Origin of the sequence: Aeromonas sp. FDAARGOS 1407 (assembly GCF_019048725.1) — a bacterium.
GTDB classification, from domain to species: Bacteria; Pseudomonadota; Gammaproteobacteria; order Enterobacterales; family Aeromonadaceae; genus Aeromonas; species Aeromonas enteropelogenes.
The window spans coordinates 468,892-560,000 of record NZ_CP077399.1 but is presented as its reverse complement, the minus strand read 5'-3'; the positions used below and the strand labels follow the sequence as shown (position 1 = coordinate 560,000).

The window sequence follows — 91,109 nt, the reverse complement described above, 5'->3', positions numbered from 1 at the left end:
AAGAGTAACGGAGGAGCACGAAGGTTGGCTAATCCTGGTCGGACATCAGGAGGTTAGTGCAATGGCATAAGCCAGCTTAACTGCGAGACGGACAGGTCGAGCAGGTACGAAAGTAGGTCATAGTGATCCGGTGGTTCTGAATGGAAGGGCCATCGCTCAACGGATAAAAGGTACTCCGGGGATAACAGGCTGATACCGCCCAAGAGTTCATATCGACGGCGGTGTTTGGCACCTCGATGTCGGCTCATCACATCCTGGGGCTGAAGTCGGTCCCAAGGGTATGGCTGTTCGCCATTTAAAGTGGTACGCGAGCTGGGTTCAGAACGTCGTGAGACAGTTCGGTCCCTATCTGCCGTGGGCGTTGGATGATTGAAGGGAGTTGCTCCTAGTACGAGAGGACCGGAGTGAACGAACCTCTGGTGTTCGGGTTGTCACGCCAGTGGCACTGCCCGGTAGCTAAGTTCGGAATCGATAACCGCTGAAAGCATCTAAGCGGGAAGCGAGCCCTGAGATGAGTCATCCCTGACCCCTTGAGGGTCCTAAAGGGCCGTTGGAGACCACAACGTTGATAGGCGGGGTGTGTAAGTGCAGCGATGCATTGAGCTAACCCGTACTAATTACCCGTGAGGCTTAACCATACAACACCCAAGAAGTGTTCTGGGCCTTGTAGCGAATGAGCGAACTACTAATTCAGTGATAGCGACCAGTCGTTATTCACGTCAGCTTTCCAAGATTGAAGAATTTGCCTGGCGGCCATAGCGCCGTGGAACCACCTGAACCCATGCCGAACTCAGAAGTGAAACGCGGTAGCGCCGATGGTAGTGTGGCATTCGCCATGCGAGAGTAGGACACTGCCAGGCACCCAATTAAACAGTGATGTGCAAAATCACGTTACTGGCTGCGAGGATGACACCTCAGAATAAGCAGCAAATGATTTAGCGAAAGCTAACCGAATGCGGAGCGGTAGTTCAGTCGGTTAGAATACCGGCCTGTCACGCCGGGGGTCGCGGGTTCGAGTCCCGTCCGCTCCGCCACTAACAAGAAGCCCAGTCGACAGACTGGGCTTTTTTTCGTTTTTAAAGCCTTCCCTGACGGGAAGGCTTTTTTGCTTTCTGGCATTTGCGAACGGGAATAAGGAAAGAAGAGACAGCGGCAGGACTGCGACTTGCCACTGGCAACACCCTCCCGGCTTGCAGTCTCTTATGCTTGAGCCGGACGGTATCTGTCCAGTCAGCGAGTTGTTTGCCGCTGGCTTCTCAAACCCTGGCCTCAGGGAAACATCGACTTTTCCCTATTCCTCTGCAGCCGTAAAAAAGCCTTCCCGATGGAAGGCTTTTTATCTTCATTTTGTACTGGTTAATACAGATATTCGGTTCTTTCAGGCTTTCTCTTTCTTGCCAAAGCTCAGGCCCAGCTTGATGGAAAGGGCGGCCAATAGCAGCAACATCATGATCAGAGAAAAGAAATTACTGCCCATTTCCGGGTATTGCACCTTGAGCAGTGCGGCATGACCAAATACACCGATAAAGAAGCAAAGCAGGGTGCATATCGGGGTATTGCCCACCATGGGTTCCTGCCGATAGTGCAGGAACAGTTGGTAAGCCGCCAGGAAGAAGGCGATGAGAGGATAGAGGGAGAAGGGAACTTGCGAGTTGGTCAGCACAGCCAGCGATGCATCTCCGCAGATGCCAGTTAGCAGTGCCAGTATGAGAGGCTTTTTCGGGATCATTAGCTGTTCATGCATATCGTTCTCCATCCAATGGTTATGAGTGAGGGGCATGGCGTTTCTGGTTTTGAACCTCGGCACCCATGGCGATCATTCGCAGCTGGCGAATCGTACGCTCGGAGAGCGCACGGCACTCCTCGCTGGTCATGTCGAGGGCATCTGCCCCGGCGCTGAATACGATGGTGACCATGGCTTCGGCCTGAATATAGGCGTCTTCTCGCGGGGCCTGAGTGGTGGCCTCAAGGTAGTCGGTCAGCTCGGCAATGAAGTGCTGGATCTCGCGTGCCACGGCTTGGCGGAAAGCGGCCGAGGTGCCTGAGCGTTCCCGCAACAGTAGCCGGAAAATGTTAGGGTTGTTCTCGACGAACTCCATAAAGGTCTGCACCGAGGTGCTGATGACGCTGCCGCCACCGGCAATGCGTTGACGGGCCTGGCGCATCAGCTGACGCAGGGTCAGGCCTCCTTCGTCCACCAGGGTCAATCCCAGCTCCTCCATATCGCGGAAGTGGCGATAAAAGGAGGTCGGGGCTATGCCGGCCTCTCGGGCGACCTCCCGCAGGCTGAGATTGGAGAAACTACGGTTGGCGCACAGTTGGCTGAATGCAGCATCGATCAATGTACGCCGGGTCTTTTCTTTTTGTTGAGCGCGAATACCCACGAAATCTGTCACCTTCAGCTTGTCGAGGCCAGATGATAACCCGAAGGCGCCTCAGGATCAGGTTTGTATCCTATTTTTTTGCCAGCGAGCGTGTCCTCTTGTTGGCGTCGCGGAGTATGAGTCATGGTCGCCGCGATGAGGGATTCGGTGCGGCATTTTCTGGCGAAACTTGCCCTTGAGCCTGATATGTCCGTTCTGGAAGGACTTGGTTGCAAGAGGCAATCAGTAAAAAAGAAAGCCACCAGTTCGGCGGCTTTCTCTTTACGTGATATGTGCCGTTTACCTTGCTTGAAGGTGGATTATTCCGGCAGATCCTGCTCTTGCAGTGCGCTCAGGGTCTGTTGTTCCAGCTGGCTGAGGCCCAGTTGCTCACAAGCCTGCTCAAAACTGATCCCCAAATGGCACATCATGATATCGATCGCAGGCAGATAGTTTTTCATAGCTTCTTCCATGGTGATCCTCCGAACCCGTCTCTTATGCCCTGAGTGACTCGGGGCTGCAATTAGACTTTAGGCTTAGTCCGCTCGTTTGATAACCCCCTGCCACAGCGGACGACTATTTGTTAATCTACTCAATGAGATAGAATGGTTTCCGTATGGCAGCGAGCATCAGGTAAGGGGCAGGGCATGTTATTGAGTTTCTTGATCATCGCATCCGGTTGGTGGCATATCCGCGCCGCCTATGGGGCTGATTATCGCCAGTTTTATCTCAGCAAGCCGCTGACCATGCTGTTTATCATCGCGCTGGCATTCGGTTACCAGGGTTATGATCACGATGGATCCCACGCCTGGATCCTGCTTGGGCTCTGTCTCTCGCTGGCGGGTGACGTGTTGCTGATGCTGCCGGCAGACCGTTTTATCGCCGGGTTGGCGGCATTTCTTGTCGCGCATCTCTGTTACATCGTCGGTTTTGCCCAGGGTCCCTTGTTGCTCAATCTGGTGGATGGGCTTTTGCTGTTGCTGGTCGCCGGCATGGTATTTGGCGTCTTGTGGAGCAAGCTGGGGGAGATGCGGATCCCTGTCTTCTGCTACATGTTGGTGATCATCTGCATGGCCTGGGTGGCAGCCGGTGCCTGGCATGCTTCTCTGACCGCAGGCAGTGCCGCAGCTCTGGTAGGGGCACTGATGTTCCTCTTCTCAGATACTATGCTGGCACTCGATCGCTTTCGTCGCCCCTTTCCCCAGGCTCGGGCCTGGATCATGAGCAGCTATTTTGCGGCGCAATTCCTGATAGCCGGGTCGCTGGCGGGTTGAGTATTACCGCTAACACAAAACGGGCCCTTGGGCCCGTTTCTGATTAGTGCATCATGCTTCTATCGGTTCGGCATCAGCTGCCCTGGGGGCTGGCTGCTTGAGCAGCAACATCAGGGCGCTGGCGATCAACAGGAAGATGCCCATCACATAGAACACCTGGTTGTAGGCCATGATGGCCGCCTCGCGGCTGATGGTATTCGACAGCATGGTCTGGGCTTGTTGCCTGGCCAGCTCCGGGCCAGAACCTTGTGCCATCATGCTCTGGGTCAGCTGCAGCAGATAGTTCTGTCCCTCTATGCTACTGGCGGCCAGGGTGCTGCTGATCTGGCTGACATGGGTTCGGGTATCGTTGTCGATCATGGTCGCTATGATAGCGATGCCGAAGGCGCCCCCCAGGTTGCGCAATACGTTGAGCAGGGTAGAAGAGGAGGGGATTTCATCATGGGTCAGGCTGGCGGTCGCCACCAGCGAGAGCGGCACCATGATGAAGGGCTGGCCCAGCGCCCGTACGATGAGCGACTGGATTAGCTGGGGGCCGGCATAGTCGGCGCTCATGTTGACGTTCATAAAACAACTGACGGCGAACACCAGAAAGCCAAAGCTCACCAGATAGCGCGGGTCTATCTTGTGGGTCAGCCTGGGCACCAGCGGCAGCACCAGCAGTTGTGGCAGGCCCATCCACATCAACACTTCCCCTATCTCCAGCGCGTTGTAGTTGTGGATCTGGGTCATGTAGAGCGGCAGCACATAGATGGAGCCCATCAGTGCCATGCCAAGCACCAGATAGGCAAAGCAGGCTAGGGCGAAACGCGGGTTGTGCAGCAGCCGCAGGTTGACCAGTGGATGGCGTCTGAGTAGTTGACTGATGACGAAGAACACCAGCGCGACCACAGAGATGACGGTGAGTCGCACGATGAAGCTGGAACCGAACCAGTCCTCCCTGTTGCCCTCTTCCAGCACCACTTCCAGCAGACCCAGCCCCACCGCCATGGTGACGATGCCGACGAGATCCACTCGCTTGATCACCCCCCAGTCCACCGGCTGCTTGTCCAGTCCGTGAGCCAGCATGGCCAGCACCAGCAGTCCGGGCGGCACGTTGAGGTAGAAGATGTAGTGCCAGGACATCTGTTCGGTCAGCCAGCCACCCAGGGTCGGGCCGATGGCGGGGGCGAAGGTGGCGCACAGGCCGAACAGCGCCATGCCGGTGGCTCTCTTCTGCAGGGGCAGCAGAGTCACGATGAGCGAGAAGGCCATGGGGATCAGCGCCCCTCCGGTGAAGCCCTGCAGCGCACGGAAGATGATCATGCTGGTGAGGTTCCAGCTGAACGAGCAGAGCACGGAGGCGATGATGAAGGCCCCAGTGGTCCACAGCAGGTAGCGCCGCACGCTCAGCCCCCGGCTCAACCAGCCGCTCAGCGGGATGGCGATCATCTCCGCCACCAGATAGGAGGTGGAGATCCAGGAGCTCTCGCTCAGGGTCGCCGACAGGGCCCCCTGAATGTCTTTCAAAGAGGCATTGGTGATCTGGATGTCGAGGATGGCCATGAAGGCACCGATAAGGCCCCCCATGACCGCGATCCAGTTGCGGCGTGGAATGGGTTCCATCAGTTGGCCGCAACCAGAGGCTCGGGAGTACGGGTATCCACTATGACCTCGGTGGAGAGGCCCGGGCGCAGCTTGCCTGCTAAGGGGCCCGGTTCGGGAATGCGGATCTTGACCGGCACCCGCTGCACGATTTTGGTGAAGTTGCCGGTGGCGTTTTCCGGCGGCAGCAGAGCGAACTTGGCGCCGGTAGCGGGGGCCAAGCTGTCGATGATCCCCTCGATTGGCTGATCCGGATAGGCATCCAGGATCACTTCCACTTTTTGTCCGGGTTGCATGTGAGCGAGCTGGGTCTCCTTGAAGTTGGCCTCGACCCACACCTGCTGCAGCGGCACCAGGCTGGCCACCTGCATGCCGGACTGGACGTAGAGCCCTTCCCGCAGGCTGCGTTTGCCGATGATGCCGTCGGCAGGGGCACGCAGTTCGGTGTAGCCAAGCTCCAGCCTGGCTTGTGCCAGCTTGGCTTCGCTCAGGGCCAGCTTGGCCTGATTCTGTTTCGCTTCAGCATCCAGTACCAGCAGCCGTTCACGGGCGGCCTGCAGGGCGGCCTTGGCTTCCTGCATCTGTGCCTGCGTGACCTGCAGGCTGGCGCGCACTTCGTCCAGACTATCTTGCGAGCTGTAGTGGCGCTGGTTGAGCTGACCTATTCGCTGTACTTGCTGCCGGGCACGTAGTTGCTCGGCTTCGGCAGAGGCGACCCTGGCTTCGGCCTGCAGGATCAGGCTCAACTGCTGGACACGGGTCGCGGCCAGGTTCTCGATAGTGGCTTGGATAAGGTGAAGATCGGCCTGTGCCTCTGCTACCTGGCTCTGGAACTCGCGATCATCGAGGCGGGCGATCAGCTGACCCGCCTTGACCGACTGGTTATCGGTCACCAGCACCTCGCTGATATAACCGGACAGCTTGGAGCTGATCCCGGTCACTTCACTTTGCAAATAGGCGTTGTCGGTGCTTTCGAAATAGCGGCCATGAAGATACCAGTAACCGGCAAACAGCAGGCCAAGCAGGGCCAGCACCATGGCGGCCAGCAGGGGAATTTTCTTGTGTTGACTCATCGGGGGGATTCCTGAACTTAAGAGACGCAGGCTAACACCGGCCAACTGTTTCGATTAGTATCAGGTTATGAGAATAACTGTCTCATTGGTGAAACAATGGATCTCAATGCCGCATTAATCCTGGTTCGTATCGTCGACAAGGGATCTTTTACCGCCGCTGCCCAGGAGCTGGGGATGACCAAGGCGATGGTAAGCCGACGCATTGCCGAGCTGGAACGTCGACTCGGTGTGCGCCTGCTCTATCGCTCCACCCGTCAGCTCACGCTGACGGAAGAGGGAGAGCAGTATTACCAACGTTGCAGCAAGGCGGTGGATGCCCTGACGGAGGCCGAGCTGATGCTGAGCGCCCGCCAGCAGGAGGTGACCGGCACCCTCAAGCTGGCCGTGCCCATCGAGACCGGGCAACTGGTAGTCGGTCGCATGGTCGCCAAATTTCTGCAGCGCTATCCCGCCATGCAGGTGGAGCTGGAGCTGACCAACCGGATCCTGGACCCCATCAGTGAGGGACTCGACGCCGTGGTGCGGGTGGGGGACATGAGCAATTCCAACCTGGCGGCGCGTCGGCTCTGGAGTACCGAGCGGCTGCTCTGTGCCAGTCCGGACTATCTGGCTCGCAGTCCGGCGATCGCCCGGCCGGAGGACTTGCTCCGCCATGAGCGGGTGGCAGTCAGCAGTGGTTTTCTGGCGTCCCACTGGTGTTTTGAACGGGATGGCAGAGAGGTTCTAGTTGACCCCCCATCCCGTTTTCGGGTTAATAATATTACCTGCGCCAGGGAGGCCGCAAAGGCGGGGCTGGGGGTCGCTTCGTTACCCGCTATGCTCTGTCTGGAGGAGCTGGAACGCGGTGAATTGGTCTCCCTGCTGCCTGAGTGGCAACAGCCGAGAGTACCCATCTATCTGTTGTTTCCGGAGCGGCGCCTGATGCCGCGCAAGTTGCGGGCGTTTATCGATTTCATGGTGGAGAACGGTGTCGAGTTCGGCATCGACAAGCTGCTGTAAGGGAGACCTATGGAAAACTGGATCAACCTCTATCGCGCCTCTCACTCTCTTGAAGCCCACGCGCTCAAGGGTGCACTGGAAGTGGAAGGGGTCATGGTGCGCCTCAGTGGTGAGGGGCTGTCAGGCGCATTGGGCGAGCTGCCAGTCGATCTGCTTCAGGTCACCCTGATGGTGAGAGCCGAGGATCGCAGCAAGGCAGGCAGAGTCATCGAACGTTACCAGCAGCGCCAGGGCAACGGCTGGCTCTGTGGCCAATGCGGGGAGGAAAACGGCGCCAACTTCGATGTCTGCTGGCGCTGTCATCACGATCCCCATGAGGGTTGAACGGGCTAGCGCAGGGGGAAGTCGATATCTTCCCCTGCGTGTTCGTCATGATAGGTCGCCATATCCAGTTCGTTCTCGCTGCGCGCAATCAGCACTGAAACCAGTATATCCCCCGAGACGTTGACGGCGGTGCGCGCCATGTCGAGGATCCGGTCGATCCCTGCGATGAGCGCCACTCCCTCCAGCGGCAGGCCGACGGCGGTCAGGGTCAGGGTCAGCAACATCAGGCCGGTGCCCGGGGTGCCAGCGGTGCCGATGCTGGCCAGGGTCGCGATGCTGATGATGGTCAGGTAATCCACTACGTGCAGATCGACACCAAAGGCCTGGGCCACGAACAGGGCGGTGACGCCCTGATAGAGAGCCGTACCATCCATGTTGATGGTGGCACCGATGGGCAGCACTTTGGCGGTGATGGCGGAAGAGACCCCCAACCGTTTCTCGGCACAGGCCAGGCTGATGGGCAGGGTGCTTGAGCTGGAGCTGCTGGTGAAGGCCACGGCCTGGGCATCGACGATGCTCTTGAAGTAGTGCAGCGGATTGAGGCGTGCCAGCAGGAGCAGCAGGGCGCTGTAAACTCCCAGCACATGCAACAGGCAGCCGAGGTAGACGGCACCGATCACCTTGAACAGCGGCAACAGCAGGTCGATGCCATATTTGCCGATCATCCAGGCCATCAGGGCACAGACGCCGTAGGGCGCCAATGCCATCACCATCTGGGTCAGCTTGAACATCCCCTCCGACAACGAAGTAAAGAAGCGGATGGCGGGACGACCGCGGCGGCCGCTGGCGTTGAGTGCCACTGCGAGGGCCAGGGCGAAGACCAGCACCTGCAGGATCTTGCCATCAACCATGGCCTGGATGGGATTGCTGGGGACCAGCTGGCTGAGCACAGTGCCCAGGGTCGGTTGCTGCACCATCCCGACCCGTTCATAAGGGCCCATGTCGGCACCCATGCCGGGTTCCAGCAGCCAGCCCATCATCAGGCCGATGCAGATGGCGATGGCAGTGGAGCCCAGATAGAGGCCGATGGCCTTGCTGCTGATGGCATCCAGTTTCTTGCCCTTGAGCAGGGCGGTGAGGCCGGCGATGACAGAGCAGAAGATGAGGGGCACCATCAGCATCTGGATGGTGTTGACGAACAGCACGCCGATGGGCTTGAGCAGCAGGGCCTGCTCCTTGAAGCCAACGCCGAGGGTGACCCCCAACAGCATGCCGATCAGGGTCTTGAGCCAGAGTGGGCGGCGGGTCCAGATCTGCCAGGGCTTGAAAGCCTCTCCATGGAACAGCATGACGCCAATATCCTTATTAATTTGTCTGCAATGGCAAAAGGGGCGCCAGTGTAGCGATCCCCGATGCGGGTTGCCACATTATCGACAAAGGAGTCGCCACGACCAGTCTCTTGACCGGGTAATGCGTGATTTATTGGTCTATATCAAGATCCCCGGCGCCCTGACAGGATTTAATGAGCATTAAATATGTTCATTAATGAGGTGAAAAATGTCGCAATCGGTACACGGTCACGAAGTAATGGAGATGATGCTGGAGCTGGGCGGACAGTTTACCCGTGCCAGCCTCAAGCAGGCGATGGCCGAGCGTTTTGGCGAACAGGCGCGTTTTCATACCTGCAGCGCCAGTGAGATGGATGCCGAGGCTCTGATCGACTTCCTGGCTGCCCGTGGCAAGTTCATCGAGTCCGCCGACGGTTTCCAGACCCACGCCGACAAGATCTGCAACCACGGTTGACCCTCTGCGAGCGCATCATGGCGCTCGCTGAATACCTCCCATTTTGCTATATTTCGCCCCTTCTCTTTTTGCTATTCAAGGCGTAGCCAGGGCGTTGTATGGATACCTTCTCTGCCGCAGTCATGCTGTTTCTGATCATGGACCCGCTGGGTAACCTGCCGGTCTTCCTCTCCATTCTGCGTCACATCGATCCCAAGCGGCGACGCAAGGTGATGATCCGCGAGCTGCTTTTCTCCCTGGCGATCATGATGCTGTTCCTGTTCGTCGGCCAGCAGATCCTGAGCTTCCTCAACCTGCGTCAGGAGGCGGTGAGCATTGCCGGCGGTATCATCCTCTTCCTCATCGCCATCAAGATGATCTTCCCGGGAGAGGGCGGTGTGACCGGGCTTGCTGCGGGTGAAGAACCCTTCCTGGTGCCGATGGCGATCCCGATGATCGCCGGCCCCTCCATCCTCGCCTCCCTGCTGCTGCTCGCCAACCAGGAGCCGACCCGGATGGTCGACTGGTCGCTGGCCCTCTTCATGGCCTGGGGAGCCAGCGCAGTGATCCTGATGTTCTACGAGGTGTTCAACAAGCTGCTGGGTGAGCGTGGACTCACTGCGGTGGAGCGGCTGATGGGCATGCTGCTGGTGATGATCTCGGTGCAGATGCTGCTCGATGGCGTGCACCACTACTTGCAGGTGACGGCCCAGTCCTGATCGTCAGTATGGGCGTGAGGCTCAAGTTGGCTCATGATCTGGGTCAGCAGGGTCTCGCGCAACCAGCGATGGCCCGGATCCTCGTCATGGCGCTGATGCCAGATCAGCAGGTGGGAGATGCTGTCCAGCTCGATGGGCAGAGGTAGCTGCATCAGGGGATAGACCTGGGTCGCATGGCGGGCATAGAGACTTGAGAGCGTCACTATCATGTCGGAGTGCATCCCCATCCGCAGCGCCGCCTCGAACGAGGGGACGGTTGCCTCGATCCGCCGGTAGAGATCCTGTTCCGCCAGCTTGTAGTCCAGCATCCAGCGATCCCGTCCCTCGCAGTAGGTCTGTACATGGGGGTAGCGCAGATAGTGGTCCAGATCCCAGCCTGGTTCCCGCAACGCGGGGTGATGCTTTTGCACCAGGCAGGTCAATCCGTCGATGGCCAGCAGCCGCTGGCAGATGCTGCTTGGCAGGGTATCGAGCCGGTAATCCGAGTTGATGCAGTTCTCCCGCACAGTGAAGGCGATGTCCACCTGTCCCTGGCTCATCTCGGTCAGGCTGTTCTCGGTCCACTCTTCATAGCGCAGGCGGATCCGCGGCGCCTGGCGCTTCAGCTCGCTCAAGTAGAGTGGGGCGAACAGGGTGAAGGCGCTGTCCATGCTGGCGATGACGAACTCCCGCTCCGAACTGGCGGGATCGAACGCGGGGGGCTGGATCAGGTTGTCCAGCGACAGCAGTATGGGTTGCAACTGCTGTTGCAGTGTCTGGGCACGGGCGGTGGGTTCCAGCCCGTAGGCGGAACGGATGAAGAGCGGGTCGTCGAAAGTCTCGCGTAGCCGTCCCAGGGCCTTGCTGACGGCAGACTGGCTCAGGTGAAGGCGACGGGCCGCCTTGCTGCCGTTGCGCTCTTCCAGCAGCACCTGCAGGATGATGAGCAGATTGAGGTCAATGCGGGCCAGTTGTTCCAGTAGCATGATATGAATCCTGTTCAATACAAGGATGAATTTATACCATTAGTATTCATATCTTGGCGATCTTATCCTCTAGAGGTCTCGGGCCCGCCAGGGCCGCTGGTACAGGATGTAGCGGTTGAGGGGACAAAGTAGCACAAGCAATATGGCGGCCCCGGGCCGCCATATTTTTTGGGCGATTTATTTGCCAACTTGCACCCGTCTTGATTTTACCCAACAATCCTTGCGCGTTAATTTGATACAACCAGCAGATATCTCTGGATGAGAGGTTTCCCTATGGGACTCGGTGGAATTCATATCTGGCATTTGTTGATCCTCTTGCTGGTGGTCGTGCTGGTGTTTGGCAGCAAACGCCTGACCAGCGCCGGCGAGGATCTGGGTACCGCCATCAGGGATTTTCGTAAAGCCTTGCGTGACGATGCAAATCATCCGAAATGAGTAGGAGTGGAAGTATGTCTGTAGACGATAAAGTTGAATTGAACGAAACCTGCGACAGCTGTGGTTGCTTTGCCGAGATTGGCACCATTATCGGCGAAGGTGATGACGTGATGGATCTGGTGATCGAGGCCGCTGAAGAGGAGGCTGCCCGCGCCAAACTGGCTGCCTATGAAGCGCTGGCCAAGCAGGTCACCGAAGAGGCCAAGGTGAGCAGCGAGCTGACCCAGGGCGCCGATGGGGTGATCCTGAAAGCCCGTCTGCAGTTCACCTGCACCGCCGAAAAACTGATTTTCGAGATGCGGGCTCGCGCCATCTGAGCACTGTAATGATGCGGCAGGTACGCCTGCCGCGTTGACCCTTCTGCCGTGGGTCGAGTTCTATAGTTAGTCTATTCCACCGTCGGTATTGACCGGCGCGAGTGGCCAACAAAAGGCGAACACATGCGGCAATGGATCTGGGGCCTGCTGGCTCTCTGGTGTCTTCCTCTGCTGGCGGCCGATCTCAAGCCGCAGCGTCTTCCCCAGCCCGGGGACCTCGACAGTATCCTGCAAAAGCGTGAACTCAGGGCCCTGGTGGTCTATGAGCGCGGCTTCTACTTCCTCGACAAGGGGGCCCAATACGGCATCCTGGTCAACCAGCTGCAAGGGTTCGAGCGCTGGCTGAACAAGACCTATCTCGCCAAGGAGAAGGTCAAGCTCAAGGTGGTTTACATCCCGGTCAGGCAGGACAAGCTGCTGGATTATCTGACGGAGGGGCGTGGCGATCTGGTGGCGGCCACCATGACGGTCACCCCGACCCGAAGGGAGCAGGTCAGCTTCTCCAGGCCGCTCATCTCTTCCATCGAGGAGTGGGTGGTGAGCCAACATAGCCTGCCCTCCTTCAACCGCATCACCCAGCTCTCCGGCCGACGGGTCTGGGTGCGGGCCAGCTCCAGTTACTACGAGAGCCTGCGCCAGCTCAACTGGCTGTTTCGCGAACTGGGACTGCCCCCCGTCTACATAGAGGCGGTGCCCGAATATCTGCAGGATGGCGATTTGCTGGAGATGGTGGCGGCCGGGATTATCCCCCTCACGGTGACTGACAGCTACAAGGGGCGGATCTGGCTCGGGATGATCGATGGTCTCAAGGCGCACAAGCTGGTGCCCCTGCGCAGCAATGGCACCAGTGCCTGGGCGCTGCGCAAAAACAGCCCCGAGCTGCTCAAGGCGGTCAACGGTTATCTGGCCAGCGTCAGCCAGCACAGCCTGTTCAGCGATCTGACCCTGCGGCGCTTGCTGGCCCACAGCGAGCGGATGAGCAACATATTGGCACCGGATCCCTTGGGGCGACTGGCAAAGATCCGTAAGGTGCTTGAAAAATATGCGGAAAAATATGACATCGACTGGTTGATGCTGGCAGCGCTGGGATACAAGGAGTCTGGTCTCAATCCCAACGTGCGCTCCCCAAAAGGGGCGGTTGGCATCATGCAGCTGCTGCCTGCCACCGGGCGGGAAGTGGGGATCTCGGGAGCCAGGCTGGCGAGTCTGGAGGGCAACGTGGAGGCCGCCTGCCGTTATATGCGGTTGATCCTCGACACCTATTTCAACGATCCCGGTCTGGATCGGCTCAATCGTCACCTGTTTGCCCTGGCTGCTTACAATGCAGGGCCCAACCGGGTGCAGGCATTGCGCAACAAGGCCCGCTCACTGGGGCTGGATCCCGATGTCTGGTTTGGCAACGTGGATCAGCTGGTGGCCAACGAGGTGGGGCAGGGGCCGATCAACTATGTGGGGACCATCTACAAGTACTATGTCGCCTACCGTTTTAGCCTGCTCCAGATTGAAGGCAAGGCTGCCGCAATCGAGGCGGTGCAGCCCTGAACTCCTGGCTGGATTGGGCCGGCAGGGTTACCGGAAGCTGCCAGCCGCCATCCCTGTGCTGCAAAAACCAGTGCACGGGTTCGGTGGTCGGAACGACATCTGGCTGGCCTGACTGGTCGAGATAGCGCACCATCGGGGTATCGTGCAGTTCCATCAGCAGCTCCTTGCTTGCTATTCAGAGAGGCTTGCCAGCGTTATGACACTCCCCGATGACAGCAGGATGACAGCATGATCCCGGGATCCTTCGCCCTGATCGCGGATCCCCTGCTGGCACTCAAGGTGCGCTGCCAGTGGATCCGCACTGCCCGCGAGCGGATCCAGGCCCAGTACTACAGCTGGGAAGAGGACAGCAGCGGCAAGCTGCTGCTCAGCGAACTGCTCCATGCCGCCAGGCGCGGGGTCAGGGTCGAGCTGCTGGTGGATGATCTCTATGCCGGCGACAACCGCTTTCTGGAGATGGTGGCCCACGAGCCGGGGATCGAGGTGCGCCTGTTCAACCCCTTCTGGTTGCGGGGCTGGCGACTCCTGGCGCTGCTGTTGGAGGGGCTATTCAGCTTTCGCCGCATCAATCACCGCATGCACAACAAGCTGCTGCTGGTGGATGGCAGGCTGGCGCTGATCGGCGGTCGCAACATCGGTGATCGCTACTTCCATCTCGACGATCAGCCCCCCTTCGTTGATCTGGATCTCGCCTGCCGGGGAGCATTGTGTCAGGAGATGGCGCAGGGATTTGCCCAGTTCTGGCACAGCCGCTGGAGCCATCCCATTCGCCACCTGTTGCGACGCTCCCCGCTGCCCGCCGAGGCCCGGGTGGTCAATGACTTTCTGCTCACCATGACGGATCCGGCCATTGCCGCCGTCTATTCATTGCCGGCCAACCTGTTTGTCGATGAACCCTTGGCGCTGCAGTGGCACGACGGTGTGGCGGAGGTGTGGTTCGACCGGCCCGGAAAGGGATTGATCTCGCGACCCGCCACGGCCCGCCAGCTGTGGCAGCGACTGGCAGACAATCCGCACTCATTGTCGTTGGTGACCCCTTACCTCATCCTGACCCGTGGCTTTCGCCGCCGCCTGTTGCAGTTGCGTCAACGGGGCGTGACCATCGATATCCTCACCAACTCCCTGGCCAGCACGGATGTGCCTCTGGTCTATGGCGCCTACCGACGCTATCGCGGCTGGCTGCTGCGTCAGGGGATCCAGGTGCACGAGTTTGGCGATGACAGCCACAGCCTGCATGCCAAGCTGATCCTGCTGGGGCGGGAACGGGCCCTGTTTGGCAGCCTTAACCTAGATCCCCGCTCGCTGTTTCTCAACACCGAGCTGATGCTGCACCTGCGTTGCCCGACCCTGTGCGAGCAGCTGAGGTCGTGGCTGATGCACTGGCAAGAGCAGGCCAGTAGCGCACCCCGCAAAATCGATGGTTGGCCCCGGCGACTGGTGGCCCGACTCAGTGACTGGTTGCCCCTGAAGCGCTGGCTGTGAGCCGGATGTTTTTTGTGCGAGATCTCGCAAAGCCTTGTACGCCTTTGCTTATCCTCCTTGCGGGTGAATAGCTATTCATTTCCTTATATTACTGTTTTTAAATGAATTATTGTTAATGTGAAGGCGATTTTTTGCATCAACACGGGAACTGCAGGGCATAAAAACGTTTTTTTATTTTATTTGTCTGCGTAATATTTCACTTGCAAGGACAAACACGGCGGCCCGTCTGCCGTGTGGATGAAGGCAACACAGGGTGACCGGTCGACTGCATTCGCTGCAATCGACACTGACTTCGGATGGGTAGCGGACTCTGGGGAAGTGGGGCAAGGCATCCGGCGTGGCCGGACTCCAATATGGAACATGCTATTTGCGAGGGGGTGACATGGAAATGTCACCCCACTTTTTTTGGGGGGCCGTTTTTCCTCTTGGGTCACCTTTGCCGCCATGGTCTATGCCGGACAAAAAACAAGGCCGCATCACGCGGCCCTGTCTGGGATCAAGCAGGCTGTGGTGCCAGGCGTCGGCGTTGCAGCCAGACGATGACCCCGAACAGCAAGAAACCCGGGAGCCACATCAGCTCCTTGCGCCAGCGATCGGTCGGAGCCTTGACGGCGAGGATCTCCTGGTCAAACTCCAGCCCCATGCCGGCGGCAGGGCTGCCGAAGGCCACGTTGTCGATCAGGGTCTTGCCATCCTGTTCATAGAGGCTCAGGCCCAGATTGGCCAGACGCTCTTCACCGTTCGCACCATCGGGCACGGCAACCAGCAGGGTGAACTTGCGGGGTTTGCCCACCGCATCTTCCCCCTGAACCCGCAGCCGCAGGGTGCTCTCCACCTCCAGTTCACCCATGGTCTGGGCCAGCTGGGCGGGCGGCGTCTCGCGATAGGGATCGTGCACCATGTCCATCCAGAAGCCGGGGCGGAACAGGGTAAAGGCGACCAGCAGCAACAACACGCTCTCGTACCAGCGGCTCTTCACCAGGAAGTAGCCCTGGGTTGCGGCGGCGAAGATCAGCATGGCGATGGTGGCCACGATGAAGATCATCACCCCGTGGGCAAAGTCCACGTCGATCAGCAGCAGATCCGTGTTGAAGATGAACAGGAACGGCAGTGCAGCGGTACGCAGGCTGTAGTAGAACGCCGTGATACCGGTCTTGATGGGATCACCCTTGGAGACGGCGGCCGCGGCGAACGAAGCCAACCCCACCGGCGGGGTCACGTCCGCCATGATGCCGAAATAGAACACGAACAGGTGCACGGCGATGAGCGGCACAATGAGGCCGTTCTGCTGCCCCAGGGTGACCACCACGGGCGCCAGCAGGCTGGAGACCACAATGTAGTTGGCGGTGGTGGGCAGCCCCATGCCGAGGATGAGGCTGAGCAGGGCAGTCAGCAGCAGCATCAGCAGCAGATTGCCCATGGAGAGCATCTCCACCAGATCGGCCAGCACCAGGCCAACCCCGGTCTGGGAGACTGCACCGACTATGATGCCGGCAGTGGCAGTGGCGATACCGATGCCGATCATGTTGCGGGCACCGGCCACCAGACCTTCGCGCAGGTCGATGACGCCGTCGCGTACGGTGCCGTAGTCATGTTTGCCGTCGGTGCGCAGCCAGTTGAGCAGCGGACGCTGGGTCAGCAGGATGATGACCAGCATGACGGTGCCCCAGAAGGCGGACAGGCCGGGGGAGAGGCGCTCGATCATCAGACACCATACCAGAACCACCACCGGCAACAGGAAGTGCAGGCCGGAGAGCAGCACGGTGCGGGTGTCGGGCAGCTCGGTGAGCGGCTTGTCGGGATCTTCGGCTGCCAGCGGTTCATTGCTGGCGGCGATCTTCAGCAGGCCCACATAGGTGGCGGCCAGCAGCAGGGAGATCCCCGGCAGGGCATAGTCGCCCAAGGCCGGCTTGAGCCAGCCCAGACCGTAGTAGACCGCCATCGACAGCCCGCTGATGAGGGCGGCGCCGAAGGCAAAGCCGGTCAGGCGACGCAGCCAGGGCTTGGGCTGATGGCCACCGATGGGTTGCATGCCGAGCTTGAGCGCTTCCAGATGGACGATGTAGAGCAGGGCGATGTAGGAGATGGCCGCCGGCAGGAAGGCGTGCTTGATGATCTCCACATAGGGAATGCCGACGTACTCCACCATCAGGAAGGCCGCAGCCCCCATCACGGGCGGCATGATCTGGCCGTTGACCGAGGAGGCCACTTCCACCGCCCCGGCTTTCTCGGAGCTGAAACCCACCTTTTTCATCATGGGGATGGTGAAGGTGCCCGTGGTGACCACGTTGGCGATAGAGGAGCCGGAGATGAGACCCGTGAGGCCGGAGGCGACCACCGCCGCCTTGGCCGGGCCGCCACGCAGGTGGCCGAGCAGGCTGAAGGCGAGCTGGATGAAGTAGTGACCGGCGCCGGCCCGCTCGAGCAGGGCGCCAAACAGCACGAACAGGAACACGAAGCTGGTGGAGACCCCGAGGGCGATGCCGAACACCCCTTCGGTGGTGATCCACTGGTGATTGGCCAGCGCGGTAAAGCTGACCCCGCGGTGTGCCAGCAGCCCCGGCATCCAGGGGCCGGCCAGGCTGTAGACCAGGAAGACGATGGCGATCACCGCCAGGGCCGGGCCGAGGGCGCGGCGTGCCGCTTCCAGCAGCAGGGGAATGCCGATGCAGGCGGTGACCAGATCCGAGGTGGTCAGGTTGCCGGGGCGCTGGGCCAGCGCCTCGTACATCACGAACAGATAGGATGCGGCACCGGCGGCGATCAGCCCCAGCGCGATATCGCTGAGAGGGACTCGATCCCGCGGGGAGGAGCGAAACGCGGGAAACACCAGATAGGCCAGCAACAGGGCGAAGGTGAGATGAATGGCGCGCGTTTCGGTGTCATTGAGTACGCCAACCCCAAAAATGAAGGGGAGCGGCGAGGCGATCCAGAGCTGGAACAGGGACCAGGCCAGTGCCAGGGCGGTAATGAGCCAGCCCATGGCTCCCAGCGGCAGGCGGGCGCCTACATCCTGGGCGATCAGTTCCTCGGTAGAGAGTTGTTTGTCTTGCATAGGGTCAACTTGTGCCATCGAGTACAACAAAAACGACACCCGCCGCCGCAAACCGCGCAGCCAACGGGTGTCGAAGGAGTGACAAAGGCCCTGGGGCCTTCAATCAGATCCAGCCGCGCTCTTTGTAGTAGCGAGCAGCGCCTTCATGCAGCGGAGCGGAGAGCCCCACCTTGATCATGTCGGCTTCCTTCAGGTCGGCGAAGGCCGGATGCAGGCGCTTGAAGCGGTCCAGGTTGTCAAACACGGATTTGACCAGCTGGTAGACCACTTCCGGATCGGTTTTGGCGCTGGTGGAGAGCACCGCCTTGCCACCGATGGACGGGGTTGGCTTGTCGCTGCCCTTGTAGAGGCCACCCGGGATCTCGGCCTTGGTGTAGTAGCTCTTCTCGGCCAGCAGCTTGTCGATGTCAGCGCCGGTGACCGGTACCAGAACCGCATCCGTGGTGGTGGAGGCTTCCTGGATGGCACCGTTCGGGTGACCGACGAAGTAGCTCATGGCGTCGATGTTGTTGTCACCCAGCGCGGAAGCCTGCTCGGCCGGTTTCAGCTCGGAGACCAGACCGAAGTCGCTCTTCTTCCAGCCCTTGACCGCCATGATCTCTTCCATGGTGTCACGCTGGCCGGAGCCCGGGTTGCCGATGTTGACGCGCTTGCCTTTCAGATCGTCGAAGCCGGCGATCTTGGCGTCCTTGCGGGCTAGGATGGTGAACACTTCGCTCTGCAGGGAGAAGACGGCACGGATGTCGTCCATGGCACCTTCGGCCTGGAACGGGGGCAGCCCCTTCATCGCCTTGTACTGGTGGTCGGACTGCATGATGCCGAAGTTGAATTCGCCACTGCGAATGCCGTTGACGTTGGCAACACCGCCGCCGCTGGCCGGGGCGTTGCACTTGATCTCATGCTCGGTGGAACCACGATTGAGGAAGCGGCAGATAGACTGACCTGCCACATAATAGACGCCGGTTTGACCGCCGGTGCCGATGGTCACGAAGCGCTCCTGCGCCTGTACCGGACCACCAAATGATACGCCGACCAGAGCAGCCGACAGTGCGCACGCCAAGGATAATCCTTTCATTTTTTCTCCCTTTTTCTTGGATTTGGTTTACCCGATCCGCGGGTAAATTGATGGTAAGCCCGTTCTGCGCCGGGTTTGCCATTGTTTCATGTGTGCTGCATGACAAGGGCGGGATCCTGGGTGCCCTTGCCTGCGGTCATCGCGTCCTGCGGTGACTGTCGTGGCGTCCTGCCACCGGGGGTATTTGGCCAATAGCAGGCCGGATAAAAAGTTGTAAGCACTCCGATTAAGCACATTTTGCCAACATAAATCAAACTAAATGGCAAACTAACGGAGTTAAATCTCGAGAAACATGACCGCGATCATTCATTTCCCTGTTGCAGATTAAGGGGAGTCGACGCGAAATGGAAGAGAGAAAAAGAGAGTCTGGATTCTTTTGTAGCCCTTGCGTGGCAAGGGCTACCGTGCAATGGACTCAGGGGGCCGGGTTGGCCAGATCCAGAATAAAGGCGTACTCCAGGGCGATATCCTCATAGGCCTTGAAGCGGCCGGACTTGCCGCCGTGGCCGGCATCCATGTCGGTATTCAGCAACAACTTGTTATCATCCGTCTTCAGCTCCCGCAGCTTGGCAACCCACTTGGCAGGCTCCCAATATTGCACCTGGGAGTCATGCAGCCCGGTGGTGACCAGCAGATTGGGGTAGGCCTGGGCCTTGACCTGATCGTAGGGGCTGTAGGACTTCATGTAGTCGTAGTAGCGCTTCTGGTTCGGGTTGCCCCACTCGTCGTACTCGCCAGTGGTGAGGGGGATGGACTCGTCCAGCATGGTGGTGACCACGTCGACGAACGGCACCTGGGCCACCACGCCCCGATAGAGCTGGGGCGCCTGATTGATGACAGCCCCCATCAGCAGGCCGCCGGCGCTGCCGCCCATGGCATAGACCTGATCTTTGGCGCCATAACCCTGTGCCACCAGCGCCTCGGTGACGTCGATGAAGTCGTTGAAGGTATTCTGTTTTTTCAACAGCTTGCCATCTTCGTACCAGTGGCGGCCCAGCTCCTCACCGCCACGGATGTGGGCGATGGCGTAGACGAAGCCCCGATCCAGCAGGCTCAGGCGGGAGCTGCTGAAGTCGGGATCCATGCTGGCGCCATAGGAGCCGTAGCCATAGACCAGCAGCGGGTTGTGGCCGTTTTTCTTGAACATGTCCTTGCGATAGACCAGCGAGACCGGCACGGCCACGCCGTCCCGGGCGGTCACCCAGAGTCGCTCGCTGGCGTACTGCTCCGCCTTGAAGCCCGCCACCGGCTGCTGCTTGAGCAGGGTGCGCTTGCCGCTGGCCATGTCGAGCTCATAGGTGGATGAGGGCGTGGTCATGGAGGAGTAGCCATAGCGCAGTGCACTGGTTTCCGGCTCCGGGTTGTAGGCGAGCCAGGTGACATAGGCCGGATCGTCGAAAGCGATCTCTTTCTGCTCGCCGCTCTGCCAGTTGATCTGGCGCAGCCGGGTCAGCCCCTGGTTGCGCTCTTCCACCACCAGCCAGTCCCGGAACAGGGCGTAGCTCTCCAGCAGCACGTCGGGATTGGGGGCGATCACCGGCTTCCAGCGCTCGACCGGGCTCTCTTTGGTCTCGTACAGGCCGAAGTTCTTGCCGTCCTTGTTGGAGCGCACATAGAAGCGGCCACGGTAGTGATCCAGGGTGTATTCGTGATCTACCTTGCGCGGCAGGAACAGACGGGGTGCCTGCTCCGGCACGTTGGCGTCGATGAGGCGCGCCTCGCCGGTGGTGGTGCTGGAGAGATTGATGACGATGAAGTCTTCCGAGGTAGTGGCGTAGAGGCTGACGTAGAAGGTGTCGTCCTTCTCCTCATAGACCAGCTGATCCTTGGCCGGATCCGTGCCCAGGGTGTGGCGATAGACCTGATAGGGCAGCAATGTCTTGGGGTGCTTGCGCACGTAGAACACCGTTTTGCTGTCGTTGGCCCACACCAGGTTGCCCGAGGTGTTCTCCAGGGTATCTGCGGCCCACTTGCCGCTCTCCAGATCGAGGAACTGGATTCGGTACTGGCGGCGGGAGAGGTAATCCTCCGCCACCGCCAGCCAGCGGTTGTTGCGGCTCACTTCCAGCGCCCCAAGGGCGTAAAATTCGTGTCCTTCGGCCCGCTGGTTGCTGTCGAGCAGCAGCTTGGACTCCTGCTCTCCCTGCTTGGTACGGGAGTAGATGCCGTACTCCTTGCCCGGCTCGTAACGGGTCTGGTAGCGGTAGCCGTTCTTCACGTAGGGGACGGATTCGTCTTGCTGGGGAATACGGGCCACCATCTCCTTGTAGAGGGTTTCACGCAGCGCCTTGGTCGGCTTGAGCATGGCCTCGGTGTAGGCATTTTCGGCCTTGAGGTAGGCCAGCACCTCGGGATCCTGACGATTGTCATCGCGCAGCCAGTAGTAGTTGTCGACCCGGGTATCCCCGTGTTTCTTCAGCGTATGCGGGTGTTTGGCGGCAACGGGGGGTTGGACAGGGATTTCGCTTCTCGGCATGGCAGACTCTTGGTTGGCATAGGAACAGGGAACGGCTGTCAGACAGGCTAGCAGCAGTATCCCTCGAGAAAAGGGGAACATGTCGCATCCTTTGCGCGTTAACAGGGTTGGCGAACCGGCGTATCGGCTCCTTGAACTGGCCAACAATCTGCCCCTTGTCGCCGGTGGTTGCAAGCAGTCCCTTGTTATCGCAGGAAAAACCATCAAAAAAGGCCGCTATCTCGCGATAGCGGCCTCTTCTCTGGCCATGAGCGACAAGGGTCCGCTCAGGTGTGCCTCACATGATGGGGGAGTGCCGATTCATGGCCAGTATCCGTCAGCCGGGATAGCTCGACCAGACTCTGGTCGTGCCCTCGTTACTGATGCTCAGCACCTGGTAGGGTTGGCCCGGAATGTCCATGCCGGGTGCGCTCTGTGGCATACCCGGAATGGTCAGGCCGCGGATCGCCGGCTTCTCTTTGAGCAGCTTCTTCACATCGGCGGCGGGCACGTGTCCCTCGATCACATAGCCGTTGACCACCCCGGTGTGGCAGGAGGCCAGTTGCGGGGCGATGCCGTATTTCTGCTTGACCGGTTCAAGCTGCTCGGTTTCGATGACCTCGAGTTCGAAGCCATTCTCTTCCATGTGCTTGTTCCAGGCCTGGCAGCAGCCGCAATATTTGGATTTGTAGACGGTCATCTTCTCGGCCGCGAGAGCGGAAAAGCTGACAGTGCCGGCCAGCAGGGCCAGCAGCAGGGATTTGTACATAACTCACCTCAGATTGAATAAAACATGCCCAAAAACGGGGATTTTGACTCAAGTCCGGGTGCGGGGAGGGCGCTCCAGCCGTTCCGCCGGAGCGTCCGGCATGAACAGGGAAGGGGGGAGGAAATCCGGGGTATCGGGTTCCAGCATGGCCACCGTCAGGCTGTCATTGCCGAGCACCGTCATGGAGAGCGCCGAAGTAAAGCTGCCGCACGGCATGGCTTTCTCCAGGGTGCGCTCGCTCTGGCTGCAGTGGCTGCTCAGGGTACAGAGGTCGGTCGCGGCCCGGCTGCCAAACGACATCAATACCAGCACCAGACTCCACAGGGGGAGCCAGCGACGGGCATGAGCGAGTTGGCGACGAGTGAGAACCATGGAACGACTCTGACGAAATTGGGGCGTTATGGTAACCCTGTGCCAGGGGGGAGGGTCAAGCCCTCCCCGTCGTTCCGGTCAGGCTGGATTAAGGTTGCTGACGAGTTGCCGCCAGCACGATTTCACGTACGCAGACGCTGGCAGGCTGGTTCCAGGCATAGAGCACAGCCTCGGCGATCACCTCGGGCGCGATCACGCCACCCATCTGCTCTTTCCAGTCGTGGTAACCGGCCTTGATGCTCTCGTCCGTGGTGTGGCTGAGCAGCTCGGTCTCCACTGCCCCCGGGGCGATAGTCACCATCCGCACCCCCAGATCGGCCACCTCTTCCCGGATGTTTTCGGTCAGGGCGTGAACCGCGAACTTGGTGGCGCAATAGGCGGCATGGTTCGGGAAGGTCTTGCGACCGGCGATGGAGCTGATGTTGATGATGGTGCCGCTGCGGCGTGCCTTCATCCCGGCCAGCACCCCATGGATGCCGTTCAGCACGCCCATTACGTTGATGTTGAGCATCTGCTGCCATTCGGCGGGATCCTGCACGTCGGCCTGACCCAGCAACATGACGCCGGCATTGTTGACCAGGCAGCCCACCGGGCCGAATTTCGCCTCGGCCTGCTGTATGGCCGCCTTCATGGCGTTTGTATCGGTGACGTCGACGCCGATGCAGAGCGTATCGGGCAAGCCCAGGGCCTGCATGGGCTCGACCCGGCGGGCCAGCAGCAGTAGCGGGTGGCCGGCGGCGGAGAAGGCGCGGGCAATGGCGGCACCGATCCCGGCGGAGGCACCGGTGATCACGACGAGGGACTTGGACATGATGTTTCCTTCTGATTCGATGGTCGGTTTGGGCAAACAGACGGCTGGCCAGCACGCAGTGGAGTCACTATAGTCTCCGCATCCATCAGTGATAAATATTGTTTTCCGCTGGTTATCATCTGAAAAAACTATGGTTGGGCTTATGCTGGATCTGAGATTGCTGCGTTTCTTCATCGCCATCTATGAAGAGAAGAACATCACTGCGGCGGCGGAGCGTTGCCACGTCAGCCAGCCCTCCCTCTCGGCGGGGCTGCGCCAGCTGGAAGAGGTGCTCGGTGACAGCCTCTTTATCCGGGGCAAGAAGGGGGTGGAGGCGAAGGAGCCTGCCCACTATCTCTATCCCCACGCGGTCAAGCTGGTGGAGGAGGCGCGCCGTCTGCCCGAGCTGTTTCGCCAGAAAGCGACGCGGGCGAGACTCAATATTGCCATCATGCCGGATCTGAGCCGGCGCCGGGTGGCGGCTCTGCTGCAGCGGGTGCAGGGGGTATTGCCGGAGCTGGATCTCACCCTCTCCGACCAGGATAGCCCCGCCGATTGTCGTCTGACCCTGGATGCCCTGCGCCGGGAAGACGAGATCTTCCTGCCGCTGTGGGAAGAGGATTATGTACTGTGCGTACCCACCGGCCACCCGCTGGCCAGCCGTCCGCGCATCGAGCTGGCAGAGCTGCAACACCATGATTTTATTGAGTGCCCCCCCTGCGAGGCTCATCAGCAGACCATAGGCTTGCTGGCCTGTGACCGGCTCACCCTCAACCTGGTGGCCAAGGCCGAGAGCAAGGGGCTGGTGATGTCGTTGGTGCTGGCGGGGGTGGGGATCAGTTTTCTGCCCGATGGCCTGGTGGAGGATGAACCCGGGTTGCAGACCTTGCCGGTGAATGGGCCGCGGATGTTTCGCCGGATTGGGCTCTGTTATCCTGCCCACCAGACCCTGAACCCAGCGCTGCGTGAACTGATCCCCGAGTTGGCAGGGTATGGCGCTTCCTGATAAGGTCGCTTTCCCATGCATCTTCAGGATGCACCTTGTCGTCGTGCCCCTTTTTATCGATCGCGCCATGCGCAGTGAGGCTTCTTTCCCGGTGGGCTTGTCATGAAACGCATTCTGGTCATTTTTTCACATCCGGCCCTGCAGAGTTCCAGGGCCAACAAGCAGTTGCTGCAGGCCATCGACGGTCTGGAAGGCGTGACCCTGCACGACCTCTATCACCACTATCCCGACATGTTCATCAATGTGAAACGGGAGCAGGCACTGCTGTCGGAGCACGACATCATCGTCTTCCAGCACCCCTTCTACTGGTACTCCTGCCCGGCCATCATGAAGGAGTGGATGGATCTGGTGCTGGAGTATGGCTACGCCTACGGCCCCGAGGCTCACGCCCTCAAGGGCAAGCAGTGGCTCAGCGCCATCACCACGGGCGGTGCCCCCGAATCCTACTGCAGCGAGGGCTACAACAGCCGTCCTCTGCTCGATTTCCTGCTGCCCTTCCAGCAGACCGCCACCCTGTGCGGCATGCACTGGCTGCCCCCCTTCGTACTCCACTCTTTTCACAAGATCCGGGATCCGGAGGCGTTGCGTCGCTGCGGCCAGGATTATCGTCAGCTCTTGTGCGCCCTGCGCGATGAGCAGCTGACCCCAGAGCAGCTGGCCGGGCGGCCCTATCTGCGGGATCTGCTGGAGGAGCTCTCATGACAGGTATGCGATCCGGTCGTTGCCCCGGCATGCCCTCCCCGGGATCTGCCATCGCGTGGAGGAGCCGCTGATGGGACATGGTTTGCTGTTTGATGCCTTCATCTATCTCTCGGCGGCGGTGATCGCCGTGCCGCTGGCCAAGCGCTGGGGGTTGGGATCCGTGCTCGGCTACTTGCTGGCGGGGATCATCATAGGCCCCTTCCTGCTGGGGTTGGTGGGTGAGCAAAAAGACGTGATGCACTTCGCCGAGTTTGGCGTAGTGCTGATGTTGTTTCTGGTCGGGCTGGAGCTGCGCCCGGCCCTCTTGTGGCAGCTGAAGGGGCCGATCCTCGGCACCGGTGGCCTGCAGGTGCTGCTCACCACCGGCGCCCTGACCGGCGTGGCTTATCTTATCGGTCTGCCGCTGCAGCAGGGGCTGGCTATTGGTCTCATACTGGCGCTCTCTTCCACCGCCATCGTGCTGCAGAGCCTGCAGGAGCGAAAACTGATGCAGAGCGAGAGCGGCCGCTCTGCTTTTGCCGTATTGCTGTTCCAGGATATCGCCGTCATTCCCATCCTGGCGATTTTGCCGCTGCTGGCCATCGCGCCCGTAGCCAGCAACGGTAGCACCGAGCTGGCCGGTTGGCAGCATGGCCTGCTGGTAGTGGCCGCTATCTCCGGCATAGTGCTGGGTGGCCACTACCTGATGCGGCCGGTATTTCGCGCCATCGCCCAGTCCCATATGCGGGAGATCTTCGTCGCCGCGGCCCTGTTGCTGGTGATCGCCATCGCCGTGCTGATGGAGTCGGTGGGGCTTTCGCCTGCGCTGGGCTCCTTCCTCGCCGGCGTAGTATTGGCGGACAGCGAATATCGCCACGAGCTGGAGGCGGATATTGAGCCCTTCAAAGGCTTGCTGCTTGGCCTCTTCTTCATGTCGGTGGGAGCGGGGATCGACTTCGGTCTGTTTGCCGAACACCCCTTCCTGATCCCGACCCTGGTGATCGGGCTGATGGTGCTCAAATGGCTGGTGCTGATGGCCCTTGGTTTCGCCATCCGCATCTCGCCGGGTCAGCGCTGGACCTTCGCGCTGGCACTGGCCCAGGGCGGGGAATTTGCCTTCGTGTTGTTTTCGTTCGCGGCTCAGAACAGGGTACTGCCCGGTGACACCATCTCATTGCTGACCCTGGTGGTGGCGCTCTCCATGGCACTGACTCCGCTGCTGTTGATCCTCAACGATCGGGTGATCCAGCCCTGGTTCGACTATCGCAATCAGGGGGATGTGCCGCAACACGAGCAGCCCGAGCTGGTGGAGCACCCGGTGATCATCGCGGGCTTCGGCCGCTTCGGCCAGATAGTGGGGCGCCTGCTGCACGGCCACGGCATAGGCACCACCATCCTCGAGCAGGATGCCAGCCAGATCGAGATGCTGCGAAAATATGGCTATCAGGTCTTCTATGGCGACGCCAGCCGGATCGATTTGCTCCATGCCGCCGGCGCCCACAAGGCGAAGCTGCTGGTGCTCTCCATCAACGATACCGCCACCTCGCTGGCGGTGATCGAGATGGCCAGGAAACACTTCCCGCACCTCAAGATCCTCGCCCGGGCCCAGGATCGTCCCCATGCCCACGAGATCCTGCGCCACGGGGTCGACAGCGTCTATCGGGAGACCCTGGGCTCTGCGGTGGATCTGGGGGTGGAAGCTCTGACCCAGCTCGGCTTTCGGGCCAACCAGGCCTGGCGGGCGGGGCAGACCTTCAAGCAGCATGACAACTGGTTGCTGCGGGAGCAGGTGAACTACCTGGATGATGAACACACCTATATCAACAAGAGCCTGCAATACCGGGAGATCCTCTCCGATCTGTTGCAAGACGACGAGGAGGGGCAGGAGCGCATCCATGCCCACAACTGGAACAGCGGGCTACCCAACGACGACAAGGAAGCAAGATGATTGCCTATTACCCCATGCTCAAACACCTGCACATGACGCTGGCGCTGGTCAGCCTGCTGCTGTTCCTCTACCGCTGGGGCCTGGCCCTGGCGGGCAGTGCGCGGCTGCAACAGAAGTGGCTCAAGGTGCTGCCCCATATCAACGACACTTTTCTGCTGCTGTTCGGGGTGTTGCTGGCGGTTGCCCTGCAGATGAGCCCGGGCCAGCAACCCTGGCTGATGGCCAAGCTGGTGGCGCTGGTGGTCTACATCGGGCTCGGTGTCATGGCGCTCAAACGGCCGGCGCAGGGCCAGAAGCTGGTGGCCGGTGTCGCCGCCCTGGCGGTATTTGGTTATATGGTCGGTGCCGCCATCACCAAGTCCCCCTGGTCCTGGCTGTTTTGATCGGAGAAATGGAGGGGAGGCAGGCTTCCTCTCCATGTAATCTGCTTTAAAAATCGATAATTTCTCTCTTTTATCCTTCCTGCGACCTTGTTCGTGACATGTCAAATTTATCTTTTTTATTATCAAAAAAGCCTCAATTGCCACCTTTCTGGTTTATTTTTTTCTTATAAATCATGTCGATAAGTCTGACTGTATGAAAATGGAGACAGTTGTCTCGGCAAAACTTGCGTCATAGACTGTCGCAGGTCACGACTAGCATTCAGTCAACACTAACCCAGTGAAGGCATGCACCATGAGTAAGAAGCTGTTACGACAACTGACCTTGGCGCGTTGCATCCCGCACCGCCCTTACAAGCTGACCGCCAGCCAACTCCAGGTAAAACTGGAAGAGGAAGGCATTCATGTCAGTCTGCGTACCGTGCAACGGGACCTGGAAGAGATGTCCGGCATGGGGCTGTTCGACCTCACTTCGGACGAGCGCAGCAAGCCCCATGGCTGGTGCTTTGAGCGCCACGGGCTTAACGATTTTGCCAATATCATGCCGCTCTCCTTGGCGGTGGCTCTGAAAACCTGGAGTGATCAGGCGAGCCAACTGTTGCCGGCGAGCGTGCTGACCGAACTGAACCCGCTGGTCGACAAGGCCAGCCAGGTGATCCGCGACAGCCAGAGTGAACTGGCCGAGCGCTGGCTCGAGAGCGTGCACCAGTCGCCGCGTCCGTTTGCCGGCAACCCGGAGATCCGTCGCAGCACCCTGATCCGCGACGCCCTGTGGCGTGGCCGCAAGTTCAGCGCCGAGATCCAGCGGGTGATCAAAGAGCGAACCGTGTGGCTCTGCTATGACCGCATCAATCCGCTCGGGATCCTCAACCAGCCGGAAGGACCGGTTCTGCTCTGCACTCTGTCCGAGCTGGATCCCAAGGTGTATGGCATCCCGTTCGATCACATCAAGAGCGTGGAGCTGACCAATTTCAGCGCGACCCAGCCAAAGGATTTCAATATCCAGAAGCTGATCCGCGATCAGGGCTATCAGGATGTGAGCGGTCCGATCCGCTTCGTCGGCCGCATCGACGCCAACAGCCAGTCGCTGGTGGATAACCAGATCCCCGGCAACAACCCCCGCATGACGCGTTATGACAAGCGCAGCGTGGTGGTCGAGACCGAGGTGCAGGATACCCCCGAGTTTCGCAGCTGGCTGAACAACATTGGTGGCGAGCTGGAAGTGCTGGCGCCGGAATCCTTGCGCAAGGCCTACCTCAACCCGTCCAACCGGGTGAGTTGATGGTACAAGGCTGATAACAGCAAACGGATAGCATGATAAAGAGTCGAGCTTGGTCTCGACTCTTTTTTTTTGTCTCTTTTTTGAGCATATTTATTCAACAAATTTTTAAGCTTTATTCGCTGGATTGAACCGTTTTCGCGGGCCGTTTCGGGGCGGGGAAACCATGTAAGAGATTTGCCATAGGGTGTGTGCGACGCTAGCGCTTTAAGCCGTACGCGAAGCCATGCCAGAAAAGGTGACCTTTCTAGTGAAACTAACTAATTGCTTGTTTTCAAAAGAATAGTTTTTAAAGTTGTTTTTTGTCATCTATATGGCAGCGGATATTTCTCCACGAATGGCCCTTGCTCGGAGAGTCCATTGCCTTAGTATGGGTCTCACAAGGACGAAGCTGGTTCCGCAGGATGCAGAGCAGCGAATACAGATGGAATAGTCCACAGGATGTGGGCAAGGACACCTCAGGATGGGCACGATAGTCAGGATGATTATCGTCACGGATGAACAGGGAACACCGCGGGATGCGGCAGGACACTCTCGGGACGAGAGCAGAACGAACTGGATATCGTTCTTCAGGATGAACAGGACCTCGCGGGATGCGAGAAGGACGCTTCAGGACGAAGCGAGATAACCCGGATGGTTATCGGTCAGGAAGACGCAAGGACCCCCACAGGACGTGGTAATGGACACCTCCAGGATGGAGACAGTGAAGCGGTTCAGGATGAATTGCCAAGCCAGGAAGGCTGCTGGACACGCCAATGGATTGGAAAGGGGATATTCCAAGGGATTAGGATAACGTCAGGGATTGCAGGGAGCATTGCAGTTCTAGGGACAGGACGACATGACTCTAGGGGACGGCCACCGCCGTCCCCTTTTCTTTTATTGCTTGTCCGGATTGTTTGCGCGTTGGGCTGCTTCAACGATCCCTTGCAGGCGCTGGCGAATGTCTACCATGCCAAAGACGCCGAAGATGAGCACACCGATGAACTCACCCCGGGTCACCTCAAAGTAGCGTTTGCAGGCTGCCTTGATCATGCTGGCTTGCACCCAGTGCAGCAGGGCGACTATCACGCCACAGACCGGCAAAAAGCCGTTCAGTTTGCCTGGCAGGGGCAGGATCAGGCTCATCAGTACGCCGAACCAGAAGAACAGAATGAGCCCCATCGCCAACAGATTAAATATCCGCTTCATCGTTTACCTCCCGCACATAGAGTTGATAGCAGACCTGACCGGCCTGCTTGTCCTTGAGTAATTGCCAGCTGGCAGGCAGTGGAAGATCTGCCATCTCCTTCTCCCGCTCCAGATAGATGAGGGCATCCGGAGCCAGCCAGCCTCGCTGCTCCAGCAGATCGCACACCTGGGGCAGCAGCTCGCGGCGAAAGGGGGGATCGAGGAACACCAGATCGAACGGGGTAGCCGGGCCTTGCAGCCAGTTCACCGCATCGGCCTGGATCACCTGGCCCTGGTTGCTGCCGAGGGTGGTCAGGTTCTGTCTGATCTGCTCGGCGGCGCCCCTGTCCATCTCGATCAGGGTGACCTGTTCGGCGTAGCGCGACAGCGCTTCCAGACCCAGACCGCCGCTGCCAGCGAACAGATCGAGGCAGCGGGTACCGCGGATGTGGGGGGCCAGCCAATTGAAGATGGTCTCCTTGACGCGATCCGTGGTGGGCCTGAGCCCTTCTACATCCCTGACCGGCAATTTACGGCCGCGCCACTGGCCGCTGATGATTCTTACAAAGCCCGATTTTCCTTGCTGGGCTGGGCGTTTATTGGGGTTGCTACGGCTGGATTTCACTCTGGGCATCGCGTTTCATCGTCAGAAAATAAAGTGGTAGTATAAGGCAGTTCATTTTTATGCCGGCCCTCCCGGGACGGCTATCTTAGCAGTCAGCCAACGATGTGAGTATTTTTTAGATGGCAAAAGGTTTGTTTTCCTGGCTGGGTTTCGGCCGCAAGAAAGAAGAGGCTGAGGCTGTCCAACCACAGACACCGCAAGCCACCCCTGTTACCGCTGAACCTGAGGTTCCTGCTACCCCAGCCGCTGACACAGTGCCGGCTGTCTCTCCCGAGGTGTCCGCCAGCGAGCCGTCCTCTGCCGGGCATGATGAATGCTGCCAACCCGCCGAACCCGATGCCAAAGGGCCGTTGGTGGTGGAGGAGTGCGCCTCCGATCTGGAACCGGTGATCGTCAATGAATCACTGATGACAGATGAAGCCCGGGCGGCCGAAGAGGCCCGCATCGCCGCCGAGGCGAAGGCCGCAGAAGAAGCCCGTATCGCCGCCGAAGCGAAGGTTTTGGAAGGGGCGCGTATCGCCGCTGAAGCGAAAGCCGCGGAAGAGGCCCGCATCGCCGCCGAAGCGAAGGCAGCGGAAGAGGCTCGCATCGCCGCGGAGGCACAGGCAGCGGAAGAGGCCCGCATCGCCGCCGAAGCGAAAGCCGCGGAAGAGGCCCGTATCGCCGCCGAGGCAAAGGCTGCGGAAGAGGCGCGCATCGCTGCCGAAGCGAAGGCGGCAGAAGAGGCGCGTATCGCCGCCGAAGCACAGGCAGCGGAAGAAGCCCGCATTGCCGCCGAGGCGAAGGCTGCAGAAGAGGCGCGTATCGCCGCTGAGGCACAGGCAGCGGAAGAGGCCCGTATCGCCGCCGAGGCAAAGGCAGTGGAAGAGGCCCGCATTGCCGCCGAAGCACAGGTAGCGGAAGAAGCGCGTATTGCCGCTGAGACTGAAGCCGCCGCGCTGGCAGCCTTGCCACTGGCCGCAGCCGTAGAGGATGACACCCAGGAAAAACCGCAGCGCGAAGGCTTCTTTGCCCGTCTCAAGCGCAGCCTGGTGCGCACCAAGGAGAACATTGGTTCCGGCTTCTTCGGCCTGTTCCGTGGCAAGAAGATCGATGATGATCTGTTTGAAGAGCTGGAGACTCAGCTGCTGACCGCCGATCTTGGCGTGGATACCACGACTCGTATCATCGAAGGACTGGTGCAGCATGCGGATCGCAAGCAGTTGAAGGATGCCGAGGCGCTCTACGGTCTGCTCAAGCAGGACATGGGCGCCATGCTGGCCAAGGTCGAGCAGCCGCTGGTGATCGATACCGGCAAGAAGCCCTACGTCATCCTGATGGTTGGCGTGAACGGGGTGGGCAAAACCACTACCATCGGCAAACTGGCCAAGCAGTTCCAGGCCGAGGGCAAGAGCGTCATGCTGGCCGCCGGTGATACCTTCCGGGCCGCTGCCGTCGAGCAGCTGCAGGTGTGGGGTCAGCGCAACAATATCCCGGTGATCGCCCAGCATACCGGTGCCGATTCTGCCTCCGTCATCTTTGATGCCATCGAGGCCGCCCGCTCCCGTGGTGCCGACGTGTTGATCGCCGATACTGCCGGTCGCCTGCAAAACAAGAGCAACCTGATGGAAGAGCTCAAGAAGGTGGTGCGGGTGATGAAGAAGCTCGACGAGGAGGCGCCTCACGAGATCATGCTGACCCTGGACGCAGGCACCGGCCAGAATGCCCTGAGCCAGGCCAAGCTGTTCAGCGAGGCGGTAGGCCTGACCGGCATCACCCTCACCAAGCTCGATGGCACCGCCAAGGGGGGCGTTATCTTCGCGGTGGCGGACAAGTTCCAGATCCCGATCCGCTATATCGGGGTCGGCGAGGGGATTGACGACCTGCGTCCCTTCGTGGCCAACGATTTTATCGAGGCGCTCTTTAGTCGCGATGAGTAACCGCAGCATGCCCCGGCCCAGGTCGGGGCTTGTCAATGTCAGGGAACCGTTATGATTCGTTTTGACAAGGTCAGCAAGGTATACAGCGGCGGTCATCAGGCGCTGCAGAAGGTCAGCTTTCACCTGCGCAAGGGGGAGATGGCTTTCCTGACCGGGCACTCGGGAGCGGGCAAGAGCACTCTCCTGAAACTGATCAGTGTGATGGAGCGACCGACCGATGGTCGCGTTTTCTTTCATGGCGATGACGTCAGCCATATCCAGCGCAGCCAGATCCCCTATGTTCGCCGCCAGATCGGCATGATCTTCCAGGATCATCGCCTGCTGATGGACAGAACCGTGTTCGACAACGTGGCCCTGCCGCTGGTGATCGATGGCTACAGCCACGCCGATATCAACAAGCGGGTCGCTGCAGCCCTCGACAAGGTGGGGTTGCTCGGCAAGGAGCGTTACCAGCCGCGCATGCTCTCTGGTGGTGAGCAGCAGCGGGTGGGGATCGCCCGCGCCATCGTCAACAAGCCGCCGCTGCTGCTGGCGGACGAGCCGACCGGCAACCTGGATCCCCAGCTCTCCATGGACATCATGCGGTTGTTCGAGGAGTTCAACCGCTTCGGGGTGTCGGTGTTGATTGCCACTCACGATCTCGGCCTCATCGCCCGCATGCGTTACCGTACCCTGACCCTCAAGGCGGGTCGCATGTATTCGCAAGGGGAGGAGCTCTGATATGGCCATCGTTTGTCATAAACAGCCGCCACTGCGCCGCCTGATGATGGTCATGTGGATGGATCACATCGCCGATATTCGACATGGGGGAGAGTGCTGATGGCTATCGTTCGTCATAAACAGCCACCGCTGCGCCGCCTGATGATGGTCATGTGGATGGATCACATTGCCGATACTCGACATGGGGGAGAGTGCTGATGGCTATCGTTCGTCATAAACAGCCACCGCTGCGCCGCCTGATGATGTATGGCGTGGATCATGTGCGCCAGGCTTTCGCCAGCCTGGGGGAGCTGTGGCGCAATCCGCTCGCCTCCCTGATGACGCTGGCAGTGCTGGGGGTCAGCCTGGCGCTGCCTTCCTGCTTCCACGTGCTGCTGAAAAACGCCGAGATCGTAGAGGGAAGCTGGCAGAACAGCTCCCAGATCTCCCTCTATTTGCGCAAGGACCTGCCGGAGCAGAGCATCCTTGATCTGCAGCAGCGGATCCTGCTCTATCCCGAGGTGGACTCGGTGACCTATCTGAGCCGGGATGATGCACTCAGGGAGTTTCGCGAGATCTCCGGTTTCGGCGATGCGCTTGATTACCTCGACAGCAATCCGCTGCCGCCGGTGCTGAGTGTGATCCCGGATCCCCGCTGGCAGAATCCGGAAGGGGCCGCCGAGCTACTCGGCAAGCTCAACAACGAAAACGGGGTGGAGCAGGGCAAGCTGGATCTGCAGTGGCTGACCCGGCTGCAGGGGATCATGAACCTGCTGCGCCACACCATCACCGGCATCGCCGTGCTGCTGCTCTCCGCCGTGCTGCTGATCGTCGGCAACACCCTGCGCCTCAATATCCTCAACCAGCGATCCGAGATCGAGGTGCTCAAGCTGGTGGGGGCGACCGACTCCTTTATTCATCGTCCCTTCCTTTATACCGGCATCTGGTTCGGCGTCATTGGCGGCATGCTGGCCTGGTGGCTGACCGAGGTGATGGTGATCTGGAGCGAAGGGGTGGTGAAGGAGCTGGCGGGGCTTTACAACAGCAACTTCCGGCTGGTGGGAATGGGGGCGTTTGACGGTTTCAACCTCATACTGCTCGGGGCCTTGCTGGGGCTGATCGCCTCCTGGTTCTCGGTTCATCGCCACATTCGCGACATAGAACCGTCCTGATTAATTTATCATCAAAGTAAATCACTGGATTTTGCGAACTGGATCAAGTAAAAAAGTGGCCTTTTCTGGCTCGGACCGCATTGTCAGAGTATTCTGGGTAATAATGATCCCCGGGATCTTCGCGGGATCCAGTGAACCTTCTGCACTATAAACGGTCTATCAAGCTGAAGTATTTATACGGGTATGGCCCCTATGCCTTGCTCGTCTGACTTGGCAAGCATGTGAAGGTTGCGAGCTCCGCAACAATGGACTTAGCATGCTACTTTTCGGGGGTCCTTGATTGTGACCCCCTTTTTTTGACTGTTCATTCATGATTCATCCTGCCGGCCTAAGATAACCCAGTCTGAAACTGGGTTTGATGTATGATGCAAGCCGCAGAATGACGTCCGGTCAGTAGACAGACCCTCTCAGGGTGTTAGACTGATTTGATTGAAAAGTAAGAGGTAACAGATGGGAACTTCATTGCAGCGCACTATGGCTTTGATTCCGCAAGGTAGTCTGGAAGGCTATATCCAGGCAGTTAACTCGATTCCGGTGCTGAGCGCAGAGGAAGAGCGTGAGCTGGCTGAGCGTTTGCAGCAGGATGGCGATCTCGAGGCTGCTCGTCAGCTGGTTATGTCGCACCTGCGTTTTGTCGTTCACGTGGCCAAGAGTTATGCCGGTTACGGCCTGCCCCAGGCTGACCTGGTTCAGGAAGGCAATATCGGTCTGATGAAAGCGGTCAAGCGCTTCGACCCGAGCGTGGGTGTGCGTCTGGTCTCCTTCGCCGTGCACTGGATCAAGGCCGAAATTCACGAATATGTTTTGCGCAACTGGCGCATGGTCAAGGTGGCTACCACCAAGGCCCAGCGCAAGCTCTTCTTCAACCTGCGCAAGTCCAAGAAGCGTCTGGGCTGGCTGAACCGCGAAGAGGTTCAGGCCGTGGCCGCCGATCTTGGCGTCTCCGCCAGCGACGTGACCGAGATGGAAGCGCGCATGAGCAACTATGATCAGGCGTTCGATCTGGTCGGCGATGATGACGAAGAGGGTGGCTTCGCCCCCGTCCACTATCTGGAGGACAAATCCTCCGATCTGGCCGCCACCATCGAGAACGACAACTGGGACGATCACGCGACCCGTCGCCTGAGTTCCGCCCTCGCCACTCTGGACGATCGCAGCCAGCACATCATCCGCGCCCGCTGGCTGGACGACGAGAGCAAGACCACGCTGCAGGAGCTGGCCGATACCTACGGCGTCTCCGCCGAGCGCGTGCGTCAGCTCGAGAAGAACGCCCTCAAGAAATTGAAAGATGCCATGGAGGCCTGATGCCTCCGTCATTGAAAACAGGGCCTGATGGCCCTGTTTTTGTATCAGGCCGGATCTGTTGAGGCTTGCCCAGGTTACCCATGGGTGTGTTATGTTGCCGCCACTGCCAAATAATGGAGAGCAGAAGTGAAACTGTTGAACGATCTGTTTACCAATAACCGCGAGTGGGCCGAGCGGATCAAGGCCGAAGATCCCGATTTCTTCGCCACCCTCTCCGCCCAGCAGGCGCCGGAATACCTCTGGATCGGCTGCTCCGACAGCCGGGTGCCGGCGAACCAGCTGATGGGACTGTTGCCGGGGGATGTGTTCGTCCATCGCAACGTCGCCAACCTGGTAGTGCACACCGACTTCAACTGTCTGTCCGTGCTGCAATATGCGGTCGAGGTGCTCAAGGTGAAGCACATCATCGTCTGCGGCCACTACGGCTGTGGTGGCGTCAAGGCGGCGATGCAGAACCAGGAGCTGGGTCTCATCGACAACTGGTTGCGCAACATCAAGGACGTCTACTTCAAATACAGCGAACAGCTCGATGCCATCGACGACGAGCATGAGCGCTTCGACTATCTGTGCGAGCTGAACGTGGCCGAGCAGGTGGCCAACGTCTGCCATACCACCATCATCCAGAACGCCTGGCGCAAGGGTCAGGAGCTGGCGGTACATGGCTGGATCTACGGCATCAAGGACGGTTTGCTGCACGATCTCGATCTCTGCATCAGCGGTCCCGAGCAGATCCCGGACGTCTACCGCGCCTGGCCGGACATGCGTCCGCCGCATCGCCGCCGCTGAGGATCCGACCTTGGCTCCAGCCCTCTACCTGCAGATAAAGCAACACATCCTGGACGGGATCCGCGAACGCCATTATCAGGCGGGAGACAAGATCCCGACCGAGGCGGTCCTGTGCGATCAGTTCGGCGTCAGCCGGATGACGGTCAACAAGGCCCTGCGCGAGCTGACGGCCGAGGGGTGGCTGGTGCGCACCGCGGGATCCGGCAGCTTTGTGGCGGACAGGCGCACCGAGTCGCCACTGCTCGAGATCCGCAACATCGCGGACGAGATCACCGAGCGCGGTGCCCGCCACGGCAGCCGGGTGATCCGGCTGGAGCGGCAGAAGGCGGACGAGAAGGTGGCGGTGCAGCTTGGTCTGCGAGTCGGCGCCCCCATCTTCCACAGCTTGATCGTCCATCAGGCCGACGACGAGCCGCTGCAGCTCGAGGAGCGCTTCGTTGATGCCGAACGCCTGCCGGGCTACGGGGAGCAGGACTTCACCACCCTGACCCCCAACCATTACCTGATGCAGGTCTGCCCCCTCTCCGAGATGGAGCACGTGGTCGAGGCGGTGCAGCCGAGCGCCGGCGAGGCTGCCCTGTTGCAGGTGCGGGTCGATACTCCCTGCCTGCTGCTGCACCGGCGCACCTGGTCGGACGGCGTGCTGGTCTCCTACGCCCGCCTGCTGTCGCCGGGATCCCGCTACAAACTGAGATCCAAGACACGGATCGGATAGAAGTTGTAACACAAAGGTAACTTTTCATTTCCTTCCTGCCATCGGGCGCTATAAATGTATATACATTTTGGCGTCCGGAGGACGCCCGTTCACTCAGGGAGGAAATCATGGAACCGGAACACACTCTCGACTCGACCGCGCGTGGCGGCGCCGGTCTCAAGCTGTTGCTCACCAGCGTGCTCGGCATCGGCGCTTTCTTCGTGCCGTTCGAGCTGGCGGGGCGCAGCACCATACTGGTGGATCACCTGGCTGGCGCCCTGATGGGGCAGCGACCCCTGGCCGTCGGTCTGATCCTGGCGTTGATCGCCTATGGCGCCGCTCGCCCCTTTTTTGACGGCCGCTGGCGTGGCCGCTTCATCGACCGGCTGCTGACCCTGTTCAAGCTGCTCGGTCTTGCGTTGGCGCTGCTCTACGTGACAGGCACGGGGCCCGTCTGGCTGATGACGCCGGATCGTCTGCCCTTCCTGTTTGACAAGCTGGCCCTGTCGGTTGGCCTCATAGTCCCGCTCGGCGCCATGTTGCTTACCTTCCTGCTCGGTTTCGGCCTGCTCGAGTTCATCGGGGTGCTGATGCAGCCGGTGATGCGCCCCCTGTGGCGCACCCCGGGCCACTCGGCCATCGACGCGGTGGCCTCCTTCGTCGGCAGCTACTCGGTGGGCCTGCTCATCACGGATCGGGTGTTTGCCGCCGGCAAGTACTCGGTGCGCGAGGCGGCCATCATCGCCACCGGTTTCTCCACCGTCTCGGCTGCCTTCATGATCATAGTGGCCAAGACGCTCGGCCTGATGGAACACTGGAACTTCTACTTCTGGTCGACCCTGGTCATCACCTTCCTCATCACCGCCATCCTGGCCCGGGTGCCGCCCATCAACCGGCTGGACGACGCGGGGGAGGCCGAGACGCCCCTGCCCGACGGCGTCAATCGCTGGCAGATGGCGCTGGCCACCGGGCTGGCCCAGACCCGCGGTGCTGACCCCATCGGCCGCCAGCTGCTCGACAACCTGCGCGACGGCATCCGGATGGCGGCGGCTGTGGTGCCCACCATCCTCTCGGTGGGGCTGCTTGGCCTGCTGCTCGCCAAGTACACCCCCCTGTTCGACGTCATCGGCTGGCTGCTCTGGCCGCTGACCTGGCTGCTGCAGCTGGGGGAGCCCCTGGAGACGGCGCGGGCCCTCGCCGCCGGCCTGGCCGAGATGTTCCTGCCGGCCATCCTGCTCAAGGAGGCAGATCTGTTGACCCGCTATGTGGCCGCCGTGGTGTCGGTGAGCACTGTATTGTTCTTCTCCGCCTCCATCCCCTGCATCCTGGCCACTCGCATCCCCATCGGAGTGGGGCAGTTGCTGGTCATTTGGTTGCAGCGCACTCTGCTCGGCATCCTGCTGGCTGCGCTGGCCGGCCGACTTGGCCTTGCTCTGGGCTGGATAGGTTAATTGTATATACAAAATAGCACGCTCGTTTTGCCCGCCTTACGCGGGCTTTTTTCTTTTCGGCCCTTGTGTTAAGCCTGTTACAGAAATGTGATGAGGGATCTTCCCTTTTCACCCACGATCAACTATACATAATTGTATATACATTTGGAGTCTGGCATGAACAAGGAACTGTTGGCCTGCGATCGGGTCTGGATCAACCTCATCCCCGCTACCATGAGCGATGGCTATGGCCTCCTGGCCTCCCACGCCCTCGGCGTGAAAGCGGGCCGGATCCACGCCCTGATCCCCATGAGCGAGCTGGCCGGGCCCTTCCCCGAGAGCTGGCAGGATATGAAGGGCCGCCTGGCGACCCCGGGTCTTATCGACTGCCACACCCACCTCATCTATGCCGGCAGCCGCGCCGCCGAGTTCGAGCAGCGGCTGCAGGGGGTCCCCTACAGCGAGATCGCCCGCCAGGGTGGCGGCATCCTCAGCACGGTGCGTGCCACCCGTGCGGCCAGCGAGGAGGAGCTGTTCACGCTGGCGGCCAGCCGGCTCAAGAGCCTGCTGCGCGAAGGGGTCACCACGGTCGAGATCAAGTCCGGCTATGGCCTGACCCTGGAAGACGAGCTCAAGATGTTACGGGTCGCGCGCCGCCTTGGCCGCGCCCTGCCGGTGCGGGTACGCACCACCTTGCTGGCGGCCCACGCCGTGCCGCCCGAGTTCGACGCGGATGGCTGGGTCGATCTCATCTGCGACCAGCTGATCCCGATCGCCGCCGCCGAGGGGTTGGCCGACGCGGTCGACGTCTTCTGCGAGGGGATCGCCTTCAACTTGGCCCAGTGCGAGCGAGTCTTCTCCGCTGCCCGTGCCCACGGCCTGCCGGTCAAGGGGCACATGGAGCAGCTCTCCAACCTGGGCGGCAGCGCGCTCGCCGCCCGCTACCACGCCCTCTCGGTGGATCACCTGGAACACCTGGATGCCGCCGGCATCGCCGCCCTGGCCGAGAGCGGCACGGTGGCGGTACTGCTGCCCGGCGCCTTCTACTTCCTGCGCGACACCACCCTGCCGCCGGTACAGGCGCTGCGCGAGGCCGGCGTGCCCATCGCGGTCGCCTCCGACATCAACCCCGGCACCTCGCCGCTGGTCTCCCTGCGTCTGGCCATGAACATGGCCTGCACCCTGTTTCGTCTCACCCCGGAGGAGGCGCTGTGCGGCGTCACCCGTCACGGCGCCACGGCGCTTGGCGATGCAGGGCTGGGTCAGCTCAAGGTAGGCATGGAGGCCGACTTCCTGGTCTGGTCGTGCGCCCACCCGGCCGAGCTGGCCTATCAGGTCGGCGTCGACCAGCTGGTGGCGCGGGTCGTGAAAGGACAGGAAACCCTGGGAGGTCTGGCATGAGCGAGATGCAGGTATGGCAGGGTCGTCAGGACCCGGAAGACGGCGCCTTGGCCCTGCGCTGGCACGACAAAGTTCTGCCTTGGCAAGAGGCGCAGCCCTGGCAGGTACAGGACGAGGCGCCCGGCGTGGTGCTGCTCGGCTTTGCCTGTGACGAGGGGGTGCGCCGCAACAAGGGGCGGGTCGGCGCCGCCGGCGCGCCGCTGGCCATTCGCAAGCTGCTCGCCAACACCGCCTGGCACCTGAGTCAGCCCGTCTACGACGGCGGCGACGTGCGCTGTGAGGACGGGGATCTCGACGTTGCCCACGAGCGGCTGGCCGAGCGGGTCGCCGCTGCGCTGGGGCAGGGCCAGTTCCCGCTGGTACTGGGGGGCGGTCACGAGGTGGCGTTTGGCAGCTGGAGCGGCCTCAACCGTCATCTGGGCGGCCGTGGCAGGGTGGGCATCATCAACTTCGACGCCCACTTCGACCTGCGCATGAAACAGGAGCAGGCGAGCTCCGGCACTCCCTTCTTCCAGATCGCCGAGCAGTGCGCGGCGCAAGGCTCGCCCTTTACCTACGCCTGCCTCGGGGTGGCCGAGACCGCCAATACTCAGGCGCTTTTTGCCAGAGCGCAAACGTTGGGGGTGTGGCACGTGCTGGATGAGGCGATGACCCAGAGCGAGCTGCCTGTCCTGCTGGCGGGGTTGGATGCCTTCATCGCCCGCTGCGATCACCTCTATCTCACCATCGATCTCGACGTGCTGCCCGCTGCCGTCATGCCCGGCGTCAGTGCGCCGGCCGCCCGCGGCGTGGAGTTGGCGGTCATTGAACCGCTCATCGCCCATATCCGGGCCAGCGGCAAGCTCAGGCTCGCCGATCTGGCCGAGTACAACCCGAACCTGGATCTCGACAGCCGTAGCGCCCGCGTGGCGGCTCGTCTGGTCCACCAGTTAACCAAGTAGTGACCGAATCCATACACAAGGAGTGTCTATGTCCCTGCAACACCAGGATCCTCGTCATGATCCCAACCGGATCATCCGAGCCCCCCATGGCACACAGCTGACCGCCAAGAGCTGGCTCACCGAAGCGCCTCTACGCATGTTGATGAACAACCTGGATCCTGACGTGGCGGAGCATCCCCAGTCTCTGGTGGTGTACGGTGGCATCGGCCGCGCCGCTCGCAACTGGGCCTGCTACGACAAGATCGTCGAGGTGCTGACTCGCCTCGAGGACGACCAGACCCTGCTGGTGCAGTCGGGCAAGCCGGCGGGGGTGTTCCAGACCCACAAGGACGCCCCGCGGGTGCTGATTGCCAACTCCAACCTGGTGCCGCACTGGGCCAACTGGGAGCACTTCAACGAGCTCGATAAGAAGGGCCTGATGATGTACGGCCAGATGACCGCCGGCTCCTGGATCTACATCGGTACTCAGGGGATCGTGCAGGGCACCTACGAGACCTTCTTCGCCGTGGCGAACCAGCACTTCAACGGCGAACCCAAAGGGCGCTGGATCCTCACCGGCGGGCTCGGTGGCATGGGCGGCGCCCAGCCGCTGGCCGCCACCATGGCCGGCTTCTCGATGATCGCCGTGGAGTGCGACGAGACCCGCATCGATTTTCGCCTCAAGACCCGCTACGTCGACAAGAAGGCCCATAGCCTGGATGAGGCGCTGGCCATGGTCGAGGAAGCCAAACAGATCGGCACTGCCGTCTCCGTCGGCCTGCTCGGCAATGCCGCCGACGTCTTCGCCGAGTTGGTGGCCCGCGGCATCACGCCGGACGTGGTGACCGACCAGACCTCAGCCCACGACCCGATCCACGGCTACCTGCCCCAGGGCTGGAGCGTGGCCCAGTGGCGCGACCTGCAGAAGAGCGCGCCGCAAGAGGTCAACGTGGCCGCCCGCCGTTCCATGGCTCGCCAGGTGGAGGCCATGCTGACCCTGCAGGCCCGCGGTGCTGCCACGCTCGATTATGGGAATAACATCCGCCAGATGGCGCTGGAAGAGGGGGTCAAGAATGCCTTCGATTTCCCCGGTTTCGTCCCGGCCTATATCCGCCCGCTATTCTGCGAGGGCATTGGCCCGTTCCGCTGGGTGGCGCTCTCCGGCGATCCGGAAGACATCTACAAGACCGATCAGAAGGTGAAGGAGCTGATCCCGGACGATCCCCACCTGCACAACTGGCTCGACATGGCCCGCGAACGCATCGCCTTCCAGGGCCTGCCGGCGCGGATCTGCTGGGTCGGGGTCAAGGATCGGGTACGCCTGGGCCTGGCCTTCAACGAGATGGTGAAGAACGGCGAACTGAAAGCCCCCGTCGTCATCGGCCGCGACCACCTGGACTCCGGCTCGGTGGCGAGCCCGAACCGTGAGACCGAGTCGATGATGGATGGCTCAGACGCCGTCTCCGACTGGCCGCTGCTCAACGCCCTGCTCAACACAGCCGGCGGGGCGACCTGGGTCTCCCTGCACCACGGTGGCGGTGTCGGCATGGGCTTCTCCCAGCACTCCGGGGTGGTGATCGTCTGTGACGGCACCGACGACGCCGCCAAGCGGGTCGGCCGCGTGCTGCGCAACGACCCGGCCACCGGGGTGATGCGTCACGCCGACGCCGGCTACGAAATTGCCATCAACTGTGCCGTTGATGAGAAACTGGATCTGCCGATGATTGACGGCGCCAACGGTGTCAAAGGAAAGGTGTAACACCATGTTTGAATTGACTATTACCCCGGGCGAGCTGGATCTCGCCACCCTGCGCCGCGTCAGCCGCGAGCCGGTACACGTTTCGCTGGATCCCTCCGCCCTGGCGGGGATCCACGCCTCCGCCGCCGTGGTTACCAAGGTGATCGAGCAAAACCGGGTGGTGTATGGCATCAACACCGGCTTCGGCCTGCTGGCCAACACCCGCATTCCGGTGGAGCAGCTGGACGAGCTGCAGCGCTCCATCGTGCTCTCCCATGCCGCCGGTATCGGCGAGTACATGGATGACGCCACCGTGCGGCTGATGATGGTGCTCAAACTCAACTCCCTGGCCCGCGGCTTCTCCGGCATCCGGCTGGTGGTGCTGGAGGCCCTGATGCGCCTCATCAACGCCGAGGTCTACCCGGTGGTGCCGAAGAAGGGCTCCGTCGGCGCCTCCGGCGATCTGGCGCCGCTGGCCCACATGAGCTGCCTGCTGATCGGTGAAGGCAAGGCCCGCCACAAGGGCGAGCTGATCGACGCCACCACGGCCCTCAAGATTGCAGGCTTGGAGTCCATCGCACTGGCACCGAAAGAGGGGCTGGCACTGCTCAACGGCACCCAGGCGAGCACTGCCTTCGCGCTGGAAGGGCTGTTCCACGCCGAGGATCTCTACGCCGGCGCCATCACCATAGGCGCCATGAGCGTGGAGGCGGCCCTTGGCAGCCGCCGGCCATTCGATGCCCGCATTCACGAGGTGCGCGGTCAGCGCGGCCAGATCGACGCGGCCGCCTGCTACCGCCACCTGCTGGTGGATGGCAGCGAGATCGGCATGTCCCACCACAACTGCGAGAAGGTGCAGGATCCTTACTCCCTGCGCTGCCAGCCCCAGGTGATGGGCGCCTGCCTGACCCAGATCCGTCAGGCCGCCGAGGTGCTGGTGTGCGAGGCCAACGCGGTTTCCGACAACCCGCTGGTGTTTGCCGAGGATGAGGACATTCTCTCCGGCGGCAACTTCCACGCAGAACCCGTGGCCTTCGCCGCCGACAACCTGGCGCTGGCCATCGCCGAGATAGGCTCCCTGTCAGAGCGTCGCATGGCGCTGCTGATCGACTCGCGCATGTCCGGTCTGCCGGCCTTCCTGGTCAACAACGGCGGCGTCAACTCCGGCTTCATGATCGCCCAGGTTACCTCGGCGGCGCTCGCCTCCGAAAACAAGACGCTGGCACACCCGGCCTCGGTGGACAGCCTGCCCACCTCCGCCAACCAGGAGGATCACGTCTCCATGGCCACCTTCGCCGGCCGCCGGCTGGCGGACATGGCCGAGAACACCCGCGGCATCCTGGCGGTGGAGCTGCTGGCCGCTGCCCAGGGCCTGGATTTCCGTGCCCCGCTGCGCGCCAGTGAAGGGGTGGAAGCGGCCAAGGGACGCCTGCGCGCCCACGTGCCCTTCTACGACAAGGACAGGTACTTCGCCCCGGACATCGAGGCGGCGGCGAGCCTGCTTGGCACCGCCAGCTACAACGATCTGCTGCCGGCCGGTGTGCTGCCCAGCCTCTAAGCGGTCACTCCGCTCATAACAAAAGACCGCCCATCTGGCGGTCTTTTTCATATCCGGGGCACGGTGTCAGCCGTGCTCGAACATCAGAAACAGATAGACCACGAACAGCACCAGGTGGGTAGCCCCGTGCAGGGCGTGGGTGCGGCCGCTGCTGAAGGTGACTTTGCACACCATCAGGGTGGTGACCAGCAGCACCATGTCGGCAGGGGCGAGCCCCAGGCGCACCTCCTGTCCTATCAGGGAGCCGATAAAGAGCACGGCCGGCACTGTGAGGGCGATGGTGGCCAGCACGGAACCGAAATAGAGGTTCATGGCCCGTTGCAGTTGGTTGTTGAAGGCCGCCTTGATGGCGCCCACCGCCTCGGGGGCCAGCACGATACAGGCGACGATGAAACCGCCCAATGCCGCCGGGGCCTCCATCACCTGTACCCCGTGGTTGATGGGAATGGCCAGCGTCTTGGCCAGCAGGATCACCACCACCAGATAGGCGAGCAGCAACAGGGTGTGGTAGACGTTGCTCTTCAGCGGGCCATGGTGCTCCTCGTGATCCGCGTGGTCGCCATCGACGAAGAAGTGGCTGTGGCTGCGGGTCTGGATCAGCAGAAAGACCCCGTAGAGCAGCACGGAGACGATGATCAGCATCCAGGACATGGCGCGTGACAGGCTGCCGGCGTTACCTCCCTCGGTGAAGTTGGGCAGCACCAGGCAGAGCAGGGCCAGCGGTATGATGGCCACCAGATAGGATTTGACCCCGTCCAGATTGAAGTTCTGGGTGTGGTAGCGCCAGCCGCCAAACAGCAGGGTGAAACCCACCAGACCGTTGGTCACCAGCATCACCACCGCAAACATGGTGTCGCGGGCCATGGTGGGGTTGGGTTCACCGGTCAGCATCACCGAGGAGATCATCACCACCTCCAGCGAGATGACCGACAGAGTCAGGATCAGGGTACCGAAGGGCTCGCCAAGCTTGATGGCGAGGGCGTCGGAGTGGCGCACCACGGAGAAGATGGCCCAGGTAACGACGGCCAGCAGCCCCAGTGACACCGGCAGATAGAGCCCGAGCGGCGTTGTCTCTGTCAGCAGGTCGCTGCCTGCCGTCTTGAAAAAGAGCAGGGTCAGCAGGCCGACGGGCAGGGCAATCTCTTGCCGGATAAATGACTTCATAGGCAAGGGTCCTCTTGCGGGGGGTCATATGACCGGGGAAACAGGCGCGCAACGGCCGGTTGCGCGTGAGTTGGCCCGGTATGATAAAGGCTGTCCGTCACTGGAGCGGGATCATTTTGTTGCGAAATGTAAATGTGTGGAGTGAAGAGGGAAGAGTGGCTCGCGGTGCAGGGGCCACGAGCCGACGAAGAAGGATCAGGCTGCATGTTCCCCTCCCTGGGGATGATCAAGCAGCCACTCCTCCTGCCAGCGCAGCAGGGCCGACAGGGGAATGGGTTTGGCGAACAGATATCCCTGCAGCAGATAGACGCCTCTCTGGCTCAGGTAATCGGCCTGAAGCTGGGTTTCCACCCCTTCCGCAATCATCTCCATGCCGGACTCCCGGCCCGAGGCGATGATGGCATCCAGCACGCTGCGCTTGAGGTCGTGGGTGCCTATGGTGTCGACGAACATCTTGTCGATCTTGATCTGGCGGATCCCCAGTCGTTGTAGATAGGCAAAGCCGCCGTAGCCGGTACCGAAGTCGTCCAGCTTGAAGCGATAACCCATCTGATGCAGCGCGGTGATCTCGTGGGTCGCCGCCTGGATATTGGTGATGGGTTTGCGTTCGGTCAGCTCGAAGAGCAGGCGGTCGGGAAAGGGGGTATCGTGCTGTAGCAGCAGGTTGCGCAGCAGGGGGCGTTCGATGTGGGCCGCCACCAGGTTGACGCTGACCCACTGCCCCCCGGCCAGCTGTGGCAGATCGCGGAGCACCTGCTCCAGCAGTTGTTCGGTCATCGGCAGGATCAGCCCCTGGGCCTCCGCATAGTCGATGAAGGTACCCGGTGGCAGCAACTCTCCCCTGTGTTGCCAGCGCAGCAGCGCCTCGAAGCCGACCACCTGCTGGCTGCGACTGTCCACTATGGGTTGGTAGAAGGGGATGAACTCCCGTCGTGTCACACCGTTTTGCAGCATCCCCTTCAGAGAGTGGCGGTAGCTGCGCAGCAACCAGTAGGTGGCGTTGAACAGGAGGCCCAGTGCGCAGCCGAGCCAGAGGGCATATTGCCGGGTCTGGATAAGGGCGTAGTGGGCGAGGTTTTTTCCAGCCCAGACGGTCTGCTTGGTGAGGGCGTCCGTTTCCTGGAAGCTCAGGCTGCGGTTGTCCGCTTCCGCCTTGATGGACTTGTCGCCGCGGGGGAGGAGCATGGGTGGTGCGGCGGGGTCTCGCTGGCTGAACTCGAGGTAGAAGCAGCTGGGGCAGGGGTGTTGCAGCAGATCGTGGCTCCAGCTGTTGTCCAGCACCCAGTAAACGATGTTGTCTTTGACATGGTAATAGGCGATCAGCTCCTGTTCCGTGTCGTCATAGGCCGCAGTGACGGTCAGGCCCGCTTTGCCTGGCAGCTTGCCGCTGCGCTTTGCCTCGCTGATGAGGGAGAGGCCAGGCCCCAGGCTGGAGCAGCTGATACCGGACGCCAGCTCCAGTCCCTGCAGGCGCAGGTGGGTACTGTAAAAGCGGGGATCCCGCAGCAGGGCCATGTCTTGCTTGCCGCAATCGAAGTGGAATTGCTGCAACTGGGCACTGAGCGCAGTATCCAGAACCTGGTGGCGTGCCCTTATCGCCTCCCTGATCTCCCCGGCTTTTTGCTCGAGCAGGTGGCGTGCCACGAGATCGCTGAACCAGGGGCTGAGGGGTTGGCTGATCATGAGGGGGGTGGCAAACAGCAGCAAGCTGATCCAGAGGGGAGAAATGCGTAACACGGGTTACCTGCCAGATTGGACGAGACGCAAATGGGTTGCGTCATCTTAGCGCATTAGCAGAATCAACTTGAGACTGATGTATCAGATTTGAGGTTGCCGTTTGTAACTCACTGTAAGAAAACGATTTTTAGGACTTGATTGAGTTTGATTTAATCGATGACCTGTCATAAGTGACAATTGCCTGGCTTATCCGAAACGCATTAAAGTAGCCCTGCGGTTTGACTCACCGTGTGTTCAATACTCCTGTATCTGTTTTTTGTCAGTAGCACAGAGTGTTAGTTTTGATATTTTGATATGAGTGTTCCTTTTGGTCCCTTTTCAGGGACCATTTTTCTCTCTGTCACTTCTCCTTTCTCCGGGCCTGCAGCCCACCATCTTTGGTATTCTTCCGGCACCTTGGTTATGCTCCCTGCGGCGTAAATTGCAGAAGCGGGATCTTCATCCATAGCTGCGGCGTGATCCCCACTGCTACCATGAGGCCACAAGGATGGTCCGGGCATACGGAAAAGCACATGAAACTGACTACACAGCTTGTCTCATTCATCACCCTGTGCGTGATCGCCGCCATGGCGACCGTGCTCATCGGCGGGGTCTTCAGCTTTCGTGAACTGGGCATGGAGCTGCAACAGAAGAAGGTCGACGCCCTGGTCGAGGTGATCGACGAGCAGCTGGATGTCAGCCAGAACGTGGATGCGATGAGCAACTGGCTGCCCACCCTGCTGCGGGCCGCCCATGTGGTCGAGCTGGAAGTGCGCCAGAACGATCAGCGGGTCTACTGGTTTCGCGATGTGCAACGCCCGGTCGATGAACAGCTACTGCTCTCCTACAGTCATTCGCTTCCTCACCAGGCCGGCATGCAGGCCAATTTCCGGCTCGAACGTCCCTTCAAGGAGGTGGAGTACTCCATCGAGGCAATGTCGGGTATCTCGTTTGGCATCTTCATCGTGGTGTTCGGTCTCTGGTACTCCATCCGCTGGTTGCGCCAGCAGTTGCGGGGGGCCGAGTTGCTGGGGATTCGTGCCCAGCTGATCCTGGATGACAAGCTCTCCAAGCTCAGCCATGACCCGTCCGAGGAGTGGCCGGTGGCCGCCAGTCAGGCCCTCGATCATCTGCTGGCCGAGCTGGCCGATGCCCGCAAGGAGCGCAGCCGTTTCGACAACTTCATTCGCAGCAACGCCTTTGTCGACAAGATGACCGGCATCGGCAATCGCCTGTTTTTCGACAACCGGCTGGAGAGCGCCATCATGGAGGCGAGCGTGATGAGCGGCGGCGTGCTGCTTATCGATCTCGCCTGTCTGGAGGAGCTGGAGGCCGAACAGTACGAGCAGCTTGGCCCCGACCTGCTGGCTCAGGCGAGCGCAACCATAGGGGCCTTCGTGCGCAAGCACAGCGGCGCCCTGCAGGCGCGTTACGCCGGCCAGGTGTTTGCCGTATTGTTGCCCAACATGTCCGAGAGCGAGATGGTGGACAGCGCCAGCCAGCTGCTCAAGAGCCTGCAGCGTCTGCATTGGCCGGACGAGGTCAACCCCGAGACCGCCGTCTATCTCGGCGCCGTTTGTTACCACTCCCAGGACAATCTGCTCAAGGTGCAGGAGGAGGCCGAGCTGGCCCTCAAGAGCGCCCGCCTGCAGGGGCACAACGGTTGGTTCCTCTACGAAAAGCAACTGGAGGAGGAGCAGAGCAGCAAGGGCTCGGTGCGCTGGCGCACCCTGATTGGTCGCCGCCTCGAGGAACATGGCATCGACTTCTACACCCAGGCGATCCAGCAGGATCGCGGCCAGGTGGTATTGCAGCAGGAGCTGCTCACCTATCTCCACGATGAGCAGGGGCGCGCCCTGCCAGCCGGGGTCTTCATGCCGATGGCGGAGAAGGTGGGGATGCTGCTGCAACTGGATCGGCTGGTGGCGGAGCAGACCTTGCAGCTGCTGCGCCAGCGCGCCGAGCACAGCTGCCCCATCAGCCTGACCCTGAGCGCCCAGAGTCTGCTTCATCGCGAATTCCAGCGCTGGCTCTTCTTCGCCCTGTTCCAGCTGCCGCGCAGCACCAACGAACGGCTGGTGCTGCAGCTGTCGGAAGCCCAGGTCACCCGTCATTACGAGGCGCTCAAGCGGCCGCTGCGCTCCCTGCGCATGCTTGGCTGCCGCTTGGCCATCGACCACGCCGGCCAGGATGTGGTGAGCACCCAGTACATCAAGGAGTTCGAGATCAACTTCCTCAAGCTGCATCCCAGCCTGGTGCGGGAGATCCACTCCCGCCAGGTCAACCAGATGGCGGTGCGCAGCCTGGTGGGAGGCTGCGCCAACACCCCGACCCGGGTGCTGGCGGTGGGAGTGGAGAGCGAAGAGGAGTGGAAGATGCTGCGCCACCTCGGGGTGCACGCCGGTCAGGGGCCCTGGTTTGCCGCGCCGGAGCGGCTGCTGATAGAACCGGTCGGCGTCTGAGTCGGGCGGCGCGAGCCGCCGTCAGAGACGCCCCTGCTCCTTGAGCCCCGCCAGCCCCTGCAGGCCGCCGGTGTGGATGAAGACGATCCGGCTGCCGGCCGGGATACGGCCCGCTGCCAACTCGCGAAACAGTCCCCACATCGCCTTGCCGCTGTAGATGGGCTCGAGCGGCAGGCCGGTCTCGGCGCTGAAGGCCTGCACCCATTGCCAGAGCGCCGGGCTGAAACGGGCGTAGCCGCCGTCATGGTGATCCAGCGCGATCCGCCAGCCGGGCATCATGGCCGCGGCCGGGTAGAGCCGGCACACCTCGTCGGCGATGAAGCTGCCCCCCTTGAGCACGGCGATGGCAAGGATCTGTTCCGGATCCCGCTTGCCCGCGATGAGGCCGGCCAGGGTGCCGCCGCTGGCACAGGGCAGCACCCAGAGATCCGGCGAGAAGGGGACTTCGTCGACCAGCTCGGCAACCCCCGGGATGGCGAGGGGGCTGCTGCCTCCTTCCGGCACTATCAGGGTATCTGCGGCCGCAAACCGGGCCAGCCACTCGGGGTCATGTCGCCTGCGGTAGGTCTGCCGGTCGACAAAGCGCAGGGCCATGCCCCAGCGGCTGGCATCCGTCAGGGTGGGGTTGCCGATGGCCTCCGGTTCGCCCCGGATGATACCGGTGGTGCGCAGCCCGTAATGGTGGCCCGCCGCCGCCAGGGCATGGATGTGGTTGGAGTAGGCGCCGCCAAAGGAAAGCAGGTGCTGCTTGCCCTGTTCGCTGGCATGCTGCAGGTGATATTTCAGCTTGCGCCACTTGTTGCCCGAGATGGTCGGGTGGATCAGATCGTCCCGCTTGCACCAGAGTTCCACCCCGTAGTGGGCGAGCAGGGGATGCCGGATGGGGTGCAGTGGCGATGGCAGGGGGCTGTCCCCCTTAGTTGCCAGAGGTGTAAGGCTGTCTTGCAAGGGTGAGTCCGTCTTTTGCTGGAGGCTAATTCTCTGTTTATGTTAAGATTTCATGCTTTTTGCCAATTAATGACGGGGCGGTTTACATGAAACAACTGTTCAAACGGTCAACGCCAAGTCGCCAGGTGGGGCTCCTGCTGGCCAATGACAGGATCATGCTGGCTGCCGTCGCCAATCCCCCCGTCTTCACCACCCGGACCATCAACGGACCGCACGAGTGGGGCCAGGCCGTCAATGAACTGTTCAGTCGTCATGGCCTCGCCAAGTCTAAAGTGCGTGTCGCCCTGGCCGCCAGCCTTTATCAGCAGATCCAGATCGACAAGCCCGCCGTGCCCGAGGCCGAGATGGCCGGCGCCCTGCCCTGGGCCATCAAGGATTATGTCAGCGAACCCGTGCTGCAGCTCGCCATGGATTATGTCGACCTGCCCACGCCCCCTGCCGGTCAGCCGCGGATCAATGTGATCTGCCTGCCCAAGGGCCGGGTACAGCAGGTGGCGGAGGCCATCAACGGCGTCGCCACTCTGGATGCCATCGTCAGCGACGAGCTGGCACTCACCTCCCTCTACGAGGCCGACAAGGCGGTGCGCATGCTGCTGTGGCAACCCAGGGGGCAGGATCTGCAACTGCTGGTGTTCCATCAGGGCGGACTCTGCTTCTCCCGCCAGCTGCGCGGCTTTGGGGCGCTGACCGGAGAACAGGAGGAACCGGATGCCCTGCTGCTCGATACCCTGGCGCTGGAGATCCAGCGCTCCCTCGACTATCTGACCGGTCAGCTCAAGCTGCCGGAGCTGGGCCAGATGCAGCTGGCCATCGCCTCCTCCTTCATCGGTACCCTGGTGCGCCACATGGAACAGACCTTCGGCATGGCCGTCTCCGCCATGGCCAACAAGGCGGTGCTGGCGGGGGTCGAGTATTTGTCTGCGTATGCCGCCGCCATCGGGGAGGATGCGTGATGAAACGCCAGATCAACCTCTACGGCGCCGAGTTTCGCCCCAAACGCCAGTGGGCCAGCCTCAACCAGATGGCGCTGGCCTGGGGCGCCGGCCTGCTGCTGATCCTGCTGATGGCTGCTGGCTATGGCTGGCAGCAACAACAGGTCAGTCGGGCGTTGGCGCTGGTCAATACCGAGCTGGCGCACAAACGTAGCGAGGCTCAGAGGCTTGATGCCGAGCTGGCCCGCCATCAGGCCGATCCCCGCTTGCAACAGCGGCTCACCGGTCTGCAGGAGGAGTTGACTGCCAAGCAGGGGCTGATGCGCCAGCTGGGCAGCCTGAGCCTGCAAAAATCCCTGGGGTATGCCAGCGTGATGGCGGATCTGTCGCGGATCCGCAGCAGCAACCTCTCGCTGCAACGCATCGAAATCAACGAAGGGCGGTTCAATCTCTCCGGTTTTGCCGGGCGCAGCCAGGATGTGCCCGCCTGGGTCAATCGTTTCAAGCAGACTCCCAGTCTGGCGGGCCAGGAGTTTGGCGAACTGACCCTGAGCCGTGACAAGGAGGGTCGCCTGACCTTCCAGCTCAGCGGCATAGCGCGGGAGAAACCCTGATGACCCTGAAAGAACAGTGGCAGGACTGGAGCCAGCGTATCGCCGCCCTGAGCCAGCGTGAACGGGTGCTGATCCTGCTGACCGGGCTGGTGGTGTTGGGGGCGGTTGGCTTCTATGGCTGGCTCGATGGCGCCGCGACCCGACTGCAGCAAGACCGCATGGCGCTGAACGCCGCCGAACGGGATCGCGAGCTCATGGATCTGGAGAATCTCGGCAAGCAGGCTCGCCTCAAGCGGGATCCCGATCAGAGCGTTCGGGAACAGCTGGCGCGCACCGAGGATGAGCTGGCCCGGCTCGACGAGCGGCTCAAGGCCCAGACCGTGGATCTGATCCCGGCCCGCGAGATGCCGCAGGTGCTGGAGGCGCTGCTCTCCCGCTCTGCCAACCTGCACATGCTGGCCCTCAGTTCCCTGGAGCCGACCCCATTGATGGCTGGCGAACAGAAGATGAATCTCTACAAGCACGGCATCCGGCTGCAGTTGGAAGGGGGCTATTTCGACGTGTATCAGTATCTCAAGGCACTCGAGGCCCTGCCGCGCCACTTTTACTGGAAGCGGTTCGACTACCGGGTGAAAGATTACCCGGGGGCCTTGGTGGAGATGGAGATCTACACCCTGAGCACCAGCAAGGAGTTCATTCGTGGCTAGATGGTTCCCATTGTGTTGTTGCCTGTTCGGAGCCCAGATCATGGCGCAGCCGACCGAGGTGTTGCAGGATCCCACGGCGCCGCTGGCGGAGATGGCCGGTGGCTCTGCGGCCAGCGGTCAGGGGAGTGCCGGGTTGCCGAAATTGCAGAGCATAGTGCTGGGCAACGGTCCGGCGCTGGCGGTGCTCAACGGCAAGAGTTACCGGATAGGACAGCAGATCGAAGGATATACGCTGGTGGCCATCCAGGCCGATGGTGTCGTGCTCGAGAAGGCGGGAAAACGCCACGCGCTGACACTGTTTGCCAGCAAGGTTCGGGTTTAATCCTGGCGGCCCCACAGGGGCGCCGGGTTTATCGCATTTAATTGCAAGTCAGGGTGCATTGATTACATGAAAACACACCGTCTCTGTCTGATCGCCGTGGCCATGATGGCCGCCGGCTGTACCACGTATCGACACCCTGAGCCCACCCAGGCCAAGGACGCCCTCAAGCAGGCCATGAGCGAACAGCAGAAGCAGGCCGCCCCCCTGACCACCCTGCCCGAATCGGTGCAAAGCGAATTGCTGCAGCTGAACCGGCCGCAGACCCCCGTGCCCATGCCGGAAAAGCGGCTGCGCATCGCCGCCCACGACGTGGAGGCAGTCGAGTTTTTCGGCTCCCTGTTCAAGGGATCCCGCTACAGCGTGGCGGTGCACCCCGGAGTCTCCGGGCTGGTCTCCGTTGAGCTCAAGGACGTCACCCTGCAGGAGGTGCTGGCGGTGGTGGGTGACATGTACGGTTTCGATGTGCAGCGCAAGGGCAACGTGTTTCACATCTACCCGGCCGGCCTGCGGACCGAGACCATTCCGGTCAACTATCTGATGATGTCCCGGCGCGGCCTCTCCCGTACCTCGGTCAGTACCGGCGGGGTCACCTCCAACGACAATAACAACAGCAATAACAACAGTTTCGACAGCGCCAACAGCAACAACACCAGCACCAGCAACTCGTCCGGCAGCAACGGCAACTCGGACAACAGCAACGGCACCCGTATCGAGACCGACACCAACAGTGACTACTGGACCGATCTGCGCACCTCTCTGGAGATGCTGATCGGCACCGGCGACGGCCGCGCCGTCATCACCAGCCCGCAGGCGGGTCTGGTGACCATTCGCGCCTATCCGAAGGAGCTCAAGGCGGTGCGCGAGTTCCTCAACCAGTCCGAGAGCCACCTCAAGCGCCAGGTGGTGCTGGAGGCGCGGATCCTGGAGGTGGCCCTCAGCGAGGGTTATGAACAGGGGGTGGACTGGAGCGGTCTGACCGCCAGCTGGGGTGGCAACAAGGGCATTCCGACGGTGGCCCAGCCTATCCTGACTGCGCCGGGCAGTGCCCCTGCTTACAACCTGCTGAATGGTGCAGGTTCGCTGGGAAGCAGCCTGGTTGGCGCGGCGAACCCCATATTCAAGGCGATTGGCGGTGGCGCCGGTTTCACCATCACGGATGGCAACTTCAACGTGGCGGTCAACCTGCTCAAGACCCAGGGGGATGTGAATACCCTCTCGAGCCCGCGGGTGACGGCGACCAACAACCAGAAAGCGGTGATCAAGGTGGGGACGGACGAGTATTTCGTCACCAACGCCTCGACCACCATCACCACCAACTCCTCCGGCGTTTCCGACAAGACCCCGAACGTGGAACTGACCCCCTTCTTCTCCGGCATCGCGCTGGATGTGACGCCGCAGATCGACGAAGAGGGCAAGGTGCTGTTGCACATCCACCCCTCCGTCATCGATACCGAGGAGCAGAACAAGGTGATCGACATGGGGACCACGGGTGGCAAGCTGGAGCTGCCGCTGGCCAGAAGCTCCATTCGGGAGTCCGATACCGTGGTGCAGGCCAACAATGGCGACATCATCGTCATCGGCGGCCTGATGAAGACCGACAAGCAGGAGATCGTCAGCAAGGTGCCCCTGCTCGGCGACATTCCCTGGGTCGGCGAGGCCTTCACCAACCGCCGCGAAAGCACCAAGAAGGTGGAACTGGTGATCCTGCTCAAGCCGACCGTGGTGGAGAAGGAGACCTGGCAGAACGAGCTGCAGCGCTCCGCCGATCTGCTCGACAAATGGTATCCCCCCAAGGGTTGATGGCATGAGCGCGGATCCGGCTCTGTCCCATGATCTGGTGCTGGCGGGTGGTCTGTCGCAGGCCGCCCGGCCCGGGCGCGGGAGCTGACGGCATGTATCTGGAGCATTTCGGGCTGCAGGAGGCGCCGTTCGGCCTCACCCCCAATACCGGTTTTTACTACGGCCTGCCCCCGCACGAGGAGGCGCTGCAGGTGCTCAACTGGGCGCTGTCGCAGGGGGAGGGCTTCATCAAGGTGACCGGCGAGGTGGGCACCGGCAAGACCCTGCTGTGCCGCAAGCTGCTGGGGGAGCTGGGTTCGGAGGCGCACCCAGTGCGCATCGCCTGGTTGCCCAACCCGCACCTCTCTCCGGCCGAGCTGCGCATCGCCCTGGCGCTGGAGCTGGGTCTGTCGGTGCACGACGACAGCGAGCTGGACATCACGGATCGCATCCATCGCCACCTCATCGCCCTGCATCAGCAGGGGAGCCGGGTGGTGGTGCTGATCGACGAGGCCCAGGCCCTGCCGGACGAGACCCTGGAGGCGATCCGGCTGTTTGGCAACCTCGAGACCGAATCGAGCAAGCTGTTGCAGATAGTGCTGTTTGGCCAGCCCGAGCTGGATAACCGGCTCGGCAAGCCCCATCTGCGCCAGCTGCGCCAGCGGATCGGTTTCTCTTACTGCCTGCGGCCCCTGAGCCGGGATGAGACCCGCGCCTATCTGGAACACAGGTTGCAAGTCTCCGGCTATCGCGGCGCGCCGCTGTTCAGTCACCGCGCCCTGACGCTTCTGTGGCGCGCTTCGCGCGGCGTGCCCCGACTTATCAACGTACTGGCGCAGAAGTGCCTGATGCTGGCCTATGGTCAGGGGGCGCGGCAGATAGCGCCGCGTCTGGTGCACCTCGCCATCCGCGATACCGATGATGCGCGCAAGGGCGCCCCGGGTCGCTGGTGGCCCCTGTTACTGCTGCTGGGGTGCGCCCTGGCTTATGGAGTCTGGCAATGAGCGTGATCAACCAGATGCTCAAGGATCTGGAACAGCGCCAGCAAGGATCCGCGGGAGCTGCCGTCTATGTCGCACCGGCCCGCAAACAGGGCTGGTGGATGCTGCTATTGACCCTGCTCTGTGGCCTGGCCCTCGGGATCCTCGGTTGGCGCACCTGGATCTACTGGCAGCAGACCCGGGCTATGAGTGTGGTCAGTGAACCCGTGGCGGCCGATGTGGTGGCCCGGGTGGCACCGTCGCCAATGCTCGCGCCCGTCGAGTCGGAGCCCGTCGAGGTGGCGGTGACGCTGCCGCAGCCCCGCTCAGCCGCCGATGAGAATAGGGATGAAGAGCCGTATACCTTGTCCGGGCCCGCGTTTGATGAGGTAGATGAGGCCGGGGAGGGCGATGAGCCCATGCCCAGCGATGAGGAGTTGCAGCCGGATCTGCATGCCGAACTGGCCGCGGAGCAGCAGGCGGTGGCCGAGCCACCGCGCAAACCGGGCGTGCTGAAGATCGAAACCGTCGAGCTCTCCCCGCAGGAGCTGGCGGTGCTGGCCGAGCGCAAGGCGACTGTCGCCATGGCCAAGGGTAACCTGAGGGATGCCCAGGACAATTACTATCAGGTGCTGGAACACGATCCCCACAACCAGGGGGCGCGGGAGCAGCTGGCGGGTCTCCTCTATGGCGAGGGTCGGCTGGCCGAAGCCCGCCAGTTGCTGGAGGAGGGGCTCAGGCTTGAGCCCCAGCAGGCGGATTTTCGGCTCCTGCTGGCCCGCCTTGCCATCAGCGAGGGTCAACGGCAACAGGCGCTTGGCTGGCTCGCCGGTTATCAACCGGAGCTGGCCGCCAATCTCGATTATTACGCCACCTGGGCCGGGCTGACCCAGGAGCTGGGACGCAACGCCGAGGCGGCAGATCTCTATGTGAAGCTGCTGCGCCAGCAGCCGGATCAGGGCCGTTGGTGGCTCGGGCTGGGCGTGGCCGAGGATGGCCAGGGCCACAGCCAGCGGGCGCTGGACGCCTATCGCAACGCCCTGCTCCATGGCAATCTGGGTGAGGCTTCCACCAGCTGGCTGGAACAGCGCGTCGCCCAGCTCGCCCCCTGACGGGCGACAGGGTCAATCAACTTCGGAGTTTCAATGGCACAACCCAGACTGAAAATGCGCCTCGGCGACCTGCTGGTTCAGGAGCAGATCATCTCGGATGATCAGTTGCAGCTCGCCCTGCAGCAGCAGCGTCAGACCGGCCGCAAGCTGGGCACCACCCTGATCGATCTTGGCTTCATCAGCGAGGTGCAGTTGCTGCAGTTTCTCGCCCGCCAGCTGGATGTGCCCTTCTTCGATCTCAACAACCTCACCATAGACGCGGCGGCGGTGGCCCTGCTGCCCGAGGTACAGGCTCGCCGCTATCGGGCGCTGGCGGTCAACCTCAGGGATGACAGGGTGACGGTGGCCATGTCGGATCCGGCGGATCTGAGCGCCATGGATGCCATCGCCGCCCTGCTCAGCCCCCGCGAGATGGTGCTGGCGGTGGCGCGGGAAGGTCAGCTGCTGGAGTATTTCGACCGCCTCTATCGCCGTACCCGCGAGATCGAGAGTTTCGCCGAGCAGTTGCAGGAGGAGTACCAGGACACCGGCTTCGAGCTGGGGGCCAGCAACCTGGGGGCGGCAGATGAGGGGGAGGCGACGGTAGCCAAGCTGCTGCGTTCCCTGTTTGAGGACGCGGTGCAGGTGGGGGCATCGGATATCCATATCGAGCCGGACGAGAAGGTGCTGCGCATCCGCCAGCGGATCGACGGCATCCTCCACGAGAACATCCTTAACGAGGTGCGCATCGCCCAGGCGCTGGTGCTGCGCCTCAAGCTGGTGGCGGGGCTCGACATCTCCGAGAAGCGGCTGCCCCAGGATGGCCGCTTCAACATGAAGGTTCGCGGGCGTGACGTGGACGTGCGGATCTCCACCATGCCGGTGCAATACGGCGAGTCGGTGGTGATGCGTCTGCTGGATCAATCCTCCGGCATCCTGTCGCTGACCGAGACCGGCATGCCGCCGGAGATCCTGACCCGCTTTCGCCGCCAGCTCAAACGTCCCCATGGCATGATCCTGGTGACGGGCCCGACCGGGAGCGGCAAGACCACCACCCTCTACGGCGCCCTCTCCGAGCTCAATCAGGCGAGCCAGAAGATCATCACGGTGGAAGACCCAGTGGAGTATCGCCTGCCGAGGATCTGCCAGGTGCAGGTCAACCCCAAGATAGGGCTCACCTTCTCTCATGTGCTGCGCTCCACCCTGCGTCAGGATCCGGACATCCTGCTGGTGGGGGAGATGCGGGACAACGAGACGGTGGAGATAGGTCTGCGCGGCGCCATCACGGGTCACCTGGTGCTGACCACTTTGCACACCAACGATGCGGTCACCAGCGCCTTGCGCCTCATCGACATGGGGGCTCCCGGCTATCTGGTGGCGAGCGCGCTGCGGGCCGTGGTGGCCCAGCGCCTGGTGCGGCGGGTGTGCGAGCACTGCGTTGAGGAGAAGGCGCCGGACGAAGGGCAGGCAACCTGGCTCACCGTGCTCTCCGGCGAAGCGCCCGGCCAGCACCGCTATCACAAGGGGCGTGGTTGCCAGAGCTGCAACTTCACCGGCTATTCCGGCCGGATCGGGGTGTATGAGTTGCTGGAGCTGGACCAGCCCATGATGGATGCCCTGCGCCGCAACGATGCGGAAGGATTCGCCAAAGCGGCCCGCGAACACGAACACTATCGGCCGCTGGCGCTGACCGCGCTCGATTATGCCCGCAAGGGAATCACCTCGGTAGATGAGGTGTTGAGGCTGGCCGAGGATCTGGGGTAAGCGATGACCAACTTTGCCTACAAGGGACGCGACAGCCAGGGCAATGCCACCAGCGGCGTGGTGGAGGCCGCCAACGAGATGGCGGCAGCCGAGCAGCTGATGCGCCGCGGGGTGATGCCCACCGAGCTGAAAGCCAGCAAGGCCAAATCGGCGTCCATCGACTGGTCACTGTTGCTGGAGGGGGGCGTGCGGCTCGAGGAGCTGGTGATCTTCAGCCGCCAGATGTATGCCCTGACCCGGGCGGGGATCCCGATCCTGCGCGCCATCGCCGGGCTGGAGGAGAGCACCCACAACAAGCCCCTCAAGCGGGCGCTGCACGCGCTGGGGGAGGATCTGGGCAACGGCCGGCCGCTGTCGAGCTCGATGCAGGCCCATCCCAAGGTATTCAGCAGCCTGTTCGTCGCCATCATCCATGTGGGGGAGAACACGGGTCAGCTGGAAGAGGCCTTCCTGCAGCTCGCCACCTATTTCGAGCTGGAGCTGGAGACCCGCAAGCGGATCAAGACCGCCATGCGCTACCCCAGCTTCGTGCTGATTGCCATCGGTATTGCCATGGTGATCCTCAATGTCATGGTGATCCCGGTGTTTGCCGGCATGTTCGCCAAGTTCGGGGTGGAGCTGCCGCTGGCGACCCGGATCCTGCTCGCCACCTCCCACTTCTTCGTGCACTACTGGTGGCTGCTGATCGCCATCCTCAGTGCCATGGTATTCGGCTGGCGACGTTGGACCGCCAGTGAGAAGGGCAAGCTGACCTGGCACAGATGGCAGCTGAAACTGCCCATCGTCGGCACCATCATAGAGCGCTCCCTGCTGGCCCGTTTTGCCCGCAGCTTTTCCATGATGCTCAAGGCCGGGGTGCCGCTGAACACGGCGCTGACTCTGGTGGCCGACGCGGTGGACAACGCTTACATGGCGGGGCGGATCCGTGACATGCGGGCCGGCATCGAACGGGGCGAAAGCCTGCTGCGCACTGCCGGTGGCAGCGGCCTGTTCACCCCGCTGGTGATGCAGATGATCGCTGTGGGGGAGGAGACAGGTCAGGTGGACGATCTGTTGCACGAGGCAGCCGAGTATTACGAGCGGGAGGTGGATTACGACCTCAAGAGCCTCACCGCCCGCATCGAACCCATCCTGATCGGGATAGTGGCGGTCATGGTGCTGATCCTGGCGCTCGGTATCTTTACGCCCATGTGGGACATGATGCGGGCCGTTCGCGGTAAATAAGCGCATCTTCACGGCCATATGGTGAGACATGATGCGGGCCGTTCGAGGTCAATAGGCCGCATCTTTACGGTCATATGGTGAGACATGATACGGGCCGTTCGAGGTCAATAGGTCGCGTCTTTACGGTCATATGGTGGGACATGATGGGCGCCGTTCGCGGTAAATAGACGCATCTTCACAGCCATAGGATGGGATATGTATTGCAAGTGGTGATGGAGTCGTCGCGGCAATGGATGGCCGGGGAGTGCGGGACAAGATGAGCAGGCAGTCACAACAGGATGAACGCTGGTTGAGCGGCTATCGGCTGGGGATCACCCTGATCCTGCTGATGATCATCGTCGCTACCCTGGTGCAGAGCTATCAGGGCAACCGGGAGGAGGCGCAGCGGGTCACCCTCACCCTGCTCGGGGAGCAGTTTGCCGAGCGGGTACAGCGCTTGCACGGTCTCTGGCTCGACGCGCGGCGACCGTCACTGCTCCATGCCGGTGATCTCGCGTGGCAGTTCGATGAGCGGGGCTGGCCGCTGGCGGTGATGCCGCCGCAATCTCCCTCCGGCAACTGCCGTCAGCTGTGGTTGACACTGGTCGGGGAGGTGGAGAGCGGCATGCCGCCTCTACAGTTTCTGGCCCGTCCGGATGGTAGCGGATGCGAAATTGGTTGGGACGGTTATTGGCTGATGTATCAATTTTCTGACGGGCGTGTGACGAAGCGCTCTGAATGAGGCCTGATAAATGGGTCAACTACATGATTTTTTTGAACTCACATGAAATAATAACGCCCATTTCGGAGGGAGTATGGCAATGAAATCAAGGGCATCAACAATCCCGCACAGAGGGATGGTGAAGCTGGCTGCCGGCTTCTCCTTGATCGAACTGGTGATCGTCATCGTGATCCTGGGGATCCTGGCGGTGACGGCGTTGCCACGCTTTCTCGACGTGACCGACGAGGCCAAGAAGGCGAGCGTGGAAGGGGTTTCTGGCGGCTTTGCCACCGGCGTGTCGCTGGTGCGGGCCCAGTGGGAGGCCGAGGGGCGTGCCAAGCAGGACGGGCTCAATACCGTGCTCTATGACGGTTCCCGCTTCTACCTGACCACGCCGACCGAGACCCAGATCAGCAATGGCGAGCTCTCGCCAGGCTATCCCATGGATACGTCCGCCGAGGGTGGCATCGATGTGGATCCGGCCAACTTGAGCGCCCAGCGCTGCCTCAAAATTTGGGAGGGGCTGTTGCAAAACCCGCCCAAGGCGACGGCAAGTTTCAGTGAAGTGCGCAGTAGTGGCAATGACCTGAAATATTATGTCAGCGTGACCAATAACGGCCTGGATTCGGTCTGCCGTTACTATCTGGTCAACAGCCTGAGCAAGGGCAGCGATGGCAAGTATCAGGATCCGCAGGGCAGCACGGATGCCTTTATGAGTTTCAGTTACCGTCCGGCCTCCGGCCAGGTGACCACCAACATCAATTAACAGAGGAAAATGAAATGAAAAAACAGGCGGGTTTTACCCTGATCGAGCTGGTCATCGTGATCATCATTCTGGGCATTCTGGCGGTGACTGCTGCACCCAAGTTCTTGAATCTGCAGGATGATGCGCGTCTGGCCGCGGCCAATGGCGTGAAGGCATCCCTGCAGAGTTCCTCCCAACTGGTATACAGCAAGGCAGCCATTCAGGGCATCGAGAGCACTTCCGGTGCCGTTTCTGTCGCAGGTACCACCATTAACACCAAGTTTGGCTATCCGGTGACTGCTGATGCCGGCAAGACAGTCGCACTGGACGGTTGGAGCGAAGTGTCTGGCTCTGCTGGTACTTTCAAACCGAGCAACGAGCCCAACAGTAAATGTGCCGTGACTTACAGTAATGCCATCACGGCAGTGGGTGGTGTCCCCTCCATCGCCATCAGTACTGACTGCGGTCAGTAATGACCAGGAAGGCGAGGCTTCGGCCTCGCTTTCTCTTTCACCTGATGAGAAGACCCATGGCTGCAACCAAGGGCTTTACCCTGATTGAACTGGTCGTGGTGATCCTGCTGCTCGGGATTCTGGCCGCCTTTGCCGTGCCCAAATGGCTGGGCAAAGGCGGCGTTGAAACCCAAAGCCTGCGCGATGAACTGCTGACCCGCCTGCGGCTGGTACAGACAGTCAATATGCATGAACCCGCCAACCGTTGTACCCAGCTGGTGGTCGACGCTTCCCGATTCGCCCATATCACCCAGTCCATGGCCGGCACTACTTGCCCTGCGCCCGGCTCTATTGCTGGCTGGAGCGACAATTTGCGTACGCGAGGCCGCCCTGTCATCCCCTCAGCCGGCATGACGATCTCCTTGAATAACAACAACAGTTTCGTGTTGCGTTTCGATCGGATGGGGCGCCCGCTGGGGGTTTGCAGCAATGGGTGCATAGTGCAGGTCAGTGATGGGCGGGAAGCCGGTCACATCCAGATTGAATCCGAGGGGTATATCCATGAGATCCCCTGAGCGCGGCTTTACCCTGATTGAGCTGATCGTCGGCATAGTGCTGCTGGCGGTGGCGCTGACCGGCATACTCGGGTTGCTTATCAACCAGGCCCCCAGGGCGGTGGATCCGGTGCAGCAGGTGCGTGCCGCCCAACTGGCCCAGCGCCTTGCCGGCGAGATCCTGCAAAAGTCATTCGATGAGCAGTCGGATCACAACGGTGGCCGCTACCGCTGTGGCGAGACGGTCACCGGTGTCACCATCCCGGCCTGCTCGACCAGCTATGGCCCGGACGGCGAGCCGGCGCCCTACGCCTACAACGATGTGGATGACTTCGATACGGCAGGCAACTGGGTCGATGCCAATCGCTTCACCCAGACCTCGGCGGGTGTCAGTGGCGACGAGTACCCCAACTATCAGGTAAAGATCGCAGTGAGCGGCGTCGATTTCAGCGATGGCAGCTTTCAAAGCTGCACCGAACCCTGCTCGGTGGGCAAGCGTATCGAGCTGCAAGTACGGCTGCCCGATCGCAGCGTACTCGACTTCTCCCTCTATCGGGGGAACTACTGATGGGCAACCCGATATTCACGAGACACTCCGCAACCGGGTCGTGCAGACTTGGCGCCCCCCGGCAGTCCGTGAGCGGGTTTACCCTGGTCGAGCTGGTGATGGTGATCCTGCTGCTTGGCATCATGGCGACCTTCAGCAGCCAGTTTATCGGTATCGGCAGCCAGATCTACGGCGATGCCAGCAGTCGTGAGCAGCTGATGAGCGATGCCCGCTTTGCCATGGAGCGACTCAATCGCGAGGTGCGCGATGCCGTGCCCGGTTCGCTGCGCATTGAAACGGCGACAGGCGACTGGGTGGATAGCGGCTCCTGCCTGCGTTTTTGGCCCATCAGTGCCACCAGTCGTTATCTCACCCTGAACCGTGCCGTCTCCGGCAGTGCCGGCACCCTGGAACTCTTGATGCAGACCCCGGCTTCGGCGGCCAATCCGTTGCAGGATGATGGCGGTGCCGTGGCGGCAAACCGTGATCTGCTGGTCGTGTTTCCCATCCCTCGCGGCGATGTCGATTCCCTCGCACAGGGATGCGTCTATGGCAACTGCGTGGCCAGGGTGAACGCAGTACAGGCACCGGTGACCGGCGTACAGGCGGTCTATTATGCCGCTTCCGAGCAGCTGGATGGCCTCTCCCCCGCCAACCGGGTCTACTTCGCGCGCCAGCAGGTGCGTTATTGCGTGGAGGGAAGCCGGTTGTTTCGCAGCAGAGGGCCGATTGGCGAGGAGCTCTCTTCACCGAGTCTGATGGCGGAGTGGATCCGTGTCGGCAGCTTCTATCGGGAGCCTGCCGCCTTCAATGCCTCGGGGGAGTTTGGGGTCAGGTTCGTGTTCGAGCGCAAGGGGGAGTCGGTTACCTTCAACCACAAGATAGGGGTGAGCAATGTGCCCTGATGTGAGAAGGCCGACCCGCGCAAGAGGCAGCGCCCTGATGATCGCCCTGTTTGTCATCGTGGTGATGGCCCTGCTGGCAGCGGCGCTCGGTCGCATGCTGACGGACAGCAGCGAGAAAAATACCGTGGAGGTGCGCAGCGTGCGTGCCTTGCTGGCGGCCCAGAGCGGGCTGGAGATGGCCTTGTCTCAATTATTCCCCAAGCTCCCAGCCGCACCAGCCCCGGCCAACCTCTGCGATCTGGTCAATGTGCCCCCTACCTTTGGCACCGATCAGGGCCTGGCCAGCTGTCAGGTGCGGGTCGAGTGTGTGCAACGACCCATCACCTATCAGGGAGAGACAGTAAACGGCTACCGTCTGCTCAGCACGGGGACCTGCGGCCAGGATGATCTGGCCAGTGCCAACCCGGATTTTGCCGTCAGTCGGACGGTCACCATTGAAGCCTATGGCGGAGCCACACCATGATGTCCCTTGTTCGCTACCTTTGCCTGCTGGTTTGTCTGTTGTGTTCTCAGGTGTTGTGGGCAGATGTATGGTTGCCGGGCTCATTCTATGTCGGCGACAACCGCAACGATGCGCTGCGCCCTACGACGATGGTTGGCAATTACGGTGGCGGGTTTTTCCCCGTTGCCCCCATCCACTTCTCTCTCTCCGAGTCACAGGCGATTTCGGCGATCCGGGTGGAGGGGCAGTCTGGACTGCACGGTGGCGTCAATATTGTTATCTGGAATGCATACGGTTCCGTGGTGGTTGATGCACAAGCTTCCCTGATGACTCCGGACCGGGTCACCGGGCTGATCAATCTGCCTGCTGGTGAATACCGGATGGCTGTGTGGGGTGGCTGTTATTCCAATGGATATTACTTGGGGCGATTTTGGAACAATTGCCAGGATTGGGATGATTTTCGTTTTAGCGGTATTCGTCTGGTCTCCAGTGGCAGCAGCAATGCGGTGCATTTCATCGAACGCACCCATATTGGTGACAACGTGGATGCCAATCGTTGGTATCCGCCAGCCCCATCAGGTACTTATGTAAAATTAGGGTTTACCCTGCCAGAGAAATCCCGCCTCGATAACCTGACGCTTTATAACTTGCGTGATTGGTCTATAGCCAATGGCAGCCGCATGTTTATCCGCACTCAGGGTTCTGTGGACACCCCGCTGGTGTTTTATTTCAGCGGCAATGGTGATGTGAATTGGGATATCAATTACGAACTGTCTGCCGGTAACTATGAACTCTGGATTGAGACGTTGAGCAGAGCGGATCGTGATGATATCTCATGGGACGATATTGTCCTGCGCTATACCCCCATTCCTGCCGTGACTGATTTTGCTGCATTGTGCCAGCAGGCATTTCCCTATCCGGTGCAGGGGCGAAACGTTAATCACTATCTTGATCTGGGGGGCTCTCATAATGGACCTCCCAATGGATTTATTTGGGGAACAAAAAACGGCTCTTTGGGGTATTACAACAGCGGCATGATAAAAGGTTCCTATCTGCAAGCCTGTGATCGTGACCAGTGTTTGCCAGCAGGAAACACTTCATCGCTCTCGTTGCCAGCATCCCGTTTTCCGCTTCCTGGCGGGTCTAATCTGCGTATTCCCTATGACACTCATTACCAACTGACAGCGGCCAATGGCAACCGTTTCGGCCTTATTGAAACGTCCTATATGGCATCGCTGGATATCCGGCAGGCCGGTCTTTACATCAAAAACTTGCGGCTGGATGGGGGGCGAGGAGGCAAGCCCTACACGGTTCGTCTGGCGGCCGGGGATTACTGGATTGAAGAGCTGTGGATGGATTCCGACACTTCCATCGTGCTGGATGGGCCGGTCAGATTGTTTGTCAAATCTCTGGTCATGGATTCGGCAAACCTGATCAACAGTCCCGGGGTAAACCGGCGCGGAGATATCAACCAGCTATTGCTGGTCAGTTATGGCCAGGTGGTGATGGATAACCTGGATACCATCAGCGGTCTGCTTTATCAGATAGAGGGGAGCTCCCTGTATATGGGATCCAACTCCTATTGGCATGGGCGAGTCAGCTCAGCCAGCGTCGTTATGGGTTACCACTCCGTCATAGACAGCAGCGGTTATGAGTGTGAATCCATCCAGCAGGGGCCGGATCACTACGAGCTTTACTACCCTTCGCAGTCATTGACCTGCGAAGGGGCATCGATCCAGCTGTTGGCTTGCCAGGATAATAATTGCAGCCAGCGTTACGTGGATGGCGCCGAGGTGACACTTGCACCTGCCAGTGGCTGGAGTAGCAATCCTGTGACTGTTGACTCGTCTGGCCAGGCTGCGCTGGCCCTCTCCCGCCTGACCAGCGGGAATGTCACCCTGGGACTGACGAGCAGCGCCCCGAGTGCACCATTGCGTTGCTACCGGGACGGAGTGCTTGATAACAGTTGTTCCATGAGTTTTACCGATGCGGCCCTGCGTTTTGATTTCTCTACCTTTTATGCCGGTGACACGGCCAGCACGACGATCCGGGCTATCCGTTCCAACGATGCCGGAGCAACCCGGGTCTGCGTCCCCCTGCTGACGGGTAACCAGACCCTTCAGTTTGGCCACGCCAAGCTGGAGTCCGAGCCGACCAGCAGTTCAGTCCCGTCGATCAATGACAGTGCGTTGACGCCAACTGGCAGCGTAAGCGTGCTGTTCGATGGCAACGGGGTGGGCCAGCTGGCACTGAAGTATCCGGATGCCGGCGTGTTGCGGCTGGATGCTACTTTCCAGAAGAGCGATACCACCGGTTCCCTGACCCTGACCGGCAGCGATACGGTGGCGGTGATCCCCAGCGCTATCGTGCTGCAGGGGGAGGGGCAGAGTGCGTGCGATGGCAGCGATGATGCCAAGTTTGCCGAGTGTTCTGTTTACAAGAAGGCAGGGGAAGAATATGACTTGCTAAGCCGAGCGGTGAACAGGCAGGGAGAGCTTACTCCCGGGTTTGCGGCCAGCAATCTGACGTTGGAATGGGGCGTCGTTGCGCCGCAAGCGGGTCAGCGTGGCGTGCTAACGCCCGCCTCGATCACGCTTTCGGCAGGCCAGGGGCGAACGCCTGCCAGTTGGAGTGAGGTGGGAGTATTGCAGGCGGGAGTCAGCAATTTTATCCCCTATCCCGGTTATCAGACCGAGTCACCACAACTGGAGGTGCCTCTGCGCTGGAGCAGTCCCATTGGGCGCTTTGTGCCCTGGGATTTTAATCTGGTTCGCGGGGATATCATCCCGGCCTGTGGCCAGTTCAGCTATATGGGTCAGCCTTTTGGTGTCCAGCTGGAGATCATGGCGCGCAATAAAGCCGGGGATCTGACCCAAAACTACAAGGACGCCTTTGCCAAGGGCAGCGCTTATCTGACCACGGCCAATGACAGGGATGGTCACTCCCTTTCAACCCGACTACAGAGTTTGTCGGCCCTTCCCTGGGAAAACGGGTTGGCCAAGCTGGATGAAGTGAGCGCGTTTTTACGCCTCTCCGATACCCAGCCGGATGGGCCCTACCGCTCCTTGTTATTCGGCCTCTATATGCACGATCACGATGGTGACCATACTCTGATTGCCGATCCGGATTTCAACGAGGCGTTGCAGGGGGTGTGCAGCGGCGGCCAGTGCAATGCCAGGCTGATCGATACCGAGCCGATGAAAGCCTATTTTGGACGTATTCTGGCGGGTAAAAATAATGGTGTGGCGAGTGCCAGTTTGCCAGTGATGCTAGAGATGGAGCGTTTCGAGCAAGGGGAGTGGCGGCTCAACGAGGAGGATATGTGTATGCAGTTGTCGCTGGATAACCGGGGTTTTGACCCGATCCCGGCCGTGGCGCCAGTTGACCCCGACCGCAACATTGTGTTCAACGGAGCCACTTCCTCTTATGAGGTGCAGGGCAAGTTGCCCCCCGAGATGACCCGGTCATACCGCAGTGTTTTGACTTTGAGTGGGCAAGCTGGGCCAGATAATGTCGCCAAGGCAGAAAAAGGAAAAATAGTACTTCACTTTTCTGCTCCGAATGCCGCGGTACGCATCCCCTTCAGGATCGATCTATCGAAACAGGTTGGTCAGCCTTCTGCTCCTCTCTGGCTGAGCGATCCCGCTTCCCTGCAGGGTGAGGCCATCTTTGGTTCGGCGCGGGGCAATGACCGGATTATTTATCGACGCGAAGTTTTGAACTGACAGAATCCGACAGGGGAACAGGTGAGTACCTTTCCCCTGATTTTCGGTTTATGAGCGTTTATAAGCCCGGGACAGTGAGTGACGACTCGCATTTTTGTCGTGCGTGATTGATTGGCGACAGTTTGAGCGCTTGCCCATTGGGGTGGGCATTGGTAAAGTTAGCCGATTTTCTGCACCTCCCAATTCTTAGGATTTCCCGTAGCCATGTTCAAAAAGCTCAGAGGCGTTTTTTCCAACGATCTGTCGATCGACCTGGGAACTGCCAACACCCTGATCTATGTAAAAGATCAAGGGATCGTCCTTAACGAACCCTCAGTTGTCGCCATTCGCCAAGAGCGCGGGAACGCCAAATCGGTCGCTGCCGTTGGCCATGCCGCCAAGCAGATGCTGGGCCGTACCCCGGGCAATATTTCCGCGATTCGCCCGATGAAAGACGGCGTGATCGCCGATTTCTACGTGACCGAGAAGATGTTGCAACACTTCATCAAGCAGGTTCACGACAACAACTATTTCCGCCCCAGCCCGCGCGTGCTGGTGTGTGTACCGTGCGGCTCCACCCAGGTGGAACGTCGCGCCATCAAGGAATCCGCTCTGGGCGCCGGTGCCCGTGAGGTTTACCTCATCGACGAACCCATGGCGGCCGCCATCGGTGCCGGCCTGCCGGTTTCCGAAGCGACCGGTTCCATGGTAGTGGACATCGGTGGTGGTACCACCGAAGTGGCCATCATCTCCCTGAACGGTGTGGTCTACTCCCAGTCCGTGCGCATCGGTGGCGACAAGTTCGACGAAGCCATCATCAGCTATGTCCGTCGCAACTACGGCAGCCTGATCGGTGAAGCCACCGCCGAGCGCATCAAGCACGAGATCGGCTCCGCCTATCCGGGCGAAGAGGTGCGCGAGATCGAAGTCCGTGGCCGCAACCTGGCCGAAGGGGTTCCGCGCAGCTTCACCCTGAACTCCAACGAGATCCTGGAAGCGCTGCAAGAGCCGCTCTCCGGCATCGTCGCGGCCGTCATGGTGGCGCTGGAGCAGTCTCCGCCCGAGCTGGCCTCCGACATCTCCGAGCGCGGCATGGTGCTGACCGGTGGTGGTGCCCTGCTCAAGGACATCGACCGTCTGCTGATGGAAGAGACCGGCATCCCAGTGGTCGTCGCCGAAGATCCCCTCACCTGTGTGGCCCGTGGTGGCGGCAAGGCGCTGGAGCTGATCGATATGCACGGTGGCGATCTGTTCCACTACGAATAAGACCCAAAGCCGGCCAGCGTGCCGGCTCTTTTTTGACGACCCATGAAACCCATTTTTGGTAGAGGCCCTTCGCTTCAGTTACGGTTGTTTCTCGCCGTCATCATCTCCATCGCAGCCATCGTCGCGGACTCCCGCTTCGGTGTGTTTACCCATGTCCGCGTCTACCTGAGTTCACTGGTCAGTCCGTTGCAATACATGGCCAATGCCCCCGGTACCCTGCTCGACACCATGTCGACCCAGGTGCAGACCCGGGCCGATCTTATCGAGCAGACCAAGCAGCAGGAGCAGCAGCTGTTCACCCTGCGCTCGCGCCTGCTCAAGATGGATCATCTGGAACATGAGAACCAGCGTCTGCGCGAGCTGCTCGGTTCCCCGGTGCACAAGGATTCCCGCAAGATGGTGGCCGAGCTGCTGTCGGTGGACTCCGACCCCTTCAGTCACCAGGTGCTGATCAACAAGGGGGCGCTGGATGGCGTCTACAACGGCCAGGCGGTGATCAACGATCAGGGGGTCATCGGCCAGGTGCTGCACGTGGGCTCCACCACCAGCCGGGTGCTGCTCATCACCGACTCCAGCCACGGCATTCCGGTGCGGGTGCTGCGCAACGATCTGCGCGCCATCGCCTCCGGCAGTGGCGAGCTGGACAAGCTGGAGCTGCGCAACCTGCCGCGCAATACCGACGTGCAGGTCGGCGATCTGCTGGTCACCTCCGGCCTTGGCGGCCGTTTCCCGGAAGGCTACCCGGTGGCCACCGTGACCCGCTCCGACTATGTGGAGGGCAAGCCCTTCGCCCAGGTCGAGGCCAAGCCGCTGGTGGAGCTGGATCGCCTGCGCTACCTACTGTTGCTGTGGACTGACAAGAAACCTGACGTACGAGATGATGAGGAAGGCGAACGGGCCGCACCGGCAGCGTCCGCCGCAGGAGCCACCCGCTGATGTTACAACCCGCCAGCGGCAGGGTCTGGATCTGGATTTCCATCCTGCTGGCCTTGAGCCTGTCGATCCTGCCGCTTCCTTTCGAATTTGATCCTTTCCGCCCCGACTGGTTGGCCATGGTGCTGATCTACTGGGCGCTGGCGCTGCCGCACCGAACCAACGTCGGCACCGCCTGGGTGGCAGGCCTGCTGCTGGACGTGCTGCTCGGCAGCACGCTCGGGGTGCGGGCCATGGCGATGGCCATCACCACTTATCTGGCGGCCTTCCAGTTCCAGAAGATCCGCAACTTTTCCCTGTGGCAACAGGCGCTGATCATCGGCGGCCTGTCACTGGTGGGCAAGGTGACGGTATTCTGGGCAGAACACCTGTTCAGCCGGGCCAGCCTCAACTTCGCCTATTTTTGGTCGACGTTGACGACGATGCTAATATGGCCCTGGGTGTTTCTGGTGCTGCGCAAGGTGCGGCGCCGTTTCAATATCAGGTAAATATGAACAAGAACAACGAACCGCAACTCTATCTCGCCTCGGGCTCGCCCCGCCGTCATGAACTGCTGACCCAGCTGGGCTACCGCTTTGAGGTACTCAGGCTGGACGTGCCGGAACAGCGCGAGGAGGGGGAAAAGGCGCAGGATTACGTCTGCCGCCTCGCCCGTGACAAGGCGATGGCCGGGCTGGCGTGTGCGCCGACGGCGTTGCCGGTGCTGGGGGCCGACACCATAGTGGTGCTGGGCGACCGGGTGCTGGAGAAACCGTCCGATCTGCTGGATGCCAAAGACATGCTGGAGGCGCTCTCCGGCAAGGTGCACCAGGTGATGACGGCGGTGGCGCTGGCTACCCCGGAGCGCTGCGACGTGCGGCTGGTCACCACCAATGTGGCCTTCCGCAAGCTGGACGAGGCCGAGATCGAGGCCTATTGGCAAACCGGCGAGCCCTGTGACAAGGCCGGGGCTTACGGCATTCAGGGTATTGCGGGCAAGTTCGTCAGCCGCATGGAGGGGAGCTACAGCGCCGTGGTCGGCCTGCCCCTGCTGGAGACGGATCTGCTGATCAAACACCATCTGGAACAGCTCAAATAATTTCCCGTCAGCTGGGCTCTGCTGCGTCTTCCTTGCGCGAGTTGTGCCGGATTGGCTTCATAGAATTCAAAACTGGAACAGGCAAGGTTACTTATGTCGGTAGAACTACTGGTTAACGTTACCCCCTCCGAAACCCGGGTCGCTCTGGTCGAAAACGGCCAACTGCAGGAAGTGCACGTCGAACGTCAGGCCAAGCGTGGCATCGTCGGCAATATCTATAAAGGCAAGATCAGCCGGGTGCTGCCCGGCATGCAGGCGGCCTTCGTTGATATCGGCATGGACAAGGCGGCCTTCCTGCACGCCTCCGACATAGTCCCGCACACCGAATGCGTGGCGGTGAAGGAGAAGGAGCAGTTCCAGGTCGGCAATATCGCCGAGCTGGTGCGCCAGGGGCAGGATATCATGGTGCAGGTGGTCAAAGACCCGCTGGGCACCAAGGGGGCGCGCCTCACCACCGATATCACATTGCCTTCCCGCTACCTGGTGTTTATGCCGGGCAGCGCCCATGTGGGGGTTTCCCAGCGCATCGAGTCCGAAGCGGAACGGGAGCGACTCAAGCGCACCGTGGCTGGCTATGTGGACGAGCTGGGTGGCTACATCATCCGCACCGCCGCCGAAGGGGTGGGGGAGCAGGAGCTGGAGCAGGATGCCGCCTTTTTGAAGCGCCTGTGGCGCAAGATCCTCGAGCGCAAGCAGAAGTATCCCCCCTGCAAGATCCTCTATGAGGATCCCAGCCTCGCCTTTCGGGTGGTGCGCGACTTCGTCGGCACCGAGCTCGACAAGATCCGGGTCGATTCGCGCCAGAGCTTCGAGCAGCTCAAGCGCTTCACCGAGGAGTACGTGCCCGAGCTCGCCGGCAAGCTGGAGTATTACCTCGGGGACTCCCCCATCTTCGATCTCTACGACGTGGAGAACGAGATCCAGCGCGCCCTGGAGCGCAAGGTGGAGCTGAAGTCCGGCGGCTACCTCATCATCGACCAGACCGAAGCCATGACCACGGTGGACATCAACACCGGGGCCTTCGTGGGTCATCGCAACCTGGAAGAGACCATTTTCAACACCAACATCGAGGCCACCGCCGCCATCGCCCGCCATCTGCGGCTGCGCAACCTCGGTGGCATCATCATCATCGACTTCATCGACATGCAGTCCGAGGATCACCGGCGCCGGGTCTTGCACAGCCTGGAGCTGGCGCTCGCGAAGGACAGGGCCAAGACCAACGTCAATGGCTTCTCCCAGCTCGGCCTGGTGGAGATGACCCGCAAGCGCACCCGCGAGAGCCTGGAGCACGTGCTCTGTGCCGAGTGCCCCGAGTGCAAGGGACGCGGCCGGGTCAAGACGGTGGAGTCGGTCTGCTTCGAGATCCTGCGGGAGATCATCCGGGTCAACCGCGCCTACGACGCGGATCAGTTCACCGTCTATGCTGCCCCGGCGGTGGCCGACTATCTTCACGGCGAAGAGTCCCACAGCCTGGCGGAGCTGGAAGTCTTCATCGGCAAGCAGGTACGGGTGGTGAGCGAACCTCTCTGTGGTCAGGAGCAGTTTGACGTGGTGATGATGTAATTGGTCTATCGCTGGCTGAGTCGGGGCTGGCTGGCCCTGGGGATCCTGTTCGTACTGCTGGCCATGGTGGTCACGCTGGTACGGGTTGGGGGTCCTTTGCTCAATCAGCACCGTCAGGCACTGCTCGATACCCTGCTGGCCGACAGCCAGCTGAAGGTAAGTGTGGGAGAGGTAGGGCTGGATTGGACCCGTGCCGGCCCTGCCCTCGAACTGCAGCAACTCTCCATCGCCCCGGACTCGGGGCGTTTTGCCGTCAAACTGGGGAAGGTGTGGGCCCATCTCGACTTCTGGCGCTCCCTCAACGAGCTCAAGCCGGTCTTTGGCGAGTTGATCCTGGGGGATGGGGAGATCACCCTGGATTTCAGCCAGCCGGCCGATAAGACCCCATCCAGCCACGATCCCCAGCAGCGGGCGCTGTTGCGCTTCCTGCTGACCCAGCTCTCCACCTTCGATGTGCTCAATACCCGCCTCAACGTCACCACCGCTCTCGGCGAGCTGCGTGCGCTGGATATCGCCCAGCTGCGCTGGCAGAACCGGGGCAAGCGTCATCAGGGGGTCGGCAAGGCCTATCTCATCAACGGGGTAGGCGAGAGCACCCTCGATCTTATCCTGGATGTGGATGCTTCGAGTACCCGGCTCGATACCCTCAAGGGCCGGCTTTATCTAGGGGCCAGCCAGCTCGACATCACCCCCCTGCTGGCGCGGATCCATGCCGGTGAGCCCAAGATTGCGGGCCAGCTCGACTTCCAGCTCTGGAGCGAGTTTGCCGACGGCCAGCTGGGGGATAGCCTGCTGGCCTTTGGCAACAACTACCTGATCTGGAAGGATCCCAAGAAGCGCAAACTGCATCGCCTCGCCCTCGACGGCGGCAAGATCCAGCTGCGCCGGGATGGCGAGGATTGGCAACTGGCCAGCCACAACGTGACCTTCAAGCTCGATGACAAGTCCTGGCTGCGCAGCCGGTTGCAGCTCGAACGGGTCGGTTCGCGGATCCGCGGCTATGTGCCGCAAATCGATCTCGATCAGGTTACCAACCTGAGCCAGCTGGTCTCAGGCCTCTATCCCGAGCTGGCCGAGACCCTCAAACGCACCAGCCCGAGCGGCAAGATCCAGGATCTCGTCCTGCAGGCAAAGGCCGACTGGCAGGGGCTGTCGCTGAGCGGAAACTTCTCACACATCAAGGTCAATGCCTGGCAGGATGTGCCCGGGGTGCAGGACCTCAACGGCGAATTCTGGCTCACCCCGAGCGGCGGCAGCGCCAGGCTGACTCTCGGCAAGAACAAGCTGGATCCGGCCCGTCACTTCAAGGAAGTGATCCCCATCGACAGCTTCTCGGCCCGCCTCGACTGGTGGCGCGAGTCGCAGGGCTGGGTGCTCTATGGCCAGGACATAGCGCTGGACAACCCGGACCTGCGCCTCGCCAGCCGTTTTCGGCTCGATCTGTTCGAGCACCCCTTCCTCGCCCTGACCGGTCGCATCGACGTCAAGAATGCGGGCAACGCCGATCGCTACTTCCCGCTGCAGGCGATGGACAAGGAGCTGGTGGACTACCTGAGCGGTGCCATTAAAGGGGGCAAGGCGAAGGGGGCCGATCTGCTCTGGTACGGCGAGTTCCGGGATTTTCCCTACAGCAAGGGCGAGGGGATCTTCCAGGTGGCGGTGCCGCTGGAGAAGGCCACCTACGAGTTCTTCCCCGGTTGGCAACCGCTCACCGACCTGCAGATAGATCTCCTGTTCCAGAACGCCAGCCTGGACATGCGCAGCCGCTCCACCCGCCTCGGCAAGGCGAGTTCCGACTCGGTCCATGCCTGGATCCCGGATCTCTATCCGGGGGCCCATCTCTATGTGGATGCCAGGGTGGCGGGCGAGGGCAAGGCCATCAGCGACTACCTGCAGGACTCCCCGTTGGGGGGGACCGTGGGGCAGGCGCTGCGGGAGGTCGAGGTGCGCGGCCCCTTGAAGGGGACAGTCAAGCTGGATATCCCCCTCGATGGCGAGAGCGAGGTGAAGGCGAGCGGCGATGCCACCTTCAACAACAACAAGGTACGGGTTGCCAGCCTGGATCTGCCGCTGGAGCAGGTGCAGGGCAAGCTTGAGTATGACAACGAACAGACCCGTTTCAGCAATCTCAAGGCGACCCTGTGGAACCAGCCGCTGACCCTCAACTATCAGGGCCGTCAGCACCCGGATCGCTATCAGGTCGACCTCGGCTTCAAGGGGGAGTGGGACAGCCGTCGCCAGCCCCCCGCCATCGCCTCGTACGGCATCCTCGCCGGCCGCAGCAACTGGAGTGGAAAGCTCGATCTGGCCCTGCCCGATGACAAGCCATTCAGCTTCCATCTGGCGCTCGACTCCAACCTGCAGGGGATGGGGCTGGACTTGCCCAAACCGCTAAACAAGGCGGCGCCGGAGCGGTTGCCGCTCAAGGTGACCGCGCGGGGCCGCGACGGCAGTGCCGACATTCGCGCCGTGCTGGGAGCCGATGTGGATATGCAGACCCGGCTGGTGTACGGCGAGGGGGAACCTCATCTCAGCCGGGTGCGGGTCGATGTGGGGCAGCCCGGTGCCAGGATATTGCGGGATGTGCCCATGTTGCTGGCCATTAACCAGCAGGAGGCCGATGTGGGAGGCTGGCTGGCCCGCCTCAAGCAGTGGCTGCCGGCCCAGGGCAAGGGCGGCAACGCCGTGGTCGGTCCCTCCTTCCTGCCGCAGGATTGGTGGGTGGATGGCCAGCTGGCTCGCGCCAATATCGGCAGCGCCACTCTCAAGGCGACCCGTTTCACCGTGGGGCCGGTCAAGCAGGCCACCGAGGTGATGATCGACAGCCCCGACGTGATGGGGGTGATCCGCCTGCCAGTCGTCCCCAGTCAGCCGGTCGATGCCAAGTTTGCCCGCATCTATTGGTCGGGCAAGAGTTCGGATCTGCGCCCCGAGCCCGATGCGAAGCAGGACAAGGCCATCATGGACGCCATCCCCTGGCTCACCTTCAGCTGCGTGGATTGCCGTTTCGGCGAGTTGCCGCTGGGCGAGGTCAAGGGGGAGCTGATCCCGGGGGCCAACAAGTTGAGCCTCAAGGGACTGGAGATGCGACTGGCGGGCAGCCAGCTGACCGGCAGCGTCGATTGGCGCAACGACGGTGGGCGGATGCAGACCTGGGCCCGTGGCAAGCTGACCAGCAACAACAGCGAGCTGCTGGTCAAGCGCCTTGGCTATACATCCCCCATCAGCGACGCGCCGGGCTCACTATCGTTCGATGTGAACTGGCAGGATGCTCCCTATCGTCTGAGCCTGCCCACCCTGGCGGGCAGCGCCAACTACCAGCTGGAGGGGGGCACACTGCGGGAGGTCAGCGACAAGGGGGCACGGCTGCTCTCATTGCTGAGTCTGGACTCCCTGATCCGCAAGCTGCGCCTCGATTTTCGCGATGTGTTCGACAAGGGCTTCTACTTTGAATCCATGTCGGCCTCGGTCAACATCAAGCAGGGGCTGGTGAGCAACGACGATTTCTACATGAAGGGCGCCGCAGGCAACCTGCGCGGGGAAGGGGTGGCCGATCTGGTGCGCTGGCGGCTCGACTACGAGCTGAGCTTCTCCCCCAATCTGGGGGGCACCCTGCCGGTGGTGGCGGCCTTCTCCCTCACTCCGGTGACCGGCCTCTATGTGTTGGCACTCTCCAAGTTGCTGGAGCCCGTGGTGGATGTGGTGACCCGGATCGATTTCTGGATCTCGGGTCCGCTCGATGCTCCCAAACTGGTCGAGGCGGGGCGTGACAGGGCCAGGATCAAGCTCAACCAGCAGCAGAAAGAGGCGGTGGAAGAGGTCGCGCCCACCCTGCCTGCCAACGAGGTCAGCCCCTTCCTGCTGACCCCAAAACACAGCGGGCCGGATCAGCGTTGATGGTGCCCCCAATCTCAAGGAGTGAGTCATGTGGTTAGCCGCAATACAGCTGGTGTCTGGCCGTCACTGGCAGGATAACCGGGCGCAGATTGCCGCCGAGCTGGCGGCATTGCCGGCCGAACGGCCGCTGCTGGCGCTGTTGCCGGAGAATTTTGCCCTGTTTGGCGAGCGCCAGGGCTATCTGGACGGGGCCGAGACGATCGGCCCCGATCTGAGCGGAGCTGCGCCGATCCAGCAACAGCTTGCCGCGTGGGCCCGCGAACATGGCATCTGGCTGGTAGCCGGGGCCATGCCGACCAGGATCCCGGGATCGGATCACATCCACACCAGCTCGCTGGTGTTTGATCCGGCTGGCGCGCTCAAGGGGCATTACCACAAGATCCACCTGTTCGACGTGGATGTGGCCGACAATCAGGGGCGTTATCGGGAGTCGGAGACCTTCAGCCCGGGGGATGCGCCCGTTACGGTGGACTCCCCCTTTGGTCCCCTCGGCCTTTCCATCTGTTATGATTTGCGCTTTCCCGAGCTCTATCGCCAGCTGGCCCGTGCCGGTGCCCGGGTGCTGCTGGTACCTGCCGCTTTCACTGCGGTGACCGGTGAGGCGCACTGGGAGCCGCTGCTGCGGGCCCGTGCCATCGAAAATCAGTGCTATGTGGTGGCCGCCAACCAGGGGGGCACCCATGAGACGGGACGTCAGACCTGGGGTCACAGCATGGTGATCGACCCCTGGGGTCGGGTGCTGGCCTGCCAGAGCGCGGGGCGCGCCACCGTGCTGGCGCAGATGGATGGCGGGCTTGTCGATGAATTGAAACGCACCATGCCCGTGATGGAGCACGCCCGTTTGCTCTGATGCTGTGGTAAAGAACTGAAACGCAGCGGTTTGCCGGTGCTGCAACACACCCGTTTGCTCTGATGGTGTGGTGAAGAACTGAAACGCAGCCGTTTGCCGGTGCTGTAACACGCCCGTTTGCTCTGATGGTGTGGTGAAGAATTGAAACGCAGCCGTTTGCCGGTACGACAACACGCCGGGTTGCTGTGAACATGCGCAGGTTCGATCCGTCCTGTGGCGGGGGGAGCGGACGCTCGCAAACCCGATGGTGTCTTTGACGTCCGATTACGCTTCGCCAATCGACCCTCTGGTCGATTCGCACGAATTAACTGTTACGACATCTCGCATCGAGATTGGAGAGAAAGATTTGAGTCTATTGAGCCAGGTTAGTGCTTCCCTGTTGGCCCCGAACGATCTCGACGAAGGACGCCTGCAACAGCTGCTCGGCAGCCTGATGAGCCATCAGGTGGAGTTCGGCGACCTCTATTTCCAGCGCAGCTGGCATGAGTCCTGGATGCTGGAAGATGGCATCGTGAAAGATGGCAGCTACAACATCGATCAGGGGGTCGGGGTGCGTGCCGTCTGTGGCGAGAAGACCGGTTTTGCCTATTCGGACGAGCTGAGCCTGCTGGCGCTGCAGCAGTCGGTGACTGCCGCCCGCGGCATCGCCGCCGCCGGCGCCCGGGGCAAGGTGAAGGCGTGGACCAGAACCGAGGCCAACCTGCTCTATCCGGCGCTGGATCCCCTGCAGACACTCGACAAGCAGCAGAAGATCGCCCTGCTGGAGCAGATGGACAAGTTTGCCCGCAGCTTGGATCCCGCCATCAATCAGGCGATGGCCTCCATCAGCGGAGTCTACGAAGAGGTGTTGGTGGCCGCCACCGACGGTACCCTGGCCGCCGACGTGCGCCCGCTGGTGCGCCTCTCGGTGACCGTCATCGCCGAGAAGGGAGATCGCCGCGAGCGTGGCAGCGCCGGCGGCGGTGGCCGCTTCGGTTACGATTATTTCCTCGAACTGGATGGGCTGGAGAGCCGCGCCTTCGGTTATGTGCGGGAAGCCGTGCGCCAGGCGCTGGTGAATCTGGAGGCCATCGATGCACCGGCTGGTACCATGCCGGTGGTGCTGGGCTCCGGCTGGCCGGGTGTGCTGTTGCACGAAGCTGTGGGCCATGGCCTGGAGGGGGACTTCAACCGCAAGGGCTCGTCCGCCTTCGCCGGGCGCATCGGCGAGCAGGTCGCCTCCAGGCACTGCACCATAGTCGATGACGGCACCCTGCCGGGTCGGCGCGGCTCCGTCTCCATCGACGACGAGGGGACGCCGGGCGGTTACAACGTGCTGATCGAAAACGGCATTCTCAAGGGCTATCTGCAGGACAAGCAGAATGCCCGCCTGATGGGAGTTCCGCTCACCGGCAACGGCCGTCGCGAATCCTATGCAGCCCTGCCGATGCCGCGCATGACCAACACCTACATGCTGGCGGGTCAGTACGATCCGGCCGAGATCATCGCCTCGGTGAAGAAGGGGATTTATGCCCCCAATTTCGGCGGCGGTCAGGTGGACATCACTTCCGGCAAGTTCGTCTTCTCCGCCTCCGAGGCCTACCTCATCGAGGATGGCAAGATCACTGCGCCCATCAAGGGGGCGACCCTGATCGGCAATGGCCCCGAGGCCATGAGCCAGGTCTCTATGGTGGGCAGCGATCTGGCGATCGATCGCGGGGTCGGCGTCTGTGGCAAGGAGGGGCAGAGCGTGCCGGTCGGAGTGGGTCAGCCAACCCTCAAGCTGGATCAGCTCACCGTGGGCGGCACGTCGTAAGTCGGCTTGGCCAGCTCACAGCGTCAATCGATGCGGTGAGCGCAAACTCAAACCCCGGCCTTGTGCCGGGGTTTTTGCTGGCGGGTTGGCGGCGGGCAACAAAAAGCCCCGGTCAGCTGGCCGGGGCGGATCCAATCATTGGCATCAATTGACCGAGATGGCGCGGGCGTCGATGAAGTAGCGGGCATTGCCCTGCTTGTCGATCTGGATCTTGGCGACCAGGTGCTCCTGATCCTTGTACTCCCAGCGCTGCTCGATCTTGGCAAGGGAAGGGCTAGTGATCCCAACCACATTCAGGTACTCGTGAAACAGGCTATGGCTCCCTATTTCGGTCAGCATCTTGTCCATCAGCATACTCTCCTGAAATTGAATGGGTATTCACCAACAAACCTACCAGCGTCCTTCTGAATAGAGTCTGTATGAAAAACAGACTAACTCATTTGTGTGTCAATAACATGATCAGGGACAAGATCAATGCAGATCGTCAGCCTGTTTTGACAACGCTTTCACTCAGTGCTGGCGGGCACCTGGCAGTTGCTCGAGATTGACGGGAGCAGGTGCGGGAGCCGTGATCGCCTGGGTAGCCGGCGCTTCATGGAATACCGGGTCCTGAGCTACCTCCTTGATTCCATTGATACAAAATTGCATACCCATGCACACCAGCAGAAAACCCATGATCCGGGTCATGGCGTCGATGCCGGTGGCGCCCAGGATCTTGCAGACCGGATCCGCCAGCTTCAGCACGCCCCAGCTGAGCAGGCTCATCAGGGCGAAGGCGGTGACCATGGCGGCATAGATGGTCATGCGGTTGTAGTCATCGGGCAGTTCCGCGATCTGGGCGGCGCCGCTGATCACCAGCGCCATGGTTCCCGGCCCGCACATGCTGGGCATGGTGAGCGGCACGAAGGCGATGCTCTGGTTGATATCCACCCCGTCGGCCTGGCTCGGTGCCGGGAACAGCATGCGAAAACCGATGAAGCCGATGATGAGGCCACCAGCCAGTCGCAGACCCGGGATGGAGATCCCGAACAGATCCAGGATGGAAGAGCCGATGAAGAAGGTGATGCAGAGGGTGCAGAACAGGTAGATGGCGGCCAGATTGATCTGGCGGCGGACATGTTCCCGCGACATTCCCTTGCTCAGCCCCAGCAACAGGGTGGCCGTGGTGGGCGGATTGACCATGGGCAGCAACGCCAGCAAGGCGAGCAGAACGACCTGAAAGTACATGTATTGCCTCGGATGAACAGGGTAGATGGATGAAGCCGGCACCAGGCCGATTTCGAAAGGGTGGTTATATTATGCCCTGCAAACTGAACCCAGGCCGTACAAAAAGCCCCGACCTGGGTCGGGGCTGAACTGAGAGTGGGTATCAGGCCGCCTGGGGCAGCGTCTGGCGCTGGTTGCGCTGCTGGACCCAGAGCCAGAGGCCGATGATAAAGCCGAGGGCCGACAGGCTCATCACATAGTGGGAGGGGGCCAGCACGTCGCTCTTCATCCACAGGGTGACCAGCATGGGGGTCAGGCCGCCGAAGATGGCGTAGGCCACGTTGTAGGAGAAGGAGAGGCCGGAGAAGCGCACCACCGCCGGGAAGGCGTTGACCATCACATAGGGTACGGCGCCGACGATGCCGACCGCAAATCCTGCCAGCATGTAGAGGGGCACCAGCTGGGCCATGCCAGCCACCAGACCGTGGTAGAAGGCATAAGTGGAACCCGCCAGCAGCAGGGAGCCCAGCATGAAGGTCAGGCCGCTGCCGAGGCTGTCGATGAGGCGACCATAGGCGATGCAGCCCAGGGTGAGCGCGACTATGGCCAGGGAGTTGGCGGTCAGCGCCTCGGCGGGGGTGATGCCATACACCTTCTGCAGGTAGGTGGGGGTCATCAGGATCACCACCACGATCCCGGCGGAGAGCAGCCAGGTCAGCAGCATGGAGACGACGACGCTGCCCTTGTGCTCGCGCAGCACCGTCTTGAGCGGCAGCTCCTCGGCCAGGGACTTGTTGGCCTGCATCTCGGCAAAGACCGGGGTCTCGTGCAGCCAGCGGCGCAGGTACATGGCGACGATGCCGAATACCCCGCCGAGCACAAAGGCTAGGCGCCAGCCCCACTCGCTCACATCGCTCGGGCTCATGCTGCGGTTGATGGCGGTGGCCACCAGGGAGCCGAGCAGGATGCCGGCCGTCAGTCCGGCGGTCAGGGTGCCGCAGGCGAGGCCAATCCGGCGGGCGGGCACGTGTTCAGCCACGAATACCCAGGCCCCTGGCACTTCACCACCGATAGCGGCCCCTTGTAGGATCCGCAGCAACAGCAGCAGCAGCGGGGCGGCGATGCCGAGGGCGGCATAGGTGGGCAGCAGGCCGATCAGCAGGGTTGGCAGCGCCATCATGATGATGCTCAGGGTGAACATGCGCTTGCGGCCGATGAGATCGCCGAAGTGGGCCATGATGATGCCCCCCAGGGGGCGGGCCAGATAGCCGGCGGCGAAGATGCCGAAGGTCTGGAACTGGCGCAGCCATTCGGGAATATCGGCCGGGAAGAAGAGCTCGCCGATGACCACGGCGAAGAAGACGAAGATGATGAAGTCGTAAAATTCCAGCGCGCCGCCCAGCGCCGCCAGGCTCAGGGTCTTGTAATCCTGTCGGTTGAGGGGGCGACAGTGATCGTAGTGTTGTGTGGCTGTCGTCATATCCTTATGTTTCCCATCGCTTTTTTTAGTTATTGTTCCCCATCCTTGCCGGGGACACGCTCCTCTTCGAGGGTATGCTGTTGCATCCCGGTATGTAAATCGCGCAATTCGCAACACTGTCTTGCATCTTTTTGGGGCATAGTGACGCCCGTCAGGAGGAAGAATCATGGAAAAGAAACGGGTATTGCTCTCCTGGAGCAGCGGCAAGGATTGCGCCTGGGCGCTGCATCGCCTGCGCCAGGATCCGGCCATCGAGGTGGTGGGGCTGTTCACCACCCTCAATCAGGCCTTTGAGCGGGTTGCGATGCACGGTGTGCGCAAGCAACTGCTGTTGCAGCAGGCCGAGTGCGTGGGGCTGCCCATCATCTGCATCGATCTGCCCTGGCCCTGTAGCAACGAGGATTATGCGCGCATCATGGAAGGCTTCATCGCCGATGTGCTGGCGCAGGGGATCCGTCACATGACGTTTGGTGATCTCTTCCTTGAGGATGTGCGGGCCTATCGCGAGCGGCAGCTGGCGGGAACCGGTATAGAGCCGCTATTTCCGCTGTGGGGGAGCAAGACGCCCGAGCTGGCGCGGGAGATGATGGCGGCAGGCATGAAGGCGAGGATCAGCACGCTGGATCCGAAGAAGCTGGATGCCGGTCTGGGTGGCCACGATTTCGATCCGGCCCTGCTCGCCGCCTTGCCCGAGGGAGTGGATCCGTGTGGCGAAAACGGCGAGTTTCACACCCTGGCCTACGACGGGCCCATGTTCCGGCGCCCGCTGGCGATCCGGGTGGGGGAAACCGTGGAGCGGGACGGTTTCATCTTCACAGACCTGCTGCCAGTCACCGATTGATTATTGGGCGTCAAACGCTCCCTTCTGTAGGGTAACTCACAGTTTGGACAAGGGGATGGGGGCACCATGAGCCCCCTCTTTTGTTTGAAGAAGAAGACGTGCGATGAAATTTGTTTCCCGTCCCGTGCTGCTCGCCTCTCTGCTGGCAGCCGTCCTTTCTCTCCCGGCTATTGCCGACGTTACCGCCACACCCCAACCGGCCCCTGCCGGCGTGACCACCGCCTCGCTGGCCGAGCAGGCGCCCGTTCACTGGGTGTCGCTGGCCCAGATTGCCGCCAGTCTGGATGGTCTGCCGCCGATGGCGGTGGGCTTTGACATCGATGACACCCTGCTCTTCTCGAGTCCCGGCTTCTATCGCGGCAAGCAGGAGTTCTCCCCGAAAGACGAGAGTTATCTCAAGAACCCCGCCTTCTGGGAGAAGATGAACAATGGCTGGGATGCGTTCAGTGTGCCAAAACAGGTGGGTAAGGCGCTGATCGCCATGCACCTCAAGCGGGGTGACAGCATCTACTTTGTCACCGGGCGCTCGGCCACCCACACCGAGACGGTGACCCAAACCCTGCAGCAGACCATGGGGATCCCGGCCGATCGGCTCAATCCGGTGATCTTTGCCGGCGACCAGCCTGGACAGAACACCAAGGTGCAGTGGCTCAAGGATAAAAAGATGAAGGTCTTCTACGGCGATGCCGACGGGGACATCAAGGCGGCGCAGGCGGCGGGCATTCGCGGCATCCGTCTGCTGCGGGCGGCCAACTCCACTTACCGGCCACTACCGCTGGCGGGGGCGCTGGGGGAAGAGGTGATCATCAACTCCCAGTATTGATCGGTCAAAAGCTGATTCATGAAAGAAGGGCGGGGCCATCGGCACCCGCCCTTCTGTTGTTTTACCGTACGGATACGTGGTTCAGTCGGCCCAGGGCATCTCGGGCAGGCTGTCGAGAAACTCGCCGTAACGGGTCAGGTTGAAGGGGCCCTGTTCGGCTTCCATCGCCATCAGCTCGGCGCCGAGGGCGCAGGCGATGTATTGCAGCGCCTCTTCTCGCGGGGTGCCCGTCATCACCAGCCGCATCAGGGTCGCCTTCACCTGGGGTGGCTGGCCGTCGGCGAGCTGGTTGTCCACCATCTCCAGCAGGGCGGCTTCGTCGAAAAATTCCTGAGAGTCGTCGTTCATGGGATATCCGCAACAGTGAATGTGGCGGCCAGTATAGCCCGAATGCTTGTTAACACCTTGAGCCATCGGCAAATAAAGAATCCGTTATAGCGCTGGCTTGTTACTCATAATTAGTAGGCGTTTGCCCCGCAAACAGGTTTGCACACATACCAGATGGATGGATAAGCCTATGCCTACGATAGATGCCCTGCTGGCACAGCCACACAACCTGCCCCAGATCCCCGAAGTGATGCGTGAACTGATCCAGACCTTCAACGAGAAGGAGCCGGATCTGAGCAAGATCAGCAAGCAGATAGCCAAGGATCCGGTCATTTCGGCCAAGTTGCTGCGCCTGGCCAACTCAGCAAAATTCGGCGGCAGTCGACAGGTTGCCACAGTCAACGAAGCCACGGTACGGCTTGGGTTGGCCATGGTGCGCAACATGGTGCTGGCCTGCGGCCTGACCGAGTCGGTCAAGGCAGTACCCGGCCTCGACCTCAGGCACTTCTGGGGTTGCGTCTTCAACGTGGCCGAATTGGCGCGCCGTTTGGCGGTGCGAAAAGGGATGAAAGGAGAGGAGGTCTTCACCTGCGCCCTGTTGCATGATCTCGGGCGCCTCATCATGCATGTGGGGCTGCCGGAAAATACCGTGCTGCACATCAAGGATCTGGAGCTGCACAAGGGGCGGGCCAAGGCCGAGGAGCTGGTGGTCGGCTTCAACTATGCCCAGGTGGGAGCGGCCATGGCCAAGTTGTGGAAGTTTCCCGACACCATCTGCAGCGCGGTGGAGTACCACTATAACCCCATGCTGGCCAAGGAGTTTTCTACCGAGGCAGGGCTTATTCACCTGGCCATAGTGCTGGCGGCCCAGTCGGATGTGGGGGAGGCGGCGCCCCCCGAGTGGCCTGACAAGGTGGCCGACAAGCTGGGGTTGCCCTGGGCTGATTGCGCGGCCGAATTCACCGCACTGCGCGAGCAGGGCAATGGCTATGCCGGATTGCTGGCGGCCTGATGCCACCGGGTTGCAAAGGGGGCCGAAAACGGCCCCTTTTTCATGCCGGCAGCCGCGCGGGCTTGCCAGTACGGGATGAGGGGAGCACTCTTTGCTCTCTATCTCCTTGTTTTGAGAGCCGTTGTCATGATCTTCACACCCCGTCTGACCCTGCGTGAGATGCATCTCGCCGATGCCCCCTTTATCCTCGAATTGCTCAACGATGCCGATTTTTATCGCTTCATCGGCGATCGGGGAGTTCGTACCCTGGAGCAGGCGCAGGAATATATCCAGCAGGGGCCCGCGGTCAGCTATGCCCGTCACGGTCACGGCCTCTATCTGGTGGAACGCCAGGAAGATGGCGCCAGGCTCGGCATGTGCGGCCTGATCAGACGCGACAGCCTGCCCTGCGAGGATATCGGCTATGCCTTTTTGCCTGCTTATCGCGGGCAGGGCTATGCCATCGAAGCCGCACGTGCCGCCTTGCAGGATGGTCGCGAGCGGCTCGGGATCGAGCGGGTCATCGCCATCGTCACCCCGGGCAACGAGCGTTCAATTGGCCTGCTGACCAAGCTGGGGCTGGTGCGCAGCCGTCTGGTTAAGCTCGCAGAAGATGCCGACGAGTGCCTGCTGCTGGAGGCGGTGGACGTCGAGCCGTGCCGGATCTGAGAGCGGTTCTCTGATCGGAGAGGCTGATTATTCGGTTGTAAGGGAGATGGCTGTCGCAAAGAGGCCGCCGTGAGTTGCGGCCTGTCTGCATCGGGCGCTGCCGTGTGGCAGGCAGGATCAGTGGAGGTCTTCGATGGAGAACTCGCCAGCGATGCCATCACAGGAGATGGCGAAACCGCCGCTGAAGCGGGTGCTGAACTGGATCAGAAACCCATCGTCATCGTGTTCTTGCACGGGCAGGTTGATGGGTTTGCTACGACGCAGGGGCTTGTGTGTTTTTACTGCTTTCATCATGGTATTTCTCTATATAAATTAAATGTTTGCTCCTTGTGTTGGCAAATGACAGGTCAATGGGCGCGGTCAGCCCGGATGGCTGACAGGCGCGCAGGAATACCCAGCCCGTCTCACGGGCGTCTGCACTTTCAAGGAATATGCCAAGGAATATGCGGATGCATGGTTCACATGGGTGGGCAGATCGGGTCTGCGCCGTGAGAGCCGGGCAACGCAGGCGGACAGCCTGACGGTTCTCGAGGCGAGTAAATCAGAAGAAGGTTATGCGGGTACTGACAGGATTCATCGTGAGGTGAAGCATTGCAGGGTAAACATAAACAGGGCTGATTAACTAGCCGGCGCGCATTCTGGCCGTGAAATGAATAAAAAGCAAACAATTATTTTGTTGTGGCGTAAATAAGTGCCCGCACTTCCTCCTCATCGAATGACGAAAGGTGCTTGAATGGCCGCCACGACGCATTTCCCCTCCTGATCGCAAGGGCTTGTTTTTCATGCCTTGGCGCGGACTTTTCGGTAGAATCGTCGCTCATTTTGACGTCAGATAGAGATGAGGCGCGGTATGACGGTTCAGTTCCAGGCATTTCACAGCATCAAGGCGATCGACAATCGGGAGGTGCTGTTCAACTGGTCCAGAACCAATCCGCTCGGGGCACTGGAGCAGGTGTGGCGCCCTAAAAATCGCGACGAGCTGCAGGCGCTGCTGCGCGAATTTCCGGAGCGCAAGCTGCGGCTCATCGGCTCCGGTCTCTCCTTCGAACCCATCCACAGTGTCTATGCCGAGGGCAATCAGGCGCTGCTGGTGGACCTGCACCACCTGCGCGGCCAGCTGGCACAGACCGCCGATACGGTGACCTACCAGGCAGGCACACCGCTCGATAGCGTCTACGCCGAACTGATTGCCATGGAGCGGATGCTGCCCGCCTCCCCCGGCGTCATCGGCATCCAGACCCTGGGCGGTGCGCTCAGCACCGGCACCCATGGCCAGGGGCTGCACCAGTCAGCCCTGTGTGACGCGGTGGAGGTGCTGACCGTGATGCTGGCCAGTGGCGACATCATCCGGGTGGATCGCACCGACCCGCGCTTCGGCGCCTTCGTGATGGGGATGGGGATGCTCGGCATCCTGCTCGACGTCACCCTGCGCACAGTGCCGAACCGCATCATGCGCTGCACCAAGTTCACCACCGACTACTCCTTCCTGCTGGAACACAACGAGCGGCTGAACCGCGAACACGGTTTCGTGAAGAGCTGGTGGTTCGCCTGGACCGGTGAGAGCCACATCTGGCTGGTAGATCCCGCCAGCGAGGAGGAGGTGGCTCGCTACCGGGCCGCGGGTAGCGAGCCGCTGCTGCTGGATGGCGACATCGACGCCTGCATGAACGCCACCATTGACGCCACCCTGCAGAAGATGGCGAAGGACACCAAGGATGAGGCGCTGGCGGGGGAGCACTTCGAGACGGTGCGCCGCTTCAAGGATGCCTCGGACCTGGTGGGCAACGTCTACCAGATCCTCTGCAAGGGGATCCCGGCCCCCCAGATCAACTGCGAGGTGGCGGTGCCGCTGCATCGCATGCAGGAGGCGCTGGAGACGTTGCAGAAGTGGCAGGAGGCCAATCCCGGCGTGCTGCACTATCCCTTTATCCTGCGCTGCACCGGCCCCTCCGAGGCCTGGCTCAGTGCTGCCTATGGCCAGTCGGTGTGCTGGATTGGTTTCCTGGTCTATCTGGCGGCGGACGGCACCTTCGTCAACGGCTCCATGGAGCAGATGCGCGAGTTGCAGCAACTGCTGGTGCCCCTCGGCGGCATTCCGCATTTTGGCAAACACCTGGCGATGGATCTCTACGACTTCCCGGCTTTGCTGCCGCGCTGGCACGACTTCCTGGCTCTCAAGGGTGATCTTGACCCCCATGGCCGCTTCGAAAACCGCTGGCTTGCGGCTCTGTTTGCCAACAAGTGAGGGTGGCTGTCCCTCTCATCACGCCAGGTTTTAAGGATTTGACATGACCGATATGCAAGATACCCGCATCCCAGTGACCCTGCTGACCGGCTTTCTCGGCAGCGGCAAGACCACGCTGCTCAACCACTGGGTGAAGCAGCCCGAGCTCGGCGAGTGTGCCGTGCTGATCAACGAATTCGGCTCGGTGGGGCTGGATCATCATCTGGTACAGCAGGTGGACGAACAGGTGGTGCTGCTCGATTCCGGCTGTATCTGCTGCTCGGTGCAGGGCTCCCTGGTAGAAGCGCTGCAGGGGCTCTTTATGAAGGCCATCCAGCGCAAGATTAAACCCTTCAAGCGACTGATCATTGAGACCACGGGGCTGGCGGACCCGGCCCCCGTGCTCTTCACGTTGAGGGAGGAGGGCTTTATCGCTCAGCGCTATCGCTTCGACGGCACAGTCACAGTCGTCGATGCAGGTCATATCGAGCAGCAGCTTATCCAACAGTATGAAGCGGTGAAGCAGGTGGCGCTGGCGGATCTGCTGGTGGTGAGCAAGGGCGACCTGGTGGATGAGGAGACCCTGACACGGGTCGAGAGCCAGCTGGCGGCCCTCAATCCGGCGGCGCCCATCGAGCGGGTGATCAACGGCGAGCTGTCGCCCGCCGCGCTTGAAAAATTGGGCGCCTACAACGAGGAGGCGGGGCGCGACGTGCGTCAGCTGCTGGCCTGGCTGCGCACCGAGTCCCCCAAACAGGGGTTGGCCTCGCCGATGCAACCCAAAATGAAGCCATTCGCCGCCAAGGTGGGGACGGCTGCGCCGACCCATTTCGAGCATGGCAACATAGAGAGTTTTTCCCTGCGTATCGGCGAGCCGCTCAAGCCCTCTCGCCTACTGGCTGCCATCGATGCGGTGCAGGCGCACTATGGCGATGCCCTGCTGCGGCTAAAGGGAATATTGCAACTGGAAGGGGAGAGCCAGCCGGTGGTGATCCACGGCGTGCACGGTCAGCTCTATCCGCTGCAGGCACTAGGGGAGTGGCCGGAGGGCAAGGCCCAGTCGCGGCTGGTGTTCATCGTGAAGAGCCAGGACAAGGCGGGGATAGAGTGGTTGTTTCTGGATACCCTCAAGGCGCCCGAACCCAGTCTGGAAGAGCAGCTCAGAGCCATGCTCGGCCAGCCGGATGCCTGATAGTCTGATGTGACCCGCTTTCGTGCGGGTCTTTTTTTGTCTGAAGATGAGGTGGCTGCTCATGCCCGATAGCACACACATGGTTACCCCGGCCCAGCGCAAGTGGCTGCCTCTGCTGACGGCGGTCGGTTTCTTCATGCAGACGCTGGATGGCACCATTCTCAACACTGCCCTGCCCAGCATGGCCGAGGCGCTGGGGGAGAGCCCGCTGCAGATGCAGTCAGTGGTCATCGCCTACATGCTGACGGTGGCGCTGCTCATCCCCGCCTCCGGCTGGCTGGCGGACAGGTTCGGCACCCGTCGCATCTATCTGGCGGCCATCTTGTTGTTTACCCTGGGATCTTTGGCTTGCGCCGCCGCCAATACCCTGCCCGTGTTGGTGGCTGCCAGGGTGTTACAGGGGATAGGCGGTGCCCTGCTGATGCCGGTGGGCAGGCTGGCGGTGCTGCGGGTCTACAGCAAGCACGAACTGCTGCGGGTGATGTCGTTCGTCACCATTCCGGGGCTGCTTGGCCCCTTGATGGGGCCGGCACTCGGGGGCTGGCTGGTAGAGGTGGCGAGCTGGCACTGGGTGTTTCTCATCAACCTGCCGGTGGGGGTACTCGGTTTTCTCGCCAGTTGGCACTTCATGCCGGATCTGCGCCAGGAGACGGCGAAATTCGACTGGCAGGGGTTCGTGATGTTCAGCATCGGCATGGTGCTGGTGTCGGTAGGTTTGCAGGGATTGGGGGAGCACAGCATCTCCACCGGTTGGGCGCTGTTTGCCCTTATCTTCGGGTTGGCGGCCATGGCGAGCTACTGGCTCTACGCGGCCAATGCGCAGGAGCCGCTGTTCAGCCTGGCGCTGTTCAAGACCAACACCTTCGCCATCGGCATCTGGGGCAACCTGTTTGCTCGCCTCGGTAGCGGCGCCATGCCGTTTCTCACGCCACTGTTTTTGCAACTGGGGCTCGGTTTCTCGCCGAGCAAGGCGGGGATGACCATGATCCCCACCGTGCTGGGGGCCATGCTGACCAAGACGCTGGTGAACAAGCTCATTCCGCGCATCGGCTATCGCCGCATCCTGATCGGCAACACCCTGGCGCTCGGGGTGATGATCGCCAGCTTCTCCCTCATCGACAATCAGCTCCCCTACGGGGTGCTGCTGGGCTGGCTGATGGTGTTTGGCGCCATCAACTCGCTGCAGTTCTCCGCCATGAACACCCTGACCCTGCAGGATCTCGGTCCGACTCACGCCAGCAGTGGCAACGGCCTGCTGTCGGTGGTGATGCAGCTCTCCATGAGCCTGGGGGTAGCCATCGCCGCCAGCCTGCTTGGGCTCTTCTCCGCCGGGGCTGACGCCGCCGGCGGGCAGTGGCTGGCGGGTTTTCACCTCACCTATCTCTGTGTCGGGCTGCTCTCCATGCTGGCGGCGCTCATATTTGCCCAGTTGGAGCGGCCTCAGACCTTGAATTGATCGATGGCACTGGCCAGCTCGCTGGCCTGTTGCTCCACCTGCAGGGTAGCGGACAGGGACTCTTCGGCCTGGCCACGCACTTGGTTGGCGATGTCGCGGATCATCACGGCGTTGCGGTTGATCTCGGCGGCGACAGAACTCTGTTCCTCCACGGCGGTGGCGATCTGGGTATTCATGTCGAGCACTGCCTCCATCCGCTCCGTGATGAGATTGAGCTGCTCTCCGGCCAGCTGGGCTGCCGAGACGCTTTGCTCGCCATTGTCACGGCACTCACCAATCTGCGCCACCATGCTGGCGGTGCGTGACTGGAGGCTGCCTATGATGGTGGCGATCTCCGTGGTGCTCTGCTGGGTGCGCATCGCCAGGCTGCGAACCTCGTCAGCCACGACGGCGAAACCACGCCCCTGATCCCCGGCCCGAGCCGCCTCGATGGCGGCGTTGAGGGCCAGCAGGTTGGTCTGTTCGGCGATGGCCCGGATCACGTCCAGCACGCTGCTGATGGTCTGGCTCTCCTGCGACAGGGCTTCGCCCTCATGGCCGGTTTCATCCAGCCGCTCCGAGAGTTGGCGTATGGTCTGGCCGGTCTGCTGCACGCTGTCGCGGCCCTGTTCGGCGGCGCTGTGGGTGTCGCGGGCGCTGGCGGCGGCGGTTTCTGTGTTGTCTGCAATATTGGCGATGGTGGATTCCATCTCGGTGGCGGCGCTGGCCACCAGATCGCTCTCCTCAAGCTGTTTTGACAAGGCCTGCTGGGTCAGCTCTGCCTGTTGGCTCAGCAGCCGGGTCTGGGACTCCAGGTGCCCGAC

The 91,109-nt window shown here is 61.3% G+C and carries 83 protein-coding genes, 1 tRNA gene and 2 rRNA genes (2 of these 86 only partly in view); 61 read left to right on the top strand and 25 right to left on the bottom strand.

What is annotated here, in order from left to right:
* From I6L37_RS02695 to I6L37_RS02685, 3 genes are all read left to right on the top strand, one after another.
* A 23S ribosomal RNA gene (locus tag I6L37_RS02695) occupies nucleotides 1-638 on the top strand (it extends 2,251 nt beyond the left edge of the window).
* Between the two features lie 107 nt (nucleotides 639-745).
* Nucleotides 746-860, top strand: a 5S ribosomal RNA gene (gene rrf / locus I6L37_RS02690).
* Nucleotides 861-957: 97 nt separating this feature from the next.
* Nucleotides 958-1,034 (top strand) — tRNA-Asp (locus I6L37_RS02685).
* Between the two features lie 344 nt (nucleotides 1,035-1,378).
* Here I6L37_RS02685 and I6L37_RS02680 read toward each other — a convergent pair.
* The 3 genes from I6L37_RS02680 to I6L37_RS02670 form a co-directional block, all read right to left on the bottom strand.
* Entirely contained in the window at nucleotides 1,379-1,744 is a 366-nt protein-coding gene (locus I6L37_RS02680; protein ID WP_026455968.1) for a YijD family membrane protein, read from the bottom strand.
* Nucleotides 1,745-1,763: 19 nt separating this feature from the next.
* Entirely contained in the window at nucleotides 1,764-2,384 is a 621-nt protein-coding gene (gene fabR / locus I6L37_RS02675) for an HTH-type transcriptional repressor FabR (protein ID WP_026455969.1), read from the bottom strand.
* 299 nt (nucleotides 2,385-2,683) lie between these two features.
* Nucleotides 2,684-2,824 (bottom strand): hypothetical protein, encoded by a 141-nt coding sequence (locus I6L37_RS02670; RefSeq protein WP_185378105.1) that lies wholly within the window; start codon nucleotides 2,822-2,824, stop codon nucleotides 2,684-2,686.
* A gap of 186 nt (nucleotides 2,825-3,010) precedes the next feature.
* Here I6L37_RS02670 and I6L37_RS02665 point away from each other — a divergent pair, with 186 nt between their 5' ends.
* The gene (locus tag I6L37_RS02665; protein ID WP_026455970.1) at nucleotides 3,011-3,637 is read left to right on the top strand and encodes a lysoplasmalogenase; all 627 of its coding nucleotides are present in this window, start codon (nucleotides 3,011-3,013) and stop codon (nucleotides 3,635-3,637) included.
* Between the two features lie 51 nt (nucleotides 3,638-3,688).
* Here I6L37_RS02665 and I6L37_RS02660 read toward each other — a convergent pair whose 3' ends face one another.
* Both I6L37_RS02660 and I6L37_RS02655 read right to left on the bottom strand, forming a co-directional pair.
* Entirely contained in the window at nucleotides 3,689-5,242 is a 1,554-nt protein-coding gene (locus tag I6L37_RS02660) for a DHA2 family efflux MFS transporter permease subunit (protein ID WP_216993217.1), read from the bottom strand.
* On the bottom strand, nucleotides 5,242-6,294 hold the full coding sequence (locus I6L37_RS02655; RefSeq protein ID WP_216993216.1) for an HlyD family secretion protein: 1,053 nt from the start codon (nucleotides 6,292-6,294) through the stop codon (nucleotides 5,242-5,244). Before I6L37_RS02655 ends, I6L37_RS02660 begins: the two co-directional genes overlap by 1 nt.
* Nucleotides 6,295-6,390: 96 nt before the next feature.
* On the opposite strand from I6L37_RS02655, the gene I6L37_RS02650 reads away from it, so the two are divergent.
* The gene (locus tag I6L37_RS02650; RefSeq protein ID WP_216993215.1) at nucleotides 6,391-7,293 is read left to right on the top strand and encodes a LysR family transcriptional regulator; all 903 of its coding nucleotides are present in this window, start codon (nucleotides 6,391-6,393) and stop codon (nucleotides 7,291-7,293) included.
* A 9-nt stretch (nucleotides 7,294-7,302) separates the two neighbouring features.
* Nucleotides 7,303-7,617, top strand: coding sequence for a DUF2007 domain-containing protein (locus I6L37_RS02645; RefSeq protein WP_201983002.1), 315 nt, complete (start codon nucleotides 7,303-7,305; stop codon nucleotides 7,615-7,617).
* 5 nt (nucleotides 7,618-7,622) lie between these two features.
* On the opposite strand, the gene I6L37_RS02640 is transcribed toward I6L37_RS02645, so the two are convergent.
* Nucleotides 7,623-8,906 carry a dicarboxylate/amino acid:cation symporter gene (locus I6L37_RS02640; RefSeq protein ID WP_026455975.1) on the bottom strand — a complete coding sequence of 428 codons (1,284 nt, stop codon included), beginning with the start codon at nucleotides 8,904-8,906 and terminating at the stop codon, nucleotides 7,623-7,625.
* 208 nt (nucleotides 8,907-9,114) lie between these two features.
* Here I6L37_RS02640 and I6L37_RS02635 point away from each other — a divergent pair, with 208 nt between their 5' ends.
* A complete protein-coding gene (locus I6L37_RS02635; RefSeq protein WP_042070251.1) occupies nucleotides 9,115-9,360 on the top strand; it encodes a YecH family metal-binding protein in 246 nt (81 codons plus the stop codon).
* Between the two features lie 98 nt (nucleotides 9,361-9,458).
* Nucleotides 9,459-10,058, top strand: a complete 600-nt coding sequence (locus tag I6L37_RS02630; protein WP_026455977.1) for a YhgN family NAAT transporter — start codon at nucleotides 9,459-9,461, stop codon at nucleotides 10,056-10,058.
* Here the strand turns inward: I6L37_RS02630 and I6L37_RS02625 are convergent.
* Entirely contained in the window at nucleotides 10,031-11,023 is a 993-nt protein-coding gene (locus tag I6L37_RS02625; protein WP_042028973.1) for a LysR substrate-binding domain-containing protein, read from the bottom strand. The genes I6L37_RS02630 and I6L37_RS02625 overlap by 28 nt on opposite strands.
* Nucleotides 11,024-11,296: 273 nt before the next feature.
* On the opposite strand from I6L37_RS02625, the gene tatA reads away from it, so the two are divergent.
* The 4 genes from tatA (at nucleotide 11,297) to I6L37_RS02605 (ending at nucleotide 14,799) form a co-directional block, all read left to right on the top strand.
* Nucleotides 11,297-11,458, top strand: a complete 162-nt coding sequence (tatA, locus tag I6L37_RS02620) for a twin-arginine translocase TatA/TatE family subunit (RefSeq protein WP_042028974.1) — start codon at nucleotides 11,297-11,299, stop codon at nucleotides 11,456-11,458.
* 14 nt (nucleotides 11,459-11,472) lie between these two features.
* Complete coding sequence (locus I6L37_RS02615; protein WP_026455980.1) at nucleotides 11,473-11,775, top strand: YfcZ/YiiS family protein; 303 nt, start codon at nucleotides 11,473-11,475, stop codon at nucleotides 11,773-11,775.
* Nucleotides 11,776-11,898: 123 nt separating this feature from the next.
* The gene (locus I6L37_RS02610; protein WP_026455981.1) at nucleotides 11,899-13,317 is read left to right on the top strand and encodes a lytic transglycosylase F; all 1,419 of its coding nucleotides are present in this window, start codon (nucleotides 11,899-11,901) and stop codon (nucleotides 13,315-13,317) included.
* A 228-nt stretch (nucleotides 13,318-13,545) separates the two neighbouring features.
* Nucleotides 13,546-14,799, top strand: a complete 1,254-nt coding sequence (locus I6L37_RS02605) for a phosphatidylserine/phosphatidylglycerophosphate/cardiolipin synthase family protein (protein ID WP_216993214.1) — start codon at nucleotides 13,546-13,548, stop codon at nucleotides 14,797-14,799.
* Between the two features lie 496 nt (nucleotides 14,800-15,295).
* Here the strand turns inward: I6L37_RS02605 and I6L37_RS02600 are convergent, their stop codons facing one another.
* The 6 genes from I6L37_RS02600 to I6L37_RS02575 form a co-directional block, all read right to left on the bottom strand.
* Entirely contained in the window at nucleotides 15,296-17,854 is a 2,559-nt protein-coding gene (locus I6L37_RS02600; protein WP_216993213.1) for a TRAP transporter permease, read from the bottom strand.
* A 103-nt stretch (nucleotides 17,855-17,957) separates the two neighbouring features.
* Complete coding sequence (locus I6L37_RS02595) at nucleotides 17,958-18,929, bottom strand: TAXI family TRAP transporter solute-binding subunit (RefSeq protein WP_216993212.1); 972 nt, start codon at nucleotides 18,927-18,929, stop codon at nucleotides 17,958-17,960.
* A gap of 415 nt (nucleotides 18,930-19,344) precedes the next feature.
* Nucleotides 19,345-21,486, bottom strand: coding sequence for a S9 family peptidase (locus I6L37_RS02590; protein WP_216993211.1), 2,142 nt, complete (start codon nucleotides 21,484-21,486; stop codon nucleotides 19,345-19,347).
* A 235-nt stretch (nucleotides 21,487-21,721) separates the two neighbouring features.
* Nucleotides 21,722-22,153, bottom strand: coding sequence for a DUF411 domain-containing protein (locus tag I6L37_RS02585; protein ID WP_042028986.1), 432 nt, complete (start codon nucleotides 22,151-22,153; stop codon nucleotides 21,722-21,724).
* 48 nt (nucleotides 22,154-22,201) lie between these two features.
* Nucleotides 22,202-22,525: a hypothetical protein gene (locus I6L37_RS02580; protein ID WP_042028987.1), complete on the bottom strand. Its 324-nt coding sequence runs from the start codon at nucleotides 22,523-22,525 to the stop codon at nucleotides 22,202-22,204.
* A gap of 88 nt (nucleotides 22,526-22,613) precedes the next feature.
* Nucleotides 22,614-23,336, bottom strand: coding sequence for an SDR family oxidoreductase (locus I6L37_RS02575; RefSeq protein WP_216993210.1), 723 nt, complete (start codon nucleotides 23,334-23,336; stop codon nucleotides 22,614-22,616).
* A 142-nt stretch (nucleotides 23,337-23,478) separates the two neighbouring features.
* Here I6L37_RS02575 and I6L37_RS02570 point away from each other — a divergent pair, with 142 nt between their 5' ends.
* From I6L37_RS02570 to I6L37_RS02550, 5 genes are all read left to right on the top strand, one after another.
* Nucleotides 23,479-24,321, top strand: a complete 843-nt coding sequence (locus tag I6L37_RS02570; RefSeq protein WP_216993209.1) for a LysR family transcriptional regulator — start codon at nucleotides 23,479-23,481, stop codon at nucleotides 24,319-24,321.
* A 102-nt stretch (nucleotides 24,322-24,423) separates the two neighbouring features.
* Entirely contained in the window at nucleotides 24,424-25,023 is a 600-nt protein-coding gene (locus I6L37_RS02565; protein WP_201942654.1) for an NAD(P)H-dependent oxidoreductase, read from the top strand.
* A gap of 70 nt (nucleotides 25,024-25,093) precedes the next feature.
* Nucleotides 25,094-26,950 (top strand): monovalent cation:proton antiporter-2 (CPA2) family protein, encoded by a 1,857-nt coding sequence (locus I6L37_RS02560; RefSeq protein WP_216993208.1) that lies wholly within the window; start codon nucleotides 25,094-25,096, stop codon nucleotides 26,948-26,950.
* Entirely contained in the window at nucleotides 26,947-27,333 is a 387-nt protein-coding gene (locus I6L37_RS02555) for a SirB2 family protein (RefSeq protein ID WP_042028995.1), read from the top strand. Before I6L37_RS02560 ends, I6L37_RS02555 begins: the two co-directional genes overlap by 4 nt.
* Nucleotides 27,334-27,625: 292 nt before the next feature.
* Nucleotides 27,626-28,612 (top strand): YafY family protein, encoded by a 987-nt coding sequence (locus I6L37_RS02550; protein ID WP_026456656.1) that lies wholly within the window; start codon nucleotides 27,626-27,628, stop codon nucleotides 28,610-28,612.
* Between the two features lie 873 nt (nucleotides 28,613-29,485).
* On the opposite strand, the gene I6L37_RS02545 is transcribed toward I6L37_RS02550, so the two are convergent.
* Complete coding sequence (locus I6L37_RS02545; protein WP_042028997.1) at nucleotides 29,486-29,797, bottom strand: DUF1145 domain-containing protein; 312 nt, start codon at nucleotides 29,795-29,797, stop codon at nucleotides 29,486-29,488.
* The gene (gene rsmD, locus I6L37_RS02540) at nucleotides 29,781-30,410 is read right to left on the bottom strand and encodes a 16S rRNA (guanine(966)-N(2))-methyltransferase RsmD (RefSeq protein WP_216993207.1); all 630 of its coding nucleotides are present in this window, start codon (nucleotides 30,408-30,410) and stop codon (nucleotides 29,781-29,783) included. Before rsmD ends, I6L37_RS02545 begins: the two co-directional genes overlap by 17 nt.
* Nucleotides 30,411-30,520: 110 nt before the next feature.
* Here rsmD and ftsY point away from each other — a divergent pair, with 110 nt between their 5' ends.
* The 11 genes from ftsY (at nucleotide 30,521) to hutH (ending at nucleotide 44,023) form a co-directional block, all read left to right on the top strand.
* Nucleotides 30,521-32,320, top strand: a complete 1,800-nt coding sequence (gene ftsY / locus I6L37_RS02535; protein WP_216993206.1) for a signal recognition particle-docking protein FtsY — start codon at nucleotides 30,521-30,523, stop codon at nucleotides 32,318-32,320.
* A 51-nt stretch (nucleotides 32,321-32,371) separates the two neighbouring features.
* Nucleotides 32,372-33,040, top strand: coding sequence for a cell division ATP-binding protein FtsE (gene ftsE, locus I6L37_RS02530; protein WP_026457129.1), 669 nt, complete (start codon nucleotides 32,372-32,374; stop codon nucleotides 33,038-33,040).
* 197 nt (nucleotides 33,041-33,237) lie between these two features.
* Nucleotides 33,238-34,191, top strand: coding sequence for a permease-like cell division protein FtsX (gene ftsX / locus I6L37_RS02525; protein WP_026457130.1), 954 nt, complete (start codon nucleotides 33,238-33,240; stop codon nucleotides 34,189-34,191).
* A gap of 450 nt (nucleotides 34,192-34,641) precedes the next feature.
* Nucleotides 34,642-35,496, top strand: coding sequence for an RNA polymerase sigma factor RpoH (gene rpoH, locus I6L37_RS02520; RefSeq protein ID WP_216993205.1), 855 nt, complete (start codon nucleotides 34,642-34,644; stop codon nucleotides 35,494-35,496).
* A gap of 126 nt (nucleotides 35,497-35,622) precedes the next feature.
* Entirely contained in the window at nucleotides 35,623-36,282 is a 660-nt protein-coding gene (can, locus tag I6L37_RS02515) for a carbonate dehydratase (RefSeq protein WP_026457132.1), read from the top strand.
* A gap of 10 nt (nucleotides 36,283-36,292) precedes the next feature.
* The gene (gene hutC, locus I6L37_RS02510) at nucleotides 36,293-36,997 is read left to right on the top strand and encodes a histidine utilization repressor (protein WP_201942643.1); all 705 of its coding nucleotides are present in this window, start codon (nucleotides 36,293-36,295) and stop codon (nucleotides 36,995-36,997) included.
* A gap of 107 nt (nucleotides 36,998-37,104) precedes the next feature.
* Complete coding sequence (locus I6L37_RS02505; RefSeq protein ID WP_216993204.1) at nucleotides 37,105-38,427, top strand: YjiH family protein; 1,323 nt, start codon at nucleotides 37,105-37,107, stop codon at nucleotides 38,425-38,427.
* A gap of 156 nt (nucleotides 38,428-38,583) precedes the next feature.
* On the top strand, nucleotides 38,584-39,807 hold the full coding sequence (gene hutI / locus I6L37_RS02500) for an imidazolonepropionase (RefSeq protein ID WP_216993203.1): 1,224 nt from the start codon (nucleotides 38,584-38,586) through the stop codon (nucleotides 39,805-39,807).
* A complete protein-coding gene (gene hutG / locus I6L37_RS02495) occupies nucleotides 39,804-40,748 on the top strand; it encodes a formimidoylglutamase (protein WP_216993202.1) in 945 nt (314 codons plus the stop codon). The genes hutI and hutG overlap by 4 nt, the downstream gene beginning before the upstream one ends.
* 28 nt (nucleotides 40,749-40,776) lie before the next feature.
* On the top strand, nucleotides 40,777-42,486 hold the full coding sequence (gene hutU / locus I6L37_RS02490) for a urocanate hydratase (protein ID WP_216993201.1): 1,710 nt from the start codon (nucleotides 40,777-40,779) through the stop codon (nucleotides 42,484-42,486).
* Nucleotides 42,487-42,490: 4 nt separating this feature from the next.
* Complete coding sequence (hutH, locus tag I6L37_RS02485; RefSeq protein WP_216993200.1) at nucleotides 42,491-44,023, top strand: histidine ammonia-lyase; 1,533 nt, start codon at nucleotides 42,491-42,493, stop codon at nucleotides 44,021-44,023.
* A 66-nt stretch (nucleotides 44,024-44,089) separates the two neighbouring features.
* Here hutH and I6L37_RS02480 read toward each other — a convergent pair whose 3' ends face one another.
* The 3 genes from I6L37_RS02480 to I6L37_RS02470 form a co-directional block, all read right to left on the bottom strand.
* Nucleotides 44,090-45,187, bottom strand: coding sequence for a calcium:proton antiporter (locus I6L37_RS02480; protein ID WP_216993199.1), 1,098 nt, complete (start codon nucleotides 45,185-45,187; stop codon nucleotides 44,090-44,092).
* A gap of 195 nt (nucleotides 45,188-45,382) precedes the next feature.
* Nucleotides 45,383-46,870, bottom strand: a complete 1,488-nt coding sequence (locus I6L37_RS02475) for an EAL domain-containing protein (protein ID WP_216994108.1) — start codon at nucleotides 46,868-46,870, stop codon at nucleotides 45,383-45,385.
* Between the two features lie 329 nt (nucleotides 46,871-47,199).
* Nucleotides 47,200-47,370: a hypothetical protein gene (locus tag I6L37_RS02470; protein WP_156130737.1), complete on the bottom strand. Its 171-nt coding sequence runs from the start codon at nucleotides 47,368-47,370 to the stop codon at nucleotides 47,200-47,202.
* Between the two features lie 66 nt (nucleotides 47,371-47,436).
* Here I6L37_RS02470 and I6L37_RS02465 point away from each other — a divergent pair, with 66 nt between their 5' ends.
* Entirely contained in the window at nucleotides 47,437-49,365 is a 1,929-nt protein-coding gene (locus I6L37_RS02465; protein ID WP_216993198.1) for an EAL domain-containing protein, read from the top strand.
* 21 nt (nucleotides 49,366-49,386) lie between these two features.
* Here I6L37_RS02465 and I6L37_RS02460 read toward each other — a convergent pair whose 3' ends face one another.
* Complete coding sequence (locus I6L37_RS02460) at nucleotides 49,387-50,313, bottom strand: 1-aminocyclopropane-1-carboxylate deaminase/D-cysteine desulfhydrase (protein WP_216993197.1); 927 nt, start codon at nucleotides 50,311-50,313, stop codon at nucleotides 49,387-49,389.
* An 86-nt stretch (nucleotides 50,314-50,399) separates the two neighbouring features.
* Between I6L37_RS02460 and I6L37_RS02455 the strand changes: the two genes are divergently transcribed.
* The 25 genes from I6L37_RS02455 to tldD all read left to right on the top strand — a co-directional run bounded on the left by I6L37_RS02455 (nucleotide 50,400) and on the right by tldD (nucleotide 79,097).
* The gene (locus I6L37_RS02455) at nucleotides 50,400-51,266 is read left to right on the top strand and encodes an MSHA biogenesis protein MshI (protein ID WP_216993196.1); all 867 of its coding nucleotides are present in this window, start codon (nucleotides 50,400-50,402) and stop codon (nucleotides 51,264-51,266) included.
* Nucleotides 51,266-51,859 (top strand): PilN domain-containing protein, encoded by a 594-nt coding sequence (locus I6L37_RS02450; protein WP_201942631.1) that lies wholly within the window; start codon nucleotides 51,266-51,268, stop codon nucleotides 51,857-51,859. Before I6L37_RS02455 ends, I6L37_RS02450 begins: the two co-directional genes overlap by 1 nt.
* Nucleotides 51,859-52,506 carry a type 4a pilus biogenesis protein PilO gene (gene pilO, locus I6L37_RS02445; RefSeq protein ID WP_026455891.1) on the top strand — a complete coding sequence of 216 codons (648 nt, stop codon included), beginning with the start codon at nucleotides 51,859-51,861 and terminating at the stop codon, nucleotides 52,504-52,506. Before I6L37_RS02450 ends, pilO begins: the two co-directional genes overlap by 1 nt.
* Entirely contained in the window at nucleotides 52,499-52,828 is a 330-nt protein-coding gene (locus I6L37_RS02440) for a GspB domain-containing protein (RefSeq protein ID WP_026455892.1), read from the top strand. The genes pilO and I6L37_RS02440 overlap by 8 nt, the downstream gene beginning before the upstream one ends.
* Before the next feature lie 66 nt (nucleotides 52,829-52,894).
* Nucleotides 52,895-54,628 carry a pilus (MSHA type) biogenesis protein MshL gene (gene mshL, locus I6L37_RS02435; protein WP_124239687.1) on the top strand — a complete coding sequence of 578 codons (1,734 nt, stop codon included), beginning with the start codon at nucleotides 52,895-52,897 and terminating at the stop codon, nucleotides 54,626-54,628.
* Between the two features lie 92 nt (nucleotides 54,629-54,720).
* Complete coding sequence (locus tag I6L37_RS02430; protein WP_216993195.1) at nucleotides 54,721-55,611, top strand: ExeA family protein; 891 nt, start codon at nucleotides 54,721-54,723, stop codon at nucleotides 55,609-55,611.
* The gene (locus I6L37_RS02425) at nucleotides 55,608-56,699 is read left to right on the top strand and encodes a tetratricopeptide repeat protein (RefSeq protein ID WP_216993194.1); all 1,092 of its coding nucleotides are present in this window, start codon (nucleotides 55,608-55,610) and stop codon (nucleotides 56,697-56,699) included. The genes I6L37_RS02430 and I6L37_RS02425 overlap by 4 nt, the downstream gene beginning before the upstream one ends.
* Nucleotides 56,700-56,732: 33 nt before the next feature.
* Nucleotides 56,733-58,442, top strand: coding sequence for an MSHA fimbrial ATPase MshE (gene mshE / locus I6L37_RS02420; RefSeq protein ID WP_216993193.1), 1,710 nt, complete (start codon nucleotides 56,733-56,735; stop codon nucleotides 58,440-58,442).
* 3 nt (nucleotides 58,443-58,445) lie between these two features.
* Nucleotides 58,446-59,666, top strand: a complete 1,221-nt coding sequence (locus I6L37_RS02415) for a type II secretion system F family protein (RefSeq protein ID WP_042070290.1) — start codon at nucleotides 58,446-58,448, stop codon at nucleotides 59,664-59,666.
* A gap of 256 nt (nucleotides 59,667-59,922) precedes the next feature.
* Nucleotides 59,923-60,387, top strand: coding sequence for a hypothetical protein (locus tag I6L37_RS02410; protein ID WP_026455898.1), 465 nt, complete (start codon nucleotides 59,923-59,925; stop codon nucleotides 60,385-60,387).
* 79 nt (nucleotides 60,388-60,466) lie between these two features.
* Nucleotides 60,467-61,132: an MSHA fimbrial major subunit MshB gene (gene mshB, locus I6L37_RS02405; RefSeq protein ID WP_224212251.1), complete on the top strand. Its 666-nt coding sequence runs from the start codon at nucleotides 60,467-60,469 to the stop codon at nucleotides 61,130-61,132.
* A gap of 14 nt (nucleotides 61,133-61,146) precedes the next feature.
* The gene (locus I6L37_RS02400) at nucleotides 61,147-61,584 is read left to right on the top strand and encodes a prepilin-type N-terminal cleavage/methylation domain-containing protein (protein WP_026455900.1); all 438 of its coding nucleotides are present in this window, start codon (nucleotides 61,147-61,149) and stop codon (nucleotides 61,582-61,584) included.
* Between the two features lie 56 nt (nucleotides 61,585-61,640).
* Nucleotides 61,641-62,138, top strand: a complete 498-nt coding sequence (locus I6L37_RS02395; RefSeq protein WP_026455901.1) for a type II secretion system protein — start codon at nucleotides 61,641-61,643, stop codon at nucleotides 62,136-62,138.
* Entirely contained in the window at nucleotides 62,125-62,685 is a 561-nt protein-coding gene (locus tag I6L37_RS02390) for a prepilin-type N-terminal cleavage/methylation domain-containing protein (protein WP_026455902.1), read from the top strand. Before I6L37_RS02395 ends, I6L37_RS02390 begins: the two co-directional genes overlap by 14 nt.
* A gap of 68 nt (nucleotides 62,686-62,753) precedes the next feature.
* Nucleotides 62,754-63,569 (top strand): PilW family protein, encoded by an 816-nt coding sequence (locus I6L37_RS02385; protein ID WP_367948779.1) that lies wholly within the window; start codon nucleotides 62,754-62,756, stop codon nucleotides 63,567-63,569.
* On the top strand, nucleotides 63,559-64,032 hold the full coding sequence (locus I6L37_RS02380; protein WP_042070295.1) for an MSHA biogenesis protein MshP: 474 nt from the start codon (nucleotides 63,559-63,561) through the stop codon (nucleotides 64,030-64,032). Before I6L37_RS02385 ends, I6L37_RS02380 begins: the two co-directional genes overlap by 11 nt.
* On the top strand, nucleotides 64,029-67,736 hold the full coding sequence (locus I6L37_RS02375) for a DUF6701 domain-containing protein (protein ID WP_216993191.1): 3,708 nt from the start codon (nucleotides 64,029-64,031) through the stop codon (nucleotides 67,734-67,736). The genes I6L37_RS02380 and I6L37_RS02375 overlap by 4 nt, the downstream gene beginning before the upstream one ends.
* 204 nt (nucleotides 67,737-67,940) lie before the next feature.
* On the top strand, nucleotides 67,941-68,981 hold the full coding sequence (locus I6L37_RS02370) for a rod shape-determining protein (RefSeq protein WP_005340051.1): 1,041 nt from the start codon (nucleotides 67,941-67,943) through the stop codon (nucleotides 68,979-68,981).
* 42 nt (nucleotides 68,982-69,023) lie between these two features.
* Entirely contained in the window at nucleotides 69,024-69,917 is an 894-nt protein-coding gene (mreC, locus tag I6L37_RS02365) for a rod shape-determining protein MreC (RefSeq protein WP_061476914.1), read from the top strand.
* Nucleotides 69,917-70,402: a rod shape-determining protein MreD gene (gene mreD / locus I6L37_RS02360; RefSeq protein WP_026458460.1), complete on the top strand. Its 486-nt coding sequence runs from the start codon at nucleotides 69,917-69,919 to the stop codon at nucleotides 70,400-70,402. Before mreC ends, mreD begins: the two co-directional genes overlap by 1 nt.
* Nucleotides 70,403-70,404: 2 nt before the next feature.
* Nucleotides 70,405-70,992 carry a nucleoside triphosphate pyrophosphatase gene (locus tag I6L37_RS02355; RefSeq protein ID WP_042070296.1) on the top strand — a complete coding sequence of 196 codons (588 nt, stop codon included), beginning with the start codon at nucleotides 70,405-70,407 and terminating at the stop codon, nucleotides 70,990-70,992.
* Between the two features lie 93 nt (nucleotides 70,993-71,085).
* Entirely contained in the window at nucleotides 71,086-72,555 is a 1,470-nt protein-coding gene (gene rng, locus I6L37_RS02350; protein WP_216993190.1) for a ribonuclease G, read from the top strand.
* Nucleotides 72,556-76,452 carry a YhdP family protein gene (locus tag I6L37_RS02345; protein WP_216993189.1) on the top strand — a complete coding sequence of 1,299 codons (3,897 nt, stop codon included), beginning with the start codon at nucleotides 72,556-72,558 and terminating at the stop codon, nucleotides 76,450-76,452.
* Nucleotides 76,453-76,480: 28 nt separating this feature from the next.
* Entirely contained in the window at nucleotides 76,481-77,302 is an 822-nt protein-coding gene (locus I6L37_RS02340; protein WP_216993188.1) for a carbon-nitrogen hydrolase family protein, read from the top strand.
* Nucleotides 77,303-77,648: 346 nt separating this feature from the next.
* The gene (gene tldD, locus I6L37_RS02335; RefSeq protein WP_216993187.1) at nucleotides 77,649-79,097 is read left to right on the top strand and encodes a metalloprotease TldD; all 1,449 of its coding nucleotides are present in this window, start codon (nucleotides 77,649-77,651) and stop codon (nucleotides 79,095-79,097) included.
* 144 nt (nucleotides 79,098-79,241) lie between these two features.
* Here the strand turns inward: tldD and I6L37_RS02330 are convergent, their stop codons facing one another.
* The 3 genes from I6L37_RS02330 to I6L37_RS02320 form a co-directional block, all read right to left on the bottom strand.
* Complete coding sequence (locus I6L37_RS02330; RefSeq protein WP_026457710.1) at nucleotides 79,242-79,445, bottom strand: hypothetical protein; 204 nt, start codon at nucleotides 79,443-79,445, stop codon at nucleotides 79,242-79,244.
* 162 nt (nucleotides 79,446-79,607) lie between these two features.
* The gene (locus I6L37_RS02325) at nucleotides 79,608-80,324 is read right to left on the bottom strand and encodes a MarC family NAAT transporter (protein ID WP_026457709.1); all 717 of its coding nucleotides are present in this window, start codon (nucleotides 80,322-80,324) and stop codon (nucleotides 79,608-79,610) included.
* A gap of 142 nt (nucleotides 80,325-80,466) precedes the next feature.
* Nucleotides 80,467-81,783, bottom strand: a complete 1,317-nt coding sequence (locus I6L37_RS02320) for an MFS transporter (protein WP_216993186.1) — start codon at nucleotides 81,781-81,783, stop codon at nucleotides 80,467-80,469.
* A 166-nt stretch (nucleotides 81,784-81,949) separates the two neighbouring features.
* On the opposite strand from I6L37_RS02320, the gene I6L37_RS02315 reads away from it, so the two are divergent.
* Both I6L37_RS02315 and aphA read left to right on the top strand, forming a co-directional pair.
* The gene (locus I6L37_RS02315) at nucleotides 81,950-82,624 is read left to right on the top strand and encodes an adenine nucleotide alpha hydrolase (protein ID WP_216993185.1); all 675 of its coding nucleotides are present in this window, start codon (nucleotides 81,950-81,952) and stop codon (nucleotides 82,622-82,624) included.
* Between the two features lie 103 nt (nucleotides 82,625-82,727).
* Nucleotides 82,728-83,447 (top strand): acid phosphatase AphA, encoded by a 720-nt coding sequence (gene aphA / locus I6L37_RS02310; RefSeq protein WP_216993184.1) that lies wholly within the window; start codon nucleotides 82,728-82,730, stop codon nucleotides 83,445-83,447.
* 81 nt (nucleotides 83,448-83,528) lie between these two features.
* Here the strand turns inward: aphA and I6L37_RS02305 are convergent, their stop codons facing one another.
* Nucleotides 83,529-83,795, bottom strand: coding sequence for a hypothetical protein (locus I6L37_RS02305; protein ID WP_061476904.1), 267 nt, complete (start codon nucleotides 83,793-83,795; stop codon nucleotides 83,529-83,531).
* A 169-nt stretch (nucleotides 83,796-83,964) separates the two neighbouring features.
* Between I6L37_RS02305 and I6L37_RS02300 the strand changes: the two genes are divergently transcribed.
* The gene (locus I6L37_RS02300; protein WP_042029044.1) at nucleotides 83,965-84,786 is read left to right on the top strand and encodes an HDOD domain-containing protein; all 822 of its coding nucleotides are present in this window, start codon (nucleotides 83,965-83,967) and stop codon (nucleotides 84,784-84,786) included.
* Nucleotides 84,787-84,912: 126 nt separating this feature from the next.
* Nucleotides 84,913-85,434 carry a GNAT family N-acetyltransferase gene (locus tag I6L37_RS02295; RefSeq protein ID WP_216993183.1) on the top strand — a complete coding sequence of 174 codons (522 nt, stop codon included), beginning with the start codon at nucleotides 84,913-84,915 and terminating at the stop codon, nucleotides 85,432-85,434.
* A gap of 117 nt (nucleotides 85,435-85,551) precedes the next feature.
* Here the strand turns inward: I6L37_RS02295 and I6L37_RS02290 are convergent, their stop codons facing one another.
* Nucleotides 85,552-85,728, bottom strand: coding sequence for a hypothetical protein (locus I6L37_RS02290; RefSeq protein ID WP_124239471.1), 177 nt, complete (start codon nucleotides 85,726-85,728; stop codon nucleotides 85,552-85,554).
* Between the two features lie 556 nt (nucleotides 85,729-86,284).
* Here I6L37_RS02290 and I6L37_RS02285 point away from each other — a divergent pair.
* The 3 genes from I6L37_RS02285 to mdtD all read left to right on the top strand — a co-directional run bounded on the left by I6L37_RS02285 (nucleotide 86,285) and on the right by mdtD (nucleotide 90,306).
* A complete protein-coding gene (locus I6L37_RS02285; RefSeq protein WP_216993182.1) occupies nucleotides 86,285-87,679 on the top strand; it encodes a D-arabinono-1,4-lactone oxidase in 1,395 nt (464 codons plus the stop codon).
* Between the two features lie 43 nt (nucleotides 87,680-87,722).
* Entirely contained in the window at nucleotides 87,723-88,850 is a 1,128-nt protein-coding gene (locus I6L37_RS02280; RefSeq protein ID WP_216993181.1) for a GTP-binding protein, read from the top strand.
* Between the two features lie 61 nt (nucleotides 88,851-88,911).
* Nucleotides 88,912-90,306 (top strand): multidrug transporter subunit MdtD, encoded by a 1,395-nt coding sequence (gene mdtD, locus I6L37_RS02275; protein WP_216993180.1) that lies wholly within the window; start codon nucleotides 88,912-88,914, stop codon nucleotides 90,304-90,306.
* Here the strand turns inward: mdtD and I6L37_RS02270 are convergent.
* Nucleotides 90,291-91,109: the final stretch of a methyl-accepting chemotaxis protein gene (locus I6L37_RS02270; RefSeq protein ID WP_216993179.1), read on the bottom strand. 1,017 nt of this gene lie beyond the right edge of the window; only the last 819 of its 1,836 coding nucleotides appear in the window; the start codon falls outside the window, past its right edge; it ends in the stop codon at nucleotides 90,291-90,293. The genes mdtD and I6L37_RS02270 overlap by 16 nt on opposite strands.

Bases quoted from the DNA above. Each gene is read 5' to 3' on its own strand.
- I6L37_RS02680 (WP_026455968.1), bottom strand. From the start codon at position 1,744: ATGCATGAACAGCTAATGATCCCGAAAAAGCCTCTCATACTGGCACTG.
- I6L37_RS02670 (WP_185378105.1), bottom strand. From the start codon at position 2,824: ATGAAAAACTATCTGCCTGCGATCGATATCATGATGTGCCATTTGGGG.
- I6L37_RS02665 (WP_026455970.1), top strand. From the start codon at position 3,011: ATGTTATTGAGTTTCTTGATCATCGCATCCGGTTGGTGGCATATCCGC.
- I6L37_RS02660 (WP_216993217.1), bottom strand. From the start codon at position 5,242: ATGGAACCCATTCCACGCCGCAACTGGATCGCGGTCATGGGGGGCCTT.
- I6L37_RS02655 (WP_216993216.1), bottom strand. From the start codon at position 6,294: ATGAGTCAACACAAGAAAATTCCCCTGCTGGCCGCCATGGTGCTGGCC.
- I6L37_RS02650 (WP_216993215.1), top strand. From the start codon at position 6,391: ATGGATCTCAATGCCGCATTAATCCTGGTTCGTATCGTCGACAAGGGA.
- I6L37_RS02645 (WP_201983002.1), top strand. From the start codon at position 7,303: ATGGAAAACTGGATCAACCTCTATCGCGCCTCTCACTCTCTTGAAGCC.
- I6L37_RS02640 (WP_026455975.1), bottom strand. From the start codon at position 8,906: ATGCTGTTCCATGGAGAGGCTTTCAAGCCCTGGCAGATCTGGACCCGC.
- I6L37_RS02635 (WP_042070251.1), top strand. From the start codon at position 9,115: ATGTCGCAATCGGTACACGGTCACGAAGTAATGGAGATGATGCTGGAG.
- I6L37_RS02630 (WP_026455977.1), top strand. From the start codon at position 9,459: ATGGATACCTTCTCTGCCGCAGTCATGCTGTTTCTGATCATGGACCCG.
- I6L37_RS02625 (WP_042028973.1), bottom strand. From the start codon at position 11,023: ATGCTACTGGAACAACTGGCCCGCATTGACCTCAATCTGCTCATCATC.
- tatA (WP_042028974.1), top strand. From the start codon at position 11,297: ATGGGACTCGGTGGAATTCATATCTGGCATTTGTTGATCCTCTTGCTG.
- I6L37_RS02615 (WP_026455980.1), top strand. From the start codon at position 11,473: ATGTCTGTAGACGATAAAGTTGAATTGAACGAAACCTGCGACAGCTGT.
- I6L37_RS02610 (WP_026455981.1), top strand. From the start codon at position 11,899: ATGCGGCAATGGATCTGGGGCCTGCTGGCTCTCTGGTGTCTTCCTCTG.
- I6L37_RS02605 (WP_216993214.1), top strand. From the start codon at position 13,546: ATGATCCCGGGATCCTTCGCCCTGATCGCGGATCCCCTGCTGGCACTC.
- I6L37_RS02600 (WP_216993213.1), bottom strand. From the start codon at position 17,854: ATGCAAGACAAACAACTCTCTACCGAGGAACTGATCGCCCAGGATGTA.
- I6L37_RS02595 (WP_216993212.1), bottom strand. From the start codon at position 18,929: ATGAAAGGATTATCCTTGGCGTGCGCACTGTCGGCTGCTCTGGTCGGC.
- I6L37_RS02590 (WP_216993211.1), bottom strand. From the start codon at position 21,486: ATGTTCCCCTTTTCTCGAGGGATACTGCTGCTAGCCTGTCTGACAGCC.
- I6L37_RS02585 (WP_042028986.1), bottom strand. From the start codon at position 22,153: ATGTACAAATCCCTGCTGCTGGCCCTGCTGGCCGGCACTGTCAGCTTT.
- I6L37_RS02580 (WP_042028987.1), bottom strand. From the start codon at position 22,525: ATGGTTCTCACTCGTCGCCAACTCGCTCATGCCCGTCGCTGGCTCCCC.
- I6L37_RS02575 (WP_216993210.1), bottom strand. From the start codon at position 23,336: ATGTCCAAGTCCCTCGTCGTGATCACCGGTGCCTCCGCCGGGATCGGT.
- I6L37_RS02570 (WP_216993209.1), top strand. From the start codon at position 23,479: ATGCTGGATCTGAGATTGCTGCGTTTCTTCATCGCCATCTATGAAGAG.
- I6L37_RS02565 (WP_201942654.1), top strand. From the start codon at position 24,424: ATGAAACGCATTCTGGTCATTTTTTCACATCCGGCCCTGCAGAGTTCC.
- I6L37_RS02560 (WP_216993208.1), top strand. From the start codon at position 25,094: ATGGGACATGGTTTGCTGTTTGATGCCTTCATCTATCTCTCGGCGGCG.
- I6L37_RS02555 (WP_042028995.1), top strand. From the start codon at position 26,947: ATGATTGCCTATTACCCCATGCTCAAACACCTGCACATGACGCTGGCG.
- I6L37_RS02550 (WP_026456656.1), top strand. From the start codon at position 27,626: ATGAGTAAGAAGCTGTTACGACAACTGACCTTGGCGCGTTGCATCCCG.
- I6L37_RS02545 (WP_042028997.1), bottom strand. From the start codon at position 29,797: ATGAAGCGGATATTTAATCTGTTGGCGATGGGGCTCATTCTGTTCTTC.
- rsmD (WP_216993207.1), bottom strand. From the start codon at position 30,410: ATGCCCAGAGTGAAATCCAGCCGTAGCAACCCCAATAAACGCCCAGCC.
- ftsY (WP_216993206.1), top strand. From the start codon at position 30,521: ATGGCAAAAGGTTTGTTTTCCTGGCTGGGTTTCGGCCGCAAGAAAGAA.
- ftsE (WP_026457129.1), top strand. From the start codon at position 32,372: ATGATTCGTTTTGACAAGGTCAGCAAGGTATACAGCGGCGGTCATCAG.
- ftsX (WP_026457130.1), top strand. From the start codon at position 33,238: ATGGCTATCGTTCGTCATAAACAGCCACCGCTGCGCCGCCTGATGATG.
- rpoH (WP_216993205.1), top strand. From the start codon at position 34,642: ATGGGAACTTCATTGCAGCGCACTATGGCTTTGATTCCGCAAGGTAGT.
- I6L37_RS02505 (WP_216993204.1), top strand. From the start codon at position 37,105: ATGGAACCGGAACACACTCTCGACTCGACCGCGCGTGGCGGCGCCGGT.
- hutI (WP_216993203.1), top strand. From the start codon at position 38,584: ATGAACAAGGAACTGTTGGCCTGCGATCGGGTCTGGATCAACCTCATC.
- hutG (WP_216993202.1), top strand. From the start codon at position 39,804: ATGAGCGAGATGCAGGTATGGCAGGGTCGTCAGGACCCGGAAGACGGC.
- hutU (WP_216993201.1), top strand. From the start codon at position 40,777: ATGTCCCTGCAACACCAGGATCCTCGTCATGATCCCAACCGGATCATC.
- hutH (WP_216993200.1), top strand. From the start codon at position 42,491: ATGTTTGAATTGACTATTACCCCGGGCGAGCTGGATCTCGCCACCCTG.
- I6L37_RS02480 (WP_216993199.1), bottom strand. From the start codon at position 45,187: ATGAAGTCATTTATCCGGCAAGAGATTGCCCTGCCCGTCGGCCTGCTG.
- I6L37_RS02475 (WP_216994108.1), bottom strand. From the start codon at position 46,870: ATGATCAGCCAACCCCTCAGCCCCTGGTTCAGCGATCTCGTGGCACGC.
- I6L37_RS02470 (WP_156130737.1), bottom strand. From the start codon at position 47,370: ATGGATGAAGATCCCGCTTCTGCAATTTACGCCGCAGGGAGCATAACC.
- I6L37_RS02465 (WP_216993198.1), top strand. From the start codon at position 47,437: ATGAAACTGACTACACAGCTTGTCTCATTCATCACCCTGTGCGTGATC.
- I6L37_RS02455 (WP_216993196.1), top strand. From the start codon at position 50,400: ATGAAACAACTGTTCAAACGGTCAACGCCAAGTCGCCAGGTGGGGCTC.
- I6L37_RS02450 (WP_201942631.1), top strand. From the start codon at position 51,266: ATGAAACGCCAGATCAACCTCTACGGCGCCGAGTTTCGCCCCAAACGC.
- pilO (WP_026455891.1), top strand. From the start codon at position 51,859: ATGACCCTGAAAGAACAGTGGCAGGACTGGAGCCAGCGTATCGCCGCC.
- mshL (WP_124239687.1), top strand. From the start codon at position 52,895: ATGAAAACACACCGTCTCTGTCTGATCGCCGTGGCCATGATGGCCGCC.
- I6L37_RS02430 (WP_216993195.1), top strand. From the start codon at position 54,721: ATGTATCTGGAGCATTTCGGGCTGCAGGAGGCGCCGTTCGGCCTCACC.
- I6L37_RS02425 (WP_216993194.1), top strand. From the start codon at position 55,608: ATGAGCGTGATCAACCAGATGCTCAAGGATCTGGAACAGCGCCAGCAA.
- mshE (WP_216993193.1), top strand. From the start codon at position 56,733: ATGGCACAACCCAGACTGAAAATGCGCCTCGGCGACCTGCTGGTTCAG.
- I6L37_RS02415 (WP_042070290.1), top strand. From the start codon at position 58,446: ATGACCAACTTTGCCTACAAGGGACGCGACAGCCAGGGCAATGCCACC.
- I6L37_RS02410 (WP_026455898.1), top strand. From the start codon at position 59,923: ATGAGCAGGCAGTCACAACAGGATGAACGCTGGTTGAGCGGCTATCGG.
- mshB (WP_224212251.1), top strand. From the start codon at position 60,467: ATGAAATCAAGGGCATCAACAATCCCGCACAGAGGGATGGTGAAGCTG.
- I6L37_RS02400 (WP_026455900.1), top strand. From the start codon at position 61,147: ATGAAAAAACAGGCGGGTTTTACCCTGATCGAGCTGGTCATCGTGATC.
- I6L37_RS02395 (WP_026455901.1), top strand. From the start codon at position 61,641: ATGGCTGCAACCAAGGGCTTTACCCTGATTGAACTGGTCGTGGTGATC.
- I6L37_RS02390 (WP_026455902.1), top strand. From the start codon at position 62,125: ATGAGATCCCCTGAGCGCGGCTTTACCCTGATTGAGCTGATCGTCGGC.
- I6L37_RS02380 (WP_042070295.1), top strand. From the start codon at position 63,559: ATGTGCCCTGATGTGAGAAGGCCGACCCGCGCAAGAGGCAGCGCCCTG.
- I6L37_RS02375 (WP_216993191.1), top strand. From the start codon at position 64,029: ATGATGTCCCTTGTTCGCTACCTTTGCCTGCTGGTTTGTCTGTTGTGT.
- I6L37_RS02370 (WP_005340051.1), top strand. From the start codon at position 67,941: ATGTTCAAAAAGCTCAGAGGCGTTTTTTCCAACGATCTGTCGATCGAC.
- mreC (WP_061476914.1), top strand. From the start codon at position 69,024: ATGAAACCCATTTTTGGTAGAGGCCCTTCGCTTCAGTTACGGTTGTTT.
- mreD (WP_026458460.1), top strand. From the start codon at position 69,917: ATGTTACAACCCGCCAGCGGCAGGGTCTGGATCTGGATTTCCATCCTG.
- I6L37_RS02355 (WP_042070296.1), top strand. From the start codon at position 70,405: ATGAACAAGAACAACGAACCGCAACTCTATCTCGCCTCGGGCTCGCCC.
- rng (WP_216993190.1), top strand. From the start codon at position 71,086: ATGTCGGTAGAACTACTGGTTAACGTTACCCCCTCCGAAACCCGGGTC.
- I6L37_RS02340 (WP_216993188.1), top strand. From the start codon at position 76,481: ATGTGGTTAGCCGCAATACAGCTGGTGTCTGGCCGTCACTGGCAGGAT.
- I6L37_RS02330 (WP_026457710.1), bottom strand. From the start codon at position 79,445: ATGGACAAGATGCTGACCGAAATAGGGAGCCATAGCCTGTTTCACGAG.
- I6L37_RS02325 (WP_026457709.1), bottom strand. From the start codon at position 80,324: ATGTACTTTCAGGTCGTTCTGCTCGCCTTGCTGGCGTTGCTGCCCATG.
- I6L37_RS02320 (WP_216993186.1), bottom strand. From the start codon at position 81,783: ATGACGACAGCCACACAACACTACGATCACTGTCGCCCCCTCAACCGA.
- I6L37_RS02315 (WP_216993185.1), top strand. From the start codon at position 81,950: ATGGAAAAGAAACGGGTATTGCTCTCCTGGAGCAGCGGCAAGGATTGC.
- aphA (WP_216993184.1), top strand. From the start codon at position 82,728: ATGAAATTTGTTTCCCGTCCCGTGCTGCTCGCCTCTCTGCTGGCAGCC.
- I6L37_RS02305 (WP_061476904.1), bottom strand. From the start codon at position 83,795: ATGAACGACGACTCTCAGGAATTTTTCGACGAAGCCGCCCTGCTGGAG.
- I6L37_RS02300 (WP_042029044.1), top strand. From the start codon at position 83,965: ATGCCTACGATAGATGCCCTGCTGGCACAGCCACACAACCTGCCCCAG.
- I6L37_RS02295 (WP_216993183.1), top strand. From the start codon at position 84,913: ATGATCTTCACACCCCGTCTGACCCTGCGTGAGATGCATCTCGCCGAT.
- I6L37_RS02290 (WP_124239471.1), bottom strand. From the start codon at position 85,728: ATGATGAAAGCAGTAAAAACACACAAGCCCCTGCGTCGTAGCAAACCC.
- I6L37_RS02285 (WP_216993182.1), top strand. From the start codon at position 86,285: ATGACGGTTCAGTTCCAGGCATTTCACAGCATCAAGGCGATCGACAAT.
- I6L37_RS02280 (WP_216993181.1), top strand. From the start codon at position 87,723: ATGACCGATATGCAAGATACCCGCATCCCAGTGACCCTGCTGACCGGC.
- mdtD (WP_216993180.1), top strand. From the start codon at position 88,912: ATGCCCGATAGCACACACATGGTTACCCCGGCCCAGCGCAAGTGGCTG.